The organism is Pseudomonas lijiangensis, from assembly GCF_018968705.1.
Classification (GTDB): Bacteria; Pseudomonadota; Gammaproteobacteria; order Pseudomonadales; family Pseudomonadaceae; genus Aquipseudomonas; species Aquipseudomonas lijiangensis.
Genome location: NZ_CP076668.1, coordinates 1888067 through 1990000 on the forward strand (window position 1 = coordinate 1888067; position 101934 = coordinate 1990000).

General features: G+C 58.6%; 83 protein-coding genes, 1 tRNA gene and 1 pseudogene (2 of these 85 only partly in view). 40 read left to right on the forward strand and 45 right to left on the reverse strand.

Features of this window, described 5'->3' with window-relative positions:
- From KQP88_RS08260 to KQP88_RS08290, 7 genes are all read left to right on the forward strand, one after another.
- Positions 1–1362, forward strand: partial view of a ShlB/FhaC/HecB family hemolysin secretion/activation protein gene (locus KQP88_RS08260; protein ID WP_216705356.1) — the 3' portion only. The gene continues 360 nt to the left of window position 1, outside the view; 1362 of the gene's 1722 nt are visible here — the last part of the coding sequence; its start codon lies beyond the left edge, outside the window; its stop codon occupies positions 1360–1362.
- 24 nt (positions 1363–1386) lie between these two features.
- Positions 1387–15516 (forward strand): two-partner secretion domain-containing protein, encoded by a 14130-nt coding sequence (locus KQP88_RS08265; RefSeq protein WP_216705357.1) that lies wholly within the window; start codon positions 1387–1389, stop codon positions 15514–15516.
- An 8-nt stretch (positions 15517–15524) separates the two neighbouring features.
- Positions 15525–15872 (forward strand): immunity 8 family protein, encoded by a 348-nt coding sequence (locus KQP88_RS08270; RefSeq protein WP_216705358.1) that lies wholly within the window; start codon positions 15525–15527, stop codon positions 15870–15872.
- Positions 15873–16072: 200 nt separating this feature from the next.
- The gene (locus KQP88_RS08275; protein ID WP_216705359.1) at positions 16073–17065 is read left to right on the forward strand and encodes a CdiA family toxin C-terminal domain-containing protein; all 993 of its coding nucleotides are present in this window, start codon (positions 16073–16075) and stop codon (positions 17063–17065) included.
- The gene (locus KQP88_RS08280; protein ID WP_216705360.1) at positions 17062–17418 is read left to right on the forward strand and encodes a hypothetical protein; all 357 of its coding nucleotides are present in this window, start codon (positions 17062–17064) and stop codon (positions 17416–17418) included. The genes KQP88_RS08275 and KQP88_RS08280 overlap by 4 nt, the downstream gene beginning before the upstream one ends.
- 387 nt (positions 17419–17805) lie before the next feature.
- Entirely contained in the window at positions 17806–18030 is a 225-nt protein-coding gene (locus KQP88_RS08285) for a hypothetical protein (protein ID WP_216705361.1), read from the forward strand.
- Positions 18031–18808: 778 nt separating this feature from the next.
- Positions 18809–19372: a hypothetical protein gene (locus KQP88_RS08290; protein ID WP_216705362.1), complete on the forward strand. Its 564-nt coding sequence runs from the start codon at positions 18809–18811 to the stop codon at positions 19370–19372.
- Between the two features lie 56 nt (positions 19373–19428).
- Here KQP88_RS08290 and KQP88_RS08295 read toward each other — a convergent pair whose 3' ends face one another.
- Positions 19429–19833 (reverse strand): DUF4124 domain-containing protein, encoded by a 405-nt coding sequence (locus KQP88_RS08295; RefSeq protein WP_216705363.1) that lies wholly within the window; start codon positions 19831–19833, stop codon positions 19429–19431.
- 140 nt (positions 19834–19973) lie between these two features.
- Between KQP88_RS08295 and KQP88_RS08300 the strand changes: the two genes are divergently transcribed.
- Complete coding sequence (locus KQP88_RS08300; protein ID WP_216705364.1) at positions 19974–20138, forward strand: DUF6021 family protein; 165 nt, start codon at positions 19974–19976, stop codon at positions 20136–20138.
- A gap of 15 nt (positions 20139–20153) precedes the next feature.
- Here KQP88_RS08300 and KQP88_RS08305 read toward each other — a convergent pair whose 3' ends face one another.
- From KQP88_RS08305 to KQP88_RS08315, 3 genes are all read right to left on the reverse strand, one after another.
- Complete coding sequence (locus KQP88_RS08305; RefSeq protein ID WP_216705365.1) at positions 20154–20522, reverse strand: c-type cytochrome; 369 nt, start codon at positions 20520–20522, stop codon at positions 20154–20156.
- A gap of 86 nt (positions 20523–20608) precedes the next feature.
- Positions 20609–20698 (reverse strand) — tRNA-Ser (locus tag KQP88_RS08310).
- 175 nt (positions 20699–20873) lie between these two features.
- The gene (locus tag KQP88_RS08315; protein ID WP_216705366.1) at positions 20874–21623 is read right to left on the reverse strand and encodes a 3-oxoacyl-ACP reductase family protein; all 750 of its coding nucleotides are present in this window, start codon (positions 21621–21623) and stop codon (positions 20874–20876) included.
- Between the two features lie 293 nt (positions 21624–21916).
- On the opposite strand from KQP88_RS08315, the gene KQP88_RS08320 reads away from it, so the two are divergent.
- Positions 21917–22474, forward strand: a complete 558-nt coding sequence (locus tag KQP88_RS08320; RefSeq protein ID WP_216705367.1) for a cysteine hydrolase family protein — start codon at positions 21917–21919, stop codon at positions 22472–22474.
- 2 nt (positions 22475–22476) lie between these two features.
- Here KQP88_RS08320 and KQP88_RS08325 read toward each other — a convergent pair whose 3' ends face one another.
- The 4 genes from KQP88_RS08325 to KQP88_RS08340 form a co-directional block, all read right to left on the reverse strand.
- On the reverse strand, positions 22477–23190 hold the full coding sequence (locus KQP88_RS08325) for a DUF3142 domain-containing protein (RefSeq protein WP_198729259.1): 714 nt from the start codon (positions 23188–23190) through the stop codon (positions 22477–22479).
- A gap of 6 nt (positions 23191–23196) precedes the next feature.
- Positions 23197–25371: an outer membrane assembly lipoprotein YfiO gene (locus KQP88_RS08330; protein WP_216705368.1), complete on the reverse strand. Its 2175-nt coding sequence runs from the start codon at positions 25369–25371 to the stop codon at positions 23197–23199.
- Between the two features lie 249 nt (positions 25372–25620).
- Positions 25621–26160, reverse strand: a complete 540-nt coding sequence (locus tag KQP88_RS08335; RefSeq protein ID WP_216705369.1) for a cytochrome b — start codon at positions 26158–26160, stop codon at positions 25621–25623.
- An 89-nt stretch (positions 26161–26249) separates the two neighbouring features.
- On the reverse strand, positions 26250–26702 hold the full coding sequence (locus KQP88_RS08340; RefSeq protein WP_253950568.1) for a hypothetical protein: 453 nt from the start codon (positions 26700–26702) through the stop codon (positions 26250–26252).
- A gap of 169 nt (positions 26703–26871) precedes the next feature.
- Here KQP88_RS08340 and KQP88_RS08345 point away from each other — a divergent pair, with 169 nt between their 5' ends.
- The 3 genes from KQP88_RS08345 to KQP88_RS08355 are packed head-to-tail and all read left to right on the forward strand — an operon-like array spanning position 26872 to position 29893.
- Positions 26872–27657 (forward strand): endonuclease/exonuclease/phosphatase family protein, encoded by a 786-nt coding sequence (locus tag KQP88_RS08345; protein ID WP_200994059.1) that lies wholly within the window; start codon positions 26872–26874, stop codon positions 27655–27657.
- The gene (clsB, locus tag KQP88_RS08350; RefSeq protein ID WP_216705370.1) at positions 27654–28916 is read left to right on the forward strand and encodes a cardiolipin synthase ClsB; all 1263 of its coding nucleotides are present in this window, start codon (positions 27654–27656) and stop codon (positions 28914–28916) included. Before KQP88_RS08345 ends, clsB begins: the two co-directional genes overlap by 4 nt.
- A complete protein-coding gene (locus tag KQP88_RS08355) occupies positions 28913–29893 on the forward strand; it encodes a lysylphosphatidylglycerol synthase domain-containing protein (RefSeq protein ID WP_216705371.1) in 981 nt (326 codons plus the stop codon). Before clsB ends, KQP88_RS08355 begins: the two co-directional genes overlap by 4 nt.
- Before the next feature lie 131 nt (positions 29894–30024).
- Here the strand turns inward: KQP88_RS08355 and KQP88_RS25555 are convergent, their stop codons facing one another.
- From KQP88_RS25555 to KQP88_RS08365, 3 genes and pseudogenes are all read right to left on the reverse strand, one after another.
- Positions 30025–30483 carry a methyl-accepting chemotaxis protein gene (locus tag KQP88_RS25555; RefSeq protein ID WP_407681830.1) on the reverse strand — a complete coding sequence of 153 codons (459 nt, stop codon included), beginning with the start codon at positions 30481–30483 and terminating at the stop codon, positions 30025–30027.
- Between the two features lie 87 nt (positions 30484–30570).
- Positions 30571–31344: pseudogene (locus KQP88_RS25560) on the reverse strand (PAS domain-containing protein); the annotation flags it as partial.
- 300 nt (positions 31345–31644) lie between these two features.
- Positions 31645–32553 (reverse strand): MurR/RpiR family transcriptional regulator, encoded by a 909-nt coding sequence (locus KQP88_RS08365; protein WP_025259402.1) that lies wholly within the window; start codon positions 32551–32553, stop codon positions 31645–31647.
- Between the two features lie 294 nt (positions 32554–32847).
- Here KQP88_RS08365 and KQP88_RS08370 point away from each other — a divergent pair, with 294 nt between their 5' ends.
- From KQP88_RS08370 to KQP88_RS08430, 13 genes are all read left to right on the forward strand, one after another.
- Positions 32848–34785: a bifunctional 5-dehydro-2-deoxygluconokinase/5-dehydro-2-deoxyphosphogluconate aldolase gene (locus KQP88_RS08370; RefSeq protein ID WP_200994055.1), complete on the forward strand. Its 1938-nt coding sequence runs from the start codon at positions 32848–32850 to the stop codon at positions 34783–34785.
- Between the two features lie 45 nt (positions 34786–34830).
- The gene (gene iolE, locus KQP88_RS08375; protein WP_216705373.1) at positions 34831–35730 is read left to right on the forward strand and encodes a myo-inosose-2 dehydratase; all 900 of its coding nucleotides are present in this window, start codon (positions 34831–34833) and stop codon (positions 35728–35730) included.
- A gap of 14 nt (positions 35731–35744) precedes the next feature.
- Positions 35745–36554, forward strand: a complete 810-nt coding sequence (iolB, locus tag KQP88_RS08380) for a 5-deoxy-glucuronate isomerase (protein ID WP_025259405.1) — start codon at positions 35745–35747, stop codon at positions 36552–36554.
- Between the two features lie 25 nt (positions 36555–36579).
- Positions 36580–38082 carry a CoA-acylating methylmalonate-semialdehyde dehydrogenase gene (locus KQP88_RS08385; protein WP_216705374.1) on the forward strand — a complete coding sequence of 501 codons (1503 nt, stop codon included), beginning with the start codon at positions 36580–36582 and terminating at the stop codon, positions 38080–38082.
- 33 nt (positions 38083–38115) lie between these two features.
- A complete protein-coding gene (locus KQP88_RS08390) occupies positions 38116–38943 on the forward strand; it encodes a TIM barrel protein (RefSeq protein ID WP_216705375.1) in 828 nt (275 codons plus the stop codon).
- 190 nt (positions 38944–39133) lie between these two features.
- Positions 39134–41071, forward strand: a complete 1938-nt coding sequence (gene iolD, locus KQP88_RS08395) for a 3D-(3,5/4)-trihydroxycyclohexane-1,2-dione acylhydrolase (decyclizing) (protein ID WP_216705376.1) — start codon at positions 39134–39136, stop codon at positions 41069–41071.
- 42 nt (positions 41072–41113) lie between these two features.
- Entirely contained in the window at positions 41114–42124 is a 1011-nt protein-coding gene (locus KQP88_RS08400; RefSeq protein ID WP_198728311.1) for a Gfo/Idh/MocA family protein, read from the forward strand.
- Positions 42125–42162: 38 nt separating this feature from the next.
- Entirely contained in the window at positions 42163–43179 is a 1017-nt protein-coding gene (locus tag KQP88_RS08405) for a Gfo/Idh/MocA family protein (protein WP_216705377.1), read from the forward strand.
- Between the two features lie 479 nt (positions 43180–43658).
- Complete coding sequence (locus KQP88_RS08410; RefSeq protein ID WP_216705378.1) at positions 43659–44600, forward strand: sugar ABC transporter substrate-binding protein; 942 nt, start codon at positions 43659–43661, stop codon at positions 44598–44600.
- Positions 44601–44661: 61 nt separating this feature from the next.
- The gene (locus KQP88_RS08415) at positions 44662–46245 is read left to right on the forward strand and encodes a sugar ABC transporter ATP-binding protein (RefSeq protein WP_216705379.1); all 1584 of its coding nucleotides are present in this window, start codon (positions 44662–44664) and stop codon (positions 46243–46245) included.
- 45 nt (positions 46246–46290) lie between these two features.
- Positions 46291–47316, forward strand: coding sequence for an ABC transporter permease (locus KQP88_RS08420; RefSeq protein ID WP_025259413.1), 1026 nt, complete (start codon positions 46291–46293; stop codon positions 47314–47316).
- A gap of 293 nt (positions 47317–47609) precedes the next feature.
- Entirely contained in the window at positions 47610–48014 is a 405-nt protein-coding gene (locus tag KQP88_RS08425) for a TraR/DksA family transcriptional regulator (protein WP_025259414.1), read from the forward strand.
- Between the two features lie 328 nt (positions 48015–48342).
- Positions 48343–49824 carry a phospholipase effector Tle1 domain-containing protein gene (locus KQP88_RS08430; protein ID WP_216705380.1) on the forward strand — a complete coding sequence of 494 codons (1482 nt, stop codon included), beginning with the start codon at positions 48343–48345 and terminating at the stop codon, positions 49822–49824.
- A gap of 10 nt (positions 49825–49834) precedes the next feature.
- Here KQP88_RS08430 and KQP88_RS08435 read toward each other — a convergent pair whose 3' ends face one another.
- Positions 49835–50071 (reverse strand): DUF2789 domain-containing protein, encoded by a 237-nt coding sequence (locus tag KQP88_RS08435; RefSeq protein WP_198728306.1) that lies wholly within the window; start codon positions 50069–50071, stop codon positions 49835–49837.
- A gap of 364 nt (positions 50072–50435) precedes the next feature.
- Here KQP88_RS08435 and KQP88_RS08440 point away from each other — a divergent pair, with 364 nt between their 5' ends.
- Positions 50436–50903, forward strand: a complete 468-nt coding sequence (locus tag KQP88_RS08440) for a hypothetical protein (protein ID WP_025259417.1) — start codon at positions 50436–50438, stop codon at positions 50901–50903.
- 59 nt (positions 50904–50962) lie between these two features.
- On the opposite strand, the gene KQP88_RS08445 is transcribed toward KQP88_RS08440, so the two are convergent.
- From KQP88_RS08445 to KQP88_RS08475, 7 genes are all read right to left on the reverse strand, one after another.
- Positions 50963–51343, reverse strand: a complete 381-nt coding sequence (locus tag KQP88_RS08445) for a Na+/H+ antiporter subunit G (RefSeq protein ID WP_200994046.1) — start codon at positions 51341–51343, stop codon at positions 50963–50965.
- A complete protein-coding gene (locus KQP88_RS08450) occupies positions 51340–51618 on the reverse strand; it encodes a K+/H+ antiporter subunit F (RefSeq protein ID WP_025259419.1) in 279 nt (92 codons plus the stop codon). The genes KQP88_RS08445 and KQP88_RS08450 overlap by 4 nt, the downstream gene beginning before the upstream one ends.
- Complete coding sequence (locus KQP88_RS08455; protein WP_200994165.1) at positions 51615–52103, reverse strand: Na+/H+ antiporter subunit E; 489 nt, start codon at positions 52101–52103, stop codon at positions 51615–51617. The genes KQP88_RS08450 and KQP88_RS08455 overlap by 4 nt, the downstream gene beginning before the upstream one ends.
- Positions 52103–53788, reverse strand: coding sequence for a monovalent cation/H+ antiporter subunit D (locus KQP88_RS08460; RefSeq protein WP_216705381.1), 1686 nt, complete (start codon positions 53786–53788; stop codon positions 52103–52105). The genes KQP88_RS08455 and KQP88_RS08460 overlap by 1 nt, the downstream gene beginning before the upstream one ends.
- On the reverse strand, positions 53785–54129 hold the full coding sequence (locus KQP88_RS08465; protein WP_007251310.1) for a Na+/H+ antiporter subunit C: 345 nt from the start codon (positions 54127–54129) through the stop codon (positions 53785–53787). The genes KQP88_RS08460 and KQP88_RS08465 overlap by 4 nt, the downstream gene beginning before the upstream one ends.
- The gene (locus KQP88_RS08470; protein WP_216705382.1) at positions 54129–57071 is read right to left on the reverse strand and encodes a monovalent cation/H+ antiporter subunit A; all 2943 of its coding nucleotides are present in this window, start codon (positions 57069–57071) and stop codon (positions 54129–54131) included. The genes KQP88_RS08465 and KQP88_RS08470 overlap by 1 nt, the downstream gene beginning before the upstream one ends.
- 134 nt (positions 57072–57205) lie before the next feature.
- The gene (locus KQP88_RS08475) at positions 57206–58132 is read right to left on the reverse strand and encodes a DMT family transporter (protein ID WP_216705383.1); all 927 of its coding nucleotides are present in this window, start codon (positions 58130–58132) and stop codon (positions 57206–57208) included.
- A 107-nt stretch (positions 58133–58239) separates the two neighbouring features.
- Here KQP88_RS08475 and KQP88_RS08480 point away from each other — a divergent pair, with 107 nt between their 5' ends.
- Together KQP88_RS08480 and KQP88_RS08485 are read left to right on the forward strand one after the other, a co-directional pair.
- Entirely contained in the window at positions 58240–58809 is a 570-nt protein-coding gene (locus tag KQP88_RS08480) for a helix-turn-helix domain-containing protein (protein WP_216705384.1), read from the forward strand.
- Between the two features lie 38 nt (positions 58810–58847).
- Complete coding sequence (locus KQP88_RS08485; protein WP_216705385.1) at positions 58848–60275, forward strand: FAD/NAD(P)-binding protein; 1428 nt, start codon at positions 58848–58850, stop codon at positions 60273–60275.
- On the opposite strand, the gene KQP88_RS08490 is transcribed toward KQP88_RS08485, so the two are convergent.
- Positions 60264–61370 (reverse strand): sigma-54 interaction domain-containing protein, encoded by a 1107-nt coding sequence (locus tag KQP88_RS08490; protein WP_200994040.1) that lies wholly within the window; start codon positions 61368–61370, stop codon positions 60264–60266. The two genes, KQP88_RS08485 and KQP88_RS08490, sit on opposite strands and share 12 nt — an antisense overlap.
- Complete coding sequence (gene ssuD / locus KQP88_RS08495; RefSeq protein WP_200994039.1) at positions 61370–62509, reverse strand: FMNH2-dependent alkanesulfonate monooxygenase; 1140 nt, start codon at positions 62507–62509, stop codon at positions 61370–61372. The genes KQP88_RS08490 and ssuD overlap by 1 nt, the downstream gene beginning before the upstream one ends.
- A gap of 358 nt (positions 62510–62867) precedes the next feature.
- Here ssuD and ku point away from each other — a divergent pair, with 358 nt between their 5' ends.
- From ku to KQP88_RS08510, 3 genes are all read left to right on the forward strand, one after another.
- Positions 62868–63752 (forward strand): non-homologous end joining protein Ku, encoded by an 885-nt coding sequence (gene ku / locus KQP88_RS08500; RefSeq protein ID WP_216705386.1) that lies wholly within the window; start codon positions 62868–62870, stop codon positions 63750–63752.
- Between the two features lie 21 nt (positions 63753–63773).
- Positions 63774–66299: a DNA ligase D gene (gene ligD / locus KQP88_RS08505; protein WP_216705387.1), complete on the forward strand. Its 2526-nt coding sequence runs from the start codon at positions 63774–63776 to the stop codon at positions 66297–66299.
- Positions 66300–66451: 152 nt separating this feature from the next.
- Complete coding sequence (locus KQP88_RS08510; RefSeq protein ID WP_216705917.1) at positions 66452–67270, forward strand: aldo/keto reductase; 819 nt, start codon at positions 66452–66454, stop codon at positions 67268–67270.
- Between the two features lie 72 nt (positions 67271–67342).
- On the opposite strand, the gene pssA is transcribed toward KQP88_RS08510, so the two are convergent.
- The 3 genes from pssA to KQP88_RS08525 form a co-directional block, all read right to left on the reverse strand.
- Positions 67343–68686 (reverse strand): CDP-diacylglycerol--serine O-phosphatidyltransferase, encoded by a 1344-nt coding sequence (pssA, locus tag KQP88_RS08515; RefSeq protein WP_216705388.1) that lies wholly within the window; start codon positions 68684–68686, stop codon positions 67343–67345.
- A gap of 134 nt (positions 68687–68820) precedes the next feature.
- Positions 68821–69975: a glycerophosphodiester phosphodiesterase gene (locus KQP88_RS08520; protein ID WP_216705389.1), complete on the reverse strand. Its 1155-nt coding sequence runs from the start codon at positions 69973–69975 to the stop codon at positions 68821–68823.
- A 128-nt stretch (positions 69976–70103) separates the two neighbouring features.
- Complete coding sequence (locus KQP88_RS08525) at positions 70104–70556, reverse strand: DUF2442 domain-containing protein (protein WP_200994033.1); 453 nt, start codon at positions 70554–70556, stop codon at positions 70104–70106.
- A gap of 671 nt (positions 70557–71227) precedes the next feature.
- On the opposite strand from KQP88_RS08525, the gene KQP88_RS08530 reads away from it, so the two are divergent.
- The 4 genes from KQP88_RS08530 (at position 71228) to KQP88_RS08545 (ending at position 73945) form a co-directional block, all read left to right on the forward strand.
- A complete protein-coding gene (locus KQP88_RS08530) occupies positions 71228–72160 on the forward strand; it encodes a 2-hydroxyacid dehydrogenase (protein WP_200994032.1) in 933 nt (310 codons plus the stop codon).
- Positions 72161–72282: 122 nt separating this feature from the next.
- Positions 72283–73017, forward strand: a complete 735-nt coding sequence (locus KQP88_RS08535) for a CTP synthase C-terminal region-related (seleno)protein (protein WP_200994031.1) — start codon at positions 72283–72285, stop codon at positions 73015–73017.
- Complete coding sequence (locus KQP88_RS08540) at positions 73014–73349, forward strand: antibiotic biosynthesis monooxygenase family protein (RefSeq protein WP_216705390.1); 336 nt, start codon at positions 73014–73016, stop codon at positions 73347–73349. The genes KQP88_RS08535 and KQP88_RS08540 overlap by 4 nt, the downstream gene beginning before the upstream one ends.
- Before the next feature lie 95 nt (positions 73350–73444).
- Positions 73445–73945 (forward strand): MarR family winged helix-turn-helix transcriptional regulator, encoded by a 501-nt coding sequence (locus KQP88_RS08545; protein WP_200994029.1) that lies wholly within the window; start codon positions 73445–73447, stop codon positions 73943–73945.
- Here the strand turns inward: KQP88_RS08545 and KQP88_RS08550 are convergent.
- The 3 genes from KQP88_RS08550 to KQP88_RS08560 form a co-directional block, all read right to left on the reverse strand.
- On the reverse strand, positions 73915–75339 hold the full coding sequence (locus KQP88_RS08550) for a short-chain fatty acid transporter (protein WP_216705391.1): 1425 nt from the start codon (positions 75337–75339) through the stop codon (positions 73915–73917). The two genes, KQP88_RS08545 and KQP88_RS08550, sit on opposite strands and share 31 nt — an antisense overlap.
- A gap of 50 nt (positions 75340–75389) precedes the next feature.
- The gene (locus KQP88_RS08555; protein WP_216705392.1) at positions 75390–76046 is read right to left on the reverse strand and encodes a CoA transferase subunit B; all 657 of its coding nucleotides are present in this window, start codon (positions 76044–76046) and stop codon (positions 75390–75392) included.
- Positions 76047–76111: 65 nt separating this feature from the next.
- Positions 76112–76813: a CoA transferase subunit A gene (locus KQP88_RS08560; protein WP_200994026.1), complete on the reverse strand. Its 702-nt coding sequence runs from the start codon at positions 76811–76813 to the stop codon at positions 76112–76114.
- A gap of 114 nt (positions 76814–76927) precedes the next feature.
- Here KQP88_RS08560 and KQP88_RS08565 point away from each other — a divergent pair, with 114 nt between their 5' ends.
- From KQP88_RS08565 to KQP88_RS08575, 3 genes are all read left to right on the forward strand, one after another.
- Positions 76928–77836: a LysR family transcriptional regulator gene (locus KQP88_RS08565; RefSeq protein WP_200994025.1), complete on the forward strand. Its 909-nt coding sequence runs from the start codon at positions 76928–76930 to the stop codon at positions 77834–77836.
- Positions 77837–77904: 68 nt separating this feature from the next.
- On the forward strand, positions 77905–78186 hold the full coding sequence (locus KQP88_RS08570) for a hypothetical protein (RefSeq protein WP_198728991.1): 282 nt from the start codon (positions 77905–77907) through the stop codon (positions 78184–78186).
- Between the two features lie 134 nt (positions 78187–78320).
- Positions 78321–78929 carry a LysE family translocator gene (locus KQP88_RS08575; RefSeq protein ID WP_216705393.1) on the forward strand — a complete coding sequence of 203 codons (609 nt, stop codon included), beginning with the start codon at positions 78321–78323 and terminating at the stop codon, positions 78927–78929.
- Between the two features lie 107 nt (positions 78930–79036).
- Here KQP88_RS08575 and ssuE read toward each other — a convergent pair whose 3' ends face one another.
- From ssuE to KQP88_RS08655, 16 genes are all read right to left on the reverse strand, one after another.
- Entirely contained in the window at positions 79037–79618 is a 582-nt protein-coding gene (gene ssuE, locus KQP88_RS08580) for an NADPH-dependent FMN reductase (protein ID WP_200994023.1), read from the reverse strand.
- Positions 79619–79845: 227 nt separating this feature from the next.
- Positions 79846–80934 carry a polysaccharide biosynthesis/export family protein gene (locus tag KQP88_RS08585; RefSeq protein ID WP_200994022.1) on the reverse strand — a complete coding sequence of 363 codons (1089 nt, stop codon included), beginning with the start codon at positions 80932–80934 and terminating at the stop codon, positions 79846–79848.
- A 163-nt stretch (positions 80935–81097) separates the two neighbouring features.
- Entirely contained in the window at positions 81098–82510 is a 1413-nt protein-coding gene (locus tag KQP88_RS08590) for an undecaprenyl-phosphate glucose phosphotransferase (RefSeq protein WP_200994021.1), read from the reverse strand.
- 12 nt (positions 82511–82522) lie between these two features.
- On the reverse strand, positions 82523–83749 hold the full coding sequence (locus KQP88_RS08595; RefSeq protein ID WP_216705394.1) for a glycosyltransferase family 4 protein: 1227 nt from the start codon (positions 83747–83749) through the stop codon (positions 82523–82525).
- A gap of 77 nt (positions 83750–83826) precedes the next feature.
- Positions 83827–84942, reverse strand: coding sequence for a glycosyltransferase family 4 protein (locus KQP88_RS08600; RefSeq protein WP_216705395.1), 1116 nt, complete (start codon positions 84940–84942; stop codon positions 83827–83829).
- A 203-nt stretch (positions 84943–85145) separates the two neighbouring features.
- Positions 85146–86429, reverse strand: a complete 1284-nt coding sequence (locus KQP88_RS08605; protein ID WP_216705396.1) for a hypothetical protein — start codon at positions 86427–86429, stop codon at positions 85146–85148.
- 106 nt (positions 86430–86535) lie between these two features.
- Entirely contained in the window at positions 86536–87771 is a 1236-nt protein-coding gene (locus KQP88_RS08610) for a glycosyltransferase family 4 protein (RefSeq protein WP_216705397.1), read from the reverse strand.
- A complete protein-coding gene (locus KQP88_RS08615; RefSeq protein WP_216705398.1) occupies positions 87768–88769 on the reverse strand; it encodes a glycosyltransferase in 1002 nt (333 codons plus the stop codon). Before KQP88_RS08615 ends, KQP88_RS08610 begins: the two co-directional genes overlap by 4 nt.
- 233 nt (positions 88770–89002) lie before the next feature.
- A complete protein-coding gene (gene rfaH, locus KQP88_RS08620) occupies positions 89003–89512 on the reverse strand; it encodes a transcription/translation regulatory transformer protein RfaH (protein WP_216705399.1) in 510 nt (169 codons plus the stop codon).
- 4 nt (positions 89513–89516) lie between these two features.
- Entirely contained in the window at positions 89517–90305 is a 789-nt protein-coding gene (locus tag KQP88_RS08625) for a WbqC family protein (protein WP_216705400.1), read from the reverse strand.
- 53 nt (positions 90306–90358) lie between these two features.
- On the reverse strand, positions 90359–92575 hold the full coding sequence (locus KQP88_RS08630) for a polysaccharide biosynthesis tyrosine autokinase (protein ID WP_216705401.1): 2217 nt from the start codon (positions 92573–92575) through the stop codon (positions 90359–90361).
- A complete protein-coding gene (locus KQP88_RS08635) occupies positions 92576–93028 on the reverse strand; it encodes a low molecular weight protein-tyrosine-phosphatase (protein ID WP_216705402.1) in 453 nt (150 codons plus the stop codon).
- Positions 93018–93950, reverse strand: a complete 933-nt coding sequence (locus KQP88_RS08640; RefSeq protein ID WP_025259454.1) for a glycosyltransferase family 2 protein — start codon at positions 93948–93950, stop codon at positions 93018–93020. The genes KQP88_RS08635 and KQP88_RS08640 overlap by 11 nt, the downstream gene beginning before the upstream one ends.
- A gap of 3 nt (positions 93951–93953) precedes the next feature.
- Positions 93954–95471 carry a lipopolysaccharide biosynthesis protein gene (locus KQP88_RS08645; RefSeq protein WP_216705403.1) on the reverse strand — a complete coding sequence of 506 codons (1518 nt, stop codon included), beginning with the start codon at positions 95469–95471 and terminating at the stop codon, positions 93954–93956.
- Between the two features lie 5 nt (positions 95472–95476).
- Positions 95477–96598 (reverse strand): DegT/DnrJ/EryC1/StrS family aminotransferase, encoded by a 1122-nt coding sequence (locus tag KQP88_RS08650; RefSeq protein ID WP_216705404.1) that lies wholly within the window; start codon positions 96596–96598, stop codon positions 95477–95479.
- 62 nt (positions 96599–96660) lie between these two features.
- Complete coding sequence (locus KQP88_RS08655) at positions 96661–97446, reverse strand: hypothetical protein (protein WP_200994009.1); 786 nt, start codon at positions 97444–97446, stop codon at positions 96661–96663.
- A gap of 816 nt (positions 97447–98262) precedes the next feature.
- Between KQP88_RS08655 and KQP88_RS08660 the strand changes: the two genes are divergently transcribed.
- Both KQP88_RS08660 and KQP88_RS08665 read left to right on the forward strand, forming a co-directional pair.
- The gene (locus KQP88_RS08660) at positions 98263–99441 is read left to right on the forward strand and encodes a cysteine desulfurase family protein (RefSeq protein ID WP_216705405.1); all 1179 of its coding nucleotides are present in this window, start codon (positions 98263–98265) and stop codon (positions 99439–99441) included.
- Positions 99442–99495: 54 nt separating this feature from the next.
- Positions 99496–101295 carry an aminopeptidase P family protein gene (locus KQP88_RS08665; protein WP_200994007.1) on the forward strand — a complete coding sequence of 600 codons (1800 nt, stop codon included), beginning with the start codon at positions 99496–99498 and terminating at the stop codon, positions 101293–101295.
- Between the two features lie 24 nt (positions 101296–101319).
- Here KQP88_RS08665 and KQP88_RS08670 read toward each other — a convergent pair whose 3' ends face one another.
- Both KQP88_RS08670 and rhtA read right to left on the reverse strand, forming a co-directional pair.
- Entirely contained in the window at positions 101320–101634 is a 315-nt protein-coding gene (locus tag KQP88_RS08670) for a hypothetical protein (protein WP_025259460.1), read from the reverse strand.
- A gap of 194 nt (positions 101635–101828) precedes the next feature.
- Positions 101829–101934: the end of a threonine/homoserine exporter RhtA gene (rhtA, locus tag KQP88_RS08675; protein WP_200994006.1), read on the reverse strand. It continues 779 nt past the right edge of the window; only the last 106 of its 885 coding nucleotides appear in the window; its start codon lies beyond the right edge, outside the window; it ends in the stop codon at positions 101829–101831.

Here is a 101934-nt window from a genome sequence, read left to right on the forward strand (position 1 = left end):
GCCGTCACCGATCACTACATCGACAAGGGATGGGTCACGACCCGTGCTTACCTGCCGCAGCAGGATCTGTCCAAGGGCCATCTCGAAGTCCTCGTCGTAGAAGGCAAGATGGAAAACCTGCGCAGTGGTGAGGGCAGCGGCCTGACCCCGCGCGAGCTGGCCATGACCTTTCCAGGCAGTGAAGGCGGCGTACTGAACCTGCGCGAGATCGAGCAGATGGTTGATCAGCTCAATCGCCTGCCATCCAACAAGGCGCAGATGGAGCTGACACCGGGCCAGGCCGTCGGTGGCAGTGACGTATTGGTCAATAACACCCCGCAGAAACCCTGGCGAGCGAACCTGTCGCGCAATAACGAAGGTCAGCGCAGCACGGGTAAACAGCAGTGGAACGCCGGTCTGGAATGGGACAGCCCGTTGGGCCTGGCGGATCAGTTGAGTCTGCGCGGCGGTCACGATGGCATCAGCGATCACCAGAAAACCTCCAGAAACCACATGTTGGCCTACAGCCTGCCGTGGGGTTGGTGGACGTTGAGTTATACCTACAGCGAAAGCGAATATCGCTCGCTGGCCCAAGCCAACGGCTTCAATTTCAAGCAGACCGGTGACAGCCAGAATCATCAGTTACGCATCGAGCGTGTGATCCATCGCGATTCTGTGAGCAAGACTTCCCTCAGTACCGGGCTGGCCTATCTGCGCACCAACAATTACATCGAAGACAGCAAGCTGGCCTTGAGCAGCAATCGCCTGAGCGAAGCCCAGTTCGGTATCAACCATGGGCGTCGGATCGGTTCTGCGTTCGTCAACCTCGATCTGGGCATGCAACAAGGCACCGGCGCTTTCGATGCCCAGGACAATGGTCATCCAGGCCCCGGCGAAGCCGATGCCCGCTATCGCAAATACACCGGCACCCTGAGCTACCTGCAACCCTTTCAGCTCTGGGGCGAAAACTTCAGCTTCACCAGCCTGGCCACCGGCCAGCGCAGCGAGGATGTCCTGTTCAGTCCGCAACGGATGAGCCTGGGTGGATCCTCCTCGGTACGTGGTTACAAGGACCAGTTTCTGTCCGGCGACAGTGGCGGTTACTGGCGCAACGAATTGCGTCTGACGCGCCCGGTGACTCTGGACTGGCTGCGCCCTGTGTTCAGCGAGTATGGCGCGGCGGCCGGTTACGACCAGGGCGTGATCCGCAATGACCGCTACAACGGCGAAGCGCACGGTCGCCTGTCCAGCAACTCGTTTGAAGCCTTTACCCGTGGCCAGCACGTGGCGCTCAGCGTGACCTTTGCGCACTCCCTGGAACGCCCGGCTGACCAGATCGAGCGCGAAGCGCCGGTCTACCTGCGCATGGATTTCTTCCTCTAAACCCGTTTTTTCGAGACCGCCCACATGGACGTCCGCCAACTGGCTTTTCTTGCCCGTCAGCCTTCTGCTGCCCTGAAAGAACGTGAACACTTCTGGGGCCTGCCCAAGCGCGGCATTGCGCTGATCCTGGCCAATGCCATGTTCTGGCAGCCGATGTGGGCGCAGGCCGACGGGATTGTGGTCAGTGGGTCGGGGACCGGCCTGGCGCAGGCGGGCAATGGCGTGCCGATCGTCAATATCGCGACACCCAATGCCACGGGGCTGTCGCATAACCAGTTCCAGCAGTACAACGTCGACGCCCAGGGCCTGATCCTCAACAACATTGCCCAGCAGAACGGCGCAACCCAACTGGGTGGGATCATCGTCGGCAACCCGAACCTGAACAATGGGGTGGCGGCGCAGGTCATTCTCAACGAAGTGGTGGGCGCCAACGCCAGCCAGCTCAAGGGCTACACCGAAGTGGCCGGGCAGGCGGCGCGGGTGATCGTGGCCAACCCGTACGGGATCACCTGTAATGGCTGCGGCTTTCTCAACACTCCCCAGGTGACCCTGACCACCGGCAAGCCGGTGCTCGACAGCAACGGCGGTCTGGTGCGTTTCAATGTCCAGAACGGCAGCGTGGCCATCGAAGGGCTGGGGCTGAACGCCGATAACGTCGATCAGTTCGACATCATCACCCGCAGCGCGAAGATCAACGCCGAGCTGCACGCGAAAAAGCTCAACATCATCGCCGGTCGCAACGACGTCGATGCCCAGACCCTGAGCGCCACGGCGCTGGCGGACGATGGCAGCGCGAAGCCGGAACTGGCCATCGACAGCTCGGCGCTGGGCGGCATGTACGTCGGGGCGGTGAAACTGGTGGGCACCGAGGCGGGTGTCGGGGTGAGGCTGGCGAGCAATGTGGCGGCCAGTGCCGGTGATATCCAGATCGATGCCAACGGTAAGCTGACCCTGAGCCAGGCGGTTGCCAGCGGGGCGGTGGCAGTGAAGGCCAATGCGGTCGAGGTCAAGGGCCCGCTGTATGCAGGCACCTCGCTGTCGGTCACCACACCGGGCGATCTTGCGATTCAGCAAAACGTCGCCGCACGCGACGTCGTCACACTGTCCAGCACCGGCCAGTTGACCAACACCGCGATCATCGAAGCGGGCATCAATCCCGACAACAGCCGCAACACCACCGGCGATGTCGTGCTGTCGGCAGGCAACCTGACCAACACCGGCAGCGTCGTGGCCAGCCGCGCCCTGCAGGCGACGGCCACCCAGACCCTGAACAACCAGGGCGGAACCCTGAGCGGGCAGGCCAGTACCCGGATCACGGCCACGACCCTTGATAACCGCCAGTCAGGACGCATCCTGAGCCAGGGCGGCAGCGTCGAGGTCACGGCCAGTGGCGTGTCGAACGGCCAGAAGGGCCTGATCTCCAGTGCGGGCACGCTGACGATCAATGCTGCCTCGCTGGATAACCAGCAGGGTGTTGTGCGCAGCACGGGCGCCTCGACCCTGACCGTCACCGACGCCGTGGTCAACCAGGGCGGCGAAGTGCTGAGCGAGGCGGGCCTGACCCTCACCAGCGGTCGCCTGGACAATAGCCGCAGCGGTCGCATCACCGGCAAAGGCGTCACCGTCACCACCGGCGCGTTCGACAACCACCTGGACGGTCGCCTGACCAGCACCGAGGCCCTGCGCCTCACCGCCGCACAGGTCAATAACAGCGAAGCGGGACGCATCGCCAGCGCCATGGCCCTGACCGCGGTGGTCACGGGTCTGGATCAGCACGCCGACGGTCGCCTGTACAGCAATGGCGACGTCAGCCTGGACCTGGGCAACGGCCACCTCAATAACCAGGACGGCTTGATCACCGCGCCTGGGCAGTTGCTGCTGAAAAAACTCGGCACAGTGAACAACCAGAGTGGCGAGATCTCCAGCGCCCAGGGCTTTACCCTGGCCGCCACGTCGCTGGACAACACCGACGGCAAGGTGCTCAGCGATCAGGCGCTGATCGTGCGCATCGATCAGGTGCTGACCAACCTGCGCGGGCGGGTGTCCGGCACGGGTCTTGAACTCTCGGCCGCCACCTTGAACAACACCCAAGGCGTCGTGCGCAGCACGGGTCTGCTGACCTTGAATGCGGGTGCGGTGACGAATACGGCAGGCAGTCTCACCAGCACGGGCGCCTCGACCCTGACCGTCACCGACGCCATGGTCAACCAGGGCGGCGAAGTGCTCAGCGACACGGGCCTGACCCTCACCAGCGGGCGTCTGGACAATAGCCGCAGCGGGCGCATTGCGGGCAAAGGCGTCACCGTCACCACCGGCGCCTTCGACAACCACCTGGACGGTCGCCTGACCAGCACCGAGGCCTTGCGCCTCACGGCAGCGCAGGTCAATAACAGCGAAGCAGGACGCATCGCCAGCGCCATGGCCCTGACCGCGGTGGTCACGGGGCTCGATCAGCACGCCGACGGTCGCCTGTACAGCAAGGGTGACGTCAGCCTGGACCTGGGCAACGGTCACCTCAATAACCAGGACGGCCTGATCACCGCGCCCGGCCAGTTGCTGCTGACCCGTCTGGGCACGGTCAATAACCAGCGCGGCGAAATCTCCGGCGCCCAGGGGTTTACCCTGGCGGCCACGTCGCTGGACAACACCGACGGCACGGTGCTCAGTGACGAGGCGTTGATCGTGCGCATCGACAAGGCGCTGACCAACCTGCGCGGGTTGGTGTCCGGCAAGGGCGTGGACCTCACGGCCGCGACCCTGAACAACGACAGCGGCGAGGTCAGCAGCGAGGCGGGCCTCACGCTGGACGTCACCGGCGACGTCAGCAACCGTCAGGGCCTGCTGAGCAGTGCGGCGGCCATTACTGTAGAGGCCCAGAGCCTGGACAACGCCGAAGGCCAGGTCATGGCTGACGAGGAACTGACGGTCATTCTGGCTCAAGCCCTCGACAACCAGGCCGGGACCCTGGGGGCCGGGCTGGGGCTGGACCTGCGGGCCGCGAGCCTGGACAACCGCCTGGCCGGTGCCGTGCTCACCGATGGCCAACTGGACATCACCCTGACCGGCACCCTGGATAACCGCACTGGCGGGCAGGTGCAGGCCAAGGGCATGCTCACCCTGACCAGCCAGGTCCTGAACAACCAGGGCGGCCGGGTGGTGGGGCAGGACCTGCTGACCGTGCACAGCGACAGCGCCCTCAACCGGGGCGGGGTGATCCGCGCCGACCAGCTGATGAAACTGTTCATCGGTGACCTGGATAATAGCCAGACCGGATTGACCGCTGCCCAGAAGGGCGCCATTACCAGCCAGGCCGGACTGGAATTCATCGGCCAGCGACTGGACAACCAGAACGGCCTGCTCAATGCCGTGGGCGTGATGACGTTGCAGGCCGACACGCTGCTCAACGGGTCGGGCCGCATTGCCAGCCAGAGTGACCTGATCGCCACGGTCGACACCGTGTCCCAGCAGGGCGGTGAACTGGTGGCCCAGGGCACCCTGACCCTGACCGGTCAGAGCCTGGATAACCGGGCCGGTGGCCTGGTAGGCGCCACAAAAGCGCTGAAACTCACCGTTGACGACATCGATAATCGGGCCGGTGAAGTGTCCAGCCAGGTGGGCGTGGAACTCATCGGTGATCGGCTCGACAACCGCGACGGCGGCAAGGTGCTGGCCGGGACCGCCCTGCACCTGCTCGTCGAGCGGGTGATCAACGAGAACAAGGGCCTGCTGTTCGGCCAGACCCTGACCCTGGACGGCCAGCGGCTGGACAACGCCGGGGGCACCCTGGCCAGCCAGTTGGCCCAGACCCTGACCCTGACCGGTGCCCTGAACAACCGCGCCGGCCTGCTCAGCAGCGAAGCGGCGCTGACGGTCAAGGCCGCGTCCCTGGACAACACCGGCGGCACGCTGTCCAGCGCCGGTGCGATCAAGGTCACCACCGACGACGCACTGATCAACCAGGGCGGTTCGATCACCACCGATGCGGCCCTGACGGTGGTCAGTGGCAGCCTGGACAACAGCCAGAAAGGCAAGCTGTCCGGCCAGGGCGCGACCAAAGTCACCACCGGTGCCTTTGACAACCGCCAGGGCGGGCAACTGACCAGCCGCGACACCCTGGAACTGATCGCCGGTCAGGTCATCAACCAGAGCGCGGGGCGCATCGCCAGTGCGCTGGCCCTGACCGCCAGCGTCACCAGCCTGGACCAGCAAGGCGGCGAGCTGTTCAGCAACACCACCCTGAGCCTGGACCTCAACAACGGGCAACTGAACAACCAGGGCGGCCTGATCAACAGCCCGGGCGCGCTGCTGCTGAAAAACCTCAAGGCGGTGGACAACCAGGGCGGCGAAATCTCCAGCGCCCAGGCCTTTACCCTCAAGGCCCAGTCGCTGGACAACAGCGGCGGCAAACTGCTGGGCAGCCAGGCCCTGACCCTGGACCTGGTCGAGTTTTTCCGTAACCTCAAGGGCACCGTGTCGGCCACCGGCCTGACCATCGACAGCGACAGCCTGACCAACGACGAAGGTCTGATCAGCAGCCGGGCGGATATGACCCTGACCGTCGACCAGGCCCTGAGCAACGTCAAGGGCACCGTGATTGCCGATGGCGATCTGGACGTCAGCGCCGCGACCGGTAACAACGCCCAGGGCGAGATCTCCAGCCAGAAAGCCCTGACCGCGGTGATCGGCAACCTGCAACAGCAGGGCGGGCAACTCTTCGCCCTGGGCTCGCTGAGCCTGACCGGCGACACCTTGAATAACCGCCTCAAAGGCTTTGTGGGGGCTGGCGATGCCCTGACCCTGACGGTGGAGGACATCGACAACCAGGGCGGTGAGATTTCCAGCCAGCAAGGCATCACCCTGACCGGCCAGACCCTGACCAACAGCGGCGGCCAGGTGCTGGCGCAACAGGCCCTGACCCTCGCCATCGCCAAGGCCACCACCAACCGCAACGACGGCGTCCTGTCCGGCAAGACCGGCCTGACCCTGACCGGCGCCTCACTGGACAACACCGGCGGGGTGATCAGTGGCCTGTCGGGGCTGGGCCTCGACCTCTCGGGCGCACTGGACAACACCCAGGGCCTGATCAGCAGCGAAGGCAAGCTGACAATCGAGGCGGGCAGCCTGACCAACACGGCGGGCAGCGTCTCCAGTGCCGGCACCCTGACCCTCGACATGGTCGGCACTCTCGGCAACCAGGGCGGCGAACTGGTCACCGATGATGCCCTGACCCTGACCAGCACCGGCCTCGACAACAGCCAGCAAGGCACCGTCAGCGCCAAGGGCCGGGTGACGATCGACACCGGCGACCTGGACAACAGCCAGAAAGGCCGCATCAGCAGTGGCGAGCGCCTGGACCTGACCGCCGCCCGACTGACCAACCACGGCGGCAGCATTGCCAGCCAGCAGGCACTGGTCGCGAGCGTCAGCAGCCTGGAACAACACAAGGGCAGCCTGACCAGCGCCACCGCCCTGAGCCTGGACGTGAACCAGGGCCTGCTGGATAACCAGGGCGGCCTGATCAACGCCCCCGGGACCCTGTTGCTGAAAAACCTCAAGACCGTGCTCAACCAGGGCGGTGAAATCTCCAGCGCCCAGGCCTTTACCCTCAATGCCCAGTCGCTGGATAACAGCGGCGGCACGCTGCTGAGCAACCAGCTGCTGACCCTGCGCATCGCCCAGGCCCTGAACAACGTCAAAGGCATGATCGCCGCCGCAGGCGTCGATGCCACGGCTGCCAGCCTGGACAACAGCGGCGGTACCCTGACCAGCCGCAACGCCCTGGACCTCACCGTCACCGGCCTGCTCACCAACCGCGACAAGGGCCTGATCAACGCCGCCGAAACATTGAAAATCACCTCCGGTGACCTCAACAACCGGGCCGGGCAACTGCTGGGCACCACCGCCCTGACCCTCGACAGCGCCGCCCTCGACACCGGCGTCAAAGGCCTGATCAACAGCCAGGGCACCCTGACCCTGACTGCCGACAGCTTGAGCGCCGACACCGGCGGTGAAGTCTCCGCGAAGGGCGATATGACCCTGGTCCTCAAGGCTTTGTCCCTCGATGCCAGCCGCCTGATCGGCCAGGCCGGGCTGAGCCTGGACCTCAACGGTGCGGACCTCAACAACCGCGCCGGCCTGATCACCGCCACAGGTCCCTTGACCGTCAAGCAGGTGCGGGACGTCAACAACCAGGGCGGTGAAATCTCCAGCGCCCAGAGCTTCACCCTGACCGCCCAGACCCTGGACAACAGCGGCGGCCAACTCATCAGCAGCAACCTGCTGACCCTCAACGCCGACAGCCTGCTCAACCAGAACGGACTGATTTCCGGCTGGCAAGGGCTGGACGTGACCGCCACGTCCCTGGACAACCGCAACCGCGGCACCCTGTCCAGCCGCAACGGGGCGGTGGACGTGGACCTGAGCGGCGCGTTGCTCAACAGCGGCGCGGGCGCACTGGTGAGCCAGACCGCCCTGACCGTGACCGCCGACAGCCTCGACAACCGTGGCGGCATCCTCTCCAGCGGCACCGCGCAGACCCTGACCGTCACCGGCTTGCTGAACAACAGCCAGAGCGGCCTGATCGACAGCGGTGCGGACCTGACACTCACCGCCAACGCCCTCGACAACAGCGCGGGCACGCTCATCAGCACCGGCAAGGCCACCCTCGACCTGATCGGCGCCCTGACCAACACCGGCGGCAAACTCGCCAGCGGCGGTGACTGGCTGCTCAAGCGCAGCAGCGCCGTGCACAACCAGGGCGGGCAACTGATCAGCCAGCGCCTGATGACTCTCACCACCGGGCTGCTGGACAACAGCACGACCGGCACCGTCGCCGCCAACGGCACCCTGCTGATCACCGCCACCGGCAAGGTCCTCAACCACACCGATGGCCTGATCTACAGCCAGAACGCGGGCGTGGAACTGGACGCCACAAGCCTGGACAACACCCGGGGCGCGGTACAAGGCCAGAGCACCCTCAAGGTCGAGACAAGCGAAGGCATCGACAACCTCAACGGTCGCCTGATCGCCCAGAACGGCGACCTGACGGTAGAAGCCGCCCGCCTCGACAACCGTGGCGGCCTGCTCTCCAGCCTCAAGGGGCTGTTCACCGCACAGATCAGCGGCGTGCTGAAAAACGGCTACGACCTCGCGGCCAACCGCCAGGGCGGCGTCATCCAGGCCCAGCGCCTGAGCCTGACCGCCCTGGGCGGCTTCGACAACTACGGCGGCCGCGTCTCGGCCAGCACCGGCGAAGCCCTGCTCACCACCGCCAACCTCGACAACCGCAACGGCGGTATTTATGCCAAAGGCCTGGTGCGGGTCATTGCCAAGGACCTGGACAACAGCGGCGACAACGACGGCCAGATCGCCGGGGGCCAGGTCGACCTCAGGCTGACCGGCGACCTGAACAACCGCCTGGGCATCATCGAAAGCGACAGCACCCTGGCCATCAAGGCCGCCAGCCTCGACAACCAGACCGGGCAGATACGCTCGCTCGGCACCCTTGACGCCGCCGACTTCCAGATCGGTACCCTGTTCGACAACCGCCGCGGCACCGTGGAAGTGGCCAACAGCAACCTGATCCTCAATGCTGCCAGCTTCCTCAACGCCAGCGGCAACCTGCTGCATGCCGGCACGGGCACCTTCGACCTCTCCACCGCCAACCTCATGCAGGCCAGCGGCAACCTCGTGACCCGCGGCGGCCTGACCGTCACGGCCGATAACTGGACCAACAGCAGCGTGATCCAGGCCGGTCACCTGACCGTCAACGTCGGCACCTTCAACCAGACCGCCAGCGGGCAACTGCTGGCGTCGAGTGCGTTTGTGGGCACGGGTGGAAGCTGGACGAATGAGGGAGTGATCGCCAGTGACGGGACGCTGAGCCTGAATCTGAGCGGGGGGTATGGGGGAGGTGGGCGTACCAGCAGCCTGGGCACCCTGGGCCTGACGGCCAGCCAGTTGGCACTCACCAGTACGGCGAGCCTCATGGGCGGCGCCCGGACCGAACTCAACATCACTGGTCTGGCCAGCAACTACGGGCGACTGACGTCGGCGGCCGATCTGATCGTCAATGCCGGGAGTGTGACCAACTACGGCACCTTGGGCGCGACGCAAAACCTCACCTTCACTACCGCGAGCCTGCTTAACAGCCAGGGGCTGATCTTCAGCGGCGGGGATATGCAGGCCAATGTGGGGAGTTTGACCAACCTCAAGGGCGACTTTTATGCGCTGAATAACTTGACCATCAAAGGGTATGGCGTTGAGCGGGCCAATCAGGTCTCGAATATATCGGGTTCAATGGAGAGTGGCGGCAACTTTGCGATCAGTGCGACGGCGTTTGAGAACCGCACGGAAGGTTCGGATAGCACGCAGGTTTCTACTGCGGGTCGGACTTTGGTAAAGGGGATTTTGGCCACTAAATGCCAAATTTGTAGTAATGGTAGTTATTTAGTGGATTACGTTATTAAAGAGTATTTTGAAGGTGGCCAAGATGCTGATGTTACGATTTCGTCACTGTTGGTTTCGGGTAGGAATTTTAATTTTAGTGGCGACGATTTTTTAAATAGTAAAAGTGCCATTAGTGCTGCTGGTGATATTGATATTAGTGCTGTTAATGTAAAAAATCTTGGTGCGGTTGGTGGGTCGATAGAGCGTACGCGGACATATGCTTCTAATGGTCCTGAAACATTGGAGTACGCGCTGTACTATAATCAACGCAATAATCCTGAGTTTCCTGGTTTTTATTATGTGGATGGTTCTGGTAGTCTTAGGTTGGGTGTTGTTTCTGAAGAAACCTTTTTTAGGCCCGGTAGGGAAACTGACCTTCGAAGCTTTAGGACTGTTGTGAAGGATGCGGTAACTTCTGTGGTTGTTGCTTATCTGCCTCGTAGTTATCCAGCGGTGCCTGTATCTTTGTACGATAGAAATAATCTTGTTGAAGTGCCTGAGTTAATCACGCGCTCAGGGCTTGTAAGTGATGTTGAAAAGGTTGTAGATGGCGGAAGTTCAGGCCGAAGCGCCGTCATTCAATCGGGTGGTAGTGTATCTATTACAGCCACCCAGAATTTGCAGAATAGCGTCATTCGCCAAGACTATGTAGCCGCTGGCGGCACCAGCAAAGTACAGGGCATCAGCCCCTCTGGTACTGGCACGGCGATCATTCGCGTCAACGCCCAACTGCCACCTGATCTGTCCCAACAACAAGTCAACCCACTGACCCTGCCAGGCTTCAGCCTGCCCACCGGCCAGAATGGCCTGTTCCGCCTGAGTGCCCAGACCGGCAGTAACGTCGCCGCCACCCAAACCAGCACTGCGCCCCAAAACTGGACGCTCGGCAGTGCCAGCGTATCTGTCGCCCAACGCGAGCAAACCGTTTCCGATACCCAGGCCAGAACACTTCAGTTCGGGACAGCCGGGCAGGTTTCGGCGGCCACTCGCCAACTGGCCGATGTGGTCCGACAGAACTCGGGCTTGAGCGCCAACGCTTCCGCCTTTGACTCCAGTGCCCCGGCCGATTCAGCGACCCGTCTGCAACTCACCGGTCATAGCGCCGGGTCCACAGGTCTGACGCAGGTTGCCGACGTGACCCAGGTTCAGGGCCAGAACGGCACCGTTCCCTTGCCCGGTCAGGGGGCGACAACCGTTCCCGTCATTACCCCTGTGGCTTCCAGCAACACCACGGCTCAGAACGGCACGACCACGCCGACGGTTGCGCCGATCAGCCAGGTCGCCCGGGTCCAGGCCTTACCCGGTAATACAGCGCCGCCGAATCCACATAAATACCTGATCGAAACCAACCCGGTCCTGACCGACCTGCGTCAGTTCATGAGTTCGGACTACCTGCTGGCCGGCCTGGGCTACGACCCGGAAGCCAGTGCCAAGCGCCTCGGTGATGGCCTGTACGAACAGCGTCTTGTCCAGCAAGCCATCGTGGCCCGTACCGGTCAGGCATTCCTGGCCGGGCAGACCTCCAACGAGGCCCAGCTCAAGTACCTGATGAACAACGCCATCGCCAGCAAGGAGCAACTGAACCTGGCGATCGGGGTGACATTGAGTCCACCCCAAGTGGCAGCCCTGACCCACGACATCGTGTGGCTCGAAGAACATGAGGTCAATGGCGAAAAAGTCCTGGTGCCCGTGCTCTACCTGGCCCAGGCCAACAACCGCCTTGGCCCGACCGGTGCGCTGATCGCGGGCAACGATGTCACGCTGACGGCGGGCCAAGAGCTCGATAACGTCGGGACATTACGCGCCACCAATAACCTGTCGGCAACGGCGGGCACGAATCTGGTCAACGTCGGCCTGATCGAGGCAGGCAATCGCCTTGACCTGCTGGCAGGCAACGACCTGATCAACAAGGCGGGCGGCATTCTGTATGGCCGCGATGTAACGCTGAGCGCTACCCGTGGCGATGTTGTCAACGAGCGTACCGTTATTCGCGATCAGCAAAGTGCTGGGGTGCTTCAGGACTTCGTTGAGAATGCCGCCCGTATCGAGTCTGCAAACGATCTTGTTATGAAGGCTGGCCGCGATGTGATGAATATCGGTGGCACCCTGCAGGCCGGTCGTGACCTCAGCTTGATTGCCGGTCGTGACCTGAATATCGGCGCGGCACAAACCGAAACAGAGCGTACATTCAGCCCGAACAATACCCAGTCCAGCATCACGCAACTGGGCTCCAGCGTCAGCGTCGGCCGTGACCTCATGGCCCTGTCGGGACGCGATATCAATGTTGTCGCCAGCGATATCGACGCCAAGCGCAACATCGCCATGGCCGCGACCGAGAACATGACCATCAGCTCGGCGGCAGACGAAACCCACTCTCTGTCCAGAAGCAAGAAGCTCACCGTCCAGACCGACCATGTCAAACAAGTCTCCGCCGACCTGAATGCCGGCGGCAGCATTGCCCTGAACGCCGGCCAGGACCTGGCCGTCATCTCCAGCCGAATCACCGCAGGCGAAAACGCCAACCTCTCGGCAGGCGAAAACCTCAGCATCCTGGCCGCGCAGGACAGTGACTACTACCTCTACGACAAGAAGAGCAAAGGCAGTTGGGGCAAAAAGAAAACCAAACGCGATGAAGTGACCGATATCCGCAATGTCGGCAGCGAAATCACATCCGGCGGCGACCTGACGCTGGAGAGCGGTGGCGACCAGTTGTATCAGGTGGCCAAGCTTACCAGTGGCAATGATCTGACCATTGACAGTGGTGGGGGCATCACCTTTGAAGGGGTGAAGGACCTGCATCAGGAGAGCCATACCAAGAGCAGTAGCAGCCTGGCCTGGACCTCAATGAAAGGGAAGGGCCGCACCGACGAAACCCTGCGCCAGACAGAAATGGTGGCCAAAGGTGAGCTTGCGATTCGTGCTGTTGAAGGCCTGAAGATCGATATCAAACAAGTTGACCAGCAAACCGTCAGCCAGACCATCGATGCCATGGTCCAGGCTGACCCGCAACTGGCCTGGTTGAAAGAGGCCGAAAAGCGTGGGGATGTGGACTGGCGGCAGGTGAAGGAGCTGCATGACTCCTTCAAATACAGCAATTCCAGTCTGGGTCAGGGCGCGATGTTGGCGATCATGATCATTGTGACCGTATTGACTGCTGGTGCAGCAAGTGCGCTGGCAGCATCTGCCGGGAGTTTTGTGGGGGCCGGATCCACAATGGCAGCAGCAACGGCTGCTACAACGGCCACTGCAACGACAGCGGCTACAGCGGCCACCGCAGCGGGTCTTGGCAATGTGATTGCCACCGCAGCCCTGACCTCTATGGCGGGTACAGCTGTGGTGGGCACCATCAATAACAAAGGCAACATAGGGGCAGCTTTAAAGGAGACATTCAGTAGTGACGGCTTGAAGAACGCCGCTATTGCTGGTCTGACGGCAGGTATCACCACTGGCGTTATTGATCCTAATTTTAAGGGTACTGCCAAACCGTTTAATAGTTTTACCAAAGGATTTGACCTGTCGACACTCAGTGGCATTGGTGGCTTTGCAGTCAATGCCGGTGCGCAGGGGGTGGCTTCGGGGTTGATCAATACGGCCATTAATGGTGGCAGCCTCGGTGACAATCTGGCCAGCGGTCTTGTTTCGCAGGCAGGGAACGTGGTGGCAGCGGTCGGTTTCTATCAGATCGGTAGTATCGCGGACGAAAATTATTGGAAAGCCTTCGGTAAGAAAGATACGCAAGGGATGGCTTTCTGGGCTGAGGGTGGCATGGGGCGTACCGCATTGCATGCCTTGATGGGAGGTGCTGTCTCTTCGGCAACCGGTAGTGACTTCATGACCGGAGCCGTTGCTGCAGGTGCCAGTCAAGCAATGGCTGGAGTGCTGAATGATGTACTGAGCAAACACCCAGAGTTCCGTGAGGCCGCGTCAAAGCTTGTGGGCTTGACTGCCGCAGGTGTGGCCGGAGGTGATGTCGATAAAGCTGTGTGGGTTGCCGGAATGGCAGACCAATACAACCGCCAGTTGCACCCACTCGAAGAAAAATGGCTTAAAGAAAATGCTAAAGAGTTTGCTGACAAGGTAGGCATCACTGAGCAAGAGGCTATGGAGCGCCTGAGTCAGCAAGCCTTGAAAGATGTGGATTATCTATGGCGGGCTCGACTTGCTGATGGGGATGACAGTGCCGCGAAAGCGTTTCTTTCATCCTCAGAGAAAACCTTCGTCAATGACTTGGGGGAAGCTCAAGCGCTTTTCACCACGAATGGTCAGCAACTGTTCAGGCCGGAAATGTTCGCGGATACGGCTGATCGCACGTTTTACCGACAGTTCGTACAGAGCGGCATCAGCCGTGAGTTGAGCTCTGGTCTGATCAAGGAGATCAAGGATTCCGGCATTGACTTGAAGGACGGATCAATCGATCTGCTGAAAGCAGCCGTCGATAATCCATCTGCTGTTGTGAGTGGGTTATGGGAAGGGATTAAAGGACTCCCTCAAAGTGTCGTCGATGGCTTCAGGGAAAGTGGAAATGCCATTGGCGAAGGTGCTGCCGTTGCACTCAATGAAGACCTAAGCGACAAGCTCAATGCTCTTTATGATACCGATGTATCGGCTGCCCAGCAGGCCTTGTTACTGATCCGTACTGTCAGCGTAGTAACCGGGGCCGGAGCTGTTGGCAAAACCGGCGTCAAGCTCACCGGAGATGTTGCAAAAGCCGTTGGTTCCAAGCTGGACGAGATGCTCGAGAAGGCTGTCGTCAAAAACGATACGGGTAAAGGCGCACCTGATCTTGCGAATAACAACTTCGGTTCAGAAGGCCCTTGCTGCTTTGCTGCCGGAACGATGGTTTCCACCCCTGACGGTGATCGAGCAATCGATACGCTCAAGGTCGGCGATATTGTCTGGAGCAAACCCGAGAAAGGCGGCAAGCCGTTTGCAGCAGCGATCCTTGCAACGCATGTGCGTACCGATCAGCCGATCTACCGCCTCAAACTTAAAAGCGTGCGTCAGGACGGTGAGGCCGAGAATGAAACCCTGCTGGTTACACCGGGCCACCCGTTCTACGTACCTGCCCAGCGTGACTTCGTACCGGTCATCGACCTGAAACCAGGCGACAGGTTGCAGTCCCTGGAGGATGGTGCCAGCGAGAACACCTCATCCGAGGTTGAGTCGCTGGAGCTTTACTTGCCCGAGGGCAAAACGTATAACCTTACGGTCGATGTCGGGCATACGTTCTACGTCGGTAAGCTGAAGACCTGGGTGCATAACACCGGGCCTTGCGTCTTGCCGGAGGGGTATTTTGGGAGCAACGGTGGAACTGTTAGCTCCGGCGCTGAAAATGCGGCCTTGTATCCAAAGCTAAAAGAGCAACTGATACAAGAAAACCTGAGCAAAATTGCTGCTCAGGACTCGAGATTAGCGGCGGCCGTAAGCGGTAGTGGAACGAAAAATCCAAACTTTTCTATAGGTCAAGGTACATCTTACGAAGCTAATGAGTTGGGCAAAACCTGGGTTGGAGATGGTGCGAAAAAAACAAGTGATGGGCTTGGTCTGATTAGCGCAGACGGTACCCGAGTATATAGACCGCCAACACCTAAAGATTCATCTTTTGCAACGACAGGCGTGCAGGCAAACTTTGAAATGTACAAAATTAATTCTATAACAGGCCAGCGTGTAAAAGTAAGTAATGGTCATTTGAATGTGGCTGATTAGGAGGGATGATGCGTGCTGTTGTAAAGGGGATTTCTAATGATATTTTTGATGTTGAAAATTACTGCCCTGAGAATATAGAGAGTTTTTCTTTGAGCCTTCGTATTCGAATTGGGCTTGATTGCACGCAAGGAGCAGATGACTTTGAGCTTTTAATCTGTACTCCGAAGTGGCTAGAGGAGACAGTATGGACGGAGCGTTGGGGGAGAGGTCTATTAATTGTCCGAGAATATAATTTTTCGACTATTAATGAATTGATTCATGAATATGTGAATCGTTGTGAGGGAGACAGCTGGGAGGCTATCGTTATACAGCTAGGAAAGGTGTTTTTTTGGGAGTTTGATGATTACCAAGCCTAGGAAGAAACGCTAATGGTAATACCGTCTATCCGCTTTAGTAGCCGCCCAACGTGACTTCGTACCGCTAATCGACCTGAAACCAGGCGACAGGCTGCAGTCCCTGGAAGATGGCGCCAGCGAGAACACCTCATCTGAGGTTGAGCCGCTGGAGCTTTAATTTTCCTCGGCAAAACGTATAACCTTACAGTTGATGTAGGGCGTTGCATAAAGAGCGTGAATATGAGCTGCAAGAGCGAGCACGCGCTATTCAGCTTCAGTCCTTGCAGGAGGGTGGCTGGTCTCTGGAGGATTACAACAAAGCCCTTTACGACGATTACTTTGCCAGTAAGGGGCTTGATAAGGGCGAGATAACTTTTGACGGATACGACCCTGCAAAAACGTTGGGCTACATGCTTTCCGAGAGGGGCATCGGCGCTGCTAACGCTCTCATCAAATGGCCAGGTGAGGTCCTTGGCGGTATAGTCAGTACCGTCACTCATCCTTTGGATACTTTGGCGGGAGCTGCGCAGAGCGTTTGGTCCGCTGCGGGTTCAGTAGCCGGATGGGCGACCAGTCCCATACCTGCTCAAGGGCTTGAGCGTGTGGGAGACCAATTACTCGCGCAGTCCGAGCAGCAAGCTGGCGAACTCATTTTCGACACTGTAAGTGGCTTGATTACCACGACGATTGGTGGGGTTGCGGTCAAGTGGGTTGGTGGTAAGTGGGTTCGGGCGGGGGACGTAAATAGTGGAAATGTTAGTAGCAACCTCGGACTAGCTGATTATCTGTTACCTGATGCCGATTTTGTTGGTCGTGGCGTTGTTCGACCTGACCTGAAAGATCACCTTGTAGATGCAACCCGCTCAGGAAAGCAGATATCAGGAGGCCATGATCTGGAAAATTTTATGCAAGCATTGACAGAGCATTCGGGTACGTCATCAAGGTTTGAAGTCGCTCCAGGGATCTATAAAGTAGAATATCGATTGCCAAATGCTACGAAAGATGCAGTCAAGACAGTATATGATCCAAAAGTTTATCCAGATATGGCGAATATGGCTAATGAGGCCGCTCATAAAGCGTTGATTCAGTATCAATTAACAGGTGGTTCGGTGCAGGAGGTCGTTGTGGGGAAGGTTAGATTTCAAGTTCCAATTAATATTAGAGGCGAGCAGGTGTATGTTCCTACGGCTTTTCCTATCGGTGTTGTGAAATGAAGTGGGGTGAGCTTCCAGGAGATGATAGGGATCTATTGTTTTGGGTGCTTTGGTTTGCTATTGGGCATTATTCTGACTTTGGTCTAAATGAGCTTTTAAAGAGGTTTTTTACAACGCATGTAGGACTTGCAGGAGATCCAGGTTGGGAGTTTGAGTATTTGAAAGATGATGCGGGTTGTGAATCTTATGATTTTTTAGCTGATAGTGATTTTAGTGGGATAGAACCAGGGTTTCGAAACTATGAATTTGAAGTGGTTCGCGAGGCTATAAAAGAGTCCTTGCTTGCCCTTGCTGATAAAAGTCCTAATAAAGCTGATGAGGTAGCTAGTCTAATAGCTAATTATAGGCTTTGAGTTTTTTAATAAAATGTAGCGGCTGATTTGATTTAGGGGACGTTTTCGGTTGTGGTCGATGAGGTGTCAACGAGCGAGGAAGACGCCGTAATGGAAGATAGAGTGACTTATAATGAGGTAAGGGCTTGGTTTTTGGGTAAGTATTATAGCTATTGCAAAGTCAAGCTCAGCCACAAAAGTTCATGGGCTGAAAGTGAAAGCTAAGTAGTTCGGTTAAAGTGGTTACGTTAAGCCCCCCCCCCGAGTATAGTGAAATCTGTAAACTTGGCTCTGGAGTGTTCCATAGCGCTGATGGCACCAAGGAATTCTGCATGTAAATTTTGGAGTTGAAGATCCTATGAGTGGAGAATATATTTCTAACAATCATGCTCCCTGTGCAGACTAGGTATGGATATGTCTATTGTTCGGAGGGGGACTGTTGTCAATGGCGAATATTCTGGCTGGAAAATTATTGTTACGGACGACCGTGATGGCGACACTGGTGGGTATTATCTTTACTTGAAGAAAAGTGATCTTGAAAGGTTTGATTGCTGGTTCGACCATGAGGCTGGGCTTCAAGCCCAGCTAGAAGATTTTGAAGTGGAATGGGGGGGGTGTATAGAGTTCTTTTAGTTGGTTTTGATTTGTGAGAGTGAGTATGAACTACTTTGAGATTCCCTCGCTTTCAAGTATTTACCTGGAAGAAAGCTACGTTTTATCGGTTGACGAGAGAGAGGGGGAACTAGCTTTTGAGTTGGATGCTGTTCTTACTGAAAATCATCCGAAATATAAGAGGCCGCAAAAAGGGGAGGTATATTGTTACAGAAAGGTCTCGCTGCATTTTCTAAATGTGGAATCCCTCGAATGGGTTGATCGGAGGTTCATGGCATATGCAGATGCTTCGGGTGAGTTCGATATGGCAATATAGACAGCCTTTTTGGGTGTGATGATGGCTATGAGCTGATAGGGGACTGGGGGAGAGTAGTTGTCAAAGGACAGGCTGTAGCAGTAATTGTCGAAGATTATTTTTTGAAAAAAGCGACAGTCAGTTTTCCGTTGAACATGGGTAAGCCAAGGGTTTTATTATGGCTCGTGTAGGAAGGAGGAGGTATCCTTACGAACTGGAAGATGGGAGTTTCTGATATCGTTATGCTGGATGGTGGAGAACAATCTTTTTCCTGTGGCTAAGGATATTAAGGCTCTAGGCTCTAGGTAATGGTTCTATCTAAGGCTATTTGTGTAATGAAGGTGTAAAATTATTTTGAAGGGGTATTATTTTGTGCTTTCATGATTTTCTAATAAATTTGCTTGAAAGGGTGCTCTTTAGTGTTCTCATAATTTCCTGAACGAATTTTTCGTATATTCATAAAATAGCAATATTATATATTTCCTTTTTTTAAGGCTTTCCCCCATGCAAACCCTCAAACTCTTACTTCCCTTCTGCCTGACAACCCTCCTGTCAGCCTGCAACACCACCTCCTACGACAAAGCCACCATCTACTACGACCGAGCACAATTCCCTTCCCAAATCGTCAAAGACGTCCCAGACCTGAACACTCCGATCACCCAGCACGGGCGTTGTTCGGTCATCGTCTCCACGCCCGGCTCCACCACTGGCCCATATTACTTCTGCACCTACGCCCTGACCGCAACCGGGCTTTATGTGCAAGGTTGGGATGCCAAACAGATGAAGTACACGGAAATTGCCCGTGTCGATCTGGCTGCACTCAGGACGGTGTCGCTGTATTCGTTTCTCAAGAACAAGCAGGTGCAGTTGACTGAAGAGCGACGCCAGCTTGCCTTGAGCGCCATGATTGATGAGGGCGGTTATATCGATGGTGAGGCCACTGTGCGTCTGTTCGAGGCGATCAGAAGCAAGGGCGTGAAAGTGGTCGAGAACGACGGTGCAGTGAAACCTCCAGCGCCTGCCGGGCCGGTCTATGTGCCGCTCATTATTCCTCAAGTAAAACGCTAACGATCCATCAGATAAAAAAGGGACGATATCAATACGTCCCTTTTATCGAACCCCGATCATTTCCCCACCTTCTTCGACGAATACCCACCCGACGGATCAAAGCACTGGCTGTCATAGCGCGGGCTCTTGCACTGCGATACCGCCGTCGGTGGCGGTGGTCTGTCTCGCTGGTATTGTTTGTAGCTTTCTGTCTCGTAGACATTCACCTTCGCCCGGCCACTGATTTTCAGGTATTCGGTGGCTTTGAGGTTGACCTTGTGGGCGTGGTCTACGGGTTCGCCCTGGCGCAGCATTTTGGGAGGGCCTTGTCTTTGTAGCGAGGTGTTTGCGTCGCCTTCAGCGCACGGGATGGATGCGAAGCTCACATGGCCTTCAGGTGAGGTGCATTTGAAGATTTCGCTGTGGGCGGTGCCGGTGAAGTTCAGCGCTGCGGCTGCCAGCGCCAGTGAAGGCCATTTCATGAAGTCTCTCCGTCGATGGCGCAAGGCTAGCATTTGCCCAGGCTTGCGGCTACCGCTGGTCTGTTGTGTCGCACTCTTGGGGGCTGAGGTTTTCTGACGTGCAGGTAGCAGACTCAAACCGAACTGACTGGAGGTACGCAATGGCAGGCGATAAATCGAAGACTGGCAACCCTGACGACCCGGATTTCAACACGGAATCCCCCGATGTCGAGGATCCGCAAATGGACCCTGTGAAGCCTGCGAAGACACCGGCGAAAGAGAGGGGCACCCAGGATGATTACCCGCCTTACAATCCGGAAAAGTAAGGGCCCGGCAGAAAGTCATTTGTTGGCATTCAGATACTCCAGCAGGTCTTCCATGCGCTGATCGTTGCCCATCCACCAGAGTTTCATGCGGGTGCCGGGTACTATTTCGCTTGGGTCCTTGACGAAGGCGCTGATTTTTTCGCGGGTCCAGACGATGCCGGAAGCCTGCATCTCGGGGGTGTACTTGTAGTCTGGATATTGGGCGGCCGGGCGATCGATGATGCCGTTGAGAGGCGGGCCGAATGCGCTGCGGGCCGAGGGGCCGATCTTGTGGCAGCCGGAGCAGAGTCGGGTAAAGACCGCCTTGCCTGCTTCTGCATCGCCGGCAGCCTGGGCGGTTGTCTGGATCAGCAGGGCCAGTATCAGTAGCGCGGTTTTTTTCATGTACGTCCCATGGGCATTTTTCAAACGCCGAAAACCACGAAGCCCCTGAGATTCTGTGAATTCAGGGGCTTCGCGTTTTTCTAATTTGGCGGTGAAGGAGAGATTCGAACTCTCGATACAATTTCTTGTATACACACTTTCCAGGCGTGCTCCTTAAGCCACTCGGACACTTCACCGTATCTCTTCAGACTGTTGTGTCTGTCGAGGCGCGCTAATGTATTCGAAACGTTTTATTAACGCAAACTTTTTTTCAGAATTTTCATGCGCTTAAGCAAAAAGTTCAGCTTTGTGGCGCGTTCCCGGCTTCCTTGCCGGGCTCGGGGCCGATGGGGCGGATGTGTTGCGGGCGGGTCAGGCGCTGAAGCCGCCGTCGATGGTCAGGCTGGCGCCAGTTATATAGCCGGTTTCTGGACCGGCGAGGTAAGCCACGAAACTGGCGATTTCTTCACTCTTGCCATAACGCGGGATGGCCATGAAACCCATCAGGCTTTCGGCGAACTCGCCATGGGCCGGGTTCATGTCGGTATCCACGGGGCCTGGCTGCACGTTATTGACGGTGATGCCCTGTGGACCGAGGTCCCGGGCCAGGCCTTTGGTCAGGCCGACCAGTGCCGATTTGCTCATGGCGTAGGGCGCGCCGCCAGCGAAGGGCATGCGGTCGGCATTGGTGCTGCCAATGTTGATGATGCGGCCACCTTCGTTCATATGGCGGGCGGCTTCCTGAGTGGCGATGAACACGCCGCGCACGTTGATGGCCAGGATTCTGTCGAAGTCTTCCAGGCTGAATTCATCCAGTGAGCCTACGGCCAGCACGCCAGCATTGTTGACCAGAATATCCAGGCCCCCGAAGGTTTCGGCGGTGGTCTGTACGGCATGGCGAATGGCGTTGGCATCGGCGCTGTCAGCGCGGATGGCCAGTGCCTTGCTGCCGTTGGCATTGATGCTGTCCTGCAGGTCGAGTGCATTGACTTCGGAGTTGACGTAAGTGAAGGCAACGGCCGCACCTTCCTTGGCCAGGCGTCTGACAATGGCGGCACCGATACCGCGTGAGCCGCCTTGAACGAGGGCGACCTTACCGGCGAGGCTTGCGTGCTGATTCATGATGTTCTCCTGAGCGAGTGCAACGTGGGAGATAGAGTGGAGGTTTCAGCGTAGTAGAGGCCTGCACAGTCGTCCTGCATACTGCTGAGCTGCGCTGACTAAAAAACGCCAACAGGAGTAATGCTGATCAGTTCAGGTATAAACAAAACGTGTGGGAGGCAGCTTGCTGGCGAAAAGGTCTGAAAACCGACAGATATTCTGTGCCTGTAGGTGAAGTCGCCAGCAAGCTGCCTCCCACAAATTGATTCTTGACCTTGACTGATCGGCATTAGCCCACAGGAGTGCTTCACTTTATGGATATCAATGCCAACAGCGCTCTGGTCCTGATCGACATGCAACAGGGCATCAATCATCCGAAACTGGGGCGTCGTAACAATCCGCAGGCTGAAACCCGGATAGTGGAGTTATTGCAGGCGTGGCGACAGAGCGGACGGCCAGTCATTCATGTCAGGCATTTTTCCCGCTCACCCGATTCTGTGTTCTGGCCGGAGCAGTCCGGCGTGGACTATCAACCCGCGTTCGTGCCGCAAGCCGCCGAGCGCGAGTTGCGCAAACAGGTGCCGGATGCGTTTTGCGGGACGCTGCTGGAAGCCTGGTTACGCGAGGCTTCGATTTCTCAGGTGGTCATTGTGGGAGTCGTGACCAACAACTCGGTGGAGTCCACGGCCCGCACCGGCGGCAATCTGGGTTTTGAGGTCATCGTGGTACATGACGCCTGCTTTACCTTTGACGGGAAGGACTTTTTCGGAACGCCGCGCAGTGCCGAAGAGGTGCATGCCATGTCGCTGGGCAATCTGCATGGCGAATATGCAACCGTGCTTGCAGCGGCAGAGGTCTTGCGAGGCCTGTAGCCCTATGGATTTTGCAAGAAAACCACATACCCCCTGAACCACTCATTGTCCTGCAGATACCCCGGCGCTTGCCATTCGCCGCCCTGAATAAGGCCGATCTTGAAGGGCAGGCCGAGGCGGTTCATGCGGGGCAGGTAGGCGGCGTAGTCGGGAATGCTGTGGCGGCCCTGATAGGTTTGCACCACCACTTCATCGATCACGCCCTTGAGGTTGCCGATGGCACTGGCGTCGGCGTTGCTGCTCCAGTCCATCAGGCCTGTGATGCTCAGGCGGTATTGGGGCGGCAGACGACGGCGCAGGTCCCGCAGGAAGTCGACGTATTCATTCAGGTAGCGGGTGCGGGCATCGAAATCGATCTGGATGCCGACCAGCGTATTGCCTGCCTGTCGCCAGCGCTCGACCTGGCCGAGCAACTGGCGGTAGACCGGTTCCGGCCAGCGCAGAGTGTGGGCGCGATACACCACCCAGAGTTGTTCCTGAGGCAACCGGGTCACGGCCATGCCCTGGGCGATGAAGTCCACTCGCTGTTGCGGGTCCCGGCGCGAGGTGCTGATCTGGCCTTGCAACACATACAGCGTCCTGGCCTGCGCCAGCACCGGTTGCGAGTTGACGCCGCCCCATAACCAGAAGGCATCGTAATCGGAGGCGTCCACCGCTGCCCAGGCATGAAGCGGACCCAGCAGCCAGAGCAGCGGCAGATAACGCCAGACACTCATCGCGCTTTACCAGTAATACTGCAGCGATTTGCTCCAGCGGGTATCGGCGAACTCACCCTTCAACTGTTTGAACCAGGCCTTGCGTACGGCGGGAGCCACGTCCTTACCGTTGCAACTGTTGTAGCCCGAAGGTGCGTAGCAGTTGATCGCGCGAAACAGCGCATAGGCCTTGTCGTCACGAGCCGCCTTGGGGTTGGCGATGACCAGCTTGTAACCTTCGAGTCGGGAGAAGACCTCGCCGGCAAATCCTGGCGCAGTGCCGCCCAGGCTGTCGGCGTGACGCTTCTGGTCAAGTGGCATGCTGTCCAGCTGGTTGCGCAGCATGAACTCGCCCAGGCAGTTGAGGCCTTGCGGGTTCTTGTTGTCAGCCTGCAAGACCGCGGCTGTCTGGGCGATGCTCGGGCAGGTGTAGCCGGACTGGGCCTTGTCGCCTTGCCAGTGGAAAAGGGCGAGTTCCGGTCCCTTTTCGTACACATAACCCAGGCTGTAACCCAGCTTCTCGTCGGGAAGCGTGGCCGGCAGTCGCTTGAAGTCTTCGGCAAAGTCGGCGTAGCGGCTGCGCAGCAGGTCTTTGTAGAGCAGGACGAACAGCGCGGTGTTGCGTTCGGTGGCATCCGGGCCTTGAGTGATCTGCTGGCGCAGCAGATCCGCGTCGGCCACATGCCTGAGCAGGGTGTAGCGAACCTGTTGCGACTGAATCGGCGAGTCTGCCGCAAAGACACGGGCCAGTTGCTCATCCCGCTCGTAACTCATGGCCAGGGCCAGTTCCAGTTGTTCCCGTTGCAGCGGTTGTTTGGCCAGTGGCAACAGGTGTTCCCACAAGGCCTGGGCGGCTTTCCAGTCCTGTCTGGCTTGCAGTGCAAGGCCGCGCAGCATCTGCTGGCTGAAGCTCAAATAGTCGAGAGTGGCCGGTGGCTCATCTGGCAGCAGCGTCAGGGCTTTTGCCGGGTTGTCTTGGACATAGAAGGCAAATGCAGCCTGCAAGTACTCATACAAGGCTGGCTGTTCGGCAAAGATCGCTTTCTGCGCCTGCAGATCGGCTTCGGTCAATTGAGGCGTCGACTTTTCCCGCATCCACATCAGGTCATTGATGGCCATCAGCAAGGGCGTTTGTACGGCTTGCCGGTTGACGGTCAGCAGCTTGGTATCCACCTCGCTGACCAGATCATCCAGGGAAACATTGCGCTGCGTATCGCTGGTTTTTGTCAGTTGCAGGGCGAAGTCCCTGGCGAGTTTGTCGGCGTCATTGGCCAGCCAGTGCACGCGCCGCAGCAAGCCTTGGGCCGATGCGGCGTACTCGCCCTGGGGGTAGACCTGCAAGTAGTGCTCGAAGCTGCTTTCAGCCTGTTGCAGCCGAGCCTTGTCCAGTTGTTCCGTGGAGCGTTCGCCATACTCGTTGAAGGCGTTTTGCTGGGCATCGTTCAGCGCGGTGCGTGCGCTCATGTACAGCGCGGTCTGCTTGAGCCAGGGCTGTGTGCTGTCGGCAAGGGCCGCAAAGCCTTTTGCCGCCTCGGCGAAACGACCGCTGTAAAAGTCGCTGGCGGCTTGCAGATAAGTGGCGAACGCCTTGCCGGTGGCAGACTTCAGATCGCCGGGGAGCATGCCGGCCTGTTGGCTGGCGTCCCAGCCGCACACGGTCAGCAATTGCAGGCGCGCATTGGCCAGTGCGCGGCGCTCGGTGTCGCTCAGTTCCTGGCTGGCAATCAACTGCTCGACAAAGGCAGTGGCGCTGGTCTGGCCATTGCTGCGGCAGCGACTGCCTTCGCCTTGCAGAAACGCATCGCCAGCGCTTTCGCCGATGTCGTGCTTGATGCCCAGTTTGTCGAGCAGCGGGCTCAAGGTCGCGTTGACAGGTTGCTCTGCAGATTCAGCTTCGTCCTGAGTTTTCATTGCCCCCAGACGATAAAGAGGAAAGGGCACCGGGCCATAACCTTGGGCGAGATCGTCGTTGTTCAGTGCATGGGGTTGCAGTGCCAGCGCACCCTGATCGGCCAGCAAAAGGCGCAGATTGACCTGGCTGTCGTTACCGGGACTGAGAAAGGCCAGGTTGCTGCAGATGTCCAGACGTTCCTTGAGGATCGTCCAGTTCGGGTAACAGGAGTCATCACCGCTGGCCTGGGCCTGAGTGCAGAAAACAGAACCTACAGCAAGGGCCAGAGCAGTCAATAGCCGGGTGCGCATGGGGGGAGTCCTTGAGCCATGAGAGTGAGCGTTGGCAATCATACAGGCCAGGATGCCGCTGTGTTTGCGGTCTTTTCGTGACTGAAGTCGCGCTCATCAAACAAAACGTAAAACAATGAATTGAGAGGCCTTTCTGTAGGAGCGAATTTATTCGCGAGAGACCCGTGAAGCTGAAGAAAATCCATCGCCCCCAATGACGTCCCGCGAATAAGCGGAGCGCCGCCCGATTCCTACACAGCCCTGACGCGATCACACCATCCGCTTGAGCGTATTGTCCTTGCGCACGAAGTGATGCCAGATCGCAGCCGCTGCATGCAGGCCGATCACGTAGTAGAAGATCGACGCCAGCAGCTTGTGCAGGTCTTCGAACTGTTCGGCGACGCGCCCTGAGGTGGGGAAGGGCCAGGGGATCTGCAGTTCTGTCAGGGGTATCGGCAAGGCGCCTTTTTCAACCATCACCGTGAGCACGCCGAGCACCGGCTGGGCGAACAGGAATGCATACAGGGCATAGTGCGACACGGTCGACACCAGGCGCAGGGCACCCTCAAGAGGTGGAGTTATTTCCGGTGGTCGATTGCGACGACGTTCTGCCAGACGAAAGAAGGCCAGGGCCAATATCACGATGCCGACCCAGAAGTGGCTTTGCACGACGAAGGTCCGGTATTCCGATCCCTTGCCGAACTGGGTACGGCTGAGAATCAAGGCATAAGCCAGCACAATCAGGGCGGCTATGATCCAGTGCAGCCACTTGGCCTGTGAGGTATAGCGTTCAGACGACGGTAAATCCACGGTTGTGACCCTTGTCATGTTGTTCGCAAGCCAGCTTCCTGACACTTTTACAATCACTCCTGAGTAAAGCAAACCTCATGCCTTGAAGTTCAGGGTTTCTCGAGGGGATAACTGAACGTTCCACCGCTCTGTTCACAGTCATTTCTGGCCTGTGCCTGTTCCTTTATTTCGTAGTACCAGGTGACGACCTGTGCGCCATCCGGAACCTGAGCCGTGCCATCACCCGGCTCCTTGCTGGTCGAGCGCTCATTGGCCAGGGACTCCGTGGTCGCGGTTGCCCTGCACGACGCCACTGCGCCCTCGGGGCAGGTATCGACCTTGCGTTTTTCCTTGGGCGATGAGCCTTTGTCTTCGTTGCTGCATGACCAGTCAATGGCACCTTCGGGCATGCCTTTATATTCATAGCAGATGTGCGGCTGGACCACCGGAACTTGCGCGCTGGCAGGGCGTGTCACCACATCGCACGCTTGCCCCAGCGCCATCTCGCACAGCAGGCAGCCTGCCAGCGCCATAGCGGGTTTCACGCAGAGTCGCAGAGTCATTGTTGTTATCTCTCTTCACGTCTCAGGAACTGTCGATAGTGCGAATCACAAAGCCTGCATGAAGTTCATTCCGTGATGACGAGCGGCAGGCGGGCACGAGTTTGACAAATGACGGAACCTGCGCATTCGCCTGGCTTCATATGACTTGAATGTCGTGAAGGAGCGAGCCTTGACCAGTGCCAATCCCCCCTTGGGCAACATCACGCCGGTGTCAGCGAACATTTCATTGAATGTGCTGACCATGAACATGCATATGGGCTTCGGCATCTTCAACCGTCGTTTCATTCTGCCGGAGCTGCGCGAGGCGGTACGGAGTGTGTCCGCCGATATCGTGTTCCTGCAGGAAGTCCATGGCGAGCACCAGAGTCATGCCCGGCGGATCAAGGACTGGCCGACGATTTCGCAGTACGAGTTTCTGGCCGACAGCATGTGGAAGGACTTTGCCTATGGGCGCAACGCGGTGTACCCGGAAGGGGATCACGGCAACGCGCTGCTGTCCAAATACCCCATCGTCCAGCACGAAAACCTCGATATCTCCATTCACGGCACTGAAGAACGCGGGTTATTGCACTGCATCCTCGAGGTTCCGCATTACGGGCATGTTCATGCGGTCTGTGTGCACTTGGGGCTTTTTGAAAGTCACCGGCGACAACAGCTCAAGCTGCTGGCCGAATTGATGGAACGCTTGCCGGTCGGTGTGCCGGTGATTGTCGCCGGGGATTTCAACGATTGGCGTCAGCGCGCCGATGCGTTGTTGCAAGGTACCGGGCTGCATGAGGTCTTCGTCGAGCGTTTCGGCGCGCCGGCCAAGAGCTTTCCGGCCCGCTGGCCTCTGTTGAGGCTGGATCGGATTTACGTACGCAACGCGACCACACACAGGCCCAGAGTGCTGTCCAACCGGCCCTGGTCCCATCTTTCCGATCATGCACCCTTGGCGGTGGAGGTAACGTTATGAGCAACAATGCCAGGGAGCAGCAGGAGCAATGGCGCGACGGTAATTGCGTGGAGCTGTTGATCAACGGCGAGGATTTCTTTTCCCGGGTCTTCGAATGCATTCGTGCAGCCCGCAAGGAAGTGCTGGTCGAGACCTTTATCATTTTCGAGGACCGCATCGGCAAAGGCTTGCAAGAGGCTCTGATCGAGGCGGCGAACAATGGTGCGCGGGTCGTCGTCACAGTGGACGACTATGGCACTTCGGACCTGAGTTCCGGCTTTGTCAAAGCCATGATCGAGGCGGGTATCCAGATCCAGTTGTTCGATCCGCGCCCGCGCTTCATGGGGATGCGCACCAATCTGTTCCGGCGCCTGCATCGCAAGGTGGTGGTGATCGACGGTGAACTGGGGTTCATTGGCGGTATCAATTACAGCGTCGATCACATGACCGATACCGGGCTCACCGCCAAGCAGGACTATGCCGTGCTGGTCCGAGGCCCGATCCTCGCCGATATCCATCGCAGCGCGCTGCGCATGCTCAACCCGACGGTGCGCGCCACGCTGAAGCAGATTCCTCTGAAACTGAAATACGCCGGCAATGCCCGGATGATGCTGGCCGAACGCGACAACGGCAATCACACCACCGATATCGAAGAGCAGTACCTCAAGGCGATTCGGGGCGCGACCCAGCGAATCACCATTGCCAATGCCTACTTTTTCCCCAGCTATCGCTTCTTGCGCGAACTGCGCAATGCGTCACGGCGTGGGGTAAAGGTCACGCTGATTCTGCAGGGGCAGCCCGACATGCCGTTCGTGCGGGTCTGTTCACGGCTGACGTATACCTACCTGCTGCGTGATGGCGTGGTGATTCACGAATACAAGCAACGGGCATTGCACGGCAAGGTCGCGCTGATCGATCGGGAGTGGTCCACCATCGGCTCCAGCAATCTGGACCCGCTCAGTCTGGCGCTGAATCTTGAGGCCAACCTGTTCATTCGTGACCAGGACCTCAACCAGCGCCTGCATGAGCATCTGTGCGAACTCGCTGCTGCACATAGCACCCAGATCAATCTCAAGGGCGCGGCCCGTGGTCAGTGGTGGCGTGCGCCGATGATTTTTCTGTGCTTCCACTTCCTGCGGCATTTTCCGGCCATCGCCGGGTTGTTTCCGGTCCACGGCATGCGCCTCAAGCCCATCAGGGCAGGGGATGTGATGCCCGAGGCGCGTGTCATCGAGCAGCAGGCTCATCAGGATTTACGAGACAGGGAGCAATCGTCATGACTCAGGTCGCCCAGGCATCAGCCGATAATGGTCACGGGACCCGCTGGAAGTGGGCCAAGCGTGGCTTGAACCTGTTTTTCTTCATCGCCGTGCCGGTGTTGCTGTTCATGCTTGTCAAGAACCTCGACTGGCAGGAAGTCAGCCATGCCTTGCAGTCCTACAAACTCAGTACCCTGAGTATTGCGGTACTGGTAGCGCTGGTCAGTTACCTGACGTATTGCGGGTTCGACATCCTGGCGCGTTATTACACGGGCCATAAGCTGTCGATACAGCAGATCGTACCGGTGACGTTCGTCTGTTACGCCTTCAACCTCAACCTGAGTTCCTGGGTGGGCGGGATTGCCTTGCGCTATCGCCTGTATTCCCGGCTGGGGCTGGATGTGCCGACTATTACCCGGATTCTGAGCTTCAGTCTGATCACCAACTGGCTGGGCTACATGCTGCTGGCGGGAGCCGTGTTCTCGATGGGCTTTCCAAAGCTGCCCAAGGCCTGGGAGGTCGGTACGACGTCCTTGCAACTGATCGGCGTGGGTTTGCTGGTGCTGTGCTTTTCCTACCTGCTGGCGTGCCGCTTTTCCAAACGGCGCTCCTGGAAGCTGCGGGGGCAGGAAATCGTTCTGCCTTCCCTCGGGCAGGCGTTGATGCAGGCCGGCCTCGGGGCCTTGAACTGGTCGTTGATGGCGATGGTGATTTACACCCTGCTGCCGGATAACGCGTTCTATCCGGCGATATTGGGTGTGCTGTTGATCAGCAGTATTGCAGGTGTCATTACCCACATTCCGGCAGGGCTCGGGGTGCTGGAAACCGTGTTCATCACCTTGCTGGCCCAGGAGTTTTCCAAAGGCAGCCTGCTGGCGGGACTGATCGGCTACCGGGCCATTTATTTCCTGTTGCCTCTGCTGATTGCCCTGCTGGTGTATGTGGTGCTGGAGAAAAAAGCGAAGAAGCTCAGCGCAAAGAACCAGAAGCGGATGTGAAGGCGCACATGTCATGAAGTGGGAGGGGCCTTGGCCGCGACAGAATGTTTCAGGCGCTGAAGATGTATTGCCTGTAAGCAAGCCGTCGCGGCCAAGGCCCCTCCCACAGGGTTTGTAGTAACGGCTGTCTATCAGTGCCCCACGCCCTGACGCGCAAACATTTTCACCGCATCGACCGCATGGCTGGTGCCTTCGCTGATCTGGACGATCACCGAGCCGGCCTGATCGGCCAGGTCGACACCCTTGACGGCGTTGTTGCGGGTGTTCTCCATGCTGTCGATGGCCTGGCGGGTTTCGTTCTGGATCACGCCGATCATCTCCGAGATTTCGGCCGTGGAGCGGCTGGTGCGTCCGGCCAGTTGGCGAACTTCATCGGCCACCACCGCAAAACCGCGACCCTGATCACCGGCCCGTGCCGCTTCGATGGCCGCGTTCAGCGCCAGCAGGTTGGTCTGCTCGGCAATGCTGCGAATGGTGTTGACGATGGTGGTGATCTGCTCCGAACGTTCGCCCAACTGGGTGACGATGCGTGACGAGTCCTCGATGTTCACCGAGATCTGGCGCATTTCGGTCGCGGCCTGCTGAATCACCTGGGTGCCTTGTTCGGTGACTTTCCGGGTCTGTACCGAGATGTGATAGGCCTGCGCGGCACTGTCGCTATCACGTTCATGCTTTTCGACCCGGGCGGTGATGTCCGAAGCGAATTTTATGATTTTCCACAGCTTCCCGTCCGTGTCGTATACCGGGTTGTAACTGGCTTCCAGCCACACAATCTGCCCATGGCGGTTGACACGTTTGAACTGGCCGCTGAAAAACTCGCCCTTGTTCAGGCGTCTCCAGAAGTCGGCATATTCGCTGCTGCTGGTGATGTCCGGTGGGCACAACAGCTTGTGGCTCTTGCCGATCAAGTCTTTTTCGCTGTAACCCATCAGGCTCGTCAGGTTGCTGTTGGCGCAGAGGATCCGGCCTTCCAGATCGAACTCGATCACAGCCATGGCACGGTCGAGGGCCTGCAGCTTGTTTTTCGCTTCGCTGTCGGCCTGGACCTTGGCGGTGATGTCCAGCGCGTACTTGACGATTTTCACGGTCTTGCCCGATTCATCCTTGATCGGGTTGTAACTGGCTTCAAGCCATACGGTCTCGCCATTGCCGGCTACACGACGGAAAGTCGCGGAGACAAACTCTCCGGCTCTCAGGCGATTCCACAACTGGCTGTATTCCGGACTGCGAGCGTATTCGGGCGGGCAGAATTTGCGGTGCTCCTTGCCCAGCACGTCTTCGCGACGGTAATGCATGGTTTTCAGGAAGTTGTCATTGACTGTCAGCACGACACCATTGAGATCGAACTCAATGATGGCCATCGAACGATCAAGTGCTTTTAATAACCAGGCTTGTTGGTCAATGGTTTGCTGGAGGGCAATTAATTCTTTTTTTTTTGAATTAAATAGCATGGCGGCGTGGCTCAGGAGGAAGTTGCAATGAGGGTTCCCGTCCTTCGGCCTGCGGTGCGTAGGGCACTCGTGCGTATCCTTCTGCGATGATGGCACTATAGGTGGCACTTCGGGCGTTTGTACAACGGATTATGAAAAAAACATTCAGATGATAATGATGATCAACTTTGTAGCTAATACGAGTATTGTTTTGTGTTGGATCACTGAAAAGTTTGATTCAAACGAATGTGTCCCTGATTTCCGTGGCACCCATAAAAAACTGGCAGCCTCTTTATAAAGGCTGCGCCGAGAAAGATTGTTTCAGTCCTCGAACCCTGCCTGTTCATGAATTTCATCCACCTTCAATTCCAGGCGATAGGCCACGGCAATGAACAGTGCCTGACAAAGGCACAGTGTGGCGCTCAAGGAGCGGAAGGCGAACGAACTGCCTTCATTGACCAGCAGCACCGAATTGGCTCGTTTGGCCAGTGGCGAGAGGTTGCTGTCGGTGATGATCAGCGTCTTGGCCTGATTGTGCTGGGCAATGCGCAGGCAATGCTGGGTTTCCTTGCCGTAGGGCGTGAAGCTGATGGCAATGACCAGATCATTGGCCCGCACACTGCGCATCTGCTCCCGATAACTGCCGCCAAGGCCGGAAATAAGATGGATGCGCTTGTTGGTGTGTTGCAGGTTATAGACCAGATAATCGGCCACGGCGAAGGAGCGGCGCACGCCCACCACGTAGATATTGTCGGCGTTGACCACCAGATCCACGGCTTTCTCGAATTCGTCGTCGTCCAGGTCCGCGCCCAGTCGCTCCAGGCCCGACAAGGTGGCATTCACGCATTCACGAGCCAGATCGCCGCCGCGGGCTTTCTGGGATTTGTTGGCGATCATGTTGCGGATGCGTTGCTGGTAGTTCTGTACCGGCGTCGTCTTGTGGGTATAGGCCTCGCGGAACAGCGCCTGCATTTCACTGAAACCGCTGAAGCCGAAGCGCTGGGAAAAGCGCACGATGGCTGAAGGGTGAACTTCGCATTCCCGGGCGATATCGCTGATGCGATCGACCATGATCCGGTCGCTCTGCTGGCTCATGTAGCTGGCGATACGTTTGAGCTGACGTGGCAGGCCGTCATATTCATTGGTGATCAGCCGCAGCAGGCCCTCGGCACTGGTCGGTGGCGTATCGAGGCCTGTGTCCGGCAGGGACGGCTGCTCGGTGCTGTTCATATCTCAATCCTTTTTGCTTGTTCTTTAGGGCGCCACACGCTGTACGAAAATGGTCGAGTGTCGTTGATCGCGCATTGATCTGGCCGCTTTCGTACATAGCCATGAACTATATCTCACCTGTCAGCCAAGTGTGACAGCACTCCGCGCATCGCCATTGGAAAAAATATTCTACTTGAAAAAATTATAGAATAATTATTGATTGATCCTGCGGGACGTTTTAGGCTCTGTCCTACCAAAAGCATTTTGCGCATCAATGGCGTGACATGCAGGCTGATAAAAATAACAGGAGCCACCATGGGCCAGACTCGCTTTGTCAGTGGGCGTCAGTTGGATCTGATCTGCCTCGGACGCCTTGGCGTCGACCTCTACGCGCAGCAGGTTGGAGCGCGGCTGGAAGATGTCTCAAGCTTTGCCAAATACCTGGGCGGTTCGTCGGCGAACATCGCCTTCGGCACGGCTCGACTGGGCCTCAAATCGGCCATGCTCACCCGTGTTGGCGACGATCACATGGGGCGTTTCCTGGTTGAATCACTTGCGCGTGAAGGCTGTGATGTCAGCGCAATCAAGCGTGATCCCGAGCGTCTGACGGCCATGGTGCTGCTTGGGTTGAAAGATCGTGAAACATTTCCGTTGGTGTTCTACCGCGAAAACTGCGCCGATATGGCCTTGCGCGCCGAAGACATCGACGAAGCCCAGATTGCTTCAAGCAAGGCCCTGCTGATTACCGGCACGCATTTCTCCACCGAGCAGGTTTTCAAGGCCAGCAGTCAGGCACTGGATTACGCCGAAAAGCACAACGTCAGACGGGTTCTGGATATCGATTACCGGCCAGTCCTGTGGGGCCTGGCCGGCAAGGCCGATGGCGAAACCCGGTTTGTCGCCGATCAGCATGTCAGCCAGCATGTGCAGCGCATTCTGCCGCGTTTTGACCTGATCGTCGGCACCGAAGAAGAGTTTCTGATCGCGGGCGGGACCGAGGACTTGCTCGCTGCCTTGCGGGTGGTGCGTGGGCTGACGGCTGCGACTCTGGTGGTCAAGCTCGGGCCGCAGGGCTGTACCGTGATTCACGGTGCGATTCCGGCCCGCCTCGAAGACGGTGCCATTTATCCGGGCGTGCGGGTCGAAGTGCTCAATGTGCTGGGGGCCGGTGACGCTTTCATGTCTGGTTTCCTCAGCGGCTGGCTCAAGGATGCCAGTGACGAGCGCTGCTGCCAGTTGGCCAATGCCTGCGGCGGTCTGGTGGTGTCGCGCCATGCCTGCGCACCCGCCATGCCGACTCCGGCGGAACTGGATTATCTGTTCAACAGCCCGGTGCCGATCACCCGGCCGGATCGCGATGTTGTCCTGCAACGCCTGCATCAGGTCAGCGTGCCTCGCAAAGAGTGGAAGCAGTTGTTCATCTTTGCCTTCGATCATCGCGGGCAACTGGTGGAGCTGGCCCAGCAGGCCGGACGCGACCTTGGCAGCATCAGCGATCTCAAGCAACTCTTTATAACGGCTGTCGAGCGTGTCGAAGCTGATCTGCACAAGCGCGGTATCGAGGCTGATGTCGGTCTGCTTGCCGATCAGCGATTCGGTCAGGACTCACTCAACGCTGCCACCGGTCGCGACTGGTGGGTTGCCCGACCAGTGGAAGTGCAGGGCTCAAGGCCGTTGGCGTTCGAGCATGGCCGCTCCATTGGCAGCAATCTGTTGAGCTGGCCTCAGGAGCAGATCATCAAGTGTCTGGTGCAGTATCACCCTGACGACGAGCCGCTTCTGCGTCTTGAGCAGGAAGCCCAGATCAAAGGCTTGTACGAGGCCTCGCAAGTCAGTGGTCATGAGTTGCTGCTGGAAATCATCCCGCCCAAGGACCACCCGTCGACTCATCCCGACGTCATGTACCGTGCCCTCAAGCGCTTGTACAACCTGGGCATCTATCCTGCGTGGTGGAAGATCGAAGCGCAGAGTACCGAGGTCTGGCAGCAACTGGATGCCTTGATTCAGGAGCGCGATCCGTATTGCCGTGGCGTGGTGCTGCTGGGCCTCAATGCCCCGGTGGAAGAACTGGCCGTCGGCTTTGCCCAGGCGCGTCACAGCACCTCCTGCAAGGGGTTTGCCGTTGGCCGGACGATTTTCAGGGAGCCGAGTCGCGCCTGGATGGCCGGGGAAATCGACGACGCTACTCTGATAAATCAGGTGCAGAGTACGTTTATCTGGTTGATCGAGTCCTGGCGCGAAGCCCGCGCCTGACCCCATCCTCATTGACGCAGTGATAACAACAAGAAAGGTGCAGCCATGCCTGTTTCCGCATCCAACATCCGCATCGGCATCAATCCGATTTCCTGGAGCAACGACGACCTGCCGGCGCTGGGCGGCGAAACGCCGTTGAGCACTGCCCTGAGCGAGGGCAAGGAAATCGGCTACGAAGGTTTTGAACTCAACGGAAAGTTTCCCAAGGACGCCAAAGGGGTCGGTGATGTGCTGCGTCCTTATGGGCTGGCGCTGGTGTCGGGCTGGTATTCCAGCCGACTGGCACAGCGTTCGGTGGCCGAGGAAATCGAAGCCATTGCCTCCCATGTAGAACTGCTGGCGCAGAACGGTGCTTCGGTGCTGGTGTATGGCGAAGTGGCCGACTCCATTCAGGGGCAACGCATTCCTCTGGTCGAACGGCCCCGTTTCCACACCGATGCCGCCTGGCGTGAATATGCCGACAAGCTCACCGAACTGGCGCGTTTCACCCTTTCCCGGGGCGTGCGTCTTGCCTATCACCACCACATGGGCGCCTACGTCGAGTCGCCTCAGGACATTGATCGCCTGATGGAACTGACCGGTCCCGAAGTGGGCCTGCTGTTCGATTCGGGCCACTGCTACATGGGCGGTGGCGAACCCTTGCAGGTACTGAGCAAGCACATTGACCGCGTCTGTCATGTGCATTTCAAGGATGTGCGCAAGCCGGTCGTGCAACTGGCGCGCAACAATCTATGGAGTTTCCCGGACTGCATCGTCAACGGCACCTTTACCGTGCCCGGCGATGGCGATATTGATTTCTCGGCGCTGCTCAAGGTGCTGCTGCAGGCTGGTTATCAGGGCTGGCTGGTTGTCGAAGCCGAACAGGACCCTGCCGTCGCGCCCAGTTATGTCTACGCCAAAAAAGGCTATGACACGCTGCGCCAACTGTTGATGGATGCTCGATAACGGAGGACTGAACAATGAATCTGTTGACTAAAAGCAAGGCACAGGGGCGCGACATCGTCGAGTTGCAGGAGGGTGCGCTGGAATATGTAGGCTTCGCCGCGTATCGCCTGGAAACCGGCGAGCGTTTGTCCCTCAATGCCGAAGACAACGAATTGTGCGTGGTGCTGCTCACCGGCCATGCCAGTGTGAGCGGCGAAGCATTGGGGCAGGGCGCGTTCAGTTGGGAAAACATCGGCGACCGGCACTCGGTCTTTGAAGAGAAGTCGCCGTTTGCCGTGTACCTGCCGCCCCACAGCCAGGCACATTTCACGGCACTGGGGCCTGCGCAACTGGCGGTCTGCAAGGCCCCCGGCGACAGTTCCAAGCGTGCCCCGGCGCGCCTTATCACGCCGGACAGCATGAAGCGCAGCGTGCGCGGCAAAAACGCCAATACCCGTTATGTCTGCGACATCCTGCCGGATACGGAGCAGGCCCATTCGCTGCTGGTGGTGGAAGTGCGCACGCCATCCGGGCATTCCTCCAGCTATCCGCCCCACAAGCACGACATGGATAACCTGCCCCACGAGAGCTATCTCGAAGAAACCTATTACCACCAGGTCAACCCGCCACAGGGCTTCGTCTTCCAGCGGGTGTACACCGACGATCGCAGCATCGATCAGGCCATGGCCGTGGAAAACAACGATCTGGTGACCGTGCCCAAGGGCTATCACCCGGTCAGCGTGCCCTACGGCTACGAGTCTTATTACCTGAACGTGATGGCAGGCCCCAAGCGTGCCTGGCAGTTCAATAACGACCCGCAGCACAGCTGGTTGCTGGATCTTTAACCTCTTTCGATTTGGAGTCAGTCAGATGAGCGAGTCCCCGGTTATCGGCCATTACATCAACGGCCAGTTCAATAACGGTGATGGCGAGCGTTACAGCGATGTGTTCAATCCGGTCAGCGGCAAGGTTCAGGCGCGGGTTGCCCTGGCCAGCCTCAAGACCATCGACGAAGCGGTCGCCTCGGCCCAGGCAGCGTTTCCAGCCTGGGCCGATCAGTCGTCCCTGCGTCGTGCGCGGGTCATGTTCAAGTTCAAGGAGCTGCTGGACAGGCATCACGAAGAGCTGGCGCAGATCATTTGTCGCGAGCACGGCAAGGTGCTGTCCGATGCCCGTGGCGAGGTGGTACGTGGTATTGAAATCGTCGAGTTTGCCTGCGGTGCGCCGAGCCTGCTGAAAAGCGATTTCAGCGACAACATCGGCGGTGGCATCGACAACTGGAACTTGCGTCAGCCGCTGGGCGTCTGTGCCGGGGTTACGCCGTTCAACTTCCCGGTGATGGTGCCGCTGTGGATGATTCCCCTGGCACTGGTCACCGGCAACTGCTTCATCCTCAAGCCTTCGGAACGTGACCCTTCGGCGAGCCTGCTGATGGCGCGTCTGCTCAAGGAAGCCGGTTTGCCGGATGGCGTGTTCAGTGTTGTTCAGGGCGACAAGGTCGCCGTGGATGGCCTGCTGCAACATCCGGGCATCGAAGCGATTTCCTTTGTCGGCTCGACCCCGATTGCCGAATACATCCACCAGCAAGGCACTGCCCACGGCAAGCGTGTGCAGGCATTGGGTGGTGCCAAGAACCATATGATCGTGATGCCCGATGCCGACCTGGATCAGGCCGCCGATGCCTTGATCGGCGCAGCCTATGGCTCGGCGGGCGAGCGCTGCATGGCGATTTCCATTGCGGTGGTGGTGGGCGATGTCGGCCAGCAACTGATCGAAAAACTGCTGCCACGCATCGACCAGCTCAAGGTGGGTGATGGCATGCAGGCCGATTCGGACATGGGCCCGCTGGTCACTGCCGTGCACAAGGCCAAGGTCGAGGGTTATATCGACCAGGGCATCAAAGAGGGTGCGAAGCTGGTGGTCGACGGTCGCAACTTCAAGGTGCCGGGCGCCGAGCAGGGCTTCTTCGTCGGGGCGACGCTGTTCGATAACGTCACGCCCGAGATGCAGATCTACAAGGAAGAAATCTTCGGCCCGGTGCTGGGCATCGTTCATGTGCCGGATTTCGCCAGTGCCGTGGCGCTGATCAATGCCCATGAGTTCGGCAACGGCGTGTCGTGCTTCACCAGCGATGGTGGCGTGGCCCGTGCCTTTGCCCGCTCGATCAAGGTCGGCATGGTGGGCATCAACGTGCCGATTCCGGTGCCCATGGCCTGGCATTCCTTCGGTGGCTGGAAGCGTTCGCTGTTCGGCGATCACCATGCCTACGGCGAAGAGGGCCTGCGCTTCTACAGCCGCTACAAGAGTGTCATGCAACGCTGGCCGGACAGCATCGCCAAAGGTCCTGAATTCAGCATGCCAACCGCCAAGTAACCTTCAGACAATGGACTGTGGAGAACAATAACAATGAGTCAGCCTCTGCGCTTTGCCCTAAATCGTATGGTCGCCCCACGCCTGTCCCTGCCGGACTTTGTAGATCTGGCAGTGAAGCTTGGCGCCGACGCCATCGAAATTCGCAACGACCTCAAGGGTATCGAGATCGAAGACGGTACGTCGCCACAGACCGTCCGCGAGCTATGCGCTGCCAAGGGGGTTCGTGTGCTGTCGATCAATGCCTTGTACCCGTTCGATGTGTGGAATGACGAGCGTCGGGCTCAGGCCACGAAGCTGGCGCAATATGCCCGCGATTGCGGTGCCGAAGCGCTGGTGATGTGCCCGCTCAACGAACGTGCCGATGCGCGTAATGCCGCGCAGCGTGCCACGGGCTTGCGCACGGCCTTGACCGAGCTGGCTCCGATTCTGCGTGAGCACGGAATTCTCGGTTTCGTCGAGCCACTGGGTTTTGAAGAATGCGCGTTGCGCTTCAAGCGTCAGGCGGTGGATGCGATCAGAGGCGTTGGCGGGCTGGATGTGTATCGGCTGGTGCATGACACCTTCCATCACCATCTGGCGGGTGAGGTGGAGCTGTTCCCCGAACTCACCGGGCTGGTGCACATCTCCGGTGTCGAAGATACCCAGGCACCCCTCAACAGTATTCGTGACGGGCATCGGGTGCTGGTGGGCGAAGCGGACATTCTGGGTAATGCCAGTCAGATCGAACGGTTATTGGCCAGTGGCTACAACGGGCATCTGTCCTTCGAGCCCTTTGCCGAAAGCGTGCATGCCCTGGACAACATTCCCGAGGCTATCGAACAGAGCATGAGTCATTTGTCCCAGTGCTGCCTTCGCGGATAAATCCGCTTACAGACCGTGTGAAAACGTAGCGAGCGAAGGTCAGGCAAGGCGAAAACAGGCGAGGAAGCGGAGTTTACGTTTTGTAAATGAGCATTCCGAGCCTGTTTTCAACGCAGCATGACCGAGCACAGTAGTTTTCACACAGTCTGCACAGATGCGAAGAGACAACTCACAAAAACAAGGTGCAAGCATGAGTACAACCCGATTGACCATGGCCCAGGCGCTGGTGAAGTTTCTGGATAACCAGTATGTCGAAGTCGATGGCGTGCAGAGCAAGTTCGTTGCCGGGGTTTTCACCATCTTCGGCCATGGCAACGTGCTGGGGATCGGTCAGGCGCTGGAGCAGGACAGTGGCGATCTCGTGGTTCACCAGGGCCGTAACGAACAGGGCATGTGCCACGCCGCCATCGGTTTTGCCAAGCAGCATCTGCGGCGCAGGATCTACGCCTGCACGTCTTCGGTGGGGCCGGGTGCCGCCAACATGCTGACCGCTGCCGCGACCGCTTCGGCCAACCGTATTCCCTTGCTGTTGCTGCCCGGCGATGTCTACGCCAGCCGCCAGCCCGATCCGGTGTTGCAACAGATCGAGCAGTTCCATGACCTGAGCATCAGCACCAACGATGCTTTCAAGGCCGTCAGCAAATACTGGGATCGCATCAACCGTCCCGAACAACTGATGAGCGCTGCCCTCAGCGCCATGCGGGTGCTGACCGATCCGGCTGAAACCGGCGCCGTGACCCTGGCCCTGCCTCAGGATGTACAGGCCGAAGCCTACGATTACCCCGACAGCTTCCTGCAAAAACGTGTGCATCGCATCGACCGTCGCCCGCCAACCCGTGCCATGCTCGATGACGCGCTGGCGTTGCTCAAGGGCAAGCGCAAGCCGCTGCTGATTTGTGGCGGCGGGGTGCGTTATTCCGGTGCAGCCCAGGCCTTGCAGGATTTTGCAGAGCGTTTCGAGATTCCGTTCGCGGAAACCCAGGCCGGCAAGAGCGCCATTGTCTCGGCTCATCCCCTGAACATGGGTGGCATTGGGGAGACGGGCACGCTGGCGGCCAATCAGCTTGCCAAAGAAGCAGACCTGATCATTGGCGTCGGCACGCGCTACAGCGACTTCACCACCGCCTCGAAATGGCTGTTCCAGAATCCGGATGTGCAGTTTCTCAATCTCAACGTCGGTGCTTTCGACGTACAGAAGCTCGATGGTGTGCAGGTGCTGGCCGATGCCCGGGAAGCCTTGCAGGAACTGCTTCAGGGTTTGCAGACCAGCGACTATCGCGCGGCCTGGGGAGATGCTCCCGGGCGGGCGAAGCAGGAGCTGGAGGCCGAAGTCGATCGTATCTATGCCGCCGAATATCAGGCCATCGATTTCACGCCGGAAATCAATGACCACATGGACCCGGCCGTATTGCGCGAATTCATCGAAGTGACCGGTTCCTGCCTGACCCAGAGCGCTGTGCTGGGAGTGCTCAACCAGAGCCTGCCAGAAGACGCGGTCATCGTCGCCGCCGCTGGCAGTCTGCCCGGCGACCTGCAGCGTGCCTGGCGCAGTACCGGCGTCGATACCTACCACGTCGAGTATGGCTATTCCTGCATGGGCTACGAGGTCAATGCCGCACTGGGCGTCAAGCTGGCTGCGCCGCAGCGGGAAGTCTTCGCACTGGTAGGAGACGGCTCCTACATGATGCTGCACTCGGAACTGGCGACCTCGGTTCAGGAGCGACGCAAGATCAACGTCGTGCTGCTGGACAACATGACCTTCGGTTGCATCAACAACCTGCAAATGGGCAACGGCATGAACAGCTTCGGCACCGAGTTCCGTTTTCGTAACCCGGAAACCGGCCTGCTCGATGGCGACTTCGTGCCGGTGGACTTCGCCATGAGCGCAGCGGCCTATGGCTGCAAGACCTACAGGGTCAACACCCTTGAGCAACTGCGCGAGGCGCTGGCAGATGCGCAACGGCAGACCGTTTCGACGCTCATCGATATCAAAGTCCTGCCCAAGACCATGATCCACAACTACCTGTCCTGGTGGCGGGTGGGTGTTGCCGAGGTCTCCACCACCGGCACCACGGCCCAGGTGTACGAAAAGCTCAACAAGGAACTGGCCAAGGCCCGTCAATATTGATTGCGGTTATTCATTCGGAATGAATTCAACAGGAGCACTGCAATGGCTTTGAAATTAGGCGTAATCGGTACTGGCGCAATCGGTCGTGATCATATCCGGCGCTGCAGCAAGACCCTTCTCGGCAGTCAGGTGGTGGCCGTCACCGACATCAATCTCGAACAGGCGGCCACTGTGGTTCGTGAGCTGGATATCACGGCTGAAGTCTATGCCGATGGTCACGCCCTGATCGCCGCACCGGATGTGGAGGCGGTGCTGGTGACTTCATGGGGACCGACCCATGAAGAGTTCGTGCTGGCAGCGATTGCCGCAGGCAAACCGGTGTTCTGCGAGAAGCCTCTGGCGGTCACTGCCGAAGGTTGCCGTCGTATCGTCGATGCTGAAGTCGCGTTCGGCAAACGTCTGGTGCAGGTTGGGTTCATGCGTCCTTATGACGAAGGTTATCGTGCCCTGAAGTCGGTGATCGACAGTGGCAGGATCGGCGAGCCATTGATGCTGCACTGCGCTCACCGCAACCCGACCGTAGGCGAGAACTACAAGACCGACATGGCGATCACCGACACCCTGATCCACGAGATCGATGTGCTGCGCTGGCTGCTCGACGATGACTATGTTTCGGTGCAAGTGGTCTTCCCGCGCAAATCCTCCAAAGCGCTGGCGCATCTCAAGGATCCGCAGATCGTACTGCTGGAAACCGCCAAGGGAACCCGCATCGACGTCGAGGTCTTCGTCAATTGCCAGTACGGTTATGACATCCAGTGCGAAGTGGTCGGCGAGACCGGTATCGCCAGGCTGCCCGAGCCGTCGCAAGTCCAGTTGCGCAGCGAGGCCAAGCTGTCGAATGCCATCCTGATGGACTGGAAGGACCGTTTTATCGCGGCCTATGATGTCGAATTGCAGGCTTTCATCGATGGTGTGAATGCCGGTAAAGTCGGTGGTCCTTCAGCCTGGGATGGCTACGCGGCTGCGGTAACCGCCGATGCCTGTGTCGAGGCGCAGCGCAGTGGCGCGATCGTGCCGGTCAGCCTGGCCAGTCGTCCCGGGTTCTACGGCTGAAAGAGAGTTGTCAGCGACAGCAACGACAGGAGGACTTCATGCGAATAGGATTGGTGGGCTACGGAAAGGGCGGGCGTTACTTTCATGCCACGCTGCTTTCAAGTTTGCCCGATGCAACATTTGTGGGGGTCGTGACCCGCTCACCCGAGCGGCGGCAGGAAGTGGCCAACGATCACCCCGATGTCGCGACCTTCGATAGCCTGGCCGATCTGGTCGCATCCGGTGTCGATGCTGTCGTGATCTCCACGCCGCTGGCTTCCCGTCGCGCCCTGATACTCGAAGCCATCGAGCTGGGCGTGAACGTGGTCAGCGACAAGCCCTTTTCCGACAACGCCGCCCAGGCCCGTGAGTTTGTAGACGCGGCGAAGCGGCGGGGCGTGCAACTGAGCGTTTATCAGAACCGGCGTTGGGATTCGGACTTCCTGACCTTGCGCAAGCTGATCGACAACGACGTGCTGGGCTCCATCAGCCGTTTTGAATCCAGCATCGAACGCTATTCCCCCAGGTCGGTGGGCAAGACCAGTGGTGGCGGCCTGTTGCGTGATCTTGGCAGCCATCTGGTGGATCAGGCTCTGGTGCTGTTCGGCCCGGTCAGCCGGGTGTATGCCGAGTTGCAGTCCAGCACGCCCGATGCGCCGGACCATGCCTTCTTCATTTCCCTGACCCATGCCAGTGGTGTCGTCTCGCATTTGTCCGGTAGTTGTCTGCAAAACACGCCGAGGCCGCGCTTCAGGGTCAGTGGAACCCAGGGTTGCTACAGTGTCGAAGGCCTGGATGGTCAGGAAGAGGCCGCTCTGGCTGGTCTGACGCCCATGTCTGAAGGCGAGCGCTGGGGTGTCGAGGAGCACAGGCGCTGGGGCTGGTTCGAGCACGGCGACCACCGGGAGCGGGTTCCCTCGGAGCAGGGGTGCTGGCTGGAGTTCTATAAACAGTTGCAGGATTCCATCGACTCGGGCGGGCAGAATCCTGTGGATGCGAACGATGCAGTCGCGACTGCCGTGGTACTGGACGCTGCACGACTGAGTGCGCAGGAGGGACGAGTGATCGCCTTGTAAACAGCGCGTTTTTTTCAGGGTTACACGCAAGCCCCGGTTCTCTGGAGAGAGCCGGGGCTTGCTGCTATCGACATTCCGGGAGAGAGAAATAAAAAAGAATAAAATTCTAAAATGAGTTGAATTGGAAAATATTTTCCAATAAAGTCGTTTTCAGGTTGCCGACTATCGAATCACCTGTGCTGTCGGACTTGTCTGAAGGTCGCAGGTAACAAGCAAACAAAAACAAGACAAAGATAGGTACCGTCGATGAAAACCCCTACCCGCGGCCAACAGGCCATGCGTTCTGCCCCCTCGTCATTCTGGATCTCTGTCATGGAGCGATTCCTTACGCTCGTCGCACGCGGTATGTGTGTGCAGCACCAGGATGCGCAACTGTTCTGCATACCCGGCGCTACGGGTATTCGTCTGCCGAAATAAACCGCTCTTCGCTACGTCGTTACCAAGTCTGAACAACAACAAGAATTTGGAGACAGACCTTCATGAAGACCAAGATTCGTTTCACCTCCCTGGCTCTGGCCCTGCTTCTGGGCAGCGGCACTGCACTGGCCGACATCAGGATAGGCGTAGCCATGTCGCAGTTCGATGACACCTGGCTGACTTATCTGCGCGAAGACATGAAAGACCATGCCAAGACCCTGCCCGATGGTGTCGACCTGCAGTTCGTCGATGCCCGTGCGGATGTGAACAAGCAGATCGATCAGGTACAGGAGCTCATCGGCAAGAAAGTCGACGCACTGATCGTCAACCCCGTGGACACCGCAGCGACCGCCCGTATCACCAAGTTCGCCACGGCAGCCAAGATCCCGCTGGTGTACGTCAATCGTCGTCCCGACGATCCCAGGCTGCCCGAAGGCGTTGCCACCGTCACCTCCGATGACATGGAGGCTGGCCGCATGCAGATGCAATACATCGCCGAAAAACTGGGTGGCAAGGGCAGCGTCATGATCCTGCTGGGGGATCTGGCCAACAACTCGACGCAGAACCGCACCAAAGGCATCAAAGAGGTGCTGGGCAAATACCCCGACATCAAGATTGACCAGGAACAGACCGGTATCTGGTTACGCCAGAAAGGCATGGACCTGACCAACGACTGGATCACTCAGGGCAGAGCCTTCAATGCGGTGCTGGCCAACAACGACGAGATGGCGATTGGCGCTTCCATGGCCCTCAAGCAGGCAGGTACCAAACCCGGCAGCGTGCTGGTTGCCGGAGTGGACGGCACGCCTGATGGTCTCAATGCCGTGAAGCGTGGCGACCTGGCGGTATCGGTCTTTCAGGATGCTCACGGTCAGGCCACAGGCGCAATCGATGCCGCTGTGAAGCTGGCCAAAAAGGAAAAGGTCGAGCCACAGGCCATCCTGATTCCGTATCGCCTGATCACGCCTGAAAACGTCGACGAATTCACTAAAAAGAAACAGTGAAGAGGCCAGGGGAGGGCGCAAGCCTGCCCTCCCACAGCTTGCTGCCCGAGGAGTTTCGATCATGTTCGGTTCCGCTACCGCCACCCGCCATACCCAGCGCGAGACGCCGTCCGCTGCCCGTGTCGATGACCCTGCTGCCACTGACGCTTCATCTCCCTATCTGCTGGAAATCAGCAATATCAGCAAGGGCTTTCCGGGCGTCATCGCCCTCAACGATGTACAGCTACGGGTACGGCCCGGCACTGTGCTGGCCCTGATGGGCGAGAATGGCGCAGGCAAGTCGACCCTGATGAAAATCATCGCCGGGATCTATCAACCCGATACCGGTGAGATACGCCTGCGGGGCAATCCCGTGCGCTTCGATACGCCTCTGTCTGCCTTGCAGGCGGGTATTGCCATGATCCATCAGGAGCTGAACCTGATGCCGTTCATGAGCATTGCCGAGAACATCTGGATCGGCCGCGAACAACTCAACAGCCTGCACATGGTCGATCACCGGGAAATGTACCGCTGCACGGCCGAACTGCTGGAGCGCTTGCGCATAAGGCTCGATCCGCAGGAGCTGGTAGGCAACCTGAGCATTGCCGAGCGCCAGATGGTGGAGATTGCCAAGGCAGTGTCCTATGACTCCGACATTCTCATCATGGACGAGCCCACCTCTGCCATTACCGAAACGGAAGTCGCCCACCTGTTTTCGATCATTGCTGACCTGCGCGCCCAGGGCAAAGGCATCATCTATATCACCCACAAGATGAGCGAAGTGTTCGAGATCGCCGATGAAGTGGCGGTGTTTCGCGATGGCGCCTACATCGGTCTGCAGCGTGCGGAAAGCATGGACGGCGACAGCCTGATCTCGATGATGGTCGGACGTGAGCTGACCCAGCTCTTTCCCGAGCGGCAAAACCCCATTGGCGACCTGCTGCTGTCGGTGCGTGATCTGAGCCTGGACGGGGTATTCCAGGGCGTGTCCTTCGACCTGCATGCCGGCGAGATTCTTGGCATTGCGGGGTTGATGGGGTCGGGCAGGACCAATGTGGCTGAAACACTGTTCGGTATCACGCCCGGTCAGGGCGGCGAAATACAACTCGATGGCGTACCGGTGCATATTGCCGATCCGCATCAGGCCATCGAAAAGGGCTTCGCGTTACTGACCGAGGATCGCAAGTTGACGGGGCTGTTCCCCTGCCTGTCGGTCATGGAGAACATGGAGATGGCCGTTCTGGCCAACTACGTCGGCAATGGTTTCGTCCAGCAGAAAGCCCTGCGGGCGCTGTGCGAAGACATGTGCAAGAAGCTGCGTGTCAAGACGCCTTCCCTTGAGCAATGCATCGATACGCTTTCTGGCGGCAATCAGCAGAAGGCATTGCTGGCCCGCTGGCTGATGACCAACCCCAGAATCCTGATTCTCGATGAGCCGACCCGTGGCATCGATGTGGGGGCCAAGGCAGAAATCTATCGCCTGATTTCCTTGCTGGCCAGCGAAGGTATGGCCGTGATCATGATTTCCTCCGAGTTGCCCGAAGTGCTGGGCATGAGTGACCGGGTCATGGTCATGCACGAAGGTGAAATGATGGGCATCCTCGATCGCAGTGAGGCCACCCAGGAAAAGGTCATGCACTTGGCTTCCGGCCATTCGGTTCACTGAGTTGCCCGTCCGGACGGGCGGCAGAAGAACAAGAGGGAAATGGAAATGAGCAACGCAATTTTGCAGAACAAACCGGCCCTGGCGCCGAACAAGAGCAAACGGCGGCTGCCTACCGAGCTGAGTATTTTTCTGGTGCTGATCGGTATCGGGCTGGTCTTCGAGTTGTTGGGCTGGATCGTGCGCGACCAGAGCTTCCTGCTCAACTCCCAGCGGCTGGTGTTGATGATCCTGCAAGTCTCGATCATCGGCCTGCTGGCTATCGGGGTTACTCAGGTCATCATTACCACCGGTATCGATCTGTCGTCGGGCTCGGTACTGGCCCTGTCGGCGATGATTGCCGCCAGTCTGGCGCAGACGTCGGACTTTTCCCGGGCGGTCTTTCCGTCGCTCACCGACTTGCCGGTGTGGATACCGGTCGTCGTGGGGCTGGGAGTCGGGCTGCTGGCCGGAGCAATCAACGGCAGTATCATCGCCATCACCGGGATTCCACCTTTCATTGCGACGCTGGGCATGATGGTGTCTGCTCGCGGACTGGCGCGTTTCTATACCGAAGGCCAGCCGGTGAGCATGCTTTCCGACTCCTACACGGCCATTGGTCAGGGGGCGATGCCGGTCATCATCTTCCTGGTTGTCGCGGTGATCTTTCACATCGCCTTGCGTTACACCAAGTACGGCAAGTACACCTACGCGATTGGCGGCAACATGCAGGCGGCCCGCACTTCGGGTATCAACGTCAAACGTCATCTGGTCATCGTCTACAGCATCGCGGGGCTGCTGGCGGGGCTGGCCGGGGTCGTGGCTTCGGCGCGTGCGGCGACAGGGCAGGCGGGCATGGGCATGTCCTATGAACTGGATGCCATTGCCGCTGCGGTGATCGGCGGCACCAGCCTGGCCGGTGGCGTCGGGCGCATTACCGGCACCGTGATCGGCGCGCTGATCCTGGGCGTCATGGCCAGTGGTTTCACCTTTGTTGGCGTGGATGCTTATGTTCAGGACATCATCAAGGGCCTGATCATTGTGGTTGCGGTGGTAATCGATCAGTATCGCAACAAGCGCAAAGCCAAGCGTTGATAGCGGATTGAGCACAAAAGGGCCTTCAACAGGCCCTTTTGTGCTTTTTCCTTTACCGGAACTGATCTCTCGAAGCAGAGTCAGAGGCTCTTCACAGAGGTATCAAGGCCTGATTTTCAGGGGCGTCGATGCAGTCGGGGTACAAAATCCCTTCAATTGTATTGCCGACGGGCCAAGCCGGCCTTAGACTGCCGCCCCTCGTAAATTGAGTGCCTGGTGGCGCTTGGAGATCATGGCGCTTTTACGGCAACGTTGAGCCGCTCCTCAATGCACGTTTTTTTATAGAGAAATCAATGACAAAGGAAAAGTTGCTGGCCATGCCGGCCGATGACTACATGAATGCTGAACAGCATGCTTTCTTCGTCGAGCTGTTGCAGGCCATGAAGGTTGAAATCCACGAGCGTATCGAGCAAAGCCGCATTGCTATCGAGAGCCTGGACACCCCGGCCGACCCTGCCGATGCTGCTTCGGTAGAAGAAGAGCGTCATTGGCTGGTGAATGTCATCGACCGCGATCAGCGCATGCTGCCACAGCTGGAAATGGCTCTGTCGCGTATTGCCGATGACACCTTTGGCTGGTGCGACGACAGCGGAGAGCCTATTGGCCTCAAGCGCCTGCTGATCAGCCCGACGACCAAATATTGCATCGAAGCGCAAGAGCGCCACGAGCAGATCGACAAGCACCAGCGCCAGGCCTGATCCACAGGCTGGAGTGAGGTGTCACCTGACCGGGAGGCTATTTTAGCCTCCCGGTTTTGTTGTGCCTGGAGTTTGACAACCTCCCCCGAATATCTATTCAGGATATTGCAAAGGTCCTGTGAATTTTGTCGAATAACATTTTTCTAAACTATTGTGATATTTATTTATTGTTTAGTCTGAGTAATATTCTCTCGGTTTGTAGGACTGCTCTGTAAATCTCTCCGTTACTTGACTGTTGTCTATTGCTGGGCAAGCTGTTTAATCAATTGTATTGAATTGGTTAAAAGGCAGTCATGCGAAATGACTGTTTTCTACGGACGGACAGACAATGAAATATACATGGAAAGTTAATCGGGAGGCTGCGGTATCGGATACCGCAATGCTTCGTGTTACGGTGCGTGCAGGCCTTTTCTTCGATGGGACGGGCAATAATCGCTCCAATAGCCAGATAGGCGCCGATTGTCGCGCCATGATGGAAGTCAACGACAGAAAACATATCGTCGAGTGTGCGGGGCGGCATTCAGATCCCAATAGCAGTTACAGCAATGATCTGAGTAATATTGCCCGGCTGGTTGCACTTTATCGCCATCAATATGTAGCCAGGAACGATGGGGAGGGCTTGAAAGTTTATTGGCCTGTTTATATCAGTGGCGCCGGTACAACTTCCGGGGGCGGGGATTCCCTATGGCCAGGGCAGAGTTTTGGTCGCGGCACCACGGGCGTGGTGGCCAAGGCCGAGCATGCCATCAAGAAGCTCGGTTCTCGTCTCAAGGCGTTTGCCCTGGATAATCCCGGATGCGTCATCGAAGCCCTTGAGCTGGATGTTTTCGGTTTCAGCCGTGGGGCTGCCTCTGCCCGGCATTTCGTCAATGAAGTCCTCAAGCAGGCCCAAGGTGCGCTCGAACCTGCCCTGGCAAGCCGCAAGGTCCCGCTGGGTCCGGATTTCAGCTGGGGCAAGGGCAGTGTCAGGCTCAAGGTGATCGGGTTGTTCGATACGGTTGCTGCCATTGGCAGTTTCAAGGATCTCTACAATGTCCGCGATCCGGCCAACAACAGAGTCAATCTCTATCTGCCTCCCGGATGTGCCCAGCAGGTGTTGCATCTGGTGGCGCGGGATGAGTCGCGGCGCAACTTTGCGCTCAACAGTATTACCCCTGACTGGAGCCGGGAGATTGTGTTGCCCGGAGCCCATGCCGACATTGGCGGGGGTTACCATCCTCAGATGGAAGAAAAGCTGTTATTGACCCGGCCAAGGCTGAGCATGGCTTCCCGTGATACGGCCTGCGAGTCGAGTACAGCCTGGTTGCAGGCTCAGGAAGACTTGCAGGCGCTGGATGCCGGGCAGTGGATTGATCCCCGGGATCGCGAGGCTTCGTTACGGGTGGAATGTTGCGAAGCCTTTGGCCGTACGCACGCTGCTGCCTTGGGGCTCAAGACGGTGATGGCGGCAGCCTGTCTGCGTCGTCAGGTGTTCGGTCATCTGTCGCGTGTCTATCTGCGGGTCATGCATGCACTGGCCTGTGATGAAGGCGTACCGTTCGAGCCGGTTCCCGACACTGCCGAGCTGCGGCTCGTTCCAGAGCTGGAAAGCATCAGCCGCAAGTTGATCAGCTATGCCCGCGGCGGTGCCTATACCCTGAGCGAGCAGGAAGAATGCCTGCTGCGCTGGCGTTATATTCATCACTCGGCGCACTGGAATGCGATCATCGGCCGGGTCGGCAGTTTCAGTGATGCGGTATTCGTGCATGCGCCGCAACCCGGGGGGCGGGTCCGCTATCCAAATGCAAGTCAGCCTGGATACCGGCATTGAGTTCCGTGCGCTATGGGCTCTTGTGCAGCAACACATTGAGTTCGTCGACCACAGGAGCCCAGTCGGCATCTTCGCGCAGTTCTTCCTTCAGGAAGCTAGCCTGTTGGGGTGTCCAGAACTCGGCGTCGATCAGTTTCACATCATCAGGCAGTGAATGGTTGGCAATGAAGTTCTGGATGCTATCCTCATCCGAGTCCAGGCCCAGTTGGGCGAACAGGTTGGGCAGAGAGTGGGTTGGCAGTTCCATGTCATCTCCTTGTCTACAGGGTTGGCCTTTGTCCTTTATGGGAGTGCTGGCCACGGACAAGAGTTCGACGAATCTTTTATTGATCCGGCGACAGGTGCTAATGTCTGTCTCGCGTGCCGAATCGTGCCGCTTTCCCTGTCTCTGATACCTCTCTGTACAAAAGGTATGTATGCCGCTGGCGTTGTCTGTCGGTAGAATCCGCCTCCAGCCTGCCCGGCAGGGTGGCGACCATGGAATCATCGCTCGCAGTTTCAGTGCGTGTCAGCAGGTATTTCAGCCGCTTCGGTGGCCTGTAAGGATGCTTATTTTTTGACTGTCCTGGCTTTGTCAGGCAGCTTTATTTTCATGTTCGAGGATTTGTACATTGGCTGTAAGTAACCTGGATACCCATTCTCTGTTTGTGCTCGGTGATCTACGTGCGCAGTTGGTCAAGCAGTTCCAGTCACGTTTTGTCTACGTCACCGAGCAATCGCCCGACGGCATCTACATGTCCGAAATCGACACCGAAACCGCACTGGTAGTCGATGACAAACCGCGCCTTGAACTCAAGGTAGGGGATCATTTTCGCGCTTCTGTCCTGCCCAGCCGTGAAGGCGGAAAGTTTGAATTGAAGTTCCGCGATATCAAGTTCACCGTCTACGGCCTGGGCGATTACGCCTATGTCGATATTCCTGAAGGCCACGGCATCGTTTTCAGGGAAGGTCACGGCGTGTTCATGGTCTTTGCGGCCAATGAGCAATTGCAGGGCGGCTTGAGCAAGCCTCTGAAAGCGGCCATCGGCAAGGCTGCCAAATGGCGCAAGGGTGAGCTGACCTTCAAGGCCAGCGAGTGATTCAAGCCTGACTGCAAGTCTTCGCGAGCAGGGCCGCCCGCGAAGTGATCAATGACGTTTCAGTTTTCCACTGAGTCTCGTGCGGGACGATCGCCACTGACTTCCGGCGGAACATCGTTATCCCCGGCCATGCGCTTGCGGAACAGTCCGGTACGCGCCAGCAGCAGCGTGGTGACCGGCACGGTGATCGACAGCAGGACTGGAATCAGCCAGGCGTGAATCACCGGTCCTGATTTCAGTGCCGAGAAATAAATGATCGAAGCCAGTGCAACGAGCCAGGCTCCCAGTGTGGAGGCCAGGGCCGGTGGGTGCATGCGCTGAAAAAAGGTCTTCAGGCGCAACAGGCCCAAGGCGCCGGTCAAGACGAACACACTGCTGGTAACCAGCAACAACGAGGTAATGACCTGCACCCAGAAGGGAAGGGTCTGTAGCGAATTCATTCGATCACCTCTCCGCGCAGCAGGAATTTGGCCAGGGCAAAGGAGCCGACGAAACCGAACAGGGCGATCAGCAGGGCTGCCTCGAAATAGGTGTCGCTGGCATAGCGTATGCCCAGCACCAGCATCATCAGCATGGCAATGACGTACAGGTAATCCAGAGCCAGTACGCGATCCTGTGCCGACGGTCCCCTGAACAGACGAATCAGGGTAATCACCATCGCCAAGGCAAATATGAGCAGGCTGAGCAGAATGGCATTGTCGAGCAGTGCAGTCATTCGAAAATCTCCATCAAGGGTCGCTCATAGGCTGTCTTGAAGTGCTCGATGAATTGCGCTTCATCTTCCAGATCGAACACATGCATCAGCAGAATGCTGCGGTCCAGCGCCAGTTCAGACCAGACGGTGCCGGGCACCACGGTCGTGACCATCGCCAGTGCGGCAAGGCCGCTGGGGTCGCGCAGGTCCAATGGCACCTTGACGAATGCCGAGCGTGGCGGACGACGTTTGAGGTTCCAGACCGACATGAATATCTGCAGGTTCGAGATCACGGTGTCGTAGCCCACCCGCAGGAAAAACTTCAGGATCGTGCCGGGTTTGCGAATGCGCACCGGGGTTGGTCGCAGGGGCGCCATGAGCAGTGGAGCCAGAAAACCGAATATCGCACCCAGCAACACGGTGCCGGGGCTGATGGAAAGGTTCAGCACCAGCCATAACACCCACAGCGCCAGTGAAAACCATGGGGCGGGGAAGAAAAATCTCATCATGGCTGCACCTGCGAGACGTCTTTGGGGCTGGTCGGTCCTGGCACGGGGCGTGTGGCCATGACCGATTGCACGTACTGCGTGGGCGTATGCAAGGCGGCAGCGGTATCCTGTGTGTAGCGCAACAGCGGTTCTGCCTTGATCGTCAGGGCAATGCACAGACCCAGCAGAATAATGATGGGCAGGCACTCATTGCGGCGCAGCAGCGGTGAAGGGCTTTCCAGCGGCGTCCAGAAGCGCTGGATGCCGAGGCGGGAAAAGGCAATCAGCGAAGCCAGACCCGAGAAGATCAGCAGGCCGATCAACATCCAGCCTTGAGTGGAAATGGCTTTGTCCTTTGCCACGTCCAGCCCCAACGGGTTGAGCAGCGCGCTGAGCAGGGTCAGCTTGCCGATGAAGCCCGAGAGCGGCGGCATGCCGATGATCAGCAGGGCGCAGGCCACGAAGCTCAAGCCCAGAAAAGCCATGGTCATGGGAATGACCTGACCGACCACGGCTTTCTGCTCGTCGTCCAGGTTGGTGCCCGGTGGCGGATGCAGGGATTCCATATTACGCGGCAACTGGTCTGCATCCTCTTCCAGGGGAATCTCGTTGGAGGAGCGTGAGCGCTCGATCAGTTCACCCAGCAGGAACATCGCACTCAGCGCCAGGGTCGAGCTGACCAGATAGAACAGCGCACCCGAAGTCAGGCTCGGCTGAGCGAAACCGATGGCCGCCAGCAGGATGCCCGCCGATACCAGAATGCTCAGGCTGGCCAGACGCTCCAGGCGCTGGGCGGCGATAATCGCGACGGCTGCGGTGACGATGGTTGCCATGCCACCATAGATCAGCCAGTCCCCGCCGAAGAAGGCCGAAGGCCCTGCCTGTTCGGAGAACAGCAGCGTCCACAGGCGCAGCAGGGTGTAGATGCCGACCTTGGTCATGATGGCGAACATGGCCGCAACCGGCGCACTGGCTGCCGAGTAAGCGGGCACCAGCCAGAAGTTCAGCGGCCACATGCCGGCCTTGGCCAGAAATGCGGTAGCCAGAATCGCTGCGCCCGCATGCAGCAGGCCGAGGTCGGATTCCGGAACCTGAGGAATCTTGATCGCCAGATCTGCCAGATTGAGGGTGCCCGTCACGCCGTAGATCAATGCGGCGCCAATCAGGAACAGCGACGAGGCCAGCAGGTTGATCGAGATGTAATGCAGGCCTGCCGACACCCGGGCACGCCCGGAGCCGTGCAGCATCAGGCCATAGGAAGCCGCCAGCAAGACCTCGAAGAACACGAACAGGTTGAACAGGTCGGCGGTCAGGAAGGCGCCATACAGGCCCATCAACTGAATCTGGAACAAGGCATGGAAGCTGGCGCCTGCCCGGTCCCAGCGGGCCAGTGCGAACAGCAGCGCACACACGGCGATGATGCCGGTCAGTACCAGCATCAGGGCAGACAGGTGATCCACCACCAGCACGATACCGAACGGCACTTCCCAGTTACCCGGCAGATACACACCGATGGTGCCCGTGGTGCCGCTCTTCTGGACCCACAACAGCAATGTGATGGAAATCGCCAGCCCGAGCATGCTCGACAGCAGGTTGATGCGGCCCTTGAGCGGCCTGTGTTTTTCACCCAGCCAGAGCATCAGCCCGGCGGTCACCAGCGGCAGCAGGATGGGAGCAACAATCAGTTGGTTCATCCCGCTCATGCCTTGGGCTCCCTGCCATCCACATGGTCAGTGCCGGTCAGGCCGCGGGACGCCAGCAGCACGACCAGGAACAGTGCGGTCATGGCGAAGCTGATGACGATTGCGGTCAGGACCAGCGCCTGGGGCAGGGGGTCGGTGTAATTGAGCAGGTCCTGAGGAATGCCGTCCTTGATGATGGGTTCCTTGCCGATGAACAGGCTGCCCATGCTGAAAATGAACAGGTTCACGCCATAGGACAGCAGACACAGCCCCATCACTACCTGAAAGGTACGCGGGCGCAGTATCAGCCAGACACCGGATGCAGCGAGAACGCCAATGGCGACTGCGATGACTTCTTCCATCAGACGGCTCCTTGTGTAGTCGCGGATTCGGCCGCAGGGCGGACAATCGGTTTCGGCAACTGGGTTGGTCGATGGCTGCGAACCGACTGGTGGGCCAGTGCGGTGAGGATCAACAGGGTCGAGCCGACGACCACGGCATAGACGCCCACATCGAAGAACAGGGCGCTGGCAAAATGGACTTCACCGAGTATCGGCAGGTCCAGATGCGCGGTATGGGTGGTCATGAACGGATACCCCAGAGCCATGGAAACCAGGCCGGTGATGACAGCGCACAGCAGACCGGTGCCCATCCAGCGCAGAGGTCGCAGGCTCATCTGCGCCTCGACCCACTGAGTTCCGGCAACCATGTATTGCAGGATGAACGCCACGGACATCACCAGGCCGGCGACGAACCCGCCGCCCGGCTGGTTATGGCCGCGCATGAACAGGTACATCGAAACCATGAATGCGATGGGCAGCAGCAGACGCACGAGCGCAGCCGGCACCATCATGAAACCCAGTGCCGTATCGCTTGCACTGCGCGGGTTGATCAGGTCAGTGACCACATCACGGGCCAGCAGGCGTTGCTGGGCGGGCAGGGCGATGCTTTCCCTGGGGGGGCGGAAACGGCGCAGCAAGGCGAATACTGTCAGGGCCACGGCGGCCAGTACCGTGATTTCACCGAAGGTATCGAAGCCCCGGAAATCCACCAGCATCACGTTGACCACGTTGGTACCGCCACCTTCGGGCAATGCCCGGCTCAGGTAGAACGAAGAAATGGCGTTGGGGGTCTGGCGGGTCAGCATGGCATAGGACAGCAGGGCCATGCCGATGCCGACCAGTGCAGACAGTGTCAGGTCACGAATGCGTCGGGTGCGGGCGTTGAGGCGGTTGCTGACCGATGGCGCGACATCTTCGTTACGTCGTGGCATCCAGCGCAGGCCCAGCAGAATCAGCACGGTGGTCACCACTTCGACCACCAGTTGGGTCAGCGCCAGATCCGGTGCCGAGAACCAGACAAAGGTGATACAGGTCATCAGGCCGCAGACGCTGACCATGATCAGTGCAGCCAGACGGTGATACTTGCCTTGCCATGCGGCTCCGAGGGCGCAGGCAATCGCGATCAGCCACAGGGTTACAAATACCCCGGAGCCCGGAATCTTCGGTCGGTCACCCCAGGTCAGGCCGCTGAAGTACATCGGGATAAAGCCCAGCAGCGTCGCCGTCAGGACCAGCATGAACAATTGCGGCTGCAGGCGACGGGTGCTGACCAGACGTTCGAAGCGTCGGGCCCAGTGCATCATGATCACCTGGCAACGCTCGAAAAACAGCTTGCCGTTGAGTCGCGATACCAGTGGCGGGCCGACAAAGCGTTCCTGGCGGAACGACTTGCGCAGCAGCAGATACAACACGATGCCGCCAGCCATGGCGATCAGGCTCATGATCATCGGCGCGTTCCAGCCATGCCAGATTGCCAGGCTGTACTCGGGCAGCGTGTCGCCCACCACCGGTTGTGCAGCCGCGGCCAGCAGTGGTGCGACCGATTGAGCCGGGAAAATACCGACCACCAGACAGGCCATCACCAGCAACTCTACCGGGGCACGCATCCAGCGTGGCGGCTCGTGTGGGAGCAGGGGAAGGTCTTTTGCTGCCGGGCCGAAAAACACATCCACGGTAAAGCGCAGGGAGTAGGCGACGCTGAAGGCCCCGGCAATGGTCGCGATGATGGGCAGCGCCATTTCCACCCAGGCGGTGGCGGAAATGAACACGGTTTCGGCGAAGAACATTTCCTTGGACAGGAAGCCGTTGAGCAGCGGCACCCCGGCCATCGAAGCGCTGGCAACCATGGCCAGGGTCGCGGTGTAGGGGATCAGTTTTATCAGGCCGCTGAGACGCCGGATATCCCGGGTCCCGCTTTCGTGGTCGATGATCCCTGCCGCCATGAACAACGAGGCTTTGAAAGTCGCGTGGTTGAGAATGTGGAACACAGCCGCAACGGCTGCCAGCGGGCTGTTGAGGCCCAGCAGCAGAGTGATCAGGCCCAGATGGCTGATGGTCGAGTAAGCCAGCAGGCCTTTGAGGTCATTCTGGAAAATGGCTGAGTAGGCGCCTAGCACCAGCGTGCAGGCTCCGGCCCCGCTGACGATCCAGAACCACTGTTCAGTGCCGGACAGCGAAGGCCACAGGCGTGCAAGCAGAAACACTCCGGCCTTGACCATGGTCGCCGAGTGCAGATAAGCCGAGACCGGCGTCGGCGCGGCCATGGCATGAGGTAGCCAGAAGTGGAACGGAAACTGTGCGCTCTTGCTCAAGGCGCCGATCAGGATCAGGGTCAATAACACCGGGTACAGCGCATGGGCGCGGATCGCGTCGCCCGAGGCCAGCACGCGGTCCAGGTCATAACTGCCTACCACATGCCCGAGCATCAGGACGCCCACCAGCAACGCCAGCCCACCGGCACCCGTGACCATCAGCGCCATATAGGCACCGCGTCGGGCGTCATTGCGGTGGTGCCAGTAGCCGATCAGCAGGAAGGAAAAGACGCTGGTCAGTTCCCAGAAAAACACGATCTGGATCAGGTTGCCGGAGATCACCAGCCCCAGCATGGCGCCCATGAACGCCAGAAAGAAGGCAAAGAAACGCGGAACAGGATCGTCCGGTGACATGTAATAACGGGCATACAAGGACACCAGCGTGCCGATGCCCAGCACCATCATCGAAAACATCCAGGCAAATCCGTCCATGCGCAGGACGAAATTCAGTCCCAGGCTGGGCAGCCAGAAATATTCTTCACGAATCACACCGCCGTCGGCGATCTGCGGAAACCACAACGCCACCTGCACGGCACCGATCAGAGCGATCATGCCCGCGAGCAGGGATTCGGCGTTACGCGCGTTGTGCGGCAAAAGTGCCGCCAGACAGCTGCCGATGAAAGGCAGAAGCAGTAGAACTATCAGAGACATAGGCTTCTAATCTGCAGGGAAATGTCAAGCATCATACGTGCCAGACGTCGCATCTCCAAACGCGAGTCTGCAGGAATTTCCTACAAGAAGTGTCTGTTTTAAACCTGAGAGCCTTACGGGATGCGGAGCTGGAGTTATTGATCCAGCCGCTGTATGCCCTCTTCCTGTTCCTCTTTCAGCGCTTGAGCCTTGGCCCGCACTTTCATTTCACTGACGATCACGCCCGCGACAATCAGCGCCGCGCCCAGCAGTGCGATACCCGGTAAACGCTCACCTGCCAGCCGTCCGGCAATGCCGGCCCAGACCGGTTCGCCTGCATAGATAACGGTGGCGCGGGTCGGGGAGACGCTTTTCTGTGCCCAGTTCATGGCGACCTGGATGATTGCGCTCATGGCGCCCAGGCCCACGGCACTGATGACCAGAAGCCAGGAGAAGCCCGGCAGGCTCTCGCCGGTGGGGACGATCATCAGGAACGCCAGTATCGAGGCGGTTGCCAGTTGCACGACGGTGACTCGTCGCACATCGACCTTGCCCGCATAGGCGCCGATCATGATGATTTCGGCAGCGATCGCCACGGCGCTGATAATGGTGGCAACTTCTCCAGGGCTGAATTGCAGCGAGGCGCCTTCCGGTCCTGACAGCAGCATCAGGCCGCTGAAGGCCAGGGCAATTCCCAGGCTGGGCATCAGGCCGGGACGACGTCCCAGCACCAGCCATTGCAACAACGGCACACAAGGGACATACAATGCGGTGATGAACGCCGACTGGCTGCTGGGGATGGTTTGCAGGCCGATGGTCTGCAATCCGTAGCCGAGCATGATCGAAATGCCTATGAATATGCCGGCCCTGAGTTCAAGCAAGGTCAGGTCGCGCATTATTTTCATCGAAAACAGCGCTACGATGCAGGCCGCCGCTGCGAAACGCAGACCCACGAAAAACATCGGGCCGCTGACGGTGAGCGCGTGCTGGACCAGCAGGAATGTGCCGCCCCACAGGACAGTGATCAGGATCAATACCGCTTCAGCCTTGCTGACGCGCGGTACCCGGCGAATGGAGGTCATGACGGTTTTCCGGGCTTTAAAGCCTTGCATGCAATGGGACACGCAACACACAATGCGTCGCAAAATGTGGGCAGTATAATGCGCAAAGGGTTCAGGTGAGCAATATCGTGCACAAAGAAAATTCCCAGCGTGCCCCTGTGCTGCAGCATGTCAGCCACAACGTCCGCCGCCTGCGCAATGGCGCGGGGCTGAGCCAGAGCGCTCTGGCGGAAAAGTCCGGCGTCAGCCGCCGCATGCTGGTGGCTATTGAGGCGGGCGAGAAGAATGTCAGCCTGGCGACCCTGGACCGGGTGGCCGAGGCACTGGAAGTGGCTTTCAGTGACTTGATCCAGGCCCCCGAGCTGGCGGATCACAGCCGTATCAACGAACTGGCCTGGGAAGGTACACAGCCGGGCAGCAAGGCCGTGCTGCTGGCCAAGGCCCTTGCCCGACGCGAGGTCGAGTTGTGGGAGTTCACCCTCGAGCCCGGGGATGTCTATGCATCCGAGGCCGATCCTGAAGGCTGGAGCGAGCAGGTCTATGTCGTCGAAGGGCATCTGACCATAAGCCTGGTCGAGCGTGACAGGCAGCATCGGATCGGTCCCGGCGAATTCTTCATGTTCCCCAGCAACCAGCCACACACGTATCGCAATGAAGGTGAGATTACCCTGCGTTTTGTACGCAATGTGGTGCTGTAAACACAGACTTCCCTGCAACCAGCCCGAGGCGATGTTCGATGCGTGATGACAAGACCCTGCCTGCCGTAGCCGATGTCCTGATCATCGGCGGTGGCCTGAGTGGCACCATGCTCGCAGTCCAGTTGCTGCGCCAGCCCGGCATGCGACGCATCCTGATCGTCGAGCCCCGGGCCGAGCTGGGCAGGGGAGAAGCCTACAGCGCCACTGAGCCGGGACATACCCTCAATGGCAATGCTGCCCGGATGAGTGCTGATCCCGATCACCCTGATGACCTGACCCAGTGGTTGACCCAGTATCTGGCCGATGGCGGCTGGCCTGAGTCCAGGGAGCAATCGGTGCCGGTGTCGGTGCTGTTTCCGCCACGTGGCGTCTTCGGCCTGTATGTGCAGCAACGTCTGCGGGAGGCTCAGGCGGTCGGGCAGGTTCACGGCTCCAGTGTCGAGCATGTTCACGGGGAAGCGGTGGATCTGCTGACCAACGAGTCGGGTGTCGCTGTCACCCTGGCCGACGGGACCGGGTTGCAGGGCCGTTTCGCGGTGCTGGCCACGGGAATGTACGCGGCTTCACGTACGCCGCAGCATCATTCCAATGGCCTCAATGCGGCAGCGCTCGATCCCTGGAACGTCGAGGTCATGCGTCGGCTGGATCCGCAGTCCACCGTGCTGATCATCGGTTCCGGGCTGACCATGGTCGATGCTGTGGTGTCCTTGCAGCAGTCCGGGCATCGTGGCCCCATCCGGGTGTTTTCCCGTCATGGCCTGCTGCCTCATGTCCGCCGTCAGCCGCCGGAGTGGGCGGACTTCCTCGGCCAGGACCACAGCATCCGCAGCACCCGGCAATTGGTACGCAAGGTGCGCGAACAGTGTGAACTGGCCATCGAGAGCGGTATCGACTGGCAAGCCCCTCTGGATACGGTGCGGGCCAATATCGGTCGCTTGTGGAACCAGGCTTCGGATCGTCAGCGTCGTCAGTTCGTCAGGCACGTCCGGCCCTGGTGGGAAAGCCATCACCATCGTTCGCCACCGCCCAGTGCTGCGCTGCTTGCGGAGCTGGTGCAACAGGGGCGGCTGACGATTCAGGCGGCCTCCTTGCAAGGTGTGAAGTCCGAGCCTCAGGGACGGGTACACATTCAGATCCGGCATCGTGGTCAGAGCCAGTCGTCACTGGTTCCCGGAGATGCCCTGATCAACTCCACGGGTATCGAATACGACTGGCGCAGGGTCGATCGCCCGTTGCCACGCCAACTGTTGGCACGCGGCCTGATTCAGCCAGGGCCTCTGGCGTTGGGGATTGCCGCCGATCTCGATGGAGCGGTTCTCGATGCCAAAGGGCGTCGTTCACAGTGTCTGTTTGCCATGGGCCCGCCGCTGCGGGGCATGTGGTGGGAAAGTACTGCGGTGACCGATGTGGCGATCCAGTCCAAGGCACTGGCCCTGCGCCTGACCGCCTTGCTCTCAGACCGATAGGTGCAGCATCTGCTCGCCTTGCAGGTTTTCACCGGGGCGGCGTTTGTTGACGGCCAGTTCGCCGATGCGAATCAGGTGCGCCCGTGTGACATTGCGGGTCAGGCCCAGCAGGTTGGCAGTGTGTACCTGATTGTGATGGCAGAAGCGATAAGCCGCCCTTAGCAGGGCATCTTCGACTTTCTCATGCAGGGCACCGGCCTGTTCTTCAAACAGCTTTTGAAAGGCGCGTTTGAGCAGTTCTTCCGCCGACTCATCGCCCCTTGGCGATTCTTCCTGGCGCTCTATCCTCAGGTTCGAGAGGCGCAGGTCTTCATGCTGGATAACCCCGTTACGGCAGACCAGCAAGGTGTGGTGGATAACGTTTTCCAGTTCGCGAATATTGCCCGGCCAGCTGTAGCTCTTGAGCTTCAGTTCGGCTTCGGCACTGATGCGTATCGGGCCGTAGTTCAGGCGCTGGCTGTAGATATCGATGAAGTGTCGGGCCAGCGGCAGAATATCGCCCGGCCGCTCGCGCAGCGGGCTCAACTCCAGATTGACCACGTCCAGCCGGTAATACAGATCCTCGCGGAAATGTCCGGCATTGATGGCTTTTTCCAGTTGCACGTTGGTCGCGGCCAGCACCCGCACATTGATGGGAATGCTCTTGCGTGAGCCCAGGCGCACCACCTCGCGCTCCTGCAACACACGCAGCAACTTGACCTGCAGAGGCATGGACAGATCGCCGATTTCATCCAGAAACAGCGTGCCGCCATCGGCCTCTTCAAACCAGCCGGACTTGGCGCTCAAGGCACCGGTAAAGGCACCTTTCTCGTGGCCGAACAGTTCGGCCTCGATCAGGGATTCGGAGAATGCGCCGCAGTTGACCGCCACGAAAGGTTTGTCGCGGCGATGACTGAGTTCATGGATATGCCGTGCAACCAGTTCCTTGCCGGTACCGGTTTCCCCGATGATCAGCACACTGGCATCGCTGGGCGCCACTTGCTGGACATGGGCCAGCAAGTCTCGGGATTTGGGGTCCTCGAAAACCTGGGCCGTGGCCCGGATCGAAGTCGCCAGGGCCGGCGAGGGCGGCAAGGTCAGCAGTTGCACAGCCATCACTTGGCCTGCGGTGGCAGATCATTGGCGATCATTTCGCCAAAGGGGCCGGTGAGGTTGGTGATGCCGCGACCTGCGAGGCTGGCGTAAGGTTCAGGCAGCAGCGGGAACACCAGCTCGGCGAAGCGGTAGGCTTCTTCCAGGTGCGGGTAGCCGGAGAAGATAAAGCTCTCGATGCCCAGGTCCGCATATTCCTTGATGCGTGCCGCCACTTCCTGCGGGTTGCCCACCAATGCCGTACCTGCACCACCGCGCACCAGACCGACGCCGGCCCAAAGGTTTGGAGCGATTTCCAGGTTGTCGCGACGACCATCATGCAATGCAGCCATGCGACGCTGACCTTCGGAGTCGAAGCGGGAGAAGGATTTCTGTGCGGCGGCGATGGTTTCGTCGCTGATGTGTTCGATCAGGCTGCTCGCGGCTTTCCAGGCTTCTTCGCTGGTTTCACGCACGATCACATGCAGACGGATACCGAATTTGACGGTACGGCCCTTGCGCGCAGCGCGCTCGCGGACATCGGCCAGTTTTTCGGCCACGGCGGCAGGCGGCTCACCCCAGGTCAGGTAGACATCCACCTGATCGGCGGCCAGGTCATGGGCCGCGTCGGAAGAACCACCAAAGTACAGCGGCGGATAAGGTTTCTGGATCGGTGGATACAGCGCCTTGGCATTCTGCACACGCAGATGCTTGCCCTCGAAATCCACGGATTCGCCTTGCAACACGCGACGCCAGATTTTCAGGAACTCGTCGCTGACTTCGTAACGTTCGCTGTGATCGAGGAAGCTGCCATCACCACGGTTCTCATCCGGGTCGCCACCGGTGACCACGTTGATCAGCAAACGGCCACCTGATAGGCGGTCCAGGGTCGCGGCCATGCGTGCCGAAACCGTCGGTGAAATGATCCCCGGACGAATCGCCACCAGAAATTTCAGGCGCTCGGTCAGCGGCACCAGCGCCGAAGCAATGACCCAGGAGTCTTCGCAGGAACGGCCGGTAGGAATCAACACACCGTGATAGCCCAGATCATCGGCAGCCTGCGCCACCTGCTTCAGGTAGTTGAGAGTGACCGGGCGTGCGCCTTTGGTCGTACCCAGAAAATGACCATCGCCGTGGGTGGGAAGAAACCAGAAAACGTTCATGACAATTCCTTGGGAAGATCAGGCAGTGTTGATAGCTGGACAGCACCTACTGTTGCCTCGCAGACAGTTGGCTCACAGCGCGGGAGTGGTGCCAGTTATAAAGGCTGCGATTTATTCCGTAAAAGAACTGAAATCTATATTTTTATAGCTTTATTGAATATGAAGGGGCGAGCTGTTTGTGAGGCAGCAAACAGCATTCGCGAGGCGTCATTGAAGACGACAGATTTTCTTTGGGTTCACTGGCTCTTCGCGAATGAATTCGCTCCCACGGAAACTCAACCCATACGCCCGTCACTGAGTCGAAACTTTTGCCTGCGCAGCCCTGTCATTTTTTACGATGAGCAACGGGAGACAGGCAATGGCAAGGGCAATATGGAAAGGAGCGATCAGTTTCGGGCTGGTGCATATTCCGGTGGCGCTGGTATCGGCGACTTCGTCCCAGGGTGTCGATTTCGACTGGCTCGACAAGCGCAGCATGGACCCGGTTGGCTATAAGCGGATCAACAAGGTCACGGGCAAGGAGGTGAAGAGCCCCAACATCGTCAAGGGTGTGGAGTATGAGAAGGATCGCTATGTCGTACTCAGCGAAGAGGAAATTCGCTCTGCTCACCCGCGAGCGACACAGACCATCGAGATTTTCGGTTTCGTCGATAGCCAGCAGATTCCTTTGCAGAACATCGACACACCTTATTACCTGGCCCCGGACAAACGGGGCGGCAAGGTCTATGCCCTGCTACGCGAAACCCTGAAGGACACCCAAAAGGTGGCCTTGGCCAATGTAGTGCTTCACACCCGTGAACATCTGGCTGCCGTCATGCCTCTGGAGTCAGCATTGGTGCTGGTGATTCTGCGCTGGCCGGCTGATGTGCGAGGGCTCGACGAGCTCGAACTGACCGAAGAGGTGACGGAGGTTTCCCTGACCAAGAGCGAACGTGACATGGCCAAGCGTCTGGTCAAGGACATGAGCGCCGAGTGGCAGCCCGACGAGTACCGCGACACCTTTCAGGAAAAGATCATGCACCTGGTCGAAACCAAGGCGCGGGAAGGCAGTATTGAAAATGTGGGCACCGATAGCGGCGAAGACGAACGCCAGAGCGCCGATGTCATCGACCTGACCGATCTGCTCAGGCGCAGCCTGGCAGGCAAGAGCACCGCGAAGAGCAGCAAGCCGGCCAGCAAAGGCAAACCCCGGCCGCCAGCCAAACAGCGTCCAGCGACCAGGAAAACCAGCAAGGCTTCCTGAGCGCTCCGGAGATAACTGATCATGGCCAAGTCCGTCAGTGAATACACCCGCAAGCGCAACTTTGAAATCACTTCCGAGCCTGCTGAAACGTCGGAAAAGAAAGGCAAGGCGCATACCCGTGCGTTGAGTTTTGTGATTCAGAAACACGATGCGCGCAACCTGCATTACGACTTTCGCCTGGAGCTCGGCGGCACTCTCAAAAGCTGGGCGGTTCCCAAGGGGCCGAGCCTGGACCCGACGCAGAAACGTCTGGCGGTTCATGTGGAAGATCATCCCCTGGGCTACGCCAGCTTCGAGGGCAGTATTCCCAAGGGGCAATATGGTGGCGGTGACGTGATTGTCTGGGATCGTGGCGTCTGGCAACCCCATGGCGATCCGCAAGAGGCCTATCGGCAAGGCAAACTCAAATTCACCCTCATCGGTGAAAAGCTGACCGGCGACTGGGCACTGGTGCGTACGCGCCTCAAAGGCAGCGGCGACAAGGAGCAATGGCTGCTGATCAAGGAGAAAGATGCCGTCGCCCGGCCTGCTGCCGAGTACGACATCATTCGCGAACAGCCGCAAAGCGTAATCAGCGGCAATCAAGTGGGCATGACGCGGACCGTCAAGGAGAAAAAGACGGCGAAGAAGCCCCGGCCCGCGAAGCAGGACACCTTTCCCGAACAGCTGGCGCCGCAACTGGCGACCCTGGTAGAGGCGCCGCCTGAAGGTGACTGGCTCTACGAAATCAAGTTCGATGGCTATCGAATTCTTGCTCGGCTCCACGACGGCGATGTGAAGCTGCTGAGTCGTAACGGCAATGACTGGACTGACCGCATGCCGCAACTGGCCAGTGCCCTCAAGGCGCTGAAGCTCAAGGACAGTTGGCTCGATGGCGAAGTGGTGGTGCTCGACAGTCAGGGCCTGCCGGACTTTCAGGCGCTGCAGAATGCCTTCGAGACCGGACGCAGCCAGGACATCCTTTATTACCTGTTCGATGCGCCCTTTCTGAAGGGGCAGGACATGCGCGAAAGACCTGTCGAAGAGCGGCGTGAAGCGCTCAGGCAGGTGCTCGACAAGCAGAAAAGTACCTTGCTGCGTTACTCCGATGCCTTTCGGGTGGGGCATCGGAATATCGTCGAAAGTGCCAGCGCCATGGGGCTTGAGGGCGTGATCGGCAAGCGGGCCGGCAGCCCTTATGTCAGCAAGCGCAATGCCGACTGGATCAAGCTCAAATGTCGGCTGCGCCAGGAGTTCGTGATTGTCGGCTATACAGCGCCCCAGGGCAGTCGCAGTGGTTTTGGTGCCTTGCTGCTGGCGGTCAATGACGAGGAGGCGGGGCTGGTGTATGCCGGTCGGGTCGGGACGGGCTTCAGTGCGGTGCTGCTCAAGCAACTGCTCAAACGCCTGGAGCCTTTGCAGCGCGATACATCGCCTCTGGCCAGGCCACTCAATTCGGCTCAGAAGCGCAATGTGCAATGGCTCGAACCGCAACGGGTCTGTGAGGTGGAGTTCGCCCAGTGGACCCGCGAAGGCATCTTGCGTCAGGCGGCATTTGTCGGTTTGCGCAGCGATAAACCGGCCAGCGATATCGTACGCGAGCATCCGCAACAGGTGACTGCGCCCAGTGCACCCAAGGTTTCCAGAAACGCCAGAGGCAAGGTCAATGTGGCAGGTATTGGTGTCAGCCATCCCGAGCGGGTCATCGACCGGGAAAGCCAGGCGCAAAAAATCGACCTGGCACATTTCTACGAGTCCATCGCCGACTGGATTCTGCCGCATCTGGCCAACCGGCCGGTTGCCTTGCTGCGTTGTCCTGAAGGTGTCGAAGGCGAGCAGTTCTTTCAGAAGCACGCCGAGCGGCTGGTCATCCCGCACATTCATAAACTGGACCCGGCCCTGGATCCCGGCCATGCCCCGCTGATGGAGATCGATACCGTGCAGGCACTGATCGGTGCCACCCAGATGGGGGCCATCGAATTCCATACCTTGGGCGCGACCCATGACCGGATCGAAACCCCGGATCATCTGGTTCTGGACCTCGACCCCGATCCGGCCTTGCCCTGGCGCAGCATGATCGAAGCCACGCAAATGCTTCTGGCAGTGCTTGAAGAACTGGGACTTGAGGCTTTTCTCAAGACCAGTGGCGGCAAAGGCATGCACATCATCGTGCCTCTGGTGCGGCAGGCGGACTGGGACAGCGTCAAGGCGTTCGCCAAAGCCATCGCCGAATTCGTCAGTCGGCAGTTGCCAGAGCGCTTTACCGCAGTGATGGGACCGAAAAACCGTGTCGGCCGGATCTTCGTCGACTATTTGCGCAATACACGTGGCGGCAGTACGGTTACCGCTTATTCCGTGCGCGCCAGGCCCGGGCTTCCGGTATCGGTGCCCATCAGTCGTGATGAACTGGAAGGGCTGCAATCCGCCCGGCAGTGGCACATCGGTAATCTTGAGCAACGTTTGCGTCAGCTCGGATCCGACCCCTGGGCGGGGTATCGAAACAGGCAGCGCCTTACGCAAAAGATGTGGAAGCAACTGGGTGCCGAACCAACCAGGAGAACGCCATGACCTCATCGACCGGATTCACCCGCAGGCGGCTGCTCACTCTGGCTGCCGGAACGGCGGCTGCTCTGGCATTCGATAGCGCCGCTGCGAACGACAAGCCGCCGACCATTCCATCGCCGACTTCACCCTCGAAGCTGACCCAGGAAGGCAAGACTATGCTGACCCGAGCTATTCCCTCCAGTAACGAACCCATTCCCGTGGTCGGGTTGGGCACTTATCGCGGTTTTGATGTGGCGACTTCAAGCCCTGCCTACAAGCAATTGCGTGCCGTGCTCGATGCGCTGTTTGCGGCGGGCGGCAGTGTCATCGACAGCTCGCCCATGTATGGCCGTGCCGAGCAGTCGACGGGCGAATTACTGTCCATCCACGAACCCCGTTCGCCTGCCTTTCTCGCGACCAAGGTCTGGACCCGTGGGCGCAAGGAAGGCATTGCGCAGATGGAGGACTCTTTCCGGTTATTGCAGACCGAACGTATCGACCTGATGCAGATTCACAACCTGCTGGACTGGAAAACCCATCTGCCGACCCTGCGGGAGTGGAAGGAGCAAGGGCGGATTCGCTATATCGGCATCAGTCATTACACCTCGTCGGCCTACGACGAAGTGGAAGCCGTGCTCAAGGCCGAGCCGCTGGATTTTCTGCAGATCAACTATGCGCTGGATGATCGGGCCGCCGAGAAACGCTTGCTGCCGCTGTGCCGCGAGCGCGGCGTGGCAGTGATCTGCAACCGGCCGTTTGGCGGCGGAGGCCTGCTTTCACGACTCAAGGATAAACCTTTGCCTGGCTGGGCCGGGCAGGTGGAAGTGAACAACTGGCCGCAACTGGCGCTCAAGTTCCTGCTGGCCAATCCGGCGGTGACCTGCGTGATTCCCGGCACCGGCAACCCGCGCTATATGGCCGAGAATGCCGGCGCAGGATTCGGACCGATGCTGACCGATGCCCAGAGGCAGCAATTGATTGCGTTGGTGGGGTGACAATTCGCGAATGAATTCCACAGCCAGTTCAGACTGTGGGAGCGAATTCATTCGCGAAAAAAAATCAGCCACTTACAGAATCCGGTACAACAACCGCTCGATCCTGACCCGACTGACCCGGCGCAGAAACTTGCTCACGCCTTCGGGGTAATTGGCCAGGGTATCCAGTTCGTCGTACTGGCCAACCCGCTGGGTGTTCTGCATCAACTGCTGAATCTCTTCTTCCCGCGGCTTGAGCCACTGGCCTTTCGGGTCATCGATCAACAGGCCGTTTTCCAGGTCCAGATTGAAAGCCCGAGGGTTGAGGTTGTTGCCGGTCAGCAAGGTATAGCGATCGTCTACCCAGACGCCCTTGAGGTGGAACGTATTGTCGCCGTGCTTCCAAAGATGCAGGTTCAGTCGGTGCTGGGCGATGGCCTTCTTGTGCTTCTGGGCGAAGCGACGCAGGCTGATTTCATACAGGTAGGGCAGGGCAGAAATGACCTTGAACGGCTCTTCGGGAGGAATGAAGAAGTCGTTGGCGGTCTTGTCGCCAATGATGATGTCGACTTTCACACCGCGCTTGAGGGCCCGATTGATTTCCCGGGTCACCGCCACCGGCATATTGAAATAGGGCGTGCAGATGGTCAGTTGTGTCTTGCTGGCGGCGATCAGGTCGCAGATGGCCCGGTTGAGCGGGTTACGTGGGCCGACGCCCAGCAGCGGCATGATGCGCAGTTCACCGTTTTCCTTGTCGCCTGCGCTGGTTTCATAGGCTGCGCGCTTCAGGTTGCTGCGAAAAGCCCTGATCTCGCCCCGCAGGCTGCGGGAGTCCGGGGGCGATGGCAGGTCCAGGCGGTGGACGGCCGGCGATGGCAGGATTTCGCGCTGCACCATGTCCACGAAGGTGTCGGCCAGTTGCCTGTTCTGGATCAGGTGATAGCGGTCCAGACGGTATTTGTCGAGCTTGTGCAGGTAAACGTTATTGATGCTGGCGCCGCTGTAGATGACGCAGTCGTCGATGATGCTGCCCTTGAGATGCAGGACGCCGAACAGCTCGCGGGTCTGCACCGGCACGCCATAAATCGGGACTTCCTCGTCGTACTCCAGATTCTGCGCCTGATACCAGGCCGAGTTTCCCGCCTGACGACCCGCCCCGATCAGCCCTCGCTGGGCACGGAACCAGTCCACCAGCACCACGACATCCAGCTCGGGACGTGCAGCCTTGGCGGCATACAGTGCGTCGAGGATTTCCTGGCCGGCTTCGTCCTGTTGCAGATACAGGGCGATGATGTAGATGCGCCGGGTGGCAGAAGCGATCTTCTCCAACAGGCAGCGTCGGTATTCAGCGGCAGAAGGAACAAGGGTGATGGCATCGTCGGACAAGGCAAAACCGCGAAGCGTGGCCAGGGTCGAGCGTCGGAAGTTGGACTGCATAAGCCTCTCGAAGGGATAACCAGCAGCGCACGAGCTTACACCAGACTCGACACAAGGTCGCCGTTGAAGTCTGTCGCAATGATGTCTGTTTGTAATGCACAGACCGCGTCGAGTCGCGCGGTCTGTGCGTTCGATCAGTAACCGTTACGTTTCAGAATCGAATCGATGCTGTCTTTGGCCGGGCGGCCATAGAACTTGAGGAGTTCCGTGGTGCGGTTGGTGAAGAAACCGTCGACCCCCGTGGAACTGATCTGCTTGAAGTCCACGGCCTCATCCACGGTGTAGGTGTGGACCACCATGCCCTTGTCGTGGGTCACGTTGTTCATCCAGGGTTTGACCAGATCCATATAGCTCTGGTCGCCGCCATCGGCGAGCTGCGAGGATGGACCGGTGCCGATGGCGCCATGAGCCTTGGCCCAGTCGATCCAGGCCACGAATTCTTCCTGGGATTTGATTTCCTGAGCGGCGTAATAGCTGGCCTTGTCCTTGAAGCCCGAGTCCTTGAAAGGAACGGTGGATTTGGGTTCTATCGAGCCTTCACCGATCCACAGCAAAAGCACCTTCGGAACCTTGGGCATTTCCTTCTGCAGCAGCACCAGGCTGGATTTGTCGAAGGTCTGCAGCACGACGCGCCCCGGCGACTGGGCGACGTTCACATGGCCAGCCGCTGCTGCCGGGCGCGGGCTGAGCCAGCCGCGCTTGGCCAGGGCCTTCTTCAGGTCGGCCTCGATGCCCGGAAACTGGGTCGGGACCTTGGTCTCGATATACAGCCCCGGCTTGTTGGCGCCACCTTCGGCGATATCGATCACTTCATCCAGGGTCAGAATCTGCAGGCCTGCATACGTGTCGCGAGCCCGTGACGGGTAGGCCTTGTTGAACCAGCTGCCGGCATCCAGCTCCTTGAGCTCGGCCAGTGTGAAACTGCTGACCGGGTCTTTGCTGCGCTTGGGGTAGACCTGGGCGATATTGGTGGTGCGGTCGAGCGTGTCGTCATGCAGGGCAATCAACACCCCGTCCTTGGTGCGTTGAATATCCATTTCCAGATAATCCGCGCCCAGATCCCGTGCCAGCGTATAGGCCGGAATGGTTTCTTCCGGCGCATCGAACGAAGCGCCACGATGGGCGATCACCGCCGGCCAGGGCAGACCGTTCTTCTCACTGATGACCTTGCCCGGCGCATCGGCTGCCGATGCCGTGCCTGTGGACAGCATCACACACGCCATGACTGCGGTTGCCAACAGACGGGCCAGCGGGTTCTTGTGAAACGGAAATCGGGAAAATCCTTGCATGATCTGCTTGTTCCTTATTTGCATGATGGGTCATGACGAAGCCACGGCATGAAGCATTGACCACATTTACAGGAAGTGGTGTGACGATTCAAATCGTGCATGAGCCGACACCCTCAGGCATGACCCGCTTATGTCTTGAGAGGCGTCTTGCGCGGGCGGCCCCCCTTGAGACCATTGGCGCGAGAGGCTCGTGCCTTGGCTTTGCTGCAGGCACGTCCATTGCGACTGGCTATCAAGGTTGCGGCCATATCCATCAGCGGCAAGCTTGAGGCCACCATTCCTGCAATTGATATATGCAGGTCGTGCTTTTCCAGGCACAAGGCACTGCCTGCAAACCCCAGTTTCAGGTGTTCAAGATCCTCAAGGGGCAGAGAGGCCAGTTCAGGATAGTTTTTGATGGGCAGTGCCAGCGCGCTTTGATCGTCGAACCCGATCAGCAGACATTGACGCTCCGCGAGATAGTGCAGAGTGCTGGCATGCAATGTGCCATGACCTCGTGTGCGGCCCTGAAAGCGGGCTTTTTCCAGAATCTCTTCGGTAATGATTTCGTCGAATCGATCCTCGGCCTTTACGGTTGTCATAATTCGATCTCCAAGGGTTCGGTGTCGCCTGCCAGATGCAGTCTGGTTTTATAGGCAGTTGCGTCGAAGTGGCCTGACAATATCTCCCGTGTATTGCGGTGCGAGTGTTTTGGGCTTGTCACTTCGCATGCGTTCATGTCCCATCGCTGGTTTTCCAGACATAGTGTCTTACGGCTGTTCCACCAGTATTCACGAGCCCTGCGCAAATTATCGCGTCGTTTGATGATCTGTCTGAGTTGTTCGAGTACTGCTTTGCAGGGTTCGTTTTTTGCGGGAGTCACATCCCACAACCGTACGCCGTTGTGCCAGAAACTGAACAGGAAGCGTGCATCCCAATGGTCTGTGCCTGCATGTACATGGGGAGGGCAATGCTCATTGCGCGTCAGTATCGCGATGGTGATTCCCTTGTGCTTGCAAATTCGCATTATTAACCCATCTGTTAGGTTTTAGTCTATATCCAAACTAAGCAGAGGGCAGTTGAGCGTAAAAACTGTGAGCAGACCATAAGCAAGGCAATACAGGATTTAACGCTGGAAACGTTGAGTCTTTCTCCTATAGGCGGGTTGGAATTTTCCTTCAGTAAGTGTTTTTTTATCCTGCAAAGAGGATCGCCCAAGCACCCCAAGTCGCGTTACTGTCAGACCTTTCATGACCTGTTAAGGAAAAAGTGCATGACGACGGTACTGGTACTGGTCGAGAGCGTTAATGAATATTTGCCGATTCTGGAGAGCAGCGGTTTTCGCTTGATCCGTGCGCCCACGGCCGCTTTGCGTGCCGAGGCCATTGCTGAACATGGCCATGAAATTACCGCTGTAATGACCCGCGGGCCTCTGGGGCTGTTTGCCGAGGAAATGGACGCGCTGCCTCATTTGCGGATCATCTGTGTATCGGGTGCCGGTTACGAGAAGGTCGACCTTGCGGCTGCCCAGGCTCGCGGAATCACCGTGACCAATGGCGCCGGGGTCAATGCGCCGACGGTGGCAGACCATACGATGGCATTGCTGCTGGCGATCGTGCGCGATATTCCTCAGAACGATGCGTCTGTGCGGCGCAGTGAGTGGCGCAAGGTCACGTGCCCTTCATTTGCCGGCAAGCGCCTGGGGATTGTCGGTCTGGGGGCTGTCGGGCTGGCCATTGCCAAGCGGGCTCAGGCATTCGATATGTCGATCCAGTATCACAACCGCAAGGCCCGCAACGATGTGGATTACCTGTGGTACGCGACCGTGCTCGAACTGGCGGCGGCTTCGGATTTTCTGATCATTTCGACACCTGGCGGCAATGGCACGCAGCATCTGATCGATGCCCGGGTGCTCGAAGCATTGGGGCCGCAGGGCTATATCGTGAATATCGCCCGGGCCAGCGTCGTCGATACCCAGGCCCTGGTCGAGGCCTTGCAACAGCGCCGCATCGCCGGTGCGGGTCTGGATGTCTTCGATGACGAGCCGCACGTGCCGGATGTCTTCAAGACCCTCGATAACGTGGTGCTGACGCCCCATGTGGGTGGGCTTTCTCCCGAGGCATCGAAGGATATGGTCCTGATGGTCAACAAGAACCTGCTGGCGTTTTTCTCCGGGCAACCGGTTCTGACCCCGGTCCATGAGTGAGGCTCCGTTCTCACCCGTGAGCAAAACCTGAGTGTGCATTCAGGCATTGAATGCTTGCTGTAACGCCAATTCTGATTGCACTCAGGCACGCTTATAGTCTCGATCACACACATGGGAGGCGTATGGACATGCAAGACGGGGAAGGCAAGACGCTGCGAATCGGTCTGGTAGGAGATTTCGATCCAGAGGTGCCTGCGCATCAGGCGATTCCACTGGCGCTGGACATGGCGACCGTCATAGATATTCCTCAGGTTCAGCACCAATGGCTGCCGACATCGGACATCGGTGAGGGCGAAATCCTCGCCGGTTTTGACGGTATCTGGTGTGTGCCCGCCAGTCCTTATCGGGATATGCAGGGCGCGTTGACCGCCATTCGTTTTGCCCGTGAGCGGCAGATACCGTTTCTGGGCACCTGCGGCGGTTTTCAGCATGCCTTGATCGAATATGCCCGCAATTGCCTGGGCTGGCAGGACGCCGAGCATGCCGAAACTTCACCGGATTCGCCTCACACCATCATTACTCCCTTGAGCTGTTCGCTGGTCGAAACCACGGCGGCGATTCAACTGCAGCCCGATTCGTTGATTGCGCAAGCCTACTGCACCGCTGAAATTGCCGAGCGCTATCGATGCCGCTATGGCCTGCGCCCTGAGCTGGAAGCCTCGATGTTCGAAAATGGGCTGAAGGTCAGCGGTCGCGGGCCGGAAGGGGACGTCCGCAGCATAGAGCTGCAAGGCCATCCGTTTTTTGTCGCCACCCTGTTCCAGCCGGAGCGGGCTGCCTTGCAAGGCGTGGTCCCGGCGCTGGTGGCGGCTTTCGTTCGGGCCTGTGCCCGTCGTGCTGAAGGAGTTTGTTCATGATCGCCGCCCGCTTTCCAACGCCTTATTACGCGGTGATCTTCACGTCGTTGCGCACGCCTCAGGGGGCCGATGATTATGAAGTGGCCGCCCACAGGATGGTCGAACTGGCCAGGGAACAACCGGGCTTTCTGGGTGTGGAGTCGGCTCGCGGTGAAGACGGCCTGGGAATCACTGTTTCCTACTGGACGGACGAGCAGGCCATCCTGGGGTGGAAGCAGCACATTGAACATGCCCGAGTGCGAGAGCAGGGACGTGCGAACTGGTATCAGGCCTGTACCACCAGAGTCTGCAAGGTCGAGCGGGACTATGCCTTTGATGCCCAGACATACTGAAACAATGATTCAGCCCTTTGGCCCTGTCTGAATCTGCGGGGATATGCCAGCATTACGTTCTTTCAGCCACAAAGCTGCTTTTGTGTGGAGCCCTCATGAACGAAAAAACGGCCCAAACTGCCGTGCTGCGTATCCCCGAAGGCTTGCAGATCCCAGCCCAGGTGATCTGCCATGCCACCAGCCTGCGTCGGGCGAGCCGGCGCATCTGTCAGTTGTATGACGCGATCATGGCGCCCTGTGGATTGCGTTCGACCCAGCGTTCGATCCTGATGCAGATCGCCCGCAATCAGGCTCTGAGCATGACCGAACTGGCCATGTTACTGGTACTGGACCGCTCGGCTCTGGCCCAGAATCTCAAGCCACTGGAGCGTGAAGGGTTTGTCGTGGTCGAGGTGGACCCTGATGACCGGCGCAGTCGCCTGGTGCGTCTGACCCAGAGCGGCGTGGACAAACTGCTGGAGTCCCAGGCCCTTTGGGAACAGGCCCAGCGTTGCTATGAGACCGCTCTGGGGGCAGAGCGGGCTCATGAGTTGCGTCAGTTGCTGGGCATGGTCCCGGTGGCCGATTATGGCGATGGCATCATCGGCGGGATGTAGGTCAGCGTTGTGCCCAGTGCCCACAGCAATACCAGCACCAGCGGCGTATGCACCAGCAGTTGCACGAACGAGAAGCCGATCAGGTCCCGGGCCTTCAATCCCAGCACGCCCAGCAGCGGCAGCATGTAGAACGGGTTGATCAGGTTGGGCAATGCTTCGGCTGCGTTGTAGATCTGTACTGACCAGCCAAGGTGGTACTTCAGTTCATTGGCGACCTGCATCACATAGGGCGCCTCGATGATCCACTTGCCGCCACCCGACGGGATGAAGAACCCCAGTACCGCCGAATAGATACCCATCAGCACCGCATAGGTGTCATGGGTGGCAATGCTGGTGAAAAAGGTCGAGATATGGTGCGCCAGGGTCTGTGCATCGCTGCCTTTGACTGTCGTCAGCAAGGCGGCGATGGAGCCATAGAGCGGAAACTGGATCAGCACGCCCGTGGTGGTCGGCACGGCACGGGTCACCGCATCCAGAAAGCTGCGTGGACGCCAGTGCAGCAGTGCGCCGAGCATGATGAACAGGAAGTTATAGGTATTCAGCCCTGAAATCGCAGTAATCGCAGGTTTGGTTGAAAACTCGTTGAAGAGCCAGCCGGCCCCCAGCAACACCATCAGAATGATCAGCAACGGACTGTATTCCAGCCATTCGCCGGGGCGTGTGCGGGGCGGCAGTGGTGGCAGATTAAAGGCCGGGTCAACGCCACAGTCCTCGGCAACTTTGGCGGCATTCGGGCCGGGAGCCGTGGCGTAGGCGACGATCAGGGAAATGACCACCAGTGCTGCCAGCATGACGCCCGACTGCCAGAGGAAAATGGTTTCGGTAAAGGGAATCACGCCCGTGATCGCCAGGATCGATGGCGGCAGGCTGCCCGGGTTGGCCTGCAGTTGTGCTGCCGAAGACGAAAGCCCAAGCGCCCAGACTGCGCCCAGCCCCAGATAGGCAGCAGCACCTGCGGCGCGATAGTCCATGCGCAGGTCGGTGCGACGGGCGAGGGCGCGCACCAGCAGGCCGCCGAATACCAGAGAAAGTCCCCAGTTCAGCAGGGAAGCCAGCATGGAAATCAGCGCCACCCAGGCCACGGCGGAGCGACCGTTTTTCGGGATGCGGGCCAGTCGATCGATCAGGCGCACCGCAGGCGGTGAGCTGGCGACCACATAGCCACCAATGACCACGAAAGCCATCTGCATGGTGAAGGGGATCAGGCTCCAGAAGCCATCACCGAAGGCCTTGGCTGCTTCGGCCGGTCTGGCACCGATGGCCAGTGTCGCCACGGTGACGATGGCTACCGCCAGTGCGGCAAAGACCCAGGAGTCGGGGAACCAGCGCTCGGCCCAGGCGGCACAGCGCAGGGCGAAGCGGGCCGAACGGCTTTCTTCTAGATGGGTGGACACGTGAGGTTTTCCTCTAATTATTGTTATAAGCGTCGGTCGTGCATTTCACTTCAAAAGGTCATTTCAACCACATCATCCGGCACGATCAGCTTGCCTGCGGTTTTGGCCACGATCTCTTCCACGCTGACTCCCGGCGCACGTTCGCGCAGGATGAAGGCACCGTTTTCGATTTCCAGATAGGCCAGGTCGGTCAGCACCCGCCGGATACAACCGGCACCGGTCAGTGGCAGGCTGCAACGGGGTAAAAGTTTGGATTCGCCGTCCTTGGATGCATGGGTCATGGTGACGATGATGTTGTCGGCACCTGCCACCAGATCCATCGCGCCACCCATGCCCTTGACCAGCTTGCCCGGGATCATCCATGACGCGATATTGCCTTCGACATCCACTTCAAAGGCGCCGAGAACCGTGAGGTCCACATGGCCGCCACGGATCATGGCGAAGGATTCGGCCGAGGAGAAAATCGAGGCGCCGATGCGGGCGGTCACTGTCTGTTTGCCCGCATTGATCATGTCGGCATCGATGGTTTCTTCAGTGGGAAACTCGCCCATGCCCAGCAGGCCGTTTTCCGATTGCAGCATCACGTCGATGTCTTTGGGGACATAGTTGGCCACCAGCGTCGGGATACCGATGCCCAGGTTGACGTAGTAACCGTCTTTCAATTCGCGGGCGACACGTTGAGCCATTTGTTCGCGGGAAAGTGCCATGGTCTGAAATCTCTTTTTGGTATGTGCCGCTTCCTGTCAAGGGAAGCCCCGGAAACATGAGCGATTCAGAGGTCCTTGAGCGTGCGCTTTTCAATGCGCTTCTCGAAGGTGCCCTGAATCACGCGATCGACATAAATCCCGGGGGTATGAATCTGGCTTGGGAGCAGCACGCCCGGCTCGACGATTTCCTCGACTTCGACCACCGTGATCCGGCCCGCCGTGGCGACCACCGGATTGAAGTTCTGCGCGGTATGACGATAGATGACGTTGCCGAAGTGGTCGGCTTTCCAGCCTCGCACCAGGGCGAAGTCGCCGGTAATGGCTTCTTCCAGAATGACATTGCGCCCGTTGAACTGGCGGGTTTCCTTGCCTTCGGCAACCGGGGTGCCGTAGCCGGTGGCGGTGTAGAACGCGGGGATGCCGGCACCGCCTGCGCGGAGTTTTTCTGCCAGGGTGCCCTGGGGCGTGAGTTCGACTTCCAGTTCGCCGCTGAGCAACTGCCGCTCGAACAGCGCGTTTTCGCCGACATAGGAGGAAATCATTTTTCGGATCTGGTGATCTTCCAGCAGGATGCCCAGGCCGAAACCGTCGACGCCGCAGTTGTTGGAAACCACCGTCAGGCCTTTGATGCCCATGCGCTTGATCTGCGCAATGAGGTTTTCCGGGATGCCACACAGACCGAAGCCGCCGCACAACACCGTCATGTCGTCGGTCAGGCCGGCAAGGGCCTCTTCATAGGTCGCGACACGTTTATCGAGTCCAGCCATGATGATTCGCCTTTTTTATTGTTGATCGTCAAGGACCGTTGTACTGCATCTTCTCTCTCGCTCAGTGATTTGTTAATTTTGTTTTTCTGATGAATTGATAAGAAAAGCAAATATATGAATGTCAAACAGCTTCGGGCGTTTCTGGCGGTTGCCCAATGCCTGAGCTTTGCCCAGGCCGGCGAGCGACTGCATCTGTCGCAGCCGGCCCTGAGCCTGACCATCAAGAGCCTGGAGGATGACCTCGGCGGACAGTTGCTCACGCGCACCACGCGCACGGTCAGCCTGACTCCGGAAGGCGAAATCCTGTTGCCACTGGCGCGCCAGCTGCTGGCCGACTGGGACAACACCGAAGAACTGCTGCGCCAGCGCTTCACGCTGCAGATGGGCAAAGTGTCGGTGGCGGCGATGCCTTCGTTTGCAGGCAATCTGTTGCCGGGCGCATTGAAGGTCTTTCGCGGGCTTTACCCACGGGTCAACGTGGCGGTGCATGACGTGATCAACGAGCAGGTGGTGGAAATGGTGCGCCATCGCCGGGTCGAACTGGGGATCGGTTTCGAGCCCGAATCGAGCAATTCGCTGGTCTTCACGCCGTTTTACATGGACCGTTTTGTCGCCGTGGTCGCAGCGGATTCGCCACTGGCCCGGCGCAAGCAACTGACCTGGCACGAGCTGTTGCGCGAGGATTTCATCGCACTGCAACGCCCGTCGGCCGTGCGCCTGCTGTTGGAGGAGGCGATTGCAACGCAACACGGCAAGCTTTCGGTGGCGTTCGAGAGCCATCAGTTGTCCACCATCGGCCGCATGGTCGCCAATGGCCTGGGCGTCAGTGCAGTACCTGCGTTATGCATCCAGCAGATGCAGGAACTGGGTGCCCGCTGCATTGCTCTGGTCGAGCCGCGTATCGAAAGGCGCATTGGCCTGATGATGCTGGCCGATCACAAACTCTCTGCAGCGGCCCATGCGCTGCGCGAGGTATTGATCCAGCACGCCGAAAAAGTCGATAGCCACTATCACGACGGATGATTTCTGCCTGAGGGAGCCGGGGATTAACCTTTGTTCATTTCCCAAAGCGAGTCAGTCTGGAGGCTCCCATGAATCATATTTTTGCTCTTGGTCTTGTCGTGTTCTTCAGCGCTGTGCTGCTGGGCGGCTGCTCCACTCATCACTCGGTCGAGTTGCGTCCCTATACCGCCGAGGAAACTCATCAACTGGCACTGGAAGACCTGAACCGCCGCGGTCTGTCGTTCGACGAGTATCAGGCGCGCAAGGCGCAACTGATGGCTGATCCGTCCATTCAACAGGTTCGCGAGTTTGATAAAACCGGTGAAGTGAGCGTTGATCGTGGAACCTTGCTGGAAGGCGGTCGCGGCTGAAAGCGGCTTAACAATTTTACAAAAAACGATTTTTTATAAAACTGTACCGGTAAAAGTTTCCCCCACTGTCCGTGTGTTTGCAGGTGATGCTCCGCTAGGGTGAGCGCCTGACTTACCCTCTTCTGGACAGTGCGATGTTCCTCTCTTTCGATCTGCTGCTGGCTTTCGCATTGTTTGCGTTTGTCGCCTCCGTGACACCAGGCCCCAACAATACGATGCTGCTGGCATCGGGGGTGAACTTCGGTTTCCAACGTACCCTCCCGCATATGGCGGGGATCAGTATCGGCTTTTTCGTGCTGATATTGTCGGTGGGCTTTGGCCTGGGCGGTCTGTTCAAGACCTGGCCTGTGCTCTACACCATTCTGCGTTATGTGGGCGCGGCCTATTTGCTGTATCTGGCCTGGAAAATCGCCACTTCGGGTCCAGCTTCAGATTCCACGGAGCAGCGCGGCGACCCCTTGGGCTTTCTCCCGGCGGCGTTGTTCCAGTGGGTCAATCCCAAGGCCTGGGTGATGGCGATTGGCGCGATCAGCACCTACACGCCGGTGGAAGGGTATTTCATCAATGTGCTGGTCATCGCGTCGGTATTCGCCCTGATCGGCTTGCCGTGCGTCTGCATCTGGGCCGGGTTCGGCAGTTTGCTGCGCAACGTCTTGCGCGACCCTCTGAAGCTGCGGATCTTCAATGGCGTGATGGCGGTTTTGCTGGTGGTGTCGCTGTATCCGCTGGTGCTTGAGCACTAGTTTTTTGTGGGAGACTTGAAAAAGTCATTGTCTGGAGTTGTTCGCGAATGAATTCGCTCCCACAGGTTTTATGTGTGTAGGAGCGAATTCATTCGCGAAGAGGGACCTTACAACGCCAATTGCAAATGCCCGCCTTGCTGTTTTCTGCGCGCCTGAAGCCGATGCTGCAACCCCAGCAGGAAATGTTCCAGCCCTTCACGCAGGCGTTCGGTGAGAATTTCATCCAGCTCACCGCCCAGTTCGTTATCGCTGTAACTGATCTGGGTATCGATGGCGAAGATACCGTGCAGCACTTCCTGTGATTTCAGCGCAGAAAGCACCGGTTTGAGGGCGTAATCCACGGCCAGCATATGGGCGATGCTGCCGCCGGTGGCCAATGGCAGCACCACTTTGCCGAGCAGGGCGCGCTCGGGAAGCAGGTCCAGCAGAGTTTTGAGGGCGCCGGAGAACGAAGCCTTGTAGACCGGCGTGCCGATCAGCAGGCCGTCGGCCTGGCGGACGGCTTCGATGAAGTCCTGGACCTGAGGGCTGTCGAACTGGGCGAAGAGCAGGTCTTCGGCCTTGAAGTCACGAATGCGCAGCGTCGTGACATTGACGCCCTGGTTTTCCAGCCAGCGACTGGCATGGGCCAGAACAACGCCGGAGCGGGATTTGGGGGAGGGGCTGCCTGAAAGCGAAACGACCAACATGCTGAATTCCTTGCGATAAGCGTAAACCTGCAAAGCAGCATGTGTGCCAGCCTCGTATTTTTCACAAGCTATTGAAAATAAAGGCTTTATTTTAAAGTCGAGTCTGGGACTGCAAATGCCTGGTGCTGAATCGGCAGGCAAGTGCTGATCCACTGTTGCTGGGCAGACACTTTCGGCGGGCAAAAAAATCCCCGCACCGGTCAGTGCAGGGATGTTTTGTGGCGGGTTCAGTTGGTGAAGGCTGCGCCTGTCTGGACCACGCTGGCCGAGCCGAGCAATTGACTGATGAACCGGCTCCATCGCGTGATGTTGGCAGGTCCCACGAACACCACGTCCTGAGCCCGCAGTTCAAACTGGCCGGCCAGCAGGTAGGCGGTAGGTTTTTTGGCATTGAGGTGATAGACCGTGGACGCCGCATTGGCCTGGTTCTCTGCACCACGAATCACATACACCGCGTCGCCATCGGCACTTTCCGGGCTCAGGCCACCGGAGCTGCCGAGGGCTTCGAGCAACGTCACGCTGGTGGTGCCGAAGGAAATGACCTGCGGGTTACGCACTTCGCCCAACACGTAGATCTTGTTCTTGGAGTTGCTGTTGAGGTGCAGGTAGTCGCCATCCTTGAGGAATATCTTGCTCAGTTGCGAGCCCTGCCGGTTGAGCGAGTCGATATCGATCAGGTAGTCCCGACCGTCTCGCCTGAGGCTCAGTCCCGCAAGGTTGGCATCGGTCAGATCGATACCGGCGGTGCTGACGGCCTGCACCAGGCTCAAGGGAATATTGGTGATCGATTGCGGGCCGGGGGTCTTGAATGAACCCGATAGCAGGACGCGCTGGCTGTTGTAGCGCAGCACTTTCACGTCCACCTTGACCTCGGTGTATTGCGGTGCCAGCCCCATGCGCAGTTGTTCGCGAATCTGGCTGACTGTCTTGCCCCCAGCCCTGATCCGGCCGACATAGGGGAAGAACAGCGTGCCGTCGCTCAGCACTTCCCGCGTGTTGGCGTCCAGTTGGTCCTGTGAGCCCGGTGCCGTCAGTTCGGGATGCTCGAAGACCGTGACCAGCAGAGTGTCGCCCGGGCCGACCGTATATTCAGGGGTTTTGTAATTCAGCAGCTCAGGGGGCAGAGCCACCGCATTGGAAGCGATGCGTTGTTGCTGTTGTTGCAGGCTCTGGGGAGTGATGTTGACCAATTGAGCCTTGGGACCATCCGGATCATCAGCCGTGACGTCCTCTGAAGTCATGTGCTGGCCGGGGGCAAACACACATCCCTGCAGTATCAGACCGCAGAGCATCATAACAACCAGGTTTCTATTCATATGAGAGTTCCTTGCTGACGGTGCGTCAGGCACCACGATGATTTCATTGCTTCCCTGTTCCACATGTCGCTGCGGCTTGATGTCTTGTGCGCGCACATACCTCCCTCCGGCGTCGGGTGCCCGGAATCCTGTGTTTCGTTTGGGGTGAGGACTGTCGAGTCAGTCAGAAGGCGTTCTTGTTGAGAAAGCCTTTGAACAGGGTCAACAGGATGATTTTGAGATCCAGCCAGACTGACCAGTGCTCGATGTATTCAAGGTCGAACTCGACACGCTTCTGCATCTTGTCCAGCGTGTCGGTTTCGCCACGCCAGCCATTGATCTGTGCCCAGCCTGTGATCCCCGGCTTGACCTTGTGCCGCAACATGTAGCCGCTGACCTGTTTGCGGTATTGCTCGTTGTGCGCCACGGCATGGGGGCGCGGGCCGACGATGGACATGTCGCCGCGCAGCACATTGAGAAACTGCGGCAGTTCATCCAGGGATGTCCGGCGCAGAAAAGCCCCCAGCGGCGTGATGCGCGTATCGTTGCGCGTTGCCTGACGTACCTCGGAGCCGTTTTCCTGAACATTCATGCTGCGGAATTTCCAGACCATGATCGGTCGTCCGTCCAGGCCGTAACGTCGCTGGCGAAACAGCACCGGGCCTTGTGACGTCAGCTTGATTGCAAGGGCGATCAGCAGCATGGGCAAGGCGATCAGCAACAGAATCAGGACTGACAGCACAATGTCCTCGGCCCGTTTGACCAGGCTCCAGGCGCCATCCATGGGTGAGTCGAAAATGCTGATACTGGCCAGGCCATTGATGCTTTCGCTGCGGGCATGCAGCAGCTCGAACATGAAAATGTCCGGGATCAGGTACACCGACGCCGTGGTGTCACTGAGCCCCGTGATCAGTTCACGCAGGTAGGGTTCGCCGCTGAATGCCAGGGTGATGTAGACCTTGTCGACCTTGCCTGCCCGGGCGTCGTCGATCAGTTGTTCGAGATTGCCCAGCACCGGCACATGATGACCGTTGCTGTTGAGCTCCATCTGCATGGGTTGCGAGTCGTAGAAGCCCAGCAGATTCAGGCCCATCCACGGCGCGCTGGAAATGGACTGCGCCAGCCGGGCACCGACCTGGCCGGTGCCGACAATCGCGACCCGCCTTGTATTGAAACCGTGACGCCGCAAACCATGCAGGATCCGGCGAATCAGCAGCCGATAGCCACACAGGGCTGCCAGTACCAGCGCGAACCAGGTCATGTGGCTGTTATCGGGCATCCGCAAGCTGCTGAACAGCAGGTAGTCCACTGACAGCAGAATGACGAAGGTCAGGGCCCAGTAATTGAAGACCTTGGCCAGCTCGCGCAGGATGCGTTCGCCACGCCATGAGCCATAGAGCTGATGGAATTCGCTCAGCCAATGGAAAACCAGTACGGCAAGAATGATCTGGAACCAGATTTCGGCGGTGCTGGCTGCCGGTTGGTGCTGACTCTGCCAATAGCCGATCAGCACAATGATGGTCAGGTCCAGCAGGCGATGGGCCACTGACAAGGCTGATTGATGGGCGTGCAGGATGCCGCGGACTGGGGTGCGCATTCAGGGGCTCGCTCAAACGGATTCGGTTGGAACGACTCGGGACGACACTTCGTTGTTGATCCGGCTCGGGCTGTCTGGATTCAGCCAGAGCCGGGTCGGCAGGTGGGTCAGGTGCGTGGCGCTCATGCGGCTCTCGACGAAGGAGCGGATTTCCTGCTCGAAGCGCCGCACCGAAAACCGTTCGGCATTGGCCCGGCAGGCCTGGGCACTGATGAGCGATTGCGCGGATTCGAACTCACTGATGGCCGCGATCAGCGAAGCCACGTTCTGCTGCCTGTAGAACACGCCGGTGGGCTGTGGGTGATCCAGCCCGTGAACGGTTTCCAGCACGCCTCCCTTGCCGAAGGCAATCACCGGCGTGCCGCAGGCCTGGGCTTCCACCGGGCTGATTCCGAAATCCTCTTCTGCCGCGAACACGAAAGCCCTGGCGGCGCGCATGTGTTCAAGCAGCACCGCTGCCGACTGAAAACCCAGCAGCCGAACGTTGGGTGCCTTGCTGGCAATGGCCTGGGCCTTGGCCATGTCCGGGCCATCGCCCACCACCACCAGTTGCTTGTCCGGCATGGCGGCAAAGGCTTCGATGATCATCGGCAGGCGCTTGTAAGGCACCATGCGTGAGGCGGTGAAGTAATAGTTCTGCCGGGGACCTTCCTGGAAGGTGAAGTTCTGGGTGTCCACCGGCGGGTAGATCACCGTGGATTCACGGCGGTAAGCCTTGCAGATCCTCGCGCCAATGAAGCGCGAGTTGGCGATGAAATCATCGACGCCGGTGGAGGTGCGCTGATCCCACAGGCGCATGTAATGCAGCACCAGCCGCGCCAGCTTGCCCTTGAGGCCCTTGTCCAGGCCCGACTCGCGCAGGTATTGATGCTGCAGGTCCCAGGCATAGCGAATAGGCGAGTGGACATAGCTGACATGCAACTGGTCAGGGCCGGTGAGCACGCCCTTGGCCACGGCATGGCTGCTGCTGATGACCAGGTCGTAGCCGGACAGATCCAGTTGCTCGATGGCCAGTGGCATCAACGGCAGGTAGCGCTGATAGCGGGTTCTGGCGCCCGGCAGGTTCTGGATAAAGGTGGTCGTGGCGACCTTGCCACCCAGATGGGCGCGATCTTCGTCGCTGAGAAAGTCGATGACCGCAAACAGATCCGCTTCGGGCCAGATATTGATCAGTGAAGCCAGCACGCGCTCGGCACCGGCATAGGTCACCAGCCAGTCGTGGACGATAGCAATTCTCATGGAGATTCCTTGCTCTGTAGCTCGCTCTACTTCAGGCGCAGGCTGATCGCGTCTTGGCGTGGCCGTTCTGTTGAGATTCAGTTTTTCCCCGAAGGGGTTTCCGGCACGGGGCGGGTATTGGCAGCGTGTTGAGGTGATGAGCCCAGAAGGGCATCGATGCGTTGTGACAGGCGTATGGCCGAGCTTTCCCAGGAAAAGCGCGTCACGTTGTTCAGGCCGTGCGTGCGCAATGCCTTGCGCAACGGTTCATCGATCAGCACCCGCTGCATGGCTGCAGCCATGTGGCTGACATCCAGAGGGTCGAAATACAGGGCGCTGGATTGCAGCACTTCGGGGATAGAGGCCGCATTGGCCGCCAGCACCGGGCAACCGCAGGCCTGGGCTTCCAGTGGCGGAATGCCGAAGCCTTCGTACAGTGAAGGGAACACGAAGGCCGTGGCGCCCTGGTACTGCCTGATCAGCTCGGCATCGCTGAGGCGTCCCAGAAAGCGTATCCGCGGGTCCCGGCAGGCCAGGCGTTGCAGGTCCGGGTCTGCAAAGACCCCGTGGGCGCCGCCGACGATGTGCAACTGGACATCTTCATGCCCGCGCAGGCTCATGAAAGCCTGGATCATCCGGTGGAAGTTTTTGTGCGCGCTTGGGGATGACACGGCCAGCAGGTATTTCCCGCTATCTTGCGCAGGAGGCTGAGGCATGAAGGCGTCGCTGACGGCGGCGGGCAGAACCAGAACCTTTTTTTCCGGGAAACCGTAGAACCGGGAAATCTCGCCTCTGGAAAAACTGCTGCTGGTCACAAGCGTTTTGATCCGCGAGAGCAGGAGCGGCGTGATGATCCGGTAAACGGTCCTGAAGGTTCGTGTGTAACTCTGCGGGAAGCGTGCATAGGTAATGTCGTGATGGGTCGCAATCTGATTGCTGTAAAAAACCGGGCCGGTGCTGCAGGTCGACAGCAGCAGCGGGCTGCCCTGGCGACGCAGGTACAGTGGCAGGTCGATTTGTTCCCACAGGTGACCGCTATTGCGTCCGATGCAGCGCACCTCCAGCGCCCTGGCGCTTTCATGGCGCTTGATCCCGTGGGGCGCGACAAAAACCAGGTCGTTGCGTATCTCCTTGAGTGCAAGGCATAACTGCTCTGCGAAGCGCTGGACCCCGCCTATTTCCTGGGTAAGAAACCGGGCATTGATAAAGATCATTAAGTGCATCCTGCAAGGTAGTGGGTGGTGTGTGTTCGCTTGACGCACTGACGCTGATCAGTTGAGGTACAAACAAAACCTGTAGGAGGCAGCTTGCTGGCGAAAAAGGCCTGAAAACCGGCAGATATGCTGAGGCTGAAGAAGTCGCCAGCAAGCTGTCTCCCACAAGGTGATTTATCGCTTTAACTGATCGACATGTCGCTTCAGTGTGCGTCGTGAGCGAATAGCGCTGGTCTTGTGCCCAGACTGATTATTTTTGGAAACTCATTGATCGGAACCTGTGCCGAGCAGCGCGCGTCATTGCAGTTCCAGGGGATATCGGTGTCGAACTGACCTCGTTCGGGCTGGCCACTGTCGATGATGCGTACTGTTCCGTTCTGCATGCTGCTGGCCTCCACATGAGTCAGCCTCGGTACGCCGGTGGTCCAGGCCACCAGTATCTGTTCTGCGCCTTTGGCGAATCGCAGCAGATAAATGCTGTCCAGCTCGCGGCTTTTTTCAGCGTCATAGCGGTATTCGAGAATCGTGCTGCTGATGGCCTTGAGCGTCAGGTAGGCCGGTTTCAGGCTCAGGTCGTACTTGAGCAGACCGAAGTTCTGCTGCGGGTCATTGCTGTCCCGACCGCTGTCGATCAGGCCGTACCACCACAGGCCCTTGATGTCCGGCACGGTCTGGGCCAGGAAAAAACTGCGGGCCAGGAAGGCCGCCTGGGTCTGTTCGCTGATGCCGCATTTGCCCGTATTGGTGGGCCAGCCCATTTCTGTCAGATACAAAGGCACCGGGCGGGCGGCCAGGGTTCGCAGGTCGGCGTCGATCCAGCGCAACCAGGCGATCCAGCGTTCGGGTGTGTGGCGTTCTTCATGACGGCAATGCACATAAGGATGCAGTGACAAGCCATCGACCTGGTTCAGGACGCCGTTCTGGATCAGCCTGTCGGCAAACCCCAGGTCCATGCCCAGGCTGGTCACGGCGCCCGCCAGTATGGTCACCGGCTGCTTCTGTTTACGGATGTGGGCGACGCTTTCCTCGATCAGGTTGTTGTAGTCCTTGGTGGCCCATGCATCGACGGGGTTGTCCCGGTCCCACTCATTCCAGATCTCGTAGAGGTCGACGCTGTCGGCCAGTTCCCGGCTGACGAAGCTGACGTAGTTGCCGAATGCCAGGCTGACCGGGGGATGGCGGGGTTTTGCGTAGTTTTCGTAATACGGGTTGCCGTAGCCGAGCACCAGCAAAGGACGCAAGCGGTGTTCCTGAGCCTTGCTCAAGTATTCTCGCCAGGCAGGATCAATACGCATCAGGCCGCGCCGGGGTTCGACGGTGGTCCAGTAGGCATCGTCGCGAACCGAAGTGACGCCTGCTTCTTCCAGCAGCCTCAAGACCTTGGCCGAAGTGCCATTGTCGTTCATCAACTGGGTATCGACGCCGATGATGAAGGGCTCTTCTCCCTGTGCGATACGGATCGAAAGCAGCCACGGCAGAAAAAACATCAACAGTTTTCGCCAACAGGATGCAGGTGTTTTTGACATGGGTTGTCTCAATGAAGAGGCACGGTCCGGAGCGCTTGCTCAGTGGGGCACGGGCCGATGGATGTCACTACGCGGTATCGGGCAGGGAATGCAGCCGGGGCAATGCGATCCTGTCCTGCAAGGTCTGGATCAGAATGTTTTCGTACTGGTCCAGCATCAGCTCCAGGCTCAGAAAGTCAGCGACACTGCGACGAGCCTGAGCGCCAAGACGTGCCAGCAGTCTGGGTTGCTGATGCAGCTTGAGCATGGCCAGCCCCAGCGAGTCCTGGTCGTCGGGGCTGCAAAGCAGGCCATTGAGTTGATCCTTGATGATCTCGGTCAGGCCGCCCATACGGCTGGCGATGACCGGGCGCGAATGGGCGCAGGCTTCTACCGCAACCATGCCGAACGGCTCGTTCCACATGGAGGGCACGATGGCGACATCGATCTGGCGATAGAACGCCTCAGGGTTCTGATAACCGACAAAGCTGATGTTGGATGAAGTGGCCATTGCCTTGAATCGCTGTTCATCATTGATCTGCCCGCGCCCGGCGATCTGCAGGGTGGCGTTGAACGGCAGATGCTGGAACTGATCGATCAGCCAGCCGACGCCCTTGGGGTCCGACAAGGTGCCTATATAGCCGAAGCGCAGAGGCGCATCGGGCTCGGTTGTACGAACTTGAGAATCATGGGCCGGACATGGGCTGGCGTTATAGACAACGTAGCTTTTCGAACCCTTGAAATAACCCTTTTCCTGCAGGCTGTTGAGTAGAAAACGGCTGACACCTACCACGGCGTCCACTTGCGAAGAGCGTTCGTCGTGACCGGTGCGAAACCGTGTGCACAGCCCGCACTGTTTCCGGCAGCTATGACCCTTTTTGAACATGGTGCTGCTGGGGCAAAGCAGGTACATGTCATGCAGGACCTGCACGACCGGAATGCTGGCCTGGCTGATTTCATCCCAGGCCGAAACCGACCAGCCGGTGAGGTTGTGGCACATCACCAGATCGGGCTGCTCCAGTGACAGGACGCGCTTTACATGGTCGCGCATGCCAGGGTTATAGCGATCGCGCAGGTGCCAGCCAAGCCTTGCCAGACGTCCCGGGCGCTGTGCCGTGAAATGCCAGTACGTGTTGTGCAGACCGGCACGATAGACCTTGATCTGGTTGACCGCGTCCATGTGCAATCCGGCCCTGGCAGTGGTGCACAGTACCGTCACGCCATGACCGCGCTGCTGCAAGCCTTCAGCCATGCGTTGCAGAATGATCTCGGCCCCGCCGCCGATATCGGGTGCATAAAGGCTGCTGATGAACAGGATTTTCATAGTGGATACGTCCTGTTCAAACCCAGCACGCCGGCTTCTCCGTCTCGTATGGCTGCTTCGATCAGGTTCAGGCGTTGTTCGGCATCGCAGCGTCGGGCAATCACCCTCAGCAGGCAGAAAAATATCCCGCGGTTGAGCCGGTAGAGCATCGATGACGAGGCCCAGACATTCTTGTCGAACCAGGCCTGGTTGCGGGCACCGTAATAGGCGCGCAGGTCCGATCCGCCCAGCAGGTAGTTTTCATAGACATTGCTGCTGCGGGCCTTGATGTTCCAGGAGTCTTCCAGGTCATCGAGCAAGGCTTCGGGCACCAGAAAAATCCGCCCGCCACCGGCCGTGATACGCCAGGTGTATTCGCTGTCGTCGGCATACAGCTTCAAGGCATCCAGCGGCAGTCCGATTTTCTGATAAAGACTGCGATGAGCCAGCAGGCCGCCGTAGGTAGCAAAGGGCAATTGCACCATGTGCGGCGCGCCCTGCAAGGCTTGAGGCCGTCCCCAGGGCAGGCGTCTCCAGATCTTGTAGGGCAGTTGCGCGATATGAAACCCGAAAAAGCTCGAGCGCCGCTGGATGGCGAAACGCTGTGGTACGCCTGAAGCAATGTCGGCCTGATGAGTCGGACGAAAGCCCAGAACGGCAGCCTTGTCCTTGCCATCGATCTGTTCGCGCTGATGCAGGTATTTATGCAGGATCGAAATGGCATTGATGGTCGGCGCGTTGTCATCGTCCATCAGCCAGATGTACTCGGCCCCGGCATCCAGTGCCGCCTGGATACCCACCGCATAACCATTGGCCGAGCCGGTATTGTCGGGCAGATAGATCACCTGCACCTGGCCGGGCCATTTGTTGCTCAGGGATTCCAGAGGCGCCACTGAAGCGTTGCTGACAATGATGACGCGTTCTATCTGCGGACTTTCCAGCGAGCGGCTGACGAGTGTGTGCAGGTATTTGAAACGATCACCATAGGTGAGCGTCACCAGCGTGGTTCGGTTGATCATGGTGAGGTTCCAGAATGGAGGTTCTGTAGTAATGCTGATTGGCTAAGGCACAAACAAAACTTGTGGGAGGCAGCTTGCTGGCGAAAAAGGCCTGAAACTGGCAGATATTCTGCGTCGTACGCTGAAGTCGCCAGCAAGCTGCCTCCCACAAAGAGGTTTATTGGCCTTGACTCTGTGCATTCATTCGCGAACAAGCTTTCGCGGATAAATCCGCTCCTGCGCACTGGTTGGATTCAGGCCCTGGCCTGCATCGGCGACAGGCTGCTGAGGGGGATTACCACTTTCTGCTGGCGCTGCAGCAGATTGAGCAGGATCACTGCACGCTCGGTCCCGTCGACTGCCAGGAAAATCGCTTCGACATCGCAGAAACCACCCGCAGTCACCCGCACCGATTCACCCTGGGCATACATCGCCCTGGGTTTGGGCACCAGCAGGCGCTGGCGTATCTGTTCGATCAGATGATCCTGGACCGGCACCGGATGGCCACCGAACGTCACGATGCGCGCTACACCACGGGTCGAGCGAATCGGATACCAGTTGTCATGCACTTGATGCATGCGAATGAACAGGTAACCCGGAAACAACTCCTCTTCGGTCTTGCCGACGCGCTTTCTATTGTCACTGACCGTCAGCGGCCGGTAGCACTCGAAATGCTGGCGTTGCAAGTGCTCCTGGGCCCGGCCTTCCTGTCGGGGTTTGGTCTGGATCAGGTACCAGCGGGCGTTGTCATGGGCATCTGACATGGTCTCACTCCGCTGCAAGCTGTGGAGAGAGAGGCGAAACCGCTTCCGTCCCGATCTGGATATAAGCGTCGTTGGCGGCAACACTTTCATTGTCGCTGTAACGGGTTAGCAGCTCCTGAACGCGCTCCAGGCTATTGAACATCAGCACATCGATGATCGACAGATTGGCCACGAAAGGGTGAGCTGACTGCGAATAGACAATCGGGTCCATCTTGAAAAAATGCAGCAGCAGGCCGTTGTGGGCGAAATGATCGCGGTCGTACAACTCCATGCCACCGATGGGATTGAGCACGGTGGTCGCCGAGAAGGCGTGCGCAATCTTGATGACCCGGTCCTGCTTGTCGGTGCATGGCGCAAGCTTCAGATCGGAGCCGCGCAGGATCGGCGTGATGATCTGCAGGTATGAACACAACTCGCGGATGGAGTGTTCGGCGTACAGCGCAAGGTTCTGTTGCGGGAAACGAATCAGGCGCTCGATCAATGGCATCACCTGAGCAAAATAAGGTGCCTTGCGATAGCTCTGGGTGATCAGGTTGATGAGGCGACTGGCTTCCTCGTTGAAGTTGTCCACCAGATGACGCTGCATGATCGGCAGGGCGAAGTGGTCCTTTTTCAACGGGAAGCTGATCAGCCGGGCTTCGCCGTTGCACAGGATCCGGTTGCGGTTGACCCAGCCTGCACGGATATATTGCAGATCGTCACCCAGGACGAAGACATCTGCGGCAGCGATGAGCTGAAAGTAACCCAGATAAGGGAACAGGTAGGGCTGCATCATTGCTATGGTCCTGGCCATGTGTAACTCCTTTAAGTGGATGGCGTGATTGGTGCGTCGGGGCTTGGGTTATTTCATTTGTGAACCGGGTTGTAGCTGTATCCATAGGCAGCACAGTCGTAATCGGAGCTCGATGCCTTGCGCACCACGGCATTGAAAATGGCGCCCTTGATCAGAATTCCGTTCTGCCCGAGCCGGCGCTTGCAGGCTTCGATTTCCTTGATGGTGGTCACGCCGAAACGGGCCACCAGCAGACAGGTGCCCGCCTGACGACCCACCAGGGTCGCATCGGTCACGGCAAGGATGGGCGGAGTGTCGATCAGGATCAGGTCGTAGAGCGGTGAAAGCTCGTTGAGCATTTTGTTGAAGTTGTCATGCATCAAGAGTTCTGAAGGGTTGGGCGCTGCGAAACCGCATGAAATGAAATCCAGATGACGAATCTGCGTGTGGTTGATGACTTCGGTGCAGTGCAGGCGCGCGGCCAGGGTGTCGGACAGTCCGTGCTTGGGTTGCAGCCCCAGTACCCGGTGCAGATAACCCTTGCGCATGTCGGCGTCGATCAGCAGCACCCGCTTGCCGGTCTGGGCGATGATGGCCGCCAGGTTGCTGGAGACGAACGACTTGCCGACGCCGGGAGACGGGCTTGAAATCATCAGCACGTTATTGCGGGCTTCTAGCATGGCGAAGTGCAGGCTGGTACGCAGGCTGCGCAGGGATTCTATGGCCAGCTCGGTCGGCGCGGCGATGCTCAGCAGCTTCGAATCCTTGCTGGCGACACGGCTTTGCAGATTCTTCTCCAGACGTTCCTGCTGGCGGGAGTAGGGGAGAGAGGCGTAGACCGGCATGCCGATGTTTTCGATGAACTCGGCACTTTCCACGCCACGATAGAACGCCTGGCGTACAAAGATGATGGAAACGGCCACCAGTGCGCCGAGCAGGGTGGCGATCAGCACGATCAGGGTTTTCATCGGCTTGACCGGTCTTTCGACGTTGGTATCGGCGTTGTCGATCACCCGCACGTTACCGATGCTTCCGGCCCGCAGAATGTCCTGTTCCTGGCTCTTGTTGAGCATCAGGGTGTAGGTCTGGCTGGTGACCTGCATGTCACGGGTCAGGCGCAGCAATTCCTGTTGGGTAAGGGGCAAGGCTTCGATCTTTTTCAGCAGGCCCTGCTTCTGTTGCTCCAGTTGGGTCATCTGGTTCATCAGGCTGCGGTAGGTCGGGTGTTCGCGGGTGTAGAGCCGTTCCAGCTCGACGCGCTTGAGCTTGAGTTCCGAGAGCATGGAGTCGAGCTTGACCACCTGATCGAGCACACCTTTGGTTTCGATGCTCAGGTCCACCGACTTGGCGCTGGTCTGGAAGTTGTTCAGGGCCACTTCCGATTCTTCCAGCTGCTTGCGCACCATCGGCAATTGCGAACGCAGGAACTCCAGGCGCTGCGCGGCTTCGGCAGAACTGCGTTCGACGTTCTGGCGGACATACAGACGGCTGATTTCGTTGAGTATCTCGTTGGCCTGTTTCGCGTCCTGATCCTCGATGGACAGGTAGATGATTCCCGAGTCCTTGCCGGCCTCGGTGATCTTCAGGCGTTTCTGGTAAATCAGTGCCGCGCTCAGGGTGCGCAGCCGGGAGACCGTGAATTCGGTACCGGGACGGGCCTGAATATCCGCGACCTGGATCTTCACACCGCGACCCTCGACGGTGCGGTGGGTGGCGCCGCTGAGCAACAGGGCATGATCCTTGTCATAAAGCGCAAAGGTGCCGGGCTTGCCTGCAATCAGTGTCAGGTCTTCCCCCAGAAGGTCTTCAGGGACCTCCAGTTGGAAGATATCGATCTTCTCGCCGCCCCAGGCGTATTGCTCCAGCCCGAACATCGGCTCGGCCAGGGCACCTTCGTATTCCGGTTTGAAGGTGCGATACAGGTAAGGGCCAATGACCGGCAGAACGTTGGGCTTCTGGATGATGTTGAGCTTCAGGTCGTCGACGACCTTGCCCAGCAAGGCCCGTGACTTGATCAGTTCGATCTCGGTCATGGCCTGGGAAACCGACATGGGTTTGTTGCTGACCTCGGGAGTGCCTTCGATCCCCACTTTCTTGGGCTCGATCTGGATCATGGCATTGGCCTGGAAAATCGGTGTGGCAAGAATCGCGTAGGCCAGGCCGACCATGAAGAACAGGCTGACGATCCAGATGATCAGACCCTTGTGGTCGAACAGCATGCGCAAGATAGTTGCCAAATCGACCCGGGTGTCCTGGTAGTAATCCAGAGAAGAACGGTTCATGACGGTCATTTATCTTGTTTCTCCTGACTGAAGATAAGGAAGCCAGTCGTCAACGCATCGCGAAAGATGCTCATAGGTCTTTTCAAAGGCTGACTGGGGCCCCCGGTAGGGGTCGGCTATTTCCTGCTGGTGTTGCCACTTGCCGATCAGAAACGTCTTGCCACGGACTTCCGGCGCCAGTTTCAGAATGTTGAGAATGTGCGGCTGCTCCATCAGCAGGATCAGATCTGCCTGACGCAGCAGTTGCCGGTTCACCTGACGCGCTTCATGGCGGCGTGTCGGGACGCCATGAATCTGCAATACGGTTTTTGCCAGTGGGTCGATGGACGAGCCCGGCATCGTGCCGATCCCTGCCGAATGGATATGCACCGCGGATGACGACAGGCGATGGCGCAGCAGGGCTTCGGCCATGGGGCTGCGGCAGATATTGCCGACGCAGACCACCAGCACATTACTGAACATGGTGCCTGCCGTTTGACGGGATCAGCCTCTTGCCGAGGTTGACGATGACGTTGCGCGCCACCATCAGCAGCGCCTGAAACTTGTTGCGCGGCACCAGCGCCGCCAGCGACAGGCTGACCACCTGCATCAGGAAGTGCTCATACAGCTGCTGATTGCCCAGCCGGTTGTAGTAATTGGCCAGGCTTGAAAAGGTCAGCAGGCTCATGTGGATCTTTCGCTTGTTGCTGCGCATGGAGAAGATCCCGCCGGGATGTAACCGGTAAGCAGCGGGTTTGATCTCGGCAATGAACTTGCCCTTGCCGAAGGCCCCCAGCAACGACCACCAGCACAGGTCGTTGAGAGGTGCGATAGGTGGCTTCAGCTCGGGCGGCATGCTGGAGAACACGTTGCGAAAGCAGACCGTGAGTGTGGAAAGAGGCCGCGCCATCTGCAGTTCCAGGGCCGTGGCGTCGGCGCGCAGCTTGCCCTGTAGCTGGACGCCATATTGGCCGTGCTCGTCGAAGGCAATAGCGTCGTGATAGGTGATGACGTAATCGGGATGGCTTTCCAGAAAGTCCACTTGCAACTGCAGCTTGCGCGGGTCGGTCCAGTAGTCGTCGGCCTCGCAATAGGCGATGTAGCGGCCGCGGGCCTTGGCGAACAGTTCCGGGACACAGGGCTTGCCCTGGCGATACTGATTCTCCTCCTGATAAAAGGGGCGGATGATCGTCGGATGGCGCTTGGCGTATTGCGCAATGATCTGAGCAGTGCCGTCGGTGGAGGCATCGTCATGGATCAGGATTTCGAAGTTGAAGCTGGTCTGCTGTGACAGAAAGCCATCCAGCGTCTGGGTGATGAACCCCTCCTGGTTGTAGGCCGGGCAGACGATGCTCAATAGCGGTTCGGCGTTGTCAGGGCGCTTGTTTTTCACGGTGGCATCCATGGCTCATGTACTCGGTTTGCTGAACAGGACGTAGATCTTCATCGCCAGGGGTTTGTAGCTTGCGGCCACCAGCGCCAGGGTGATGAAGCCACTGGCGGCGAGGCCCAGCAGCACGGTCGTGCGGCTCTGTTGTTGCGCGATCATGCGAAACACCGGCTCGCTGCAGACCAGCCCGACGGCAGTCATGGCACTGATTCGCAGGGTGTCGCGCAGCCATTGCCCGTGAATCCCCGGTGCCAGGCGTTGATGCACGATCATCGGCCAGATCGCGAACGACACCGCCCGCAGGGAAAAGAACGCCAGGGCCGAGCCATAGGCACCCTGGTAGTGAATCGCCAGAAACATCACCGGCACCGTGATCACGGCAGAGATGACGCTGTACCAGAGATGCAGCCGCATCTGTCCGTAGGCGTACTGCAGATAGAACTGGAAGGCGCTGGCCGCCATGATTGCGCTGCCCAAGGCATACCAGCACAGGATCGAACGTCCCCACCGGGCCGCGGCCTCATCGCCGGTCCAGGCGTAGAGCAGCGGTTCGGCATGCAGGGCGACAATGGCCGCCAGTGGAAACAGAAAGGTGCAGACAAAACGGTTGGCTGCCAGAAACAAGGCCTGCATGTCCTGATAGCGATCTTCGGCGACCAATACCGTCAAGCGGGGCAGCAGGGCCTGCACCAGCGGGTTGGTCAGCATCATGATGCCGGTGGTGATCAGCGCGACCAGAGAGAAATACCCGTACTGATCCAGCGGCAGTATTTCCGAAAGGAGCACCTTGTCGAACTGAGTCAGTACGATCCACAACACGCTGCTCAACGAGATGCTGGCGGCGAACGGCAGGATGGGTTTGACCAGTTGCCAGTCGATGCCCGTGAGCCAGTGGGCGACAGGCATCTGCCGCCAGGCCCGAGTGGCGAATATCAGGGTTTCGAGCGCAGCGACAGCGGCCTGGAATTCAAAGAAATCCTGCGGATCCTGAGAAAAACTGCTCACCAGCCACAGCCCGCCGAAGTAGCGCAGGGTTGCGATGAAAATGTTGACCCCATTGAGCCAGGCATGCTGTTCGAGCCCCTGGATACCGCTTTTATAAAGCGTCGAATACAGGCGCAGGGCGATGACCACGCCCATCAGGCCGATGCAGTTGACGAGCGTCTGTGGCTGCAATTCCTGGGCGTTGAGCCATTGCACGGCAATCCAGGAACTGGCGGCATAGACCCCGATGGCACTGAGCAGCGCCATCGGCAGAAACAGGATCTCGAACGAGCGCAGGATTCGTCCCTGATGCCTTTCACTGGCTGGCGAGGTCTGATGCCGGGCCACGGCTCGTACCAGGCTGGGGGACATGCCGGCATCGAGCAATTGCAGCCAGGCCTGCATGACAGTGAAGAACCCGATCAGACCGTAAGCCTCTGCGCCAAGATGGCCGAGGTAGAACGGCATGATCACAATGCCCACCAGCATCACATAAGCCTGCCCGGCGTAATTCAGCGCGGTATTACCGATCACGGAGCGTTTGCTGAACATGGGCATCAGAGGACCTGGGCAATGGCGGGGCTTTGATAGCTGGCACTGCCCAGGCTGCATTCTTCGATCAGGGTATGAATGACCCGGTCCTGATCGTCACGGGGCAGGCCAGGGTAAATGGGCAGGCACAGCACTCGCTCGCTCAAGGCTCGTGATACGGTCTGTCCCGTTTGCGGCTGGAGGTATTCGAGGGTGTCCAGGGAAGGGTAGAAGTAGCGGCGCGGGTTGATACTGCGGGCGTTGAGCGAGGCTCGTACCCTGAGCAGATGCTGCTCGTCCTGCAGGGCCACCGGGAAGTAACTGTTGTTCAGTTCGCTGTCGGGCTCGGGTTGCTGCAGGTCCAGGTAACTTTCCAGACGCGAGCTGTAGCGATGGGCGATTTCGGCACGTTCTTCGAGGATATTCTCGATATTGTCCAGAATGCACAGGCCCATGGCGGCCGAGAATTCATTGAGCTTGGCGTTGATGCCAATGCCGTCGATCTTGTCGACATCGGCAATCCCGAAGTTGCACAGCAGGTAGACACGCCTGGCCAGTTCGTCATCGTTGGTGATGATCGCGCCGCCTTCGATGGTATGGAACAGCTTGGTCGCGTGAAAACTCAGGGTGCTGATATCTCCCCGGTTGAGCACTGACTGACCGGCATGACGTACCGCGAATGCATGGGCGCCGTCGTAGACCACCTTGAGCCTGTGCTTGCGCGCAATCTGCTCGATGGCGTCGACGGCGCAAGGGTTGCCGAACACATGGGTCCCGACAATCGCACTGGTGTCTTCGGTGATCGCGCTTTCGATGAGCTGTGGCGAGATGTTCCAGGTATGGGGGTCTATGTCCGCGAAGATCGGCCGGATACCTTCCCATTGCAGGGAGCTGGTGGTCGCCACGAAGCTGAAGGGCGTGGTCACTGCGCTGCCACTCAGGCCCAGGGCGCGATAGGCGACTTGCAGCGCCAGGGTGCCATTGTTGGTCAGGATGATGTGCCTGACCCCCAGGTATTCCTTGAGCCGGCTTTCCAGTTCGCCTACCAGTGGCCCGTGATTGGTCAGCCAGCCCCGTGCATAGATGCCTTCGACATACGTCTTGAACTTGTCGATATCACCAAGGTAAGTCTTGGTTACGTTAATCATCGAAACCTCCATGTCGCTCGTCGGATCGTTCTGTTGCGGTGGGGGCCTGTTCCTTGCCTGAGCTAGGGAGAGGTCGGTTCTGGAGGTGAGGAACTGGTCTGTGCGCTGACACGTGCCGCCCGGCCCTGATTCATGCCCAGAATCAGTCGGGTGAGCGTGCTGCCGCTGTGGGGATCGCCGAAATGCAGGATGGCCGTGGCCCGTTTCAGACCAGGACTGCATGGCTGGTTGGCGTGCAAGGAGCGATAGCCCCAGAACAGATAGATATTGCCGGGCTGCAGTTTCAGAACTGTCGGCCTGAGCCAGCCACGATTGATGGCGGCACAGGTCAGCCAGCGGCTGAAGCGGTTCTGTAACAGGGCCTTCTCGACGACATTGCGCGCCACGTTGCTGCGCAGCTTGCGTGCGTTGGGGAACAGCATCAGGTCGCCGCATTCTTCGCCATCGACCGGGATGTAGATCGGAATCAATGCGGTGACCAGACTGGCATCGAAGTGAAAACAGTTGGACTCACGTACTCCCTGAGAGCCCTGGATGCAGCGCAGGACAGGAAATATCTGCTCGCTGGGGCTTTCCTGCAGGGCGGCATGCCGGTAGAGGCTGGCCATGAGCTGCTTGAATGTCGGGTCTGACCAGAGACTGGCCAGCAGGCTTTCGCCCAGGCTTTTTTCACCATGGTAGGCAAAGTATTCGCCCGGATGTTTCGACGCCCGGCTGTCGGTGAAGGCCCGCAACTGCTCCAGATCGGTGTCGCTCACTATGTTCGTGAGGGTGGTGAATCCCTGTGCATCTATATCGTTGGCCAGGTGTTGAATCTGTTGGGCGTCGAGAGCGGGTATCAGTGGCATTTCAGTTACACCTTTGGGCAGGTGGAGGCGAAAAACCAAAAGCGAAACTGCTGGCCTGGTTATTGGGTTTACCGGATGTCCGGGCACGCTACCGCCCGAATCCTCGGGATCCGGACTTGCATTCATTCAAATGACACCCACGCCAGCCTGATTGAACGAATCCGTTCCAGTCGAGCGATTGCTTCAGACAAAGCTACCGCCACACCGAACGTGTTCAGTAATTTCAAGGGTTTCATGAGTCAACAGACATCCAGCGGGGCGAGGGCAAGGCTCCGTGGAAACAACTAACATCGTGGGCAGAACAAGAAAGCTACGGCGTGACCCGATCCTGCGTTGTGCTCTGTGGCATTTACGTACAGTCCAGGATGGGGCTGACAGTCCTATATATTGGTAGCGTCAGCCAATCTGTCAAATTATTTCGTCAGCTTTCTGTTAAATACTTGATAAACCGTTTCATTAAATAAATAAGTCATTGATTTGAAAGGGAGTCAAAAAAATAGCGAATGCTTCATAAGAGGGCGGTGTCATTTTTTGGGCATATTTACAGAACAGGAGGTGTAAAATTTGTACAAGAGAATCCAGAGCGCTGAGCATAGGTGCTGTCGGCACGTTTGCAGGGGAACTGTTATTCCTTTAGTGAATATATAAATAATAATATATAATTTTTGGTTCTATGTGGTTTCATGCAATAGTGATGCTGTGATCTGTAACGTAGCGTGCTTTGAGGATGGTCTCAGGGTTTGAACCGGATCGAAGGGATATGTCGATCATGTAAGCAGTTCGGGATGCCGGGCTGGGCAATTCAGAGGGCTGTACATGCAAAATTCTGCGCTGTATTTCGATTACGCTGCTACCACGCCCGTGGACGAGCGCGTGATTCAGGTGATGGTCAAGTGTCTGGGGATAACGGGCAATTTCGGCAATCCCGCTTCCAGTTCTCACTCATATGGTCAACAGGCGCGCCTGACAGTCGAATACGCACGCGAGCAGGTAGCCGGGCTGGTGGGTGCCCAGGCCGGACAGATCATCTGGACGTCCGGCGCAACGGAGTCCAATAACCTGGCGCTCAAGGGCGTGGCACAGGAGCATGCACTTCGCACGGCAAAGTCCGGCGGGCACATCATCACCAGCCAGATCGAACACAAAGCCATCCTCGATACAGCCCAGCAGCTCGAAGCCGGTGGCTACGAGGTGACCTACCTTGCCCCAGATGCCGATGGCCTGATCACTCCCGACGCTGTGAGTGCAGCTCTGCGTGACGACACCTTTCTGGTGTCGCTGATGCTGGTCAACAACGAACTGGGAACCGTCAGCGACATCGCCGCAATCGGCGAGCGGGTCCGGGCACACGGCGCGCTGTTTCATGTGGATGCGGCCCAGGGTGCCGGCAAGCTGGCGATCAACCTGGCGGAACTGGCCGTGGACCTGATGTCGTTTTCGGCGCACAAGATCTATGGTCCCAAAGGTATTGGCGCCCTGTATGTCGGCCCGCGTGCCGAGCAGCGGGTTCTGGCCCAGATTCATGGCGGCGGCCATGAATGCGGCCTGCGTTCCGGAACCCTCGCGACTCACCAGATTGCCGGAATGGGCGCAGCCTTCGCCCTGGCAGCCGATTCGCTGGAGCAGGAAATCGCCCATATCGAGCGTCTGAATCTTCGTCTGCGTGAGCGTCTGGCAGATATTCCTGGCGTAAGAATCAACGGCAGCCCTGATCAGCGTATTGCACATACCCTGAGCCTGACCTTCGGCAAGAGCGACCTCAATATCGCTGCCCTTGGCAACGGCCTGGCTTTCTCATCCACCTCGGCCTGCAACTCCGCGAAGAACACGCCTTCGCACGTTCTTCTGGCGCTGGGGTACAGCCCGCAGGCGGCGAGTCAGACCATTCGCCTGAGCCTGGGACGTTTCACCTCCGAGCAGGATATCGACCGCGCTGTGGAGTTGATTCGTGCCTCATTGATCCAGCCTGCGTTCTGGGCGGTTGCTCAGTCTTGATTGGTGCTCCATTATCTGACCCGATATAGCGATTAAATCGGGTCAGGAGAGTCAATGAGTACGCAATCCACAGGAGTGGCAGAACGTCTGGCGCAGACGCGCGCCTTGATGAGTAGGGAACAGATCGATGCCTATCTGGTGCCCTCGGCAGATCCCCATCTCTCCGAATATCTGCCTGGCTATTGGCAAGGTCGGCAATGGCTTTCCGGTTTCCATGGCTCCGTGGGAACGCTGGTCATCACTCAGGATTTCGCCGGTGTCTGGGCCGACAGTCGTTATTGGGAACAGGCGACCAAGGAGCTGGCGGGCAGCGGTATCGAACTGGTCAAGCTGCTTCCCGGCCAGCAAGGTCCTCTGGAGTGGCTTGCCGATCAGGCCGGGGCTGAAACGGTGGTTGCCGTCGACGGTGCCGTGCTGGCTGTCGCTTCCTCTCGCAGTCTTGCCAGCAAGCTGTATGCCCGTGGCGCCAGGTTGCGCACGGACATGGACCTGCTCAATGAGCTGTGGAAAGACCGTCCTGCCTTGCCAACCAATCCCGTATTCGAGCATCTGCCGCCATACGCGACCCTTGAGCGGGGCGAGAAACTGGCCCGAGTGCGTCAGACCATGCTTGAGCGTGGGGCCGATTGGCATTTCATCGCGACCCTGGATGACATTGCCTGGCTGTTCAATCTGCGCGGCACCGATGTTTCCTACAATCCGGTCTTTATCTCTTTTGCGCTGATCGGGCCTCAGAGCGTCACGTTGTTCGTGGCCTCGGACAAGGTGGGCGATGATGTGCGCCAGAGTCTTGTGCGCGACGGTATCAACCTGCTGGAGTACACGCAGATCGGCGCAGCATTGCGTGAAGTGCCAAAGGATGCGCGTCTGCTGGTGGATCCGGCACGAGTGACCTGTGGCCTGCTCGATTACCTGGACAGTGAAGTGACGCTGGTCGAAGGGTTGAATCCGAGCACCTTGTTCAAATCCCGCAAGACCGAAGCTGATACACGGCACATTCGCCAGGTCATGGAGCAGGACGGTGCAGCGCTGTGCGAGTTCTTTGCCTGGCTTGACGCGGCATTGGGGCGCGAGCCCGTGAGTGAGCTGACCATCGACGAAAAACTCGGCGAAGCTCGTCAGAAACGTCCTGGTTATGTGTCGCCAAGTTTTGCCACCATCGCGGGATTCAATGGTAACGGGGCAATGCCGCATTACCGTGCCAGTGAAGAGGAGCATGCGCAGATCGAGGGTGACGGCCTGTTGCTGATCGACTCTGGTGGACAATATCTGGGCGGCACCACCGACATTACGCGCATGGTTCCGGTAGGTACGCCCAGCACCGAGCAGAAGCTGGACTGTACGCGAGTGCTCAAGGGCGTGATTGCTCTGTCCCGGGCTCGTTTTCCGAAGGGGATTCTGTCGCCGTTGCTGGATGCCATTGCCCGGGCGCCGATCTGGGCCGATGAGGTCAATTACGGTCATGGCACCGGGCACGGTGTCGGCTATTTCCTGAATGTGCACGAAGGGCCGCAGGTCATTGCCTATCAGGCGGCAGCCACGCCACAGACAGCAATGTTGCCGGGGATGATCACGTCCATCGAGCCGGGTACTTACCGGCCGGGTCGCTGGGGAGTGCGAATCGAGAACCTGGTCATCAACCAGGAAGCGGGCAATACCGAGTTCGGTGAGTTTCTCAGGTTCGAGACGCTTACGCTGTGCCCGATCGATACGCGCTGCCTGGAAATCTCACTGCTGAGCCAGGACGAGCGCAAGTGGCTCAACGACTATCATGCTCACGTCAATGAGCGCCTGAGCCCGTTGCTGCAGGGTGCGGCCCTGAAGTGGTTGCAGGTCCGCACGGCGGCGGTCTGATAGGCCTGTGTGAGTGTCGAAGCCTCAGGGCTTCGACGCTGCCTGGCCTATCGGCGAGCTTTTGCGGCAAACAATGATCATGCTGCGGCTGGTATAACCTGCCGGGTTCAGGCCGAACGGGTAATCGCCCGGATCTTCCACCACATCGCCGGACTTGGCGATGACCTTGTAACTCCTGGACTCACAGGCATTCGTAGCCAGTTCGTTGCATTTTTCCCAGGATGAAGACAGGCCCGAGCAATTGATGTGAATACCGCGTTTGCCTTGCTTGACAGGGTTGGACGTTGTCGCACATCCGGCGACGGCGAGTAACGCCAGTACGATAAAGATGTATTTCATGCCCTTCCTTAACTGGTCATTATTCAAAGCCAGCGTCTGGCCTGAGTTCTTGTGATCACATAATGACGTTCGTAACGTGATATCTCGATGGCATCGTCTGCGAAACGAGAATTCACAAAGGCATAAACATGGCTCATGCGCGTGACAAATGCTAGTGCTCTGTCACCCAAAAGCATATCCATTTTCCTGAAGGCTCAATCTGCAGGCACGAGCTGCGGTTTGCCTGACGTGGACGTCAGGGTGGCGCCGATAGATGCCATTATGATGGCCAAAATCGCCAGCCATTGGACCAGTGTCAGG

Bases quoted from the DNA above. Each gene is read 5' to 3' on its own strand.
- KQP88_RS08570 (WP_198728991.1), top strand. From the start codon at position 77,905: ATGAATCATATTTTTGCTCTTGGTCTTGTCGTGTTCTTCAGCGCTGTG.
- KQP88_RS08410 (WP_216705378.1), top strand. From the start codon at position 43,659: ATGAAGACCAAGATTCGTTTCACCTCCCTGGCTCTGGCCCTGCTTCTG.
- KQP88_RS08265 (WP_216705357.1), top strand. From the start codon at position 1,387: ATGGACGTCCGCCAACTGGCTTTTCTTGCCCGTCAGCCTTCTGCTGCC.
- KQP88_RS08400 (WP_198728311.1), top strand. From the start codon at position 41,114: ATGGCTTTGAAATTAGGCGTAATCGGTACTGGCGCAATCGGTCGTGAT.
- KQP88_RS08430 (WP_216705380.1), top strand. From the start codon at position 48,343: ATGAAATATACATGGAAAGTTAATCGGGAGGCTGCGGTATCGGATACC.
- KQP88_RS08600 (WP_216705395.1), bottom strand. From the start codon at position 84,942: ATGATCTTTATCAATGCCCGGTTTCTTACCCAGGAAATAGGCGGGGTC.
- iolD (WP_216705376.1), top strand. From the start codon at position 39,134: ATGAGTACAACCCGATTGACCATGGCCCAGGCGCTGGTGAAGTTTCTG.
- KQP88_RS08435 (WP_198728306.1), bottom strand. From the start codon at position 50,071: ATGGAACTGCCAACCCACTCTCTGCCCAACCTGTTCGCCCAACTGGGC.
- KQP88_RS08295 (WP_216705363.1), bottom strand. From the start codon at position 19,833: ATGAAATGGCCTTCACTGGCGCTGGCAGCCGCAGCGCTGAACTTCACC.
- KQP88_RS08555 (WP_216705392.1), bottom strand. From the start codon at position 76,046: ATGGCACTTTCCCGCGAACAAATGGCTCAACGTGTCGCCCGCGAATTG.
- KQP88_RS08610 (WP_216705397.1), bottom strand. From the start codon at position 87,771: ATGAAAATCCTGTTCATCAGCAGCCTTTATGCACCCGATATCGGCGGC.
- KQP88_RS08670 (WP_025259460.1), bottom strand. From the start codon at position 101,634: ATGAAATACATCTTTATCGTACTGGCGTTACTCGCCGTCGCCGGATGT.
- KQP88_RS08470 (WP_216705382.1), bottom strand. From the start codon at position 57,071: ATGTCTCTGATAGTTCTACTGCTTCTGCCTTTCATCGGCAGCTGTCTG.
- KQP88_RS08370 (WP_200994055.1), top strand. From the start codon at position 32,848: ATGGGCCAGACTCGCTTTGTCAGTGGGCGTCAGTTGGATCTGATCTGC.
- pssA (WP_216705388.1), bottom strand. From the start codon at position 68,686: ATGCAGTCCAACTTCCGACGCTCGACCCTGGCCACGCTTCGCGGTTTT.
- KQP88_RS08525 (WP_200994033.1), bottom strand. From the start codon at position 70,556: ATGACAACCGTAAAGGCCGAGGATCGATTCGACGAAATCATTACCGAA.
- KQP88_RS08325 (WP_198729259.1), bottom strand. From the start codon at position 23,190: ATGAGTGTCTGGCGTTATCTGCCGCTGCTCTGGCTGCTGGGTCCGCTT.
- KQP88_RS08490 (WP_200994040.1), bottom strand. From the start codon at position 61,370: ATGGCTGTGCAACTGCTGACCTTGCCGCCCTCGCCGGCCCTGGCGACT.
- KQP88_RS08330 (WP_216705368.1), bottom strand. From the start codon at position 25,371: ATGCGCACCCGGCTATTGACTGCTCTGGCCCTTGCTGTAGGTTCTGTT.
- KQP88_RS08365 (WP_025259402.1), bottom strand. From the start codon at position 32,553: ATGAACAGCACCGAGCAGCCGTCCCTGCCGGACACAGGCCTCGATACG.
- KQP88_RS08660 (WP_216705405.1), top strand. From the start codon at position 98,263: ATGCAAAATTCTGCGCTGTATTTCGATTACGCTGCTACCACGCCCGTG.
- rfaH (WP_216705399.1), bottom strand. From the start codon at position 89,512: ATGTCAGATGCCCATGACAACGCCCGCTGGTACCTGATCCAGACCAAA.
- KQP88_RS08340 (WP_253950568.1), bottom strand. From the start codon at position 26,702: ATGACTCTGCGACTCTGCGTGAAACCCGCTATGGCGCTGGCAGGCTGC.
- KQP88_RS08560 (WP_200994026.1), bottom strand. From the start codon at position 76,813: ATGGCTGGACTCGATAAACGTGTCGCGACCTATGAAGAGGCCCTTGCC.
- KQP88_RS08510 (WP_216705917.1), top strand. From the start codon at position 66,452: ATGCTGACCCGAGCTATTCCCTCCAGTAACGAACCCATTCCCGTGGTC.
- KQP88_RS08305 (WP_216705365.1), bottom strand. From the start codon at position 20,522: ATGAAAAAAACCGCGCTACTGATACTGGCCCTGCTGATCCAGACAACC.
- KQP88_RS08535 (WP_200994031.1), top strand. From the start codon at position 72,283: ATGGACATGCAAGACGGGGAAGGCAAGACGCTGCGAATCGGTCTGGTA.
- KQP88_RS08315 (WP_216705366.1), bottom strand. From the start codon at position 21,623: ATGAATCAGCACGCAAGCCTCGCCGGTAAGGTCGCCCTCGTTCAAGGC.
- KQP88_RS08300 (WP_216705364.1), top strand. From the start codon at position 19,974: ATGGCAGGCGATAAATCGAAGACTGGCAACCCTGACGACCCGGATTTC.
- KQP88_RS08460 (WP_216705381.1), bottom strand. From the start codon at position 53,788: ATGAGCGGGATGAACCAACTGATTGTTGCTCCCATCCTGCTGCCGCTG.
- KQP88_RS08290 (WP_216705362.1), top strand. From the start codon at position 18,809: ATGCAAACCCTCAAACTCTTACTTCCCTTCTGCCTGACAACCCTCCTG.
- KQP88_RS08625 (WP_216705400.1), bottom strand. From the start codon at position 90,305: ATGGCCAGGACCATAGCAATGATGCAGCCCTACCTGTTCCCTTATCTG.
- KQP88_RS08355 (WP_216705371.1), top strand. From the start codon at position 28,913: ATGACTCAGGTCGCCCAGGCATCAGCCGATAATGGTCACGGGACCCGC.
- ssuD (WP_200994039.1), bottom strand. From the start codon at position 62,509: ATGAACGTTTTCTGGTTTCTTCCCACCCACGGCGATGGTCATTTTCTG.
- KQP88_RS08520 (WP_216705389.1), bottom strand. From the start codon at position 69,975: ATGCAAGGATTTTCCCGATTTCCGTTTCACAAGAACCCGCTGGCCCGT.
- ku (WP_216705386.1), top strand. From the start codon at position 62,868: ATGGCAAGGGCAATATGGAAAGGAGCGATCAGTTTCGGGCTGGTGCAT.
- ssuE (WP_200994023.1), bottom strand. From the start codon at position 79,618: ATGTTGGTCGTTTCGCTTTCAGGCAGCCCCTCCCCCAAATCCCGCTCC.
- KQP88_RS08565 (WP_200994025.1), top strand. From the start codon at position 76,928: ATGAATGTCAAACAGCTTCGGGCGTTTCTGGCGGTTGCCCAATGCCTG.
- KQP88_RS08420 (WP_025259413.1), top strand. From the start codon at position 46,291: ATGAGCAACGCAATTTTGCAGAACAAACCGGCCCTGGCGCCGAACAAG.
- KQP88_RS08575 (WP_216705393.1), top strand. From the start codon at position 78,321: ATGTTCCTCTCTTTCGATCTGCTGCTGGCTTTCGCATTGTTTGCGTTT.
- KQP88_RS08405 (WP_216705377.1), top strand. From the start codon at position 42,163: ATGCGAATAGGATTGGTGGGCTACGGAAAGGGCGGGCGTTACTTTCAT.
- KQP88_RS08455 (WP_200994165.1), bottom strand. From the start codon at position 52,103: ATGAGATTTTTCTTCCCCGCCCCATGGTTTTCACTGGCGCTGTGGGTG.
- KQP88_RS08585 (WP_200994022.1), bottom strand. From the start codon at position 80,934: ATGAATAGAAACCTGGTTGTTATGATGCTCTGCGGTCTGATACTGCAG.
- KQP88_RS08650 (WP_216705404.1), bottom strand. From the start codon at position 96,598: ATGATTAACGTAACCAAGACTTACCTTGGTGATATCGACAAGTTCAAG.
- KQP88_RS08415 (WP_216705379.1), top strand. From the start codon at position 44,662: ATGTTCGGTTCCGCTACCGCCACCCGCCATACCCAGCGCGAGACGCCG.
- KQP88_RS08630 (WP_216705401.1), bottom strand. From the start codon at position 92,575: ATGACCGTCATGAACCGTTCTTCTCTGGATTACTACCAGGACACCCGG.
- KQP88_RS08475 (WP_216705383.1), bottom strand. From the start codon at position 58,132: ATGACCTCCATTCGCCGGGTACCGCGCGTCAGCAAGGCTGAAGCGGTA.
- KQP88_RS08485 (WP_216705385.1), top strand. From the start codon at position 58,848: ATGCGTGATGACAAGACCCTGCCTGCCGTAGCCGATGTCCTGATCATC.
- KQP88_RS08465 (WP_007251310.1), bottom strand. From the start codon at position 54,129: ATGGAAGAAGTCATCGCAGTCGCCATTGGCGTTCTCGCTGCATCCGGT.
- KQP88_RS08540 (WP_216705390.1), top strand. From the start codon at position 73,014: ATGATCGCCGCCCGCTTTCCAACGCCTTATTACGCGGTGATCTTCACG.
- KQP88_RS08530 (WP_200994032.1), top strand. From the start codon at position 71,228: ATGACGACGGTACTGGTACTGGTCGAGAGCGTTAATGAATATTTGCCG.
- KQP88_RS08640 (WP_025259454.1), bottom strand. From the start codon at position 93,950: ATGGATGCCACCGTGAAAAACAAGCGCCCTGACAACGCCGAACCGCTA.
- KQP88_RS08425 (WP_025259414.1), top strand. From the start codon at position 47,610: ATGACAAAGGAAAAGTTGCTGGCCATGCCGGCCGATGACTACATGAAT.
- KQP88_RS08320 (WP_216705367.1), top strand. From the start codon at position 21,917: ATGGATATCAATGCCAACAGCGCTCTGGTCCTGATCGACATGCAACAG.
- KQP88_RS08635 (WP_216705402.1), bottom strand. From the start codon at position 93,028: ATGTTCAGTAATGTGCTGGTGGTCTGCGTCGGCAATATCTGCCGCAGC.
- KQP88_RS08545 (WP_200994029.1), top strand. From the start codon at position 73,445: ATGAACGAAAAAACGGCCCAAACTGCCGTGCTGCGTATCCCCGAAGGC.
- iolB (WP_025259405.1), top strand. From the start codon at position 35,745: ATGAATCTGTTGACTAAAAGCAAGGCACAGGGGCGCGACATCGTCGAG.
- KQP88_RS08590 (WP_200994021.1), bottom strand. From the start codon at position 82,510: ATGCGCACCCCAGTCCGCGGCATCCTGCACGCCCATCAATCAGCCTTG.
- KQP88_RS08595 (WP_216705394.1), bottom strand. From the start codon at position 83,749: ATGAGAATTGCTATCGTCCACGACTGGCTGGTGACCTATGCCGGTGCC.
- KQP88_RS08445 (WP_200994046.1), bottom strand. From the start codon at position 51,343: ATGAATTCGCTACAGACCCTTCCCTTCTGGGTGCAGGTCATTACCTCG.
- KQP88_RS08280 (WP_216705360.1), top strand. From the start codon at position 17,062: ATGAAGTGGGGTGAGCTTCCAGGAGATGATAGGGATCTATTGTTTTGG.
- ligD (WP_216705387.1), top strand. From the start codon at position 63,774: ATGGCCAAGTCCGTCAGTGAATACACCCGCAAGCGCAACTTTGAAATC.
- KQP88_RS08390 (WP_216705375.1), top strand. From the start codon at position 38,116: ATGAGTCAGCCTCTGCGCTTTGCCCTAAATCGTATGGTCGCCCCACGC.
- KQP88_RS08385 (WP_216705374.1), top strand. From the start codon at position 36,580: ATGAGCGAGTCCCCGGTTATCGGCCATTACATCAACGGCCAGTTCAAT.
- KQP88_RS08655 (WP_200994009.1), bottom strand. From the start codon at position 97,446: ATGCCACTGATACCCGCTCTCGACGCCCAACAGATTCAACACCTGGCC.
- KQP88_RS08285 (WP_216705361.1), top strand. From the start codon at position 17,806: ATGGATATGTCTATTGTTCGGAGGGGGACTGTTGTCAATGGCGAATAT.
- clsB (WP_216705370.1), top strand. From the start codon at position 27,654: ATGAGCAACAATGCCAGGGAGCAGCAGGAGCAATGGCGCGACGGTAAT.
- KQP88_RS08605 (WP_216705396.1), bottom strand. From the start codon at position 86,429: ATGTTTTTTCTGCCGTGGCTGCTTTCGATCCGTATCGCACAGGGAGAA.
- KQP88_RS08645 (WP_216705403.1), bottom strand. From the start codon at position 95,471: ATGTTCAGCAAACGCTCCGTGATCGGTAATACCGCGCTGAATTACGCC.
- KQP88_RS08615 (WP_216705398.1), bottom strand. From the start codon at position 88,769: ATGATCAACCGAACCACGCTGGTGACGCTCACCTATGGTGATCGTTTC.
- KQP88_RS08450 (WP_025259419.1), bottom strand. From the start codon at position 51,618: ATGACTGCACTGCTCGACAATGCCATTCTGCTCAGCCTGCTCATATTT.
- iolE (WP_216705373.1), top strand. From the start codon at position 34,831: ATGCCTGTTTCCGCATCCAACATCCGCATCGGCATCAATCCGATTTCC.
- KQP88_RS08270 (WP_216705358.1), top strand. From the start codon at position 15,525: ATGCGTGCTGTTGTAAAGGGGATTTCTAATGATATTTTTGATGTTGAA.
- KQP88_RS08665 (WP_200994007.1), top strand. From the start codon at position 99,496: ATGAGTACGCAATCCACAGGAGTGGCAGAACGTCTGGCGCAGACGCGC.